Genomic DNA, 115,343 nt, shown 5'->3' on the forward strand with positions numbered 1-115,343 from the left:
CCAACAGGCAGCCCATGAGCAATTCTTGTGATTTTTATGCCTGTAGGCTTTAAAAGGCGAGAGATATACATTGCTGTCGCTTCTCCCTCAATGTTCGGATTTGTTGCTAAAATTACTTCTTGAATTTCATCATTTTGCAGACGTTTTAGCAAATCAGGGATATTAATATCTTCAGGACCAATCCCGTCCATTGGCGAAATGGCGCCATGCAGAACATGATATAGACCGTTATATTCTTTCATTTTTTCCATTGCAATGACGTCTTTCGGGTCTTGAACCACACATATTATGCTTCTGTCGCGGCGCTCATCTTTGCAAAGATAACATGGATCTTCATCTGTAATATGACCGCAAATCGAGCAATATGATAAATTTCGTTTTGCATTGACAAGCGCTTTCGCGAAATCCAATACTGTTTCTTCCTTCATATTTAAAACAAAAAAGGCCAGACGAACGGCCGTTTTCGGACCAATTCCTGGCAGCTTCATAAAGCTATCAATAAGTTTTGATATCGGTTCTGGATATTGCATCGAATAGATCCTCCTAGAACAACCCAGGCAAATTCATACCTTTAGTAAATCTTCCCATCGTTTCGCTTGTTAACTCATCCACTTTGCGAAGAGCATCGTTTGTTGCTGCCAATACCAAATCTTGAAGCATTTCAATATCTTCAGGATCTACAACATCTTCATTGATTTTCACTTCTAAAATTTCCTTATGTCCGTTTGCAACAACCGTGACCATACCGCCGCCAGCAGTTCCCTCCACTTTTTTTTCAGCAAGCTCCTCCTGAGCCTTTTGCATCTCCTTTTGCATTTTTTGCATTTGCTTCATCATTTTTTGCATGTTTCCCATACCGCCACGCATCATCATATTATCTCCTCCATAAGCATTTATTTACTCTTTTATTTCAATCAGATCCGTGCCAACTAATTTTTTTGCTTCGGCAATAAGCGGATCTTCGTCTTCATGCTCCTGTTGATGTGCATCGTCTGATCGTTGATTGCGCAAATAATCCTCCCTTATTTTACCCCATTCTTTCTCCGGAACGCCAATCATCTCCATTTGACGTCCAATGAGTCCTTGTAAAATCGTTTGGAGGTTTGTTAATACATGATTTTGATTTTCCGCCACCATTTTACAATGGATTTCATATTTAAATTTTAGCACAAAAGCATATTCGCAAGCAGCAACTGGTTCACTTTCATTTAAAAGGGCTGCATGCGACACTTTATTTTGCTGCTTTAGCGTTGTTAACAGATCTCCCCATCGGCTTTTCACTAAATCCAAATCTTTTCGAGTAGCATTTCTCAAAATATCATAAATGCGGTCAACAGGCGTTTTATAACCGCTTTGAATTGTTTTTTGTACTTTTGCTTCTTGTTTAACTGGCGACTGTTCTTGAACTCCATGCTGAACTAATGAAGATATTGTGCGTTCAAGTTCCTGTATTCGATTAAGAAGTTCTTCATAATGAACTGAAGGCGGCTGCACACGCTCAGTTTGACATAATTTCACAATCGCTACTTCTACAAAAATACGGGGATGATTCGTCCATTTCATCTCCTGCTGGCTTTGATTCAAAACTTCAATCGTCTCATAAATTTGCTCAATAGGAATTTGTTCGCACAATGAAACGAACGCATCGTCTATTGCGACTCGTTCCATTACTTCCTCTAAGTTTGGAGCCGATTTATATAATAACATGTCGCGATAGTAATAAATGAGATCTTCAATTAATTTTAAAGGATCTTTCCCTTGATCCAACCATTCGTGGATAGTTTTTAAAGCTTCCGTAACATTGTTCTCAAAAATAAATCGGACCAAATTTGCGAGCATCTTATGAGAAACCGATCCTGTTATAAATAATACATCCTCCAATGTGACTTTATCATCGCTAAAAGAGATGGCTTGGTCCAACAGACTCAGTGCATCTCGCATCCCACCATCAGCCGAGCTCGCAATAACCTTTAACGCTTCCTCTTCAACCTTGATCGATTGATTTTCCACAATTTCCTTCATGCGACGTACGATGGATTGAACAGAAATACGCCGGAAATCAAAGCGTTGACATCTCGAAATAATGGTAAGCGGAATTTTATGAGGTTCAGTTGTAGCCAAAATAAAAATCACATGTTTTGGAGGTTCTTCAAGCGTTTTTAATAAAGCATTAAATGCTCCGATTGAAAGCATATGAACTTCATCAATAATATATACTTTATATTTGACCGCCGCAGGTGCAAATTTGACTTTATCGCGAATATCGCGAATTTCATCTACTCCATTATTAGAAGCTGCATCAATTTCAATAACGTCCGAAATCGATCCTTCCGTGATTCCTTTACATGCAGGACACTCATTACAAGGCTCTGCAATTGGTGCTTGTTGGCAGTTGACAGCTTTCGCAAATATTTTTGCAGCGCTTGTTTTACCTGTTCCTCTAGGACCTGTGAAAAGATAAGCATGCGAAAATTTATTTTGTAAAAGGGCATTTTGCAATGTTTTCGTGACGTGTTCTTGTCCCACGACATCACGAAACTGCTGTGGCCTCCATGCTCGGTATAAAGCCTGATAACTCAAGTAACGCCCTCCCCTTTATACAGTAATCTTTCATTTATTATACCTGATTGTTTAAACGAATGTAAGTTTTCCATAAGAAGGATAAAAAACTTATGAAAAAAAATATAACCGATCTCTGTAAAAACGTCTCCAGTTAAATAGACAGCACATGTAAACAGCCTGAGACCAATATTCATTAGGACTTTAAGCTGTTTCTCTTTTGAAGCCGTTGATAGTTATATTGCATAATGCATCCTTCATCTTTTCGGACGTGCGGAAAAAGTATGGATGAGACTTGAAATGGGACGGCGTATTCTGTATGGTTTTAGCCGCTAAGGATACTTTTGTTTCAAGATCTTCTTGGGGAGTTTTAAAGTCTTCCTAATATTTTCTTCATTTCTTTCTGCTTAAAGTGTTTTCCCCATCATGCATCAATCCATATTTTAAACCAATGTCCTCATTACATTTTTTAAGCTTTACATCATACGCTGTTCATATTTCTCTCATCGAAAAAATCCCCTTATAGTTGACAGACTTTTCTTTTTCTGCCTACTATAAGGGGATCTTATTGTTTGATATGATAACTGCCGTGCACCTTCTGTCGATTAGCAACCCTAGGCGTTACTCAAGCAGTTAGCTCAGTTCAGGCAACCCTGCGGCACATGAGAGCTTCCACTTAATGCTGCTTCCTTCCGGACCTGACATGGTTCATGGATTCTCATTGCACAGGACCCAAACGTCAACACCACTTACTTGAGGCAGACCCTAAAATATACTAACCTCGAGAAGGAATTCGGCCTCGCTAGAGCGGATTGCGAGTACAGGGCACCGCTACCTCCCCGCTTAGCACGGCAAAGTTTAAACCGATTTTCACTTTGCGCCGTTTAAGGACGCAAATTTAGTATATATGTTTTTTCGAGAAAATGCAACGCTTCCCAATATGTTAAAAAATTCAATTGTTTTTATTTTTCATTTTCAACCGTTTTTTCTCTTCCCGCAACTTTTGAAAAAAACAGGTTAACATTTCACTGCATTGCTCCTGCTTCACGCCTGAAATTACTTCTGTTTGATGATTGAAACGAGGTTCATTTAATAAATTCATTAACGTTCCTGCACAACCAGCCTTCGGATCGAAAGCGCCGAAAACTACACGTTCAATTCTTGACATTACAATCGCTCCTGCACACATTGGACATGGCTCAAGCGTCACATATAGCGTCGAGTTCTCGAGTCTCCACGTTCGAAGCTTCCTGCACGCCTCTTCAATTGCCAATATTTCCGCATGAGCGATTGACCTCTGCTCGGTTTCCCTCAAATTATGAGCTTTTGCAACCACTACATCATCTACAACAAGCACAGCACCAATCGGAACCTCGCCAATCTTTTCCGCCTTCTTCGCCTCTTCAATTGCTAAAGTCATATAATATTCGTCTTTAGTCATTTTTTGCTCCTCATCCTATCGATATAATTTCATCTTAAAAAAAGTGCGGGTTCCTTTCAACCTTTTCCAAAAGCATGTTTTCTGCGATGAAAACATAAAATTTACAAACAGTTTTTACAGGAGGTCATGATTTTGCTAATTCATGTTGTTCAATCTGGGCAAACGCTTTATTCCATTGCACAAACATATGGAACATCTATAACAGCCATCGTTGAAGCAAATGAAATTCCTAATCCTGATCAGCTTGTTGTAGGTCAAGCAATTGTTATTCCAATCATCGGACAATTTTACACCGTTCAACGGGGAGACAGCCTTTGGAGCATTTCAAGAAAATTTGGTACGTCTGTATTTGAGCTTGCAGCAGTAAATGGACTGAATATAAATCAATTATTGCCTATTGGCCTTCGATTATATATCCCAGAACGGCCTAAACGGCAAGCAGAATTTAATGTATATTTAGAACCGCTTGGTGCTCAAGTCAGCCAAAATCTCGAAGACAGCGCAAGAGAGACTGCCCCTTATTTAACCTACCTTACCCATTTTAGCTTTCAAGCACAACGTGACGGTTCTTTAAAAGAGCCACCGATTGGGAACTTGCAAACTATTGCTAATGAACAAAATTTAGTGTTTTCAATGGCTGTCACAAATTTGGAGAACAATCAATTTAGTGCAGAGTTAGGGCATATATTGCTGACAGACGATGATGTACAAACTAAATTTTTAAATAATATTATTGCCACAGCAAAAAAATATCAGTTTCGAGATATTCACTTTGATTTTGAATATTTGTTTCCTGCCGACCGGGAAGCCTATAATCAATTTTTGCGAAGGGCGAGAGACAGGATTCACAGTGAAGGGTGGTTCATTTCCTCTGCATTAGCCCCTAAAACAAGCGCAGAGCAAAAAGGACAATGGTACGAGGCCCACGACTATAAAGCACATGGAGAAATTGTGGATTGGGTCGTCATTATGACATATGAATGGGGGTACAGCGGCGGACCGCCAATGGCTGTTTCTCCTATCGGCCCAGTCCGTGATGTACTCGAATATGCCGTTACGGAGATTCCTCCACAGAAAATTATGATGGGACAAAATTTATACGGTTATGACTGGACTCTTCCCTTTGTGCAAGGCGGGCCTTACGCAAAAGCGATAAGTCCGCAGCAGGCGATTCAGCTTGCATCAAAATACAATGCAGAAATCAAATTTGATGAAGAAGCCCAAGCCCCTACTTTTCGATATACGGATGAAAACCAAAAGGTTCATGAAGTTTGGTTTGAAGATGCCCGTTCCATACAGGCCAAATTCGATCTTGTAAAAGAGCTGCATTTGCGAGGTGTCAGCTATTGGAAACTAGGAATTTCGTTTCCGCAAAATTGGCTGTTGATTATCGATAATTTTCAAGTCGTAAAAAAATAAATACTTCTTTATAAACAACTATTGATCAAATGATCTTAAATATGAGAAATTTCTGTTTTGTTTTTCAAAAAAATAAAAGAGGTGCCTAATAAGTTGCTTTTCAGCTTATAGACGCCCCTTTAACGTTTATATCGATGATTTTTGTTTTCCATGAGGATTAGCCATTTTGTTTTAAAAAATAAAAAATTCGTTACAGCCCGTAACGAATTTAGCCAATCTCCAATTTATGCGCACTCGGTAAATAATGGCGGAGGAGGAGGGATTCGAACCCCCGCGCGGTTTGACCCGCCTCTCGGTTTTCAAGACCGACCCCTTCAGCCAGACTTGGGTACTCCTCCATATGACATGGACTAATATAGCACAGTATAAAATGTATGTCAATAAACTCATAAAAGTTATCAAATAATTTTTTTCCTTAAACGCTTCTTTACAAAGAAGCTTATTTTTTTAAATAGAAAAAATTAAAAAATTCGAAAAAAAATCGATTGTATTTCATTCATCATGTTATAAACTTGTATTGCAAGTTAATTTAAAGCGCTCACAAATGGACACTAGTTTTTTTCGGGACATGAACAAAGGCATCTTTTCCCCGCAATCGGCTGCTATCTTTGCATTGATTTGCCGCGCTTTTAAAACAGCATGTATAAAAACAACTGAAGCCTAGTGCAAAACGTAAATCCCTTAAAAAATCAGAGTGAGAAGCTTGCGGATGACTAGAGGAGGACGGAGAAAAATATGTATGATTATGTAATTGTCGGTGGAGGAATAGTCGGCTTATCCACTGCATTGGCAATATATGAACAACACCCAAACGCAAAAGTGGCAATAATCGAAAAAGAAAATAAAGTTGCCTCCCATCAAACGGGTCATAACAGCGGGGTGATCCATTCCGGTATATATTACAAGCCCGGGAGCTATAAGGCGCAGCTTGCGAAAAAAGGTAATCAGGCAATGATCATGTTTTGCCAAAAATACGATATCCCTTATGAAGTCTGCGGCAAAGTAATCGTTGCTAGCGATGAACATGAGCGGGAGGAGCTTGAGAAGTTGTTCCAACGCGGATTAAAAAACGGCCTCAATATCCGGAAAATTTCAAAGGAGGAGCTTCATGAATTTGAACCTTATGTGAATGGAATAGAAGCCATTCATGTTCCATCAACAGGTATTGTAAATTTCCGTCTTGTTAGTGAACGGATGGCAGATTTAATCCTCGAAAAGGGCGGGGAGATCTTTTTAAACGAAAAAGTAGAAGTGATTCATGAAAAAAAACAAGAAGTTATCGTTGAAACAGCAAACAAAACCTTTCAAAGCCGTTTTTTTATAAATTGTGCAGGACTTAACAGCGATCGTATTGCTAAAATAGCAAATCTGTATACGGATGTGAAAATTGTTCCATTCCGTGGAGAATATTATATGTTAAATCCGCAAAAATCATATTTAGTTAAAAACTTAATCTATCCTGTACCAAATCCTAATTTTCCATTTTTAGGCGTTCACTTTACTAGAATGATTGACGGATCTATAGATATAGGTCCAAATGCTGTTTTAAGCTTGAAAAGAGAAGGGTATAAAAAAAGCGACGCAAATATGAAAGATTTGTTTGAAGTATTAACGTTCCCCGGTTTTTGGAAATTAGCAGGTCAATATATGAAAGAAGGACTCGAAGAAATGATTCGATCGATGTCAAAGAAAAAGTTTGTCGAAAATGTTCAAAAACTCATGCCCGATATTACAGAAGAAGATTTGCTGCCTGGACCATCTGGTGTCCGAGCTCAAGCTTTAAGTAAAGACGGGGCTTTAATCGATGATTTTTATATTGTACCAACGAAACGGTCCATTCATGTGCTGAACGCTCCATCTCCTGCAGCGACAGCATCCATTGAAATAGGAAGAACAATTGCCAAACAAATGATACAACGGCAGCCTATATAAAATACATTTGTACATAAAAGGGGGATATGGAGGAACCCCTCCTCCCCCCTTTCATTTTTTCTATTCAGTAAGAATTACTTTTTACTAATTACTGTTTTATTTCCCATATATGGACGCAGCACTTCCGGAATGACGACAGATCCGTCTTCTTGCTGGTAATTTTCCAAAATGGCTGCTACTGTACGACCTATTGCAAGCCCAGAACCATTTAACGTATGCACATGCTCAGGCTTTGCTTTCGGATCCCGTCGGAACCGTATATTCGCCCGGCGAGCCTGAAACGCTTCAAAGTTGCTGCAAGAAGAAATTTCACGATATGTTTGATAGCTTGGAAGCCATACTTCAAGATCATATTTTTTTGCTGCCGTAAAGCCTAAATCAGCTGTACACATGCTCATAACTCGATATGGAAGTCCTAACAGCTTCAATACGTTTTCAGCATGACTTGTTAATTTTTCTAATTCCTCATAAGAATCTTCAGGCTTTACAATTTTCACAAGCTCCACTTTGTTAAATTGATGCTGGCGAATAAGGCCGCGCGTATCTCTTCCGGCCGCCCCTGCCTCAGAACGAAAGCAAGCGCTGTACGCTACATAATTGATTGGAAGCTGCTTCTCCTGTAAAATTTCATCACGGTGCAAATTTGTGACAGGAACTTCCGCTGTTGGTATTAAGAAATAATCCTCACCTTGAATTTTAAAAGCGTCTTCCTCAAACTTCGGAAGCTGTCCTGTTCCGATCATGCTTGTACGGTTCACTATATACGGAGGCAAAACTTCCTCATACCCATGTTCTTCAACGTGCAAATCTATCATAAAACTGATAAGCGCCCTTTCTAATCTTGCGCCCAAACCTTTATAAAATACAAAGCGGCTGCCGGTCACCTTGCCGGCTCTTTCAAAATCGAGAATTCCTAATTGGTCGGCAATTTCCCAATGAGGTTTTGGTTCAAAACGAAAGGTCGGGATTTCTCCCCATTTGCGGACTTCTACATTATCTTCCTCTGAATCGCCGACTGGAACGCTCTCATGCGGAATGTTTGGAATCGACAAAATCAAGGTTTCTAACTTTTCTTCAATCTCTTTTAATTCCTCATCAAGTGTTTTGATGCGTTCTCCTACTTGACGCATTTCTTGAATTAAATGATCTGTGTCTTTCTTTTCTCTTTTCAATTCGGCGATTTTAGAAGATACTTCATTTCTTTTGCTTTTTAATTCTTCCGTCGTAACAATTAGTTCACGACGCTTTTTATCCAAGTCAACAAATTGATCAAAATCAGTTAAATCCTCTCCACGGTGTTCAAGCTTCTTTTTTATTTCTTCAAAATTTGACCGTAAAAATTTCATATCAAGCATCATGGACACTCCTTTCGCTTTTATATTCAAAATAAAAACTCCCGTCCAAAAAGGGACGAGAGTATACCCGCGTTGCCACCCTGCTTGAAGGCATCAGCCTTCCACTTACAAAGGTAACGGTTTTTGCCGTAAATGCTTACTAACAAAAACTTGCATTCAGCATTTCACTCAAGGACGGATTCACAAGCGTTTTTCACTGGTTTCCACCAACCACCAGCTCTCTTAAGAAAAACAACTTGCTACTAGTTCCTCTCATTGCTTTGCATCTATTTATATTCATAAATTTACTATAAGTTTAGGGTTTGTTCAACTTTTTTATGCATGAACTTTCTCGTTTGATTCCTTCACTATATTTAAAAAATATTGCACAAATCGATGATCATCCGTCAATTCCGGATGGAATGAACATCCAAGAATGTGGCCTTGTCGAACAGCAACAATTCGATCCTCATGTTTTGCTAAAATTTCAACATTTTCTCCTGCTTCTACAATATGCGGAGCGCGAATAAACACACCTATAAAATCGTCCCCAACTCCTGCAATGGTTAATTCCGCTTCAAAACTTTCACGCTGACGGCCGAAAGAATTCCGTTCAACGACCACATCCAATACACCAAGGTGCGGTTCATCTTGTCCCACAATTTGCTTCGCCAGCAAAATAAGACCAGCACATGTACCGAAAACAGGTTTTCCTCCCTTTATAAATTCTTTCAAAGGGTCCATCAACCCATACTTTTCAATCAATCTTCTCATTGTCGTGCTTTCGCCGCCTGGTAAAATAAGTCCATCGATATTTTGCAATTGTTCGGATTTTTTAATTTTTACGCCTTCTGCACCACAAGCTTCGATTGACTGAATATGCTCCCTCACAGCACCTTGGAGTGCCAAAACTCCTACTTTCATTTTGTATTCTCCTTTACCAACCACGTTCTTGCATACGATGTTCCGGAAGCAATGAAGAAATATCGATCCCTTTCATCGCAGTTCCAAGATCTTTCGATAAATGAGCGATTAATTCATAATCCTCATAGTGTGTGGTCGCTTCCACAATTGCCCGGGCATACTTTCCTGGATTTTCAGATTTAAAAATACCTGAACCGACAAACACACCATCTGCACCAAGCTGCATCATCAACGCTGCGTCAGCAGGTGTTGCAACGCCGCCAGCAGCAAAATTCACGACAGGGAGTCGTCCTTCCTTTTTAATTTGTAGCAGCACTTCATACGGGGCTCCTAAATTTTTTGCTTCCGTCATTAGCTCATCTTCGCTCATGCCGACAATTTTCCGAACCTGTGCATTCACTTTCCGCATGTGACGAACTGCTTCTACAATGTTGCCAGTTCCCGGTTCGCCCTTCGTTCTGAGCATGGAAGCACCTTCTCCAATTCGGCGAGCTGCTTCTCCTAAATCACGGCAGCCACAAACAAATGGAACCGTAAATTCCCGCTTATTTATATGAAACTCTTCATCAGCCGGTGTCAACACTTCACTTTCATCAATATAATCAACACCGAGCGCTTCTAATACTCGAGCTTCTACAATATGTCCAATACGGCATTTTGCCATTACTGGAATCGTAACCGCGTTCATGACCTCTTCAATAATCGTCGGATCAGCCATGCGGGCAACCCCGCCTGCCGCACGAATGTCAGCAGGAACTCTTTCCAGCGCCATGACGGCAACCGCACCTGCTTCTTCAGCAATTTTGGCCTGTTCTGCATTGACCACATCCATGATGACGCCGCCTTTTTGCATTTCGGCCATTCCCCTTTTTACTCGATCAGTACCTGTAATTGCCATTTCTATAGTTCCTCCTTAATGATACATTCAAATGCATACGTCTATTTTATCCTAATTTTTATAAAATTCCTATCAAATTTCAAGGATTTCTTTTATTTTAAATATAGTAAAAACCCCCAACAAAATGTTAGGAGTTATGCATTAAAACCAGCTTTTTACCATGTTTGCTGCTCCGTTCCATACATCACCAAAAAAACTGCCAATGCCTCTCATTGATAATACAAACCAGTTAGCTTTTTCGACTTTTGTTTTTGTCACTACATCAACTTTCGCTTCGGATTCACCTGTTACAAATCCGTAATCCTGGCTGTTCCCTTTATATTCTACGGACATATACCCGACCTTGGCGCCCTTTTTAATTGGTGCAGTCAGCTCTCCGTTCGCAGTTAAAAGCTTTTTATCTAAAACATATTTCGGCTCATACTGGTCTTTTTCCCCACGTTTAATAGGGAGCTTTAAAGAATCTTTTGTTTCTATTTCTACTTTTTTCTCTTTTCCTTTTACAACAGATACAGTTGATTTATTTTTTATTTGATATTGCGCAGGAAATAATTCCTCAATGGAAAAATTGCTGAAAACATAGTCCATTAGTTTTCTAGTTTCACTAAAACGATGTACGTAATTGTTGCTCCCTTTACCTTTCGCATTCATAACAACTGTGATGATTCGCATTCCGTTCCGTTCGGCTGTTCCCGTAAAGCAGGAGCCCGCAAAATCGGTATATCCTGTTTTTAACCCGTCTACACCTTCTGTACCATAAACTAATCCAGGCAGCATCCAGTTCCAGTTTTCCATTTTAATCTCATCATCCGTACCTTCTCGAAAAGCTTTTCTCGTAATTTTGGCCGTTTCTAAAATCTCAGGATACTCCTTTAAAAGATGGTACGCAAGGCTGGCAACGTCTCTCGCAGACATTACATTTTCTTCTTCCTCACCTGTTCCTTCCGGATGCATCCCCATTAAGTCTCTATTGTTTAAACCTGTCGCATTTACAAACTTCGTATGCTTCAAGCCTAGTTCTTTCGCTTTTTCATTCATCATTTTCACAAAATTTGTTTCCGATCCACCGATCACTTCTGCCACTGCAATCGCCGCACCATTTGCAGAATAAATGGCCATTGCTTCATATAACTCTTTTATTGTATAACTTCCATCTTTTCTTAAAGGGACATTGGATAAACTACGATTTTGGGAAATTTTGTAAACATAATCACTTGGACGATATGTTTGATCCCAAGAAACTTTCTTTTCATGGATCGCTTCCAGCAGCAAGTATTCAGTCATCATTTTTGTCATACTTGCAACTCCAAGAGTTTTATCAATATTTTTTCCGTACACAATTTTCCCTGTAGAGGCTTCAACGGCAATGGCTGCAGAGGCATTGATGCCCAATGGGTCATTTTCTTCAGCATTTATTTTGGGAGACAAAGGGGAAAATGCCGTCATCAATAAAAACGTGATGACGAGAGCCGAGATGAATTTTTTCGTGAAGTGCACCATGATTACCTCCATTTATTTGAAAATATCTATTTTAAAAAATAATTAATAGTTAACACAACAAAATTGATTTTAACATACATCTTATAAAAAAAATAGACAGAGTCTCTACTCTGTCTAAAAGTCGTAATTTTTTAAATAAGACTATTGAACTGTCAGTTGTTAAGAAATGGAATAATTAGGGGCCTCTTTTGTAATTTGAACATCATGCGGATGGCTTTCTCTTAATCCTGCACCAGTCATCCGGATAAATTGTGAATGCTCACGAAGCTCATATAAATTTTTTGCTCCGCAATATCCCATACCTGATCTCACACCGCCGACAAGTTGGTAAATTGTCTCTGCCAACGGTCCTTTATATGGGATGCGGCCTTCAATTCCTTCTGGAACAAATTTTTTGTTGTCTTCTTGGAAATAACGGTCTTTGCTACCTTTTTCCATCGCTGCAACTGAACCCATGCCGCGATATACTTTAAATCGACGCCCCTGGTAAATTTCTGTTTCTCCCGGGCTTTCAGATGTACCTGCAAGCAAACTTCCTAACATGACGGCATGTCCACCTGCAGCCAATGCTTTTACAATATCTCCTGAATATTTTATTCCGCCATCAGCAATGATAGCTACTCCGTGCTTTCTTGCTTCTGTCGCACAATCATATATGGCTGTAATTTGCGGTACCCCAACACCAGCTACCACACGAGTAGTACAAATGGAACCAGGGCCAATTCCAACCTTCACAATGTCTGCTCCAGCTTCTATGAGAGCTCTCGTTCCTTCAGCTGTTGCAACATTTCCTGCAATAATATTTAAATCTGGATAAGCATCACGAATTTTCCTTACTGTTTCTAAAACTCCTTTTGAATGTCCATGCGCCGTATCCACGACAATAACATCCACATTTGCTTCCACTAGTTTTTTAACGCGCAGCATCGTATCAGATGTTACACCTACTGCAGCGCCGACGATCAATCTTCCATGGGCATCTTTAGCTGAATTTGGAAACTCAATTACTTTTTCAATATCTTTAATCGTAATAAGGCCTTTTAATATGCCTTTATCATCTACAATCGGGAGCTTTTCAATTTTATATTTTTGCAAAACTTTTTCAGCTTCTTCCAATGTTGTGCCTACAGGAGCTGTAACTAGATTTTCTTTCGTCATCACTTCAGAAATTTTTGTAGAATAATCTTGTATAAAACGTAAATCTCTGTTTGTAATAATACCTACAAGCTTTTGTTCCTCTGCATTGTTCACAATCGGAACACCAGAAATCCGATATTTGCTCATTAAATGTTCCGCATCATATACTTGATGGTCCGGAGTAAGGAAAAACGGATCTGTAATAACACCGCGCTCAGAACGTTTTACTTTATCTACTTGCTCAGCTTGCTGTTCAATCGACATATTTTTATGGATAATGCCCAATCCTCCTTGGCGCGCCATAGCAATCGCCATTTCTGATTCGGTAACAGTATCCATTCCTGCGCTGATAATTGGAATATTCAATTTTAACGTCTTCGTTAGCTCAACACTTAAGTCCACATCACGCGGCAAAACCTCTGACTTAGCAGGAATTAACAAAACATCATCGAACGTTAAGCCTTCCTTTAAAAATTTTGATTCCCACATTATTAAAACCCCCTAATCACGGCAAAATATTATATGTAGATTAACAATTGCTAAAGATGCTGTCAAGAAATCCACAAAGAATTTAAATTTTTAGAATAGTTGTTATGGAGGGGTCTCATTGTCGATTTGGAATTTTTATTCATCATTTCACTCTGCTCAAACAGTCCAACGGCTGCTTACCAAACATTATCAAAAACTTAACGTGCATGAGCCTGAACAAACATCTTATCAAAACTGCTATACATTTATTTATTTTTTAAAACATGGAGAAAATTATTACAAAATGGCTGATACAGCCCCGATCATGATCAAACCGGTTTTAGCTTTTTACGGCATCAGCCAGCTGATAAAGGCACTGCTTCTGACAGTCGATGCTCATTATCCTTCCTCTTCAGCTGTTTTATCCCATGGGGTATCAACAAGGAAACGAAAAAAACATAATTATAACTTTTTAAAAGATGAAGTTAAGGTGCAAAAAAATGGTTTATATCGCCATGCTGCCCTCAATCTTTTTCAATTAAATCACACGCCTGGAGAAAAATTTTCCATGGATTCCCTTTTGAAAAGAATCCCCGAATTAAGCGATCTATATCAGTTTCATTTACAAATCCCAACGACCATCCCAATTGAGACAAATGACACATTCATCATTGTACATAAAGAAATAGCAAATCGTTACTGTATTACCTCTAAGCGTCTTGCTGAGATTTTACAAAGCCAGCTTCATTGGATGCTTTCAAACGAAGATGTAGATTCACTTTATTTTTCCCATTCAGCCGAATTTCACTATTTATGGAAATCCTCCTATTTATTCAACTTTTATAATAAACAATATTATCTGCCGGCTGCGAAAGAAGATATAAAATTAATGCCGGAAATATTAATCCACTACCTTGTGCTTTATAACTTAAGCATGATTTCCCGATATGAAACCGAATGGCTGTATGATCTTATGTATAACCATCATAGTGATGATTACGTTTTTATTCATCAATTTATGGAAATCACATTAAAAAAAATTCCTTGGTTAACCTTAATGTATTTAAACCATATTTTCAATGGATAAAAGCAGCCAACGGTAGTTGTGCTGCTCCTTTAACAAAAATATGATTATATACAAAAAAAGCAGCTGTTTTGCTGCTTTTTGTTTTTGCCTGGCAGCGTCCTACTCTCGCAAGGGACAAACCCTCACTACCATCGGCGCTGAAGAGCTTAACTTCCGTGTTCGGGATGGGAACGGGTGTGACCTCTTCGCCATTGCCACCAAGCAAATTATTGTATTCATTATTCCATTCAGTTCGATGGACAACTATTATTATAACTTTTTGATCACAATTGTCAACACTTTTTTGAATATCATTCTTTCAAAACTAGATAACGGTTCCTTCACGAATAGATGCTCTTACTTGGTTAAGTCCTCGATCGATTAGTATCCGTCAGCTCCACGTGTCACCACGCTTCCACCTCGGACCTATCTACCTCGTCATCTTCAAGGGATCTTACTCGCTTCGAGCGATGGGAAATCTCATCTTGAGGGGGGCTTCACGCTTAGATGCTTTCAGCGCTTATCCCTTCCGCACATAGCTACCCAGCGGTGCCCCTGGCGGGACAACTGGTACACCAGCGGTGCGTCCATCCCGGTCCTCTCGTACTAAGGACAGCTCCTCTCAAATTTCCTGCGCCCGCGACGGATAGGGACCGAACTGTCTCACGACGTTCTGAACCCAGCTCGCGTACCGCTTTAATGGGCGAACAGCCCAACCCTTGGGACCGACTACAGCCCCAGGATGCGATGAGCCGACATCGAGGTGCCAAACCTCCCCGTCGATGTGGACTCTTGGGGGAGATCAGCCTGTTATCCCCGGGGTAGCTTTTATCCGTTGAGCGATGGCCCTTCCATGCGGAACCACCGGATCACTAAGCCCGACTTTCGTCCCTGCTCGACTTGTAGGTCTCGCAGTCAAGCTCCCTTCTGCCTTTGCACTCTCCGAATGATTTCCAACCATTCTGAGGGAACCTTTGGGCGCCTCCGTTACCTTTTAGGAGGCGACCGCCCCAGTCAAACTGCCCACCTGACACTGTCTCCCGCCCCGATCAGGGGCGCGGGTTAGAATGTCAGTACAGCCAGGGTAGTATCCCACCGTCGCCTCAGCGCAAGCTGGCGCTCACGCGTCTCTGGCTCCTACCTATCCTGTACAAGCTGTACCCACATTCAATATCAGGCTGCAGTAAAGCTCCACGGGGTCTTTCCGTCCTGTCGCGGGTAACCTGCATCTTCACAGGTACTATAATTTCACCGAGTCTCTCGTTGAGACAGTGCCCAGATCGTTACGCCTTTCGTGCGGGTCGGAACTTACCCGACAAGGAATTTCGCTACCTTAGGACCGTTATAGTTACGGCCGCCGTTTACTGGGGCTTCGGTTCGCACCTTCGCTTTTCGCTAAGCGCTCCCCTTAACCTTCCAGCACCGGGCAGGCGTCAGCCCCTATACTTCACCTTACGGTTTCGCAGAGACCTGTGTTTTTGCTAAACAGTCGCCTGGGCCTTTTCACTGCGGCTCATCATGGCTTATCACCTTGATGAGCACCCCTTCTCCCGAAGTTACGGGGTCATTTTGCCGAGTTCCTTAACGAGAGTTCTCTCGCTCACCTTAGGATTCTCTCCTCGCCTACCTGTGTCGGTTTGCGGTACGGGCACCTCTCACCTCGCTAGAGGCTTTTCTTGGCAGTGTGGAATCGGGAACTTCGGTACTTCCTTTCCCTCGCCATCACAGCTCAGCCTTCCGGCAAGCGGATTTGCCTGCTTGCCAGCCTAACTGCTTGGACGCGCACATCCAGCCGCGCGCTTGCCCTATCCTCCTGCGTCCCCCCATTGCTCAAACGGTGAGGAGGTGGTACAGGAATATCAACCTGTTGTCCATCACCTACGCCTTTCGGCCTCGGCTTAGGTCCCGACTAACCCTGAGCGGACGAGCCTTCCTCAGGAAACCTTAGGCTTTCGGCGGAGGGGATTCTCACCCCTCTTTCGCTACTCATACCGACATTCTCACTTCTAAGCGCTCCACCGGTCCTTCCGGTCCGGCTTCGATGCCCTTAGAACGCTCTCCTACCGCTGACACCAACGGTGTCAACCCGCAGCTTCGGTGATACGTTTAGCCCCGGTACATTTTCGGCGCAGAGCCACTCGACCAGTGAGCTATTACGCACTCTTTAAATGGTGGCTGCTTCTAAGCCAACATCCTGGTTGTCTAAGCAGCTCCACATCCTTTTCCACTTAACGTATACTTTGGGACCTTAGCTGGCGGTCTGGGCTGTTTCCCTTTTGACCACGGATCTTATCACTCGCAGTCTGACTCCCAAGGATAAGTCATTGGCATTCGGAGTTTGACTGAATTCGGTAACCCGATGGGGGCCCCTCGTCCAATCAGTGCTCTACCTCCAAGACTCTTCCCTTGAGGCTAGCCCTAAAGCTATTTCGGAGAGAACCAGCTATCTCCAAGTTCGATTGGCATTTCACCCCTACCCACACCTCATCCCCGCACTTTTCAACGTGCGTGGGTTCGGGCCTCCAGCAAGTGTTACCTTGCCTTCACCCTGGACATGGGTAGATCACCTGGTTTCGGGTCTGCGACCTCGTACTATTTCGCCCTCTTCAGACTCGCTTTCGCTGCGGCTCCGCCTTTCGGCTTAACCTTGCACGAAATCGCAACTCGCCGGTTCATTCTACAAAAGGCACGCCATCACCCGTTAATGGGCTCTGACTACTTGTAGGCACACGGTTTCAGGTTCTCTTTCACTCCCCTCCCGGGGTGCTTTTCACCTTTCCCTCACGGTACTGGTTCACTATCGGTCACTAGGGAGTATTTAGCCTTGGGAGATGGTCCTCCCTGCTTCCGACGGGATTTCACGTGTCCCGCCGTACTCAGGATCCACTCGGGAGGGAACGGAGTTTCGACTACAGGGTTGTTACCTTCTCTGACGGGCCTTTCCAGACCTCTTCGTCTACCCCGTTCCTTTGTCACTCCTTAATCGAGTGTCCTACAACCCCAAGAGGCACGCCTCTTGGTTTGGGCTGTTCCCGTTTCGCTCGCCGCTACTCAGGGAATCGCTGTTGCTTTCTCTTCCTCCGGGTACTTAGATGTTTCAGTTCCCCGGGTTGCCCTCCATACCCTATTGGATTCAGGTATGGATACTGCCCCATTACGGGCAGTGGGTTCCCCCATTCGGACATCTCCGGATCGACGCTTACTTACAGCTCCCCGAAGCATTTCGGTGTTTGTCCCGTCCTTCATCGGCTCCTAGTGCCAAGGCATCCACCGTGCGCCCTTTCTAACTTAACCGTTTCTTCCTAACATGAGCGATCTATTCGTGAATGTCTTTCCGTTATCCAGTTTTCAAAGAACAATGCTTTTTCTTAAATGAGCTCCCTTGCTGCTTAAGTTGCTTCGAGCCGAACATCCGATCCTTCGAATGGGCTCTCGCATAGGAGCAATGCTTCCAATATTCATCAAACTTATGGTGGAGCCTAGCGGGATCGAACCGCTGACCTCCTGCGTGCAAAGCAGGCGCTCTCCCAGCTGAGCTAAGGCCCCAGGATGGTCTTATTTATGGTGGGCCTGAGTGGACTTGAACCACCGACCTCACGCTTATCAGGCGTGCGCTCTAACCGGCTGAGCTACAGGCCCATCCTGTATATTTTTATTCAGTTTCTATTCGCTGGGAAATCGACTTTGCGAATTCACCAGCAAACGGGGAAGGATGTGATCCTTCAAAACTAAACAAAACGGAAAAGCGCACCCTATTTCAATGTATATATCCTTAGAAAGGAGGTGATCCAGCCGCACCTTCCGATACGGCTACCTTGTTACGACTTCACCCCAATCATTTGTCCCACCTTCGGCGGCTGGCTCCCGTAAGGGTTACCCCACCGACTTCGGGTGTTACAAACTCTCGTGGTGTGACGGGCGGTGTGTACAAGACCCGGGAACGTATTCACCGCGGCATGCTGATCCGCGATTACTAGCGATTCCGGCTTCATGCAGGCGAGTTGCAGCCTGCAATCCGAACTGAGAGTGGTTTTTTGGGATTCGCTCCACCTCGCGGTTTCGCTGCCCTTTGTACCACCCATTGTAGCACGTGTGTAGCCCAGGTCATAAGGGGCATGATGATTTGACGTCATCCCCACCTTCCTCCGACTTTTAGCCGGCAGTCACCTTAGAGTGCCCAACTGAATGCTGGCAACTAAGGTCAAGGGTTGCGCTCGTTGCGGGACTTAACCCAACATCTCACGACACGAGCTGACGACAACCATGCACCACCTGTCACCCTGTCCCCGAAAGGGGAACGCCCTATCTCTAGGGTTGTCAGGGGATGTCAAGACCTGGTAAGGTTCTTCGCGTTGCTTCGAATTAAACCACATGCTCCACCGCTTGTGCGGGTCCCCGTCAATTCCTTTGAGTTTCAGCCTTGCGGCCGTACTCCCCAGGCGGAGTGCTTAATGCGTTTGCTGCAGCACTAAAGGGTGGATACCCTCTAACACTTAGCACTCATCGTTTACGGCGTGGACTACCAGGGTATCTAATCCTGTTCGCTCCCCACGCTTTCGCGCCTCAGCGTCAGTTACAGGCCAGAGAGCCGCCTTCGCCACTGGTGTTCCTCCACATCTCTACGCATTTCACCGCTACACGTGGAATTCCGCTCCCCTCTCCTGCACTCAAGTTCCCCAGTTTCCAATGGCCGCTCGCGGTTGAGCCGCGAGATTTCACATCAGACTTAAGGAACCGCCTGCGCGCGCTTTACGCCCAATAATTCCGGACAACGCTTGCCACCTACGTATTACCGCGGCTGCTGGCACGTAGTTAGCCGTGGCTTCCTCGTCAGGTACCGTCAAGGTACCGCCCTGTTCGAACGATACTTGTTCTTCCCTGACAACAGAGCTTTACGATCCGAAGACCTTCTTCGCTCACGCGGCGTTGCTCCGTCAGACTTTCGTCCATTGCGGAAGATTCCCTACTGCTGCCTCCCGTAGGAGTCTGGGCCGTGTCTCAGTCCCAGTGTGGCCGGTCACCCTCTCAGGTCGGCTACGCATCGTCGCCTTGGTGAGCCGTTACCTCACCAACTAGCTAATGCGCCGCGGGCCCATCCTGCAGTGACAGCTAAAAGCCGCCTTTCAACCGAAAACCATGCGGTTTTCGGTGTTATCCGGTATTAGCTCCGGTTTCCCGAAGTTATCCCAGTCTGCAGGGCAGGTTGCCCACGTGTTACTCACCCGTCCGCCGCTAACCTAAAGGAGCAAGCTCCCTTCGGTCCGCTCGACTTGCATGTATTAGGCACGCCGCCAGCGTTCGTCCTGAGCCAGGATCAAACTCTCCAAAAAAAGTTTGTCACCAAATGCTCTTGTCAGAATCAACAGGCACGCTTTTCGTTTTGTTCAGTTTTCAAAGATCATATATCAAAAACAGCGACTTTTACATTATAAAATCATACTTTATGGTTGTCAACACTTTTTTTATTTTAATTGCTGACTTCAGTGATTATAGCAGTTTCAATCGTTTTTGACAAGCATTATTTTATATCTTCGAAAAAACTAAAAAACCTTTATAATCGACAAATCCTTGCTCTTTTCCAAAGATATAATTTGATCGGAATCTTCTGCTTGTACCATCGGCTTTGTAACCAATTTTTCATTTATAAAAACGATTTTCCCATAAGCTCCATTAGAAAGCTTTACTGTTCGTCCTACCATATCTTTTATAAATATTTTTTTGAAAGCTTGAACAACCGATAAATCAAATTTTCCAAATTGGTCTTTTTCTATTTGATCCAATACGTGAAACGGCGATTGTCCATTGCGATATGGACGAGGAGAAATCATTGCTTGATATGCGTCTGCAAACGAAATGATTTTTGCAAAAGGATGAATTTGAACGCCTTTAATTCCTAAAGGATAACCTGATCCATCAAATCGTTCATGATGCTGCAAGACTGCAACTTTCGCACCTTCTGTTAAAGCTGGTAAATCTTTTAATAATTTATAGCTGTGAATAGGATGTTCTCTAACCTCGAGGAACTCTTTTTCTGTCAGCGCTTCTTTTTTTGTTAAAATTGCCGGCGTAATTTTTGCCATCCCACAATCACTTAACAGACCTGCAAGAGCAATTTGATTTACTTCACCAGTTAAAAATCCCATTTTTTTTGCAATTAAAGCGCTTAATAAAGAGACTGAAACAGAATGATGGCAAATATAATTTTTTGCATCACATGTTGTATAAGTCTCCATTATTTTGCTTGGTTGATCAAACCCAGCTTTTAATACTGGGAGGAGTAATGTTCTAATTTTATAAATATCTACTGAAGCACCCGACTGCCAAGATAAAAAATACTTTTGGAGCTGTTCTACTGAATGTACAAAAATTTCTTCAAAAGCAGTTTTGGATGAACTTTCCGTTTTTTGAACGTCAGCCTCATTTTTTTGAGGTTGATCAGTGGAAATATCTTCTTTCGCTTCTTTTACTCCTATAGTAGTAGAAGTCCGGACTTGAACTTCTTTAATTAAAAATGCACGAAAAAATTCAATATGTTCCTCATTAATAACAGTGCCTTTTTTCGCAATTGGTTTTGGTGACAAAGAATAAACATCTTCTGCTAAGACAAATCCCGGCTTCAATTTTTTGACATGAATCCGCAAATGAACCCCCCTCCTTTAAATAAAAATCAATTGGCACCCATTCATTTAGGAACGTAAATAAACCTAAAAACGAAAAATACCTTTTTTCACAGGATAAAGATCAGGAAATATTCGTTTGATCTCCATAAATTAACAATACCACAGCTTTGAAAGCTGTGGTAGACCTAAAATTAGTACTTTTTCCTTCCGCTGGCAGAATATGTTTCAACAGATATCACCCTTCAAAAAAGAGCACTTTTTATTCTTCTTCCTGTTGTTCCTCTTGCTCTTCTTTTTCAACGAGCGCAACCGTTGAAACATGTTCATTTTCATCAAGTTTAATAAGCTTTACACCGACTGTATTACGTCCCATTGAAGAAATATCATTGACATCCATGCGAATCAGAACGCCGTTCCCAGTAATGATCATTAAATCTTCGTCACCGCGAACAGCTTTTACAGAAACTACCGATCCATTTTTAGGAGTAATGTTGCATGTTTTTAAACCTTTGCCGCCCCGGGTTTGGATTCGGTACTCGCTTTCGTGCGTACGTTTTCCGTACCCATTTTCAGTTACGACTAATACATCGACACCTGGGTCCAGCACTTCCATGCCGACAACTTCATCATTTTTTTCCAACGTAATTCCCTTTACGCCCGTAGCTGTGCGGCCCATTGACCGGACATCTTGTTCATGAAAACGAATTAACATTCCATTTTTTGTTCCAATTACAATATCTTTTGTACCATCTGTCAAATGTACGGAGATAAGCTCGTCCCCTTCGCGTAAGTGCAGCGCAATTAAACCGCTGTTACGTATATTGGAAAATTGAGAAAGCGGTGATCGTTTACATATTCCTTCTTTTGTCGCAAAAAATAAAAACCAATCATCAACAAATCCTGGAACAGGGATGATGGCATTGATCCATTCATCTTGGTCTATTTCCAATAAATTAATGATCGGAAGCCCTTTAGCTGTTCGTCCATATTCAGGGATTTCATATCCTTTTGCTCGATAAACTTTTCCTTTATTTGTAAAAAATAAAATAGTATCGTGTGTACATGTTGTTAAAAGATGCTCAACAAAGTCGTCAGCATTAGTTCCCATTCCTTGAATGCCTCTTCCGCCACGCTTTTGACTGCGGTAAGTAGAAACAGGGAGGCGCTTAATATAGCCTTTATGGGTAAGCGTAATGACAATATTCTCTTTTGGAATCAAATCTTCGTCTTCAAAAGATTCTAAACCAGTTGCGATTATTTCTGTACGGCGTTCATCATTAAAACGCTCTTTTATTTCTTCCAATTCCTCGCGAATAATGTCTAAAACCTTTTCTTCGCTGGCTAATATACCTTTTAACTCTTCAATTAGCTTTATAAGCTCATTATATTCCTCTTCTATTTTTTCTCGTTCAAGGCCTGTCAGGCGCTGAAGCCGCATATCCAAGATGGCCTGTGCTTGCTTTTCCGTTAAGCTGAATTTTTCCATTAATCCTTCGCGGGCAATATCTGTTGTTTTGGAGCTTCGAATCAGGTTAATCACTTCATCGATATGATCTAATGCAATTCTTAACCCTTCCAAAATATGCGCTCGCGCTTCAGCCTTTCTTAATTCAAAAGCAGTACGTCTTCTAATAACGACTTTTTGATGATCTAAATAATGCTCTAAAATTTGTTTTAAATTTAATACTTTCGGTTCTCCGTCTACTAAAGCAAGCATATTAATTCCAAAGCTTGTTTGTAATGCCGTCTGTTTATATAAATTATTCAAAAGCACGTTGACATTTGCATCTCTCCGAACTTCGATGACAATGCGCATACCTTTTCTATCAGATTCATCTCTTAAATCGGAGATACCGTCAATTTTTTTCTCACGGACAAGCTCTGCAATCTTTTCAATAAGTTTTGCTTTATTTACTTGGTACGGAATCTCAGTCACTATAATTGCCTGTTTCCCGTTTTCTCTTTCTTCAATTTCAACCTTTGCCCGGAGCGTGATCGATCCTCGTCCGGTCTCATAAGCTTTTCGAATGCCGCTTTTCCCCATTATTTGTCCTGCCGTCGGAAAGTCCGGTCCAGGAATGATTTCCATTAGCTCTCCAATGGTGATGTCTGGATTTTTACTTAATGCCAGAACACCGTCGATTACTTCGCCGATTTGATGTGGAGGAATGTTGGTCGCCATTCCTACTGCAATTCCGGATGCGCCATTTACGAGCAAGTGCGGGAAACGGGAAGGAAGAACGACAGGCTCCTTTTCCGATCCGTCATAATTATCTTGATAATCAATGGTGTCTTTATTAATGTCACGCAAAAGTTCCATTGAAATTTTTGACATTCTCGCCTCTGTATAACGCATCGCAGCTGCGGCGTCTCCATCAACGGATCCAAAGTTTCCGTGACCATCCACCAGCATATAGCGATAGTTAAAATCTTGGGCCATTCTCACCATCGTCTCGTAAACAGCTGAATCTCCGTGTGGATGGTACTTACCGATCACATCTCCTACAATCCTTGCAGATTTTTTATACGGTTTATCCGGAGTCATGCCAAGGTCATGCATGGCATAAAGAATCCTCCGGTGAACAGGCTTAAGTCCGTCACGGACGTCAGGTAAGGCGCGCGACACGATGACGCTCATCGCATAATCGAGGAAGGATGAACGCATTTCTTGGCTTATATTGACTTCCTGTATTTGCGATTCTTTGTTTTCAGCCATTTTTTATTACCTCCGTAAAAAGCAATTCCCAAACCTCACTTAATGGAGAAATCAAAATGAGAATGGGGTGAACAAATCGATTAAATATCCAAATTTTTTACATAGCGTGCATTTTCTTCAATAAACTGGCGGCGAGGCTCAACTTTATCTCCCATTAAAATTTCAAACGTTTCATCCGCATCAATCGCATCCTGCAACGTTACTTGCAGCAGAGTTCTAGTTGACGGATTCATTGTTGTTTCCCAAAGCTGCTCAGCATTCATTTCTCCAAGTCCTTTGTAGCGTTGAATGCTTGGCTTCGGTTGGCTTGGAAGATTGGACAAAATTTTATTGAGTTGACGATCATTGTACGCATATTCAACCTTTTTGCCTTGTTGAATTCTATATAAAGGAGGCTGCGCAATATAAACATATCCTTTTTCAATAATTCCTCTCATGTACCGATAGAAAAAGGTAAGCAGCAATGTACGAATATGCGCTCCGTCCACATCGGCATCCGTCATGATCACTACTTTATGGTATCTCGCCTTCGAAACATCGAAATCTTCGCCAATCCCTGTTCCAATGGCAGTGATTATAGCACGCACTTCATTGTTAGATAATATTTTGTCAAGACGTGCTTTCTCAACATTTAAAATTTTTCCTCTCAAGGGCAAAATAGCTTGGAAATGTCTGTCCCGTCCCTGCTTTGCAGAACCGCCGGCAGAATCACCCTCAACGACAAACAATTCTGAGATGGATGGATCTTTTGACGAACAATCTGCTAATTTCCCAGGCAAATTTGAAACTTCTAATGCGCTTTTTCTTCTCGTTAATTCCCTTGCTTTTTTGGCAGCTAAACGGGCTCTTGCCGCCATCAGACCTTTTTCCACAATTTTTTTGGCTGTTTGCGGATGCTCAAAAAGAAACGTTTCGAACATTTCCGAGAAAATGGAATCAGTAATTGTTCTTACTTCGGAATTCCCGAGCTTTGTTTTCGTTTGTCCCTCAAATTGAGGATTAGGATGTTTGACAGAAATGATCGCGGTTAACCCCTCACGAACATCTTCACCTGATAAATTTTGATCGTTTTCTTTAATAGATCCAGTTTTTCTAGCGTAATCATTAATGACGCGAGTTAAAGCAGTTTTAAAGCCGGATTCGTGAGTACCGCCCTCATAAGTGTGAATATTATTAGCAAAAGAGTAAATATTACTTGTATATCCATCATTGTATTGAAGAGCGATTTCTATTTTTATTCCATCTCTGTCTCCTTCAATGTAAATTGGTTCTTCATGAAGAACCTCTTTTGTACGGTTGAGATGCTTTACATAGGAGATAATGCCGCCTTCATAGTAATATAAATTTTGCCGTCCTTTTTCGTCCCGCTTATCTTCTAATGTGATCTTGATTCCGCGGTTTAAAAAGGCAAGTTCTCGCAAACGCGACGCCAACGTATCATAATCATATTCAGTTGTTTCTTTAAAAATTTCAGGATCAGGCTTGAAATGCACAATGGTTCCTGTCGTATCCGTTTTTCCGACAATTTTCAAATCTTCACAAGGGACACCTCGGCGATATTTTTGATAGTAAATATTTCCATCACGATGAACAAATACCTCCAGTTCTGTTGACAGTGCATTCACAACTGAAGCTCCTACACCGTGGAGTCCACCAGAAACTTTATAGCCTCCGCCTCCGAATTTTCCTCCGGCATGAAGTACAGTCATGATGACTTCAACGGCTGGTCTTCCCATTTTTTCTTGTATTCCGACGGGTATTCCCCGCCCATTATCTTTTACTGTTATGCTATTGTCTTCTTCGATCGTCACATTTATTTCTGTACAAAAACCCGCTAAAGCCTCATCTATACTATTATCGACAATTTCCCAAACGAGATGATGAAGACCTTTGGAACTGGTAGATCCAATATACATTCCAGGTCTTTTTCGAACAGCTTCCAACCCTTCCAGCACTTGAATCTGGTTTTCATCATATGTTGTTTGTTCCTCATGATTTTGTTCCATCGCCACAATGATCACCTACACTTTTATAAACATAAAATCGATTGAATAGATAAAAAAATCTTTTTTCCACAAAAAAATCTAAATAGATTGATCCGCTTTTTTCAAAGTAATGACACGATCTATGCATGAGTAAAAAACAAGCTGCAGATGTTAAAATTCTTAATAGCATCATGATCTGTTTCAAAAAAAAATAATTTATATTAATTGTCCGGAAGATACACGATAGATAGCCGCTTCCTTCAAGGTTTTGTGATCAATTCCATCTACGCTTGTTGTTGTCACAAATGTTTGCACTTTCCCTTGAATGGCATTTAATAAATGAGATTGCCTAAAATCATCTAATTCTGATAAAACATCGTCCAACAATAATACAGGATAATCGCCAATCTCTTCATGGATCAAATCTATTTCGGCCAATTTCAGCGAAAGAGCTGTTGTGCGCTGCTGGCCTTGCGATCCGAATGTTTGAACATCCCGGCCGTTCACATAAAAAATAAGGTCATCTCTGTGGGGACCGGCTAACGTCGTTCCACGTTCTATTTCCTTTTCTCTTATTTTAGCAAACCTGTCATAGTATACTTCTACTATTTTCGACAAGTCTGCTTCTTCTGATACATCAACAGAAGGCTTATACTGAATTCTTAATTCCTCCATTCCCCTTGAAATGCTGGAATGAATCGGTTGTGCCCATTTTTCAAGCTGTTTAACAAACAAATATCTTTTTTTAATGATATTGCTCGCTGTCTCACACAGCTGAAGTGTAAGCACATCCAACATTTTTTCATCCGTCTGCTTTCTCGTTTGGAGAAGCTTTAAATAATGATTTCTCTGCTGAATGATTTTTTGATATTTGTTCAGTTGGTGCAAATAAACAGGAGAAACTTGTCCAATTTCCATATTGATAAAACGCCTGCGAATTTGCGGACTTCCTTTAACTAAATTCAAATCTTCCGGAGCAAACATAATCACATTGACGTGACCGACATATTCACTTAATTTTTTTTGTTCTAAATGATTTAATTTAGCTTTTTTCCCTTTGTTGGAAATAATTAATTCAACCGTAGAAAAACGATTTTGTTTTTCTATTCTCCCTTCTATTTTAGCATATTCCTTCTCCCATTGAATGAGCTCTTTATCATTGCTGGTTCGATGGGATTTCGCCATCGCCAAAACATAGATGCCCTCCATCATATTTGTTTTCCCTTGGGCATTTTCTCCAATTATCACATTGACTTTGTTTTCAAACTGTACATGAAGGGACTCATAATTACGGTAGTTCTTTAAACTGAATTCTTTTAAATACAATGAAGGTCACCAACTTCAGTTTTTTACAATAAAGGTTCCAATCTCTTTTACTTCTACGATGTCTCCGTCTCTTAATTTTCTTCCCCGGCGCTGTTCCCTCTCAGAATTTACGAGCACTTCATGCTCTTGCAGAAACCATTTTGCCATTCCGCCAGTTTGGATGACATCCGCTAATTTTAAAAATTGTCCGAGTGTAATATATTCACCTTTAATTTGAATCATACGCTTCATCTGAATTTCATCCGCTTTCTCAAAATAGTCTCTAACTTTTTATTTTACTAAATATTTCCCAATTCGAAAAGAAAGCTACTAGCTTTTTTGATTACTAGTAGCTTTCATTTTTATTTCCAGTACTTCAAAATAGAGGAATTTATCATAAAGAACCGGTGACAGCTGTTTAATATGTTCGGACAGGAAGAATCAGTTGCAAAACTGTTTCATCTTCGGGAACACGAATTAAAAACGGCCTCATCGCCCCCGTAAAGCTGATGCGAATTTCTGATCCTTCCACAGCTTTTAATGCATCTATCATATATTTTGCACTAAAGGAGATTTTTAAATCTTCTCCTTGTACATTTTTGGCATGAATTTCTTCAACAACCTTCCCAATCTCCGGTGAATTCGACAAGATTTCAACCTTCCCGTTAGGCAATGTTGTCAACTTGACGACATTATTCCGTCCTTCTCTTGCAAGAAGAGATGCGCGGTCTATTGCTTGTAAAAATTCTTTTGCATCAAGAATGATATCCGTTTTACTTTCCAATGGAATAAGCCTGCTCGTATCAGGGTAATTTCCATCTAAGAGGCGTGAAAAGAATAATATGTTTTTCGTCTTAAACAAAACTTGATTTTCTGTAATGACAATCTCGACAAGATCATCGTTTTCATCAAGAATTTTATTCAGCTCATTTAAGCTTTTTCCCGGAATAACGACATTATGCGCTTCAGAAATATTGGTTTCCACTTTTGCTTTCCGTAAAGCTAATCGATGGCTGTCCGTTGCAATACATGTTAATTCGCCATTTTCTAAACGCCAGTTTACACCGGTTAAAATTGGTCTTGTTTCTGAAACCGAAACAGCAAAAACTGTTTGTCGAATTAAGGTTTTTAATAGATCTGATGGAATTTTAAAAACGTTTTGCTCCTCAATTTCCGGCAATCTTGGATATTCTTCTGCATCCAAACCATGCAGATTAAATTCCGCACTTCCTGATCGAATAATAGTTAGAAAGTGGTTTTCCACTTTCATTTCCACTTTATCCTGCGGAAGCTTCCTCACAATATCACTAAAAAAACGAGCTTGCAAAACAATGCTTCCGGGCTCGATGATTTCCGCATGAATCGTTCCATTTTCTTCTGCAGGTATAAAGGACTCAATCGAAATGTCTGAATCACTGCCTGTTAATGAAATGCCCTCTTCTGTTGCGACAATTTTTATTCCGGTCAATATAGGAATGGTTGTTCTAGAGGAGACGGCCTTCATGACATCTTGGACGCTTTCAACAAGCTTATTTTTTTGGACGATAACTTGCATGTAAATCCTCCTTCTAAGGCTGCACTGCCATCTATCAAATACATTTTATATTATTATTTTTTAATTAAAAAATATAGTATAAGTAGTAATAGGGCTTGTGGATATGTTGATAACAATGTTAATGAAAGGAAGCACAGTCTATCCACATGTGGATAGACTGTGCATGCCAATGTCAAAGTTATTCACAATGTCCTCAACTAATGATAATGAATGGAATGCTTTAACTGTTCTTTTATTTCATTTATTTGATTTTGCAGCTGTGGGTCTTCTTCTAATAGCTTTGAAATTTTTTCATGAGCATGAATGACTGTTGTATGGTCTCTTCCTCCAAATTCTTCTCCAATTTTCGGCAAAGAAGAGTCGGTTAATTCTCTTGATAAGTACATGGCAATCTGTCTTGGAAATGCAACAGACTTTGTTCTCTTTTTTGCTTTAAAATCTTCCAATTTAACATTAAAATGCTGTCCAACTACACGTTGAATTTCTTGAATGGTAATAATTTTAGGCTTGGAGCTCGGTATAATGTCTTTTAATGCTTCTGCCGCGAGATCCGCGTTAATATCTTTATTAATGAGAGAAGAATAAGCTACTACGCGTATAAGGGCACCTTCTAGCTCACGAATATTTGTATCAATTTGGTTGGCAATATAAAGCATGACTTCATTTGGAATATCCAATCCATCAGCTTTCGCTTTTTTTCTTAAAATGGCAATTCTTGTTTCGAGGTCAGGAGGAGTAATATCTGTTATGAGCCCCCATTCAAAACGTGATCTCAGCCGGTCTTCAAGAGTAGGAATTTCCTTTGGCGGCCTGTCGCTTGAAATGACTATTTGCTTGCTTTCCTCGTGAAGTGTGTTGAACGTATGGAAAAATTCCTCTTGTGTTTGTTCTTTTCCAGCAAGAAATTGAATATCATCTATCAATAGAACATCAACATTCCGGTATTTATTGCGAAATTCATCGGCTTTATTGTCACGGATTGAGTTAATAAATTCATTCGTAAATTTTTCTGATGACAAATAGACGACTCTCGCGGAAGGATTATGTTCTAATACATAATGGCCGATTGCATGCATTAAATGAGTTTTTCCGAGACCGACGCCACCATAAATAAACAGCGGGTTGTATGCTTTTGCCGGCGCTTCCGCAACAGCCAGGGATGCAGCATGGGCAAATCGATTTCCTGAGCCGATAACAAACGTATCAAAAGTATATTTTGGATTCAGCAAGTTTTGGGGAAATTCATTTGTCTCTTCCCCTTTTTTTGGCGATGTTTTAATGGGGGCTTTAGGCATAAATTCATCGTCTGTCAAATTTTGCGGAATGATAAATTTTATACCGATTTCTTCTCCTGTTAAATCATATATTGTGTTCGCGATTAAATGCAGGTATCTGGATTCCAACCAATCTCTCGCAAATTCATTTGGAGCAGTAATGATGAGCAAATCACCTTGTAAAGCGTGTGCTTTTGTAGATTTTAGCCAGGTATCAAAGCTCGGTTTACTGACCTTTTTTTTAATTTCGGCAAGCACCCGATTCCACAAGTCCTCTATGTTCTCCATGGCTCTTTGGGGTCACCCTCCTTTACATCGGCTGTAAAAAATGAACAATGAATAAATATGCATTCCACATATGTTTGCACAAAAATATTTAATATAGTAGAAAAATAACTTTTCTACAAAATTCAGAGAGTGTGGAAAACTTCCTTCACAGGGCCGTTAACAACTTTCCACAATTTATCCACAATGTGTGGATAATATAATGATAAATGAAAGATATTCAGAGGTAAAACACAAATATCATATCAAAATAACCTATGTGTTGCAATGGGTTTTGAAAGTTTATCCACAAGACAACATGCTGTTGAAAAAAATATTCACATGTCGATAAATGTGTGAAAAAAATGTCGATAATTGCTGTAAAACTGTATTTTTTATAAAAAAATATCCACAATGTTGTTTGCCGATAGTACAATGGACCTTAGTTGACATTAGGATATTCCTTTACTATAATTAGAAAGACTGTCTTTTTAGAGTTAATCCTCGGGGAGGTGTCATAGAATGAAAAGAACATATCAACCAAATAAAAGAAAACGCAGCAAAGTTCACGGATTCCGCAGCCGGATGAGCACAAAAAACGGTCGAAAGGTTTTAGCTCGGAGACGCCGTAAAGGAAGAAAAGTATTATCAGCGTAGACCACTGAAAAAAAGTCAGTGGTCTTTTTTACACAAAATGAAGTTACTTGATCTCTCGAGTAAATCGGAGAGTCGGAGTGAATGGAATGAAAAAAAGGAACCGGATAAAAAAAAATAAGGACTTTCAAAAAGTATTTCAAAAAGGAAAGTCAATGGCGAATAGACAGTTCGTTATTTATATGCTTGATCAGCCGGATATAAAAGATTTTCGGATCGGGCTGTCTGTCAGTAAAAAAATTGGCAATGCCGTGACGAGAAATAAAGTAAAACGTTTGATTCGTCAAGTATTTTTAGAAGAGAAGGACAATATCGCTAAAGGGAAGGATTATATTATTATTGCGAGGAAACCGTCTGCGCAAATGAATTATCATGAGGTAAAAAAAAGTCTTGTTCATCTTTTTATAAAAATGAACATTTATCAGACAAAAAATCATTAAGAAATCAAAAGCAATTTTACAAAAAAGATGGTAAAATACTTTTTGAATGGAAACGGATTATTTTTAATTATGATATATAGAATTTGTTAGGAGGAAGTTTTTTTGAAGAAGCGAATAGTATTATTGCTGGCTATTCTTGGACTAGCATCTGTTTTGTCCGGGTGTACGGAAATAAATGAACCGATTACAAAAGACAGTGAAGGTTTTTGGAACCAGTACATTGTTTATCCGCTTTCTTGGTTAATTACATATTTTGCGCAGCTATTTGGAAATGATTATGGTTTATCCATTATCATCGTAACCATTTTAATTCGATTAGCGATTTTGCCGTTAATGATCAAACAAATTCAAAATTCAAAGGCCATGCAGGAAATTCAGCCGGAAATTTTAAAGCTGCGTGAGAAATACAGTTCGAAAGACCAAAAAACACAGCAAAAGCTTCAACAAGAAACAATGGCTTTATTTCAAAAGCATGGTGTTAATCCTCTTGCCGGTTGTTTACCACTATTAATTCAAATGCCAATTTTAATTGGATTTTACCATGCCATTATGAGAACCCGGGAAATTGCTGAACACAGCTTTTTATGGTTCGATCTAGGTGAGAGAGATCCTTATTTTATTCTACCTCTTTTAGCAGGCATTTTGACATTTGTTCAGCAAAAATTAATGATGGCAGGAACAGAAAACATAAATCCGCAAATGCAAACAATGCTTTGGATGATGCCGATTATGATTGTCATTTTTGCGGTGTCGTTCCCAGCAGCTTTATCACTTTATTGGGTAGTCGGAAATATTTTTATGATTGTCCAAACTCTTGTGATCAAAGGTTCAGATATACGCAAAGCTTCTGAAAAGGCAGGAGGAGCTCAAAAGTGAGAGAAATAACGTCTACTGGACAGACCGTTGAGGATGCTGTGAAGAAAGCCTTAAAAGAATTAAATGTTGAGCAGGAACAAGTGGATATTCGAATTATCGATGAAGGAAAAAAAGGGCTTTTTGGGATATTTGGCCAAAAACCTGCCATTGTCCATGTGAAATTAAAGGAAACAAGCGAATTGACGGATGCTTTGTTAAAATGGAACGAGAATACGGACCTTAATCCATTGGACGAGGCGAAAAATTTCCTTGAGCAGGTTATAAAAGAAATGGGAATTACAGCTTCCGTTGATATTAAACTTGAAGAAAAAACAGCGTATTTTAATATTAAAGGGGAAAATTTGGCAATTCTAATTGGAAAAAGAGGACAAACGTTAAATTCCTTGCAATATTTGACACAGCTTGTAGCGAATAAAACGTCAACCGATTACGTACCCATTATTTTGGATGCTGAAAATTATCGTGAAAAGCGCCGAGAGACTTTGACTCAATTGGCGGTAAAATTGGCAGATAAAGTTGTAAAAACAAATAAGGAATTTTCTTTGGAGCCCATGCCTTCTTTTGAAAGAAAAATCATTCATTCAACGTTAATGGAAGATGAAAGGGTTCAAACGTATTCAGTCGGAACAGAGCCCAATCGATATGTCGTCATCGCACCAAAATAAGTTTTTTGATGAATTGGAAAGCCAATTCATCATTTTTTTTAGCCTCCAAATTGATGTCTTTAAAAAGGAATTTTCGGTTTCTGTCAACCTCTATTAAAGACTCTTCAACTTTTTTGGTACCTCTTTGATTTTTCAAGCCCAGCAGTTTTTTAAGCTGTTTCTCCAGTTATCAAATCATTTCGTTTTTCATTATTTTGAATTACGAGACATGCAGATCTAACCCCATGGAAGATTAACTGGCTTGTTTCTTAAACGTTACGGTATTGTGAATAAGTGAAAAGTAGCGAAATATTGTTATGAACATGTGGATAAGTTAAAATAATAAATTAGATAATTTTTTTTGTGGATAAACATTGTGCTTTTCTTTTTTCTAGACTATATGGTATTTTTAAACTTTGGTGAATGAAAACAACTGCCGGATTGGTTTATGATAGATCGCAACAAAAAGCGAGGTGAGACAATGGAATTTGATACAATAGCAGCAATTTCCACCCCGATGGGAGAGGGAGCCATTGCGATTGTCCGCTTAAGCGGCGATGAGGCGGTGGACATTGCGGATCGCATTTTTCAAAGCCCTGCAAAGAAACAATTAAAAGATGTTCCAACCCATACGATTCATTATGGAAAAATAATTGATCCCGATACGCAAGAAATGGTTGAAGAAGTGATGGTTTCTGTCATGCGGGCGCCTAAAACATTTACAAGAGAAGATGTTGTTGAGATCAATTGCCATGGAGGTCTCGTAACAGTTAACCGCGTTTTGCAGCTAGTTCTTAAGCACGGCGCTCGTTTGGCGGAACCAGGAGAATTTACGAAGAGAGCATTTTTAAATGGAAGAATTGATTTGTCTCAAGCGGAAGCTGTGATTGATTTAATTCGGGCTAAAACCGATAAAGCAATGAATGTTGCTCTTGGGCAAATGGAAGGCCGTCTTTCAAAGCGCATCAAACGGCTGCGTCAGGAAATTCTTGAAACGCTCGCACATGTTGAAGTCAACATCGATTACCCCGAATATGATGATGTCGAAGAAATGACACATAATATGTTAATTGAAAAAGCTTCGTACGTGCGAGACGAAATTGAAAAACTGCTTTCAACTTCTAACCAAGGGAAAATATTGAGGGAAGGCTTATCAACCGTTATAATTGGGCGGCCAAACGTTGGCAAATCTTCTTTGCTCAATGGACTCGTTCATGAAAATAAAGCGATAGTAACTGATATACCAGGAACGACAAGGGATGTAATAGAAGAATATGTCAATGTGAGAGGTGTCCCTCTCCGTCTTATCGACACGGCTGGAATTCGTGAGACGGAAGACATTGTAGAAAAAATCGGTGTGGAGCGATCCCGACAGGTATTGAAAGAAGCTGATTTAATTTTATTTGTGCTAAACTATAACGAAGAGCTCTCGGAAGAAGATAAAAAATTGTTTGAAGCCGTGAAGGGAACGGATTTTATTGTCATTGTCAATAAAACTGATTTGCCGAAGAAAATCGATATGGATGAAGTGCAGAAGCTTGCCAATGGACATCCAATTGTGACCACTTCCTTAAAGGAAGATAGAGGGATCGATGAATTGGAACAACAGATCAGTTCTTTGTTTTTTAAAGGGGATCTTCAAGCAGATGATTTAACTTATGTTTCCAATACACGCCATATTGCGTTGTTATCTCAGGCCAAAAAAGCTGTTGAAGAGGCTATAGAGGGAATAGAACAAGGCGTCCCAATCGATATTGTTCAAATCGACTTAACAAGAACGTGGGAACTCCTCGGCGAAATTATTGGCGACAGTGTACATGAAAGCTTAATTGATCAGTTGTTTTCGCAATTTTGCTTAGGTAAATAGGAAAGGGTGTGAATTTGATGCGATATCAAGCCGGTGAATATGATGTAATCGTGGTTGGCGCAGGTCATGCGGGCTGTGAGGCGGGTCTTGCGGCTGCAAGGCTTGGTGCTAAAACATTAGTAGTGACCATTAATTTGGATATGGTAGCTTTTATGCCATGTAATCCTTCAATCGGCGGGCCGGCAAAAGGAATTGTCGTCCGTGAGATTGACGCGCTTGGCGGAGAAATGGGAAAAAACATCGATAAAACATATATTCAAATGAGAATGTTAAATACAGGAAAAGGACCTGCTGTTCGTGCACTTCGGGCACAAGCCGATAAAGTTTTATATCAAAGGGAAATGAAAAAGACGCTGGAGCAGGAAGAAAATTTAACATTGCTTCAAGGAATGGTCGAAGAATTAATTGTAGAAGACGGTATATGCAAAGGGATCGTGACGCAGACAGGAGCCGAATACCGTTCGAAAACAGTTGTTTTAACAACAGGGACGTTTTTGCGTGGAAGAATCATTATCGGAGACCTTTCTTATTCAAGCGGACCAAACAATCAACAGCCGTCCATTAAGCTGTCAGAGCATTTAGAAAAGCTTGGATTCGAACTTGTTCGTTTTAAAACAGGGACACCTCCAAGAGTCAACAGTAAAACCATTGATTACAGCAAAACAGAAATTCAACCTGGAGACGAGGAGCCGCGTGCATTCTCCTACGAAACAACGAAATATATTACCGATCAGCTTCCTTGTTGGCTGACGTATACAAGCAGTGAAACTCATAAAATCATTGACGAAAATTTGCACAGATCGCCCATGTATTCTGGTATGATCAAAGGGACAGGACCTCGTTATTGTCCGTCTATTGAAGATAAAATTGTCCGTTTCCATGATAAACCGCGCCACCAAATCTTTTTGGAGCCTGAGGGCCGTAATACGGAAGAAGTCTATGTTCAAGGGCTTTCTACAAGCCTGCCGGAAGATGTACAGCGCCGTATGATATCTACCATTCCGGGGCTTGAAAATGCACAAATCATGAGAGCTGGATATGCCATTGAATATGATGCGATCGTACCAACGCAGCTATGGCCGACGCTAGAAACGAAAAAAGTGAAAAATTTATATACGGCAGGACAAATTAACGGAACTTCAGGATATGAAGAAGCAGCTGGTCAAGGAATTATGGCCGGTATTAATGCTGCTAGAAGAGCGTTGAATAAAGAAGAGATCATTCTCAGCCGTTCTGATGCTTACATCGGTGTATTAATAGACGATTTGGTGACAAAAGGAACGAACGAACCATACCGTCTTTTAACATCAAGAGCCGAATACCGTCTTCTCCTTCGCCATGACAATGCGGATTTGCGTTTGACAGAACTCGGATACAAAATCGGTTTGATTAAAAAAGAGCGGTATGAAAAGTTTTTGGCCAAAAAAGAAGCGATAGAAAATGAGAAAAAACGCCTCCGTTCCATCATTATCAAGCCGAATGAACAGACTCAAAAACTGATTGAAGAAGTCGGAGGAAGTCCGTTAAAAGACGGCATCCGTGCCTCAGACCTTTTGAAGCGTCCAGAAATAAATTATGAACATATAAAAATGCTTACCGAAAGTGAAGCTTTGCCTAAAGAAGTGGAGGAGCAGGTAGAAATTCAAATCAAATATGAAGGATATATTGAAAAATCGTTGCAGCAAGTAGAGAAATTAAAACGCATGGAAAACAAAAAAATACCAGAAGACATTGATTATGACGCTATCAATGGACTTGCAACAGAAGCGCGGCAAAAATTAAAACAGGTTCGGCCGATATCAGTTGCACAGGCTTCACGCATATCAGGCGTCAATCCGGCGGATATTTCTATTTTACTTGTTTATTTGGAACAAGGCCGTATCGCCCGTGTGTCTAATGAATAAAGAGATTTATTACAAATGGAGACGAAAGGATAGAGCGATGGATAGTATTCAGTTTCAAACGTTGCTGGAGGAAAGAGGGATTTCACTTTCCTCACAAGCATTGGAACAATTTGAAGCATATTTTAAGCTCCTAACGGAATGGAATGAAAAAGTGAATTTGACGTCCATAACGGATCGGACAGAAGTGTATATCAAACATTTTTATGATTCTATTTCGGCTGCTTTTTTTTATGATTTTAACAGACCTCTTTCCGTTTGCGATGTTGGAGCGGGTGCTGGTTTTCCCGGCATTCCGCTGAAAATTTGCTTTCCTCATTTGCAGTTGACAATCGTTGACTCTTTGAAAAAACGAATTACGTTTTTAGAGCATTTAACTGCTCAACTAAATTTGGAAAATGTCTTTTTATACCACGATCGTGCGGAAACGTTCGGTCAAAAGAAAATATTTCGGGAATCTTTTGATATCGTGACAGCTAGGGCTGTAGCACGATTATCCGTACTAAGTGAACTTTGTATCCCGCTCGTGAAAGTAAATGGTGATTTTTTGGCATTGAAGGCTCAATCGGTAAAAGAAGAATTAAAAGGGGCAAATAAAGCGATCTCATTATTTGGCGGACAAGTCCAGACGATTCATTCCTTTCAATTGCCCATTGAAAAAAGTCAGCGCAATATCATTGTGATTCATAAACATCGTGCTACTCCGAAAAAGTATCCTAGGAAGCCCGGCACACCAAATAAAATGCCTATTGAGTAACTTGTTTGAAAATAATATTTTTTGTTTGTCATTTTTAGCAGGAAATTTGTCTAGAAAACGAGAAATTTAATAAATGCTGGTAGTTTCTAAAGGTGGTGTCAGCATATGAAGCATCCTTTTTCTCGATTATTTGGCTTTGGGGAAAAAGATGTGACGGACTTTGAAGAAGAAAAAGATGTAAAAGAAGAAATTTTGCATATTCCTGTTGATGAGATCGTCCCTAATCCATTTCAGCCGAGAACTGTTTTTTCTGAAGATAAAATTGATGAATTGGCGCAAACAATCCGAACTCATGGCATTATACAGCCGATTGTTGTCAGAAAAACGGATGAACGGTATGAAATTATTGCCGGGGAAAGAAGATGGAGAGCTGTCAAAAAACTTGGATGGATGGAAATTCCGGCTATAGTAAAAAATTATAATGATAAAGAAACCGCTTCAATCGCCTTAATTGAAAACTTGCAGCGGGAAGAATTATCAGCCATTGAAGAAGCAGTTGCTTATGCAAAATTAATTGAACTCCATCAGCTGACTCAAGAAGCGCTAGCTCAAAGGCTTGGAAAAGGACAATCGACGATTGCCAATAAACTACGTCTGCTGAAGCTCCCAAAAGAAGTTCAAGAGGCATTGTTAAACAAATCCATTACGGAACGTCATGCGCGAGCACTCATTCCTTTAAAAGATCATGAATTGCAAATTAAATTGTTAAACGAAATTATTGAAAAACAGTTAAATGTTAAACAAACAGAAGATCGCGTAGTTAAAATGTTAGACCAAAAAGAAGAAAAGCAAAAACCGAAAAGAAAAGCTTTCAGCAGAGATACGAGAATTGCTTTGAATACGATTCGGAAATCTTTGACTATGGTGGCTGAAACAGGAGTTAAAATAGATTCAAAAGAAGAAGAATTTGAAAACTATATACAATTAACGATTAAAATTCCAAAATAACTCTTCACACTTTTTCGTGAAGAGTTTTTTATTATAAAAAAACTTAGCAAAAAGACTTGGATAGAATGTTCGACAGCAACAAATTATTTTCCGGGAAATACGACAATATTTTATTTTTTTCGAAAAAAGGATGAATTCCTAGCATTTCCACCTACAAAAGAAAAAAGTTTGTGAAACATCCCCAAAGATATCACCTACATTTAAGCATTTTCGTGATAAAATAAAATACAATAGAACATTTGAAGTAGGAGAAAGCAGGTGACACCGTGTGTAAGATCATTTCCATAGCGAACCAAAAAGGCGGCGTTGGAAAAACAACAACTTCCGTTAACCTCGGAGCTTGCTTAGCATACACAGGAAAGAGGGTTCTATTAGTCGATATAGACCCTCAAGGTAATGCGACAAGTGGGGTTGGTATTGAAAAAGCGGATGTCGACCTTTGTGTGTATGATCTTTTAGTAGAGGATGCAGATGTAAAAAAAGTCATTAAAACAACACAGATTGAAAATCTTGATGTGATTCCAGCAACTATTCAACTTGCAGGTGCTGAAATTGAATTAGTTCCGACGATTTCCCGTGAAGTCCGATTAAAAAGAGCGCTTGAACCAGTGAAGCAGCGATACGATTACATATTAATTGATTGCCCGCCTTCGCTCGGACTTTTAACACTCAATGCGCTAACGGCTTCGGATTCGGTCATTATTCCAGTTCAATGCGAGTACTATGCTTTGGAAGGATTAAGCCAGCTGTTAAATACTATTCGGTTGGTTCAAAAACATTTGAATTCGGATTTGATGATTGAAGGTGTATTGCTGACAATGCTTGATGCGCGGACTAATTTAGGCATTCAAGTAATTGATGAGGTAAAAAAATACTTTCAAGACAAAGTGTATCAAACCATTATTCCACGAAATGTGCGGCTTAGTGAAGCACCGAGCCATGGACAGCCTATTATCCTTTATGATTCAAGATCCAAAGGGGCAGAGGTTTATTTAGAATTAGCAAAGGAAGTGGTGGCAAATGGCTAGAGGATTAGGGAAAGGAATTAATGCACTTTTTGCCAATTTAGAACTGAATAAGGAAGAAGTGGTGCAAGATATTAAAATAGGGGATTTACGTCCAAATCCTTATCAACCGCGAAAAACATTTGACCCTGGTTCGATTGAAGAGCTTAAGCAATCCATTTTGCAGCACGGAATTTTACAGCCGCTGATAGTCCGAAAGAGCATAAAAGGCTATGAAATTGTAGTCGGTGAACGCCGTTATCGAGCAGCAAAAGAAGCGAAGCTTAAGACAGTTCCGGCAGTTGTGAAAGAGTTGACAGATGAGCAAATGATGGAAATCGCTCTATTAGAAAATTTGCAAAGGGAAGATTTAACCCCGATCGAAGAGGCGAAAGCGTACCAATCGCTTTTGGAGCATTTGAACATTACACAAGAAGAATTGGCAAAACGTCTTGGCAAAAGCCGTCCGCATATTGCCAATCATTTGCGGCTCCTAAGCCTTCCACCGTTCGTCCAAACATTGATATCTGAAGGCAAGCTATCAATGGGGCATGGGAGAACATTGCTTGGCATAAAGAAAAAAGAGAAACTTGAATATTTAGTGAATAAAATTTTAAAAGAAAATTTAAATGTCCGGCAAGTAGAACAGTTAGTGCAGCAGATGAATGAAAGTGTTTCACGTGAAACAAAGAAAAAGATAGAGAAAAAAGATGCTTTTATACGTGAACAAGAATCGTTTTTGCGAGAAAAATTTGGAACATCCGTTTCCATTAAGCAGCAAAAGAAGAAAGGTAAAATAGAGATTGAGTTTTTTTCGAAAGAAGATTTGGTGCGTATTTTAGAACTGTTGGATGTAAAAGTATCATCTTGATGTTGAAGAACAGCTAAAATTCAAACCCTCTTCGAAATAGCGATACGTTTGATTGTTCAGATTCCCTTATAGAATTGAAGGTATTGATCAAACTTGCTGAGATGACGTCAGCCATGCTCATAACAAGATGGAGCCTCGTATTTTGCAAAACAAAAAACTCCATAAAGCCGCTGACATTAACGATTCCGGTGATGTGCATGTCTCCGACCGCCGGAAGAGATTTATTGACAGCTGCACCTGGCTTTAAGGGACCTTCCGCTACTTGAAAAGAACCAATGTTTTGATAGAGACCTAAACAAGCATCCACAGCAATGATGAAGGGATGTTCGAACTGATTGTTTATTGTCTCAATCGTTTCTCCTAAATTGACAGCATGAACCGGAGATTTCAAAGTCCCAAATATATGAACATGAGTTAAATTTTGTTCCATTAGCTTCGTTCCGACTATCGGACCTAACGCATCTCCTGTTGAACGATCTGTTCCAATGCATAAAACGACGATGGAATCTTGATGTTCTTTTGGTACAAGACTTCCAATTTTTAGTGATAATTTAGTAACAGCATCTGTATGATGATAAAAGATTCTTTCTTTTTCTTTTTTATAAGGGAAAAAATTTGTTTGTTACATTCATCGGCCATTCACCCCCTGAAATAGTATTACCAGTATACGGAATATTTAAATTTTCTATACCTAAAAATGAATAGTGTTTATACCTTCAAATGGGATTGGCTTGATGAAAGGTACAAATCAAATACAAAACTTGTTAAAATAAATCTATCATGGCGCCATCTAAGTATAGATGGCTTTTCGCTTTAACTAAAAAGATATACTGTATGTTTGCTATAAATGGAATATTTAAGGAAGGGATGATGACGGCTTAGATGGTTAACAAGGAATTTGACCTTTATGATATTGTTGAAATGAAGAAACCTCATCCTTGCGGAGAAAATCGCTGGAAAGTGATCCGAATGGGAATGGATATCCGTATTAAATGTGAAGGTTGCAGCCATAGTGTTCTCATGCCGAGAAAAGAATTTGTAAGAAAGATGAAAAAAGTCATTGAAAAACATAGTGAGAAGCAACAATGAAAGACTGCTGCCTTAAATCGGCAGTCTTTTTTTTATAGAGCTGATCGATTTGGAGGATGAAAGCTTGTCATTTTTCTTGTTCCTATCTATAATGGGTGAAGATTAGTTGATGAGATAGTGTCCGTACAAAAAGAGGAGTGGAAAATTCATGGGATTAACTGCTGGTATTGTTGGTCTTCCGAATGTTGGAAAATCAACGCTGTTTAATGCGATCACACAAGCGGGGGCCGAGAGTGCGAACTATCCGTTTTGTACCATTGATCCGAACGTAGGAATTGTTGAAGTGCCTGATTATCGCCTGCAAAAGCTTTCAGAATTATTTAAGCCGAAAAGAACGGTTCCGACAACATTTGAATTTACTGATATTGCAGGAATTGTCAAAGGGGCAAGCAAGGGAGAAGGTCTTGGCAATAAATTTTTGTCTCACATTCGCCAAGTGGATGCAATTTGCCATGTTGTTCGCTGTTTTGATGATGAAAATATTACGCATGTTGACGGAAAAGTGGATCCGATTGCAGATATTGAAACAATTAACATCGAGTTAATTTTGGCCGATTTGGAAACAGTTGATAAACGGATCGATCGCGTTGCCAAAATAGCAAAACAAAAAGACAAGCAAGCTATGTTTGAATATGAAATTTTAATGAAGTTAAAAGAAGCGTTTGAAAATGAAAAGCCCGCCCGTTCTGTTTCATTCACGGAAGAACAGATGAAATATGTAAAACAGCTTCATTTGCTCACCATTAAACCTGTACTTTATGTAGCAAATGTTAGTGAGGAAGATATATCCTCTGGAAGTAATGAGTATGTGGAAAAAGTGCGCAAATATGTTGCTGCGGAAAATGCCGAAGTAATTGTCGTATGTGCAAAAATTGAATCTGAAATGGTCGAGCTTGATTCGGAAGAAAAAGAAATGTTTTTGCAGGAGCTTGGAATTCAGGAATCTGGTTTAGATCAATTAATTAAAGCATCTTATAGCTTGCTGGGACTCGCCACATATTTTACTGCTGGGGAACAAGAGGTTCGGGCATGGACGTTCCGCAAAGGAATGAAAGCACCTGAGTGCGCAGGCATCATTCATTCTGATTTTGAACGGGGATTTATTCGGGCCGAAACAGTTTCCTATACAGACTTAATTGAGGCAGGTTCGATGGCTGCTGCAAGAGAAGCTGGAAAGGTTCGATTGGAAGGAAAAGATTACGAGGTTCAAGACGGAGATATTATTCATTTTCGATTCAATGTCTAATGTTGCGGGATCAATAAAATTTTGCTATAATTTTGGTTTGTGAGTAATGATAATTACTCCTTGCCCGAATTGGGCCGTCAAGACCAAAAGGAGGTGTAAGAGAATGAGAAAATACGAAATTATGTATATTATCCGTCCAAACATTGAAGAGGATGCTAAAAAAGAGCTAGTTGAGCGTTTTAACGGCATTCTTGTGAACAATGGTGCGGAGATTACAGAGGTGAAGGAATGGGGAAAACGCCGTCTCGCTTATGAAATTAAAGACTTCCGAGATGGTATTTACATGATTTTAAACGTTCAAGCTTCACCTCAAGCGGTTGAAGAATTTAACCGTTTGGCAAGAATCAATGAAGATATTTTACGTCATATCATTGTTAAAGAAGAAGAGTAATTTGTTCCAATATACGTGTTAAAATGGTAATATCATCTTAAAAGACATTTTAGGAGTGGTTCTGAAATGATGAATCGTGTCGTTTTGGTCGGTCGGCTTACAAGAGATCCCGAATTACGATACACGCCCAGCGGTGTAGCCGTTGCAACCTTTACATTGGCAGTTAATCGAAATTTTACAAATCAGCAAGGGGAACGCGAAGCAGATTTTATCAACTGTGTCGTTTGGCGGCGTCCTGCGGAAAACGTAGCCAACTATTTAAAAAAAGGCAGCCTTGCGGGTGTTGATGGCCGTCTTCAAACACGCAGCTATGAAGATCAAACGGGAAGAAGAGTATTTGTAACAGAGGTTGTGGCGGACAGTGTTCAATTTTTAGAACCGAAGAGTGCCGCAGTCGGGAATAATTCGGGATTTTTTGCAGGAAATCAAGGAAATGCAAATCCATATGGCGGTGCACCATTTGATCCAAACCGGAATAATCAGAACCACCAAAACTTTGACGATGATCCATTTGCTAATGATGGACAACCGATTGATATTTCAGATGATGATTTACCATTTTAACCGATTGTACGCCTAGATAAATGTAAAGAAGGGAGGAATTGTAATGGCTGGACGCAGAGGCCGCGGTAAACGCCGGAAAGTGTGCTATTTCACAGCAAACGGCATTACGCACATTGATTACAAAGATGTTGATTTGCTTAAAAAATTCATTTCTGAACGCGGAAAAATTTTGCCTCGCCGTGTAACAGGAACGAGTGCAAAATATCAACGGAAATTAACAGTTGCCATTAAACGGGCCCGTCAAATGGCATTGCTTCCTTATGTTGCAGATGATAAATAAGAAATTTCAAAGGCAGCAAGGTGAATCCCTTGTTGCTTTTTTCTTGTCCGTTAAATGAAACCATGATTTGATTGTTTAAAAAGTCTAGATTAAAATAATGGTATGAGTCTTGATTGAGGTGAGTCTGTGAAACGTACGAATGTTTTAACAGAAGGTGCTATATTCGTTGCTATTTATACCGTTTTTCTATTAATTACTTTATATGTTCCGATATTAAGCGTTATATCAATATTTTTCCTTTCGACGCCGTTTATTATTTTCGGTATCCGCCACGGAATCAAGCAGTCTTTTGTTTTATTATTAGCATCAATCGTGATGACATTTTTGGTCGGCTCCATCGTTTCGCTGCCGATTGGGCTCATGTTCAGTGTGACAGGTATCATAATGGCATACTTTTATCGTCAAAAACGGCAGCTGTTTGCGTTAATAGGCGGCACCATTTCATTGCTCATCAATTTCGTTCTTGATTATGCGTTATCAATTGTTTTTTTGGGCGTTGATCTTTTTAGTGATGTTATACAACAAACCAAGTCTTCAGTAAGGGAAACATTAGCCGCATTCCCTTCAATGGATGAAGAAATGAAAAAAACAATGATGGAGCAAATGAACGAGCAGTTTGATTTATTAATGAACTTGCTTCCGAGCATGTTTGTCATTGTGTCATTTATGTTAGCCGTGATTATACATATATTGAACATTGGAATTATAAAAAGATTAAAATTGAATGTTGGAACAATCACCCCTTTCCGCGACTGGAAATTTCCAAAAAGTATTATTTGGTATTATTTAATCGCCACTCTCCTTATGCTTATCAATTTGCCTAAAGAATCTTTCTTAAATATCGCGCTTTACAATATTGTGTTTGTTTTACAGACTGTGCTTTTAATTCAAGGGTTTTCCTTTATTTTTTATTTTTGTCATGTGAAAAAACTTTCGAAAGCAGTGCCGGTATTAATTGTAATTGGAACATTTATTTTGCCAATTCTTCTTTATCCAGTACGAATATTGGGAATCATTGATTTAGGGTTTAATCTCCGCGAAAAAATACGTTAGGCCTTGGTTCGTTCTTTTTGCAAGGAGCTGAATAAAATGCCGAGTTTTTTTGAAAAACCTTTATTCTTTTACCCGTTATACGCACTCATCGGCGTAATAGCGGCAATGATCGGTTTTCTGTTATTTTATAATTGGGTGATTGGCTGTATTAGCGCAATCGTTGCAGGTTGTCTGTTGTTTTTTTTCTTTTATGCTGTTAAACGATTGAAATTGGAATTGGAACATTCTATTTCTGATTTAACGTTTCGTTTGAAAAAAGCTGGCGATGAAGTTTTTATGAAGATGCCGATTGGCATTATGCTTATCAACGATCAATTTGCCGTGGAATGGGTCAATCCATTTTTAGCTTCATATTTTAAGAACGACAAGCTGGTCGGTCGTCCTCTTGACGAAATTTCTGAAACATTAAAAGTGTTATTTCAAAAAGGGATAGATTCCGATATCGTGACTCTTCAAAACCGTAAATTTCGCGTCATTGTCAAAAAAGAAGAAAGGCTTCTTTATTTTTTTGATGAAACGGACCATACGGAACTAAAAAAGCAGTATGAAAGCGAACGGATTGTTTTAGCCTATATATTTTTAGATAATTATGATGAAATCGCACAAGGGCTCGACGATCAAAAGCGGAGCAATTTAAACAGTCTTGTGACATCCATATTAAATAAATGGGCAGTCGATAACGGTATTTTTTTAAAAAGAGTTTCCTCTGAACGTTTTATTGCGGTTTTTAATGAAAAAATTTTGGCTGAGCTTGAAAAAACGAAATTTTCTATTTTAGATGAAGTCAGAGAAAAAGCGGTTATTCAAAATGTTTCTCTCACCTTAAGCATCGGGATTGGAGCCGGCATTAAAGATCTGTCTGAATTGGGGCATCTGGCGCAGTCGAGTCTAGATCTTGCCTTAGGTCGCGGAGGAGACCAAGTTGCTATTAAACGGGGGAATGGCAAGGTTAAATTTTACGGCGGACAAACAAATCCGATCGAAAAACGCACACGCGTTAGAGCTCGAGTGATTTCCCATGCATTAAAAGAAATCATTCGTGAAAGTGATAAAGTATTTATTATGGGTCATAAAAATCCTGACATGGATTCAATTGGTTCAGCGATTGGGATATTGAAGGTGGCGCAAATCAATCATAAAGAAGGTTTTATTGTTGTAAACCATGAAGAATTCGGCCAAGGACTTCAAAAGCTAGTGGAGGAAGTAAAGAAGGACGCTGAGTTATGGTCCAGATTCATTACTCCGGATGAAGCCCTGAATATTGCAACAGATCATTCTCTTCTCGTGATTCTAGATACGAATAAACCTTCAATGGTGGCTGAACAAAAATTGCTGAGCGAAATTGACCATGTAGTGGTCATTGACCATCATCGCAGGGGAGAAGAATTTATTCAAGATCCACTGCTTGTTTATATAGAACCTTATGCATCATCTACATCTGAACTTGTTACGGAAATTTTAGTATATCAGCCTGCAGAATTTAAAATGAGTACAATAGAGGCAACTGCATTGTTGGCAGGTATTACGGTAGATACAAAATGCTTCACGCTTCGAACAGGCTCTAGAACATTCGACGCGGCGTCTTATTTGCGATCAAAAGGAGCGGATACAATCCTTGTCCAAAAATTGTTGAAAGAGGATATTCAACAATTTGTTCAACGTGCCAAGTTCATTCAAAACACAGAGATTATGAATAATGGGGTTGCAATAGCAAAAGCAGATCGAGAAGATGAATATTACGATCAAGTGATCATTGCTCAGGCAGCTGACACTCTTTTATCAATGAACGGCGTATTGGCGTCGTTTGTCATTGCGAAGCGTGATGAACATACAGTCGGTATTAGTGCTAGATCATTGGGCGATTTTAATGTTCAATTAATAATGGAAGCACTTGGAGGTGGAGGGCATTTAACAAATGCCGCGACCCAGCTGGAGCATGTTACGATAAATGAAGCAGAAAAACGATTAAAAGAAGCTGTTCAACAATATTTAGAAGGGAGAAATGAAGAATGAAAGTGATTTTTTTACAAGATGTAAAGGGGAAAGGGAAAAAAGGTGAAGTAAAAAATGTAGCTGACGGCTATGCCCAAAATTATCTTTTTAAAAAAGGTTTGGCTGTTGAAGCGACGAGTGCCAATTTAAAACAGCTGGAAGCGCAAAAGAAAAAAGAAGAAAAAGAGGCAGCGGAAGAATTAGCTCAGGCAAAAAAATTAAAAGAACAGCTTGAAAAAATCACGGTTGAATTAAAAGCGAAAGCCGGTGAGGGCGGAAGATTATTTGGTTCCGTAACAAGCAAACAAATTGCTGATCAATTAAAAAAAGCACATAATATTCAAATCGATAAACGGAAAATTGATCTTCCAGATGCGATTCGTTCTTTAGGCTATACAAATGTTCCGATTAAGCTTCATTCGGAAGTGACGGCGACGTTAAAGGTACATGTTACAGAAGAATAATGGCAAGGAGCAATGTGGTATTATGGAAAGAAGTTGATCTTGAAGTAATGCCACATTTCTCTTTATACTTTTTGGAGAAAAAATTTATGTGTTCACGGTAAGGCGGTGATCATCTTGAATGATCTTCTGGTCAGTGATCGAATTCCACCACAAAATATAGAAGCAGAGCAGGCAGTGCTTGGGGCAATTTTTTTAGAACCTGAAGCGCTTATGTTAGCTTCCGAAATATTAGTTCCTGAAGATTTTTATCGATCCAGCCATCAAAAGATTTTTCAATCGATGTTGAGGCTTTCGGAAAAAGGAGAGCCCGTCGATTTAGTAACTGTGACAAAAGACTTGGCGGATGCGAAAATTTTGGAAGAGGTTGGCGGGGTTTCTTATTTAAGCGATTTAGCGGGATCCGTTCCTACAGCAGCAAATATCGAATATTATGCGAAAATTGTTGAAGAAAAATCGATATTGAGAAGACTTATACGAACAGCAACGTCTATAGCTCAAGAAGGCTATAATCGGGAAGACGATGTGGAAACACTTTTAACAGAAGCCGAAAAAAGCATCATGGAAGTGGCGCAGCGGAGAAAAGCCGGATTGTTTCAAAACATTAAAGATATTCTTGTTCGAACATACGATAAAATTGAAATGCTCCACAATCGCAAAGGGGAAATTACAGGAATTCCTACAGGCTTTTCCGAATTGGATCGTATGACGGCCGGCTTTCAGCGAAATGATTTAATTATCGTAGCGGCCCGCCCGTCTGTCGGTAAAACTGCATTTGCCTTAAACATCGCTCAAAATGTTGCGACGAAAACGGACGAAAATGTAGCGATTTTTAGCTTGGAAATGGGTGCGGAACAGCTTGTCATGCGTATGCTTTGCGCAGAAGGAAACATAGATGCCCAAAATTTGCGAACGGGAAATTTAACCCCGGATGATTGGGGAAAGTTGACGATGGCAATGGGGAGTTTATCAAATGCCGGCATTTATATTGATGATACACCTGGCATAAGAGTGAGTGATATTCGCGCCAAGTGCAGACGGTTAAAACAGGAAAAGGGCCTTGGTTTAATTATCATAGATTATTTGCAATTAATTCAAGGAAGCGGGCGGAATCGGGAAAACCGCCAGCAGGAAGTTTCGGAAATATCAAGATCTCTTAAGGCTTTGGCACGTGAATTGGAAGTGCCGGTTATCGCATTATCCCAGCTTTCACGAAGCGTCGAGCAGCGTCAAGATAAACGCCCGATGATGTCAGATATTCGGGAGTCCGGTAGTATTGAGCAGGATGCAGATATCGTCGCCTTTTTATACAGAGATGATTACTACAATACGGAATCAGAAAACAAAAATATTATTGAAATCATTATAGCCAAGCAGCGGAACGGCCCTGTAGGAACTGTCCAGCTTGCATTTGTAAAAGAATATAATAAATTTGTAAATCTTGAAAAGAGATATGAAGACGATCATATTCCTCCTGCTGTCTCTTGATGAGGCAGTTGTTTTTTGTAAAGCATCTTATATAACACGAACAAAATATTTAATAATAAAGTGAACGTTCGGATTTTATTGACTCTACTTGCTACAATTGATAGAATAAACTTGTTTCTTTGTATTGGATTTTTGGTGAACACGGAGGTGCACACATGTCATCAGTTGTTGTTGTTGGTACACAATGGGGGGATGAAGGAAAAGGGAAAATAACCGATTTCCTTTCTCAAAATGCGGAAGTGATCGCCCGTTACCAAGGTGGAAACAATGCTGGCCATACAATCAAATTTAACGGTGAAACATATAAACTGCATTTAATCCCATCCGGTATTTTTTATCAAGATAAAATTTGTGTCATCGGAAACGGAATGGTTGTCGATCCTAAAGCGCTGGTAGAAGAGTTGAACGGTTTGCATAAACGGGGAATTCAAACAAATAATCTGCGAATTTCCAACCGCGCTCACGTCATTTTGCCTTATCATTTAAAATTGGATGAAGTGGAAGAAGAACGAAAAGGAGCCAACAAGATCGGGACGACGAAAAAAGGAATAGGTCCAGCCTATATGGATAAAGCAGCCCGTATTGGCATCCGCATCGCCGATTTATTGGATCGTGAAGTCTTTGAAGAAAAATTGAGAAGAAATTTAGAAGAAAAAAATCGCCTGTTTGAAAAAGTATACGAAGTTGAAGGGTTTAAACTGGAAGAGATTTTAAATGAATACTACGAATACGGCCAACAAATCAAACAATATGTATGCGACACATCTGTTGTGCTGAACGACGCGCTTGATGAAGGACGCCGTGTTTTATTTGAAGGCGCGCAAGGTGTTATGCTTGATATCGATCAAGGTACATATCCTTTTGTTACATCTTCCAATCCAGTAGCAGGCGGTGTGACAATTGGAGCAGGTGTAGGTCCTACGAAAATTAAACATGTTGTCGGCGTATCAAAAGCTTATACAACTCGTGTAGGAGACGGTCCGTTTCCGACAGAGCTCCACGATGAAATTGGCGATCAAATTCGTGAAGTTGGACGGGAATATGGCACAACAACAGGACGTCCGCGTCGAGTGGGCTGGTTTGACAGCGTTGTTGTTCGCCATGCGCGCCGGGTAAGCGGAATAACTGATTTATCTTTAAATTCCATCGATGTATTGACAGGAATCGAAACATTGAAAATATGCATCGCCTACAAATACAAAGGTGAAATTTTAGAAGAATTTCCAGCAAGTTTAAAAGTACTTGCACAATGCGAACCTGTCTATGAGGAATTGCCGGGTTGGAAGGAAGACATTACGGGGGCAAAAAGCTTGGACGATCTTCCTGACAATGCACGCCATTATGTTGAACGGATTTCCCAGTTAACAGGTATCCCACTTTCCATCTTTTCAGTTGGTCCAGATCGTTCACAAACAAATGTTGTCCGCAGTGTATACAGTCCAATATAATAAACTTGGAGGGATCGGCTGTTCCCTCTTTTTTTTGTGAAATTAAAAAAAATCGTTGTTTTGTCCCTCTAGAAATGATATTATTATACACGTCTTGAGAAAATGAGCGTATTGGCTCCGAACTGTTCGCACAACGCATCCAACATCCTCGAAAAATCAGGAAGAGGAAGGGCCATCTGACAAATGGAAAATGGATTAGAAGAAAAAAATTTTATGAGCCATTAGCTCAGTCGGTAGAGCAACGAGCAAAGCTTCATCGAATAAGCGACGAGTTGTCCCGACGCATCTAGCATCCTCGAAAAAGCTAGAAGAGGAAGGGACATCTGACAAATTTTAAAATGGATTAGAAGGAAAAAATTTTTATGAGGCATTAGCTCAGTCGGTAGAGCAACGAGCAAGGCTTCATCGAATAAGCGACGAGTTGTCCCGACGCATCCATCATCCTCGAAAAAGCTAGAAGAGGAAGGGACATCTGACAAATTTTAAAATGGATTAGAAGAAAAAAATTTTTTTATGAGCCATTAGCTCAGTCGGTAGAGCAACGAGCAAGGCTTCATCGAATAGGCGACGAGTTGTCCCGACGCATCCATCATCCTTGAAAAATCAGGAAGAGGAAGGGACATCTGACAAATGAAAAATGGATTAGGAGAAAAAAATTTTTTATGAGCCATTAGCTCAGTCGGTAGAGCATCTGACTTTTAATCAGAGGGTCGGAGGTTCGAATCCTCCATGGCTCACCATTACAATCGAGAAAAATTATACAAGCTTCCTCACATTCGAGAATCCACATATATGAAAGGCTTGAGAGAGGGAAAGAGAATTCGCATTCTTGAAAACTTTATACGGCTCGGTAGCTCAGTCGGTAGAGCAAAGGACTGAAAATCCTTGTGTCGGCGGTTCGATTCCGTCCCGAGCCACTTCATACGCACGGTTTATCCGTGCTATTTTTGGCTATAAGTAAGTTAAACCAAAATTGGTAACATTTGTGGTTGTAAATAGAAATTTGATTTCTCATCTCAAGCTGTTACAATAAGATAAAAATTGATATAATAGGTTTGATAGGAATTTACAGGGGTTTACTCTAAGTTCCAAAACCTATTGAATTTAAGACCTCTAGCAATAGCTAGGGGTTTTCTGCTTGTTTTTTCCATTTGTATTGAAAGTTGATGAAGAGATGAATGTAATCGTGGTAAAGTAAAGTTAATAGATCAAAAGGGGAGAAAGTGATGGAAAATAAAAAAATATTAGTTGTTGATGACGAAAAACCAATTGCAGATATATTAGAGTTTAATCTTAAAAAAGAAGGTTTTGATGTATATTGTGCTTATGACGGAACAAGCGCGATTGAAATGGTGGAAGAAATTAAACCTGACTTGATCTTGTTAGATATTATGCTTCCCAGCAAGGATGGAATGGAAGTGTGCCGGGAAGTTCGAAAAAAATATGAAATGCCGATTATTATGCTGACTGCGAAAGATTCAGAAATCGATAAAGTTCTTGGTCTGGAGCTTGGTGCTGATGATTATGTGACAAAACCATTCAGCACAAGAGAGCTCTTGGCAAGGGTAAAGGCAAATTTACGAAGACAACAAACAAATGCCGCAAGGGAAGCAGCTTCTGAACAGTCGGAAATTCAAATCGGCTCTCTCGTCATCCATCCTGATGCGTATGTCGTTTCAAAACGGGGAGAAACGATCGAGCTTACTCATCGAGAATTTGAACTGCTTCACTATTTAGCGAAGCACATTGGACAGGTCATGACTCGGGAGCATTTGCTGCAAACCGTTTGGGGATATGACTATTTCGGAGACGTCAGAACTGTAGATGTCACGGTTAGAAGACTAAGAGAAAAAATTGAAGACAACCCAAGCCATCCAATATGGATTGTGACAAGAAGAGGGGTAGGTTATTATTTGCGCAATCCTGAACAGGAGCAGTGAACATGTATAGCAGTCGAGTGAGTTTTTTCCGTTCGATCCATTTTAAAATTGTGCTGATCTATGTGCTTTTGATTATTTTGGCTATGCAAATCATCGGTATTTACTTCGTTAAGGAATTGGAATCTTCTCTTATAGAAAATTTTAAATCTTCCCTTTCGCAGCGGATTGATTTGCTGGCTTACCAGATTGAACAAGCGATGACTAACGAAGAAGCGGACGAATCATTGGATATGGAAGATGAGATCTCTGCTATTTTGCAAGATTTTAAACGAGAGGAAATTCATGAAGTTCGCGTAGTGGACCAAGATGCGCGTGTCATCGGGACATCTGATTACAACAAAGATGTGATCGGGAAAAGAACAACTGAAAATATGATTAAACGGACTTTAATCGTCGGTTCGCCTGAAAGCAATGTTTTGCTTGATCCGCAAACGAAGCATCGTATGTATGTGTCAGCGACTCCGATCGTCACAGATTATAAACGAGAAACAATTGGCGTTGTTTATGTCGTTGCCTCAATGGAGGAAGTTTTTTCGCAATTGCGGACGATTAACAAAATTTTTGCGACAGGCACAGGGATGTCCCTTCTTATTACCGCGGCGCTAGGAATTTTTCTTGCCCGCACTATTACCCGTCCGTTGTCAGATATGAGAAGGCAAGCGTTGGAGCTGGCAAAAGGGAATTTTTCCAGAAAAGTAAAAGTGTATGGAGAAGATGAAATTGGACAGCTTGCATTAACGTTCAATCATCTCACGGAAAAATTGGAGGAAGCACAGGAAACAACTGAAGAAGAACGTAGAAAGCTGGCGTCTATTATTACTCATATGACAGAAGGTGTCATAGCTACAGATCGGCATGGAAAAGTAATTGTCATGAACAATCCGGCCCATGAAATGTTGAATGTTTCACGTGAAACAGCCTTAGGAAAATCAATTGTGGAGCTTTTAGATTTAACGGATGAATGTACTTTTGAAGATTTAGTGAACCAGCAAGAACCGATGCTGTTAGATTTCAGCACAAAGGAAAAACCGTATATACTACGAATCAGCTTTTCTACGATACAAATTGATGAAGATCATATTAACGGATTGATTGCTGTAGTTTACGATGTAACAGAGCAGGAACGAATCAACCAAGAGCGGCGTGAATTTGTCGCAAACGTTTCTCATGAGCTGCGGACGCCGCTTACTACAATGCGTAGTTACTTGGAAGCATTGGCGGAAGGGGCTTGGAAAGACGAAACGATCGCACCAAAATTTTTACAAGTGACGCAAAATGAAACAGAGCGGATGATTAGGCTTGTTAATGACTTGCTCCAGCTATCAAAACTAGATAGTAAAGATTATCAATTAAATAAAGACATGGTGAATTTCACAGACTTTTTCCACAAAATTATTGATCGTTTTGAAATGTCTAAGCAGCAGCATGTCACATTTGTACGAAACATTCCGAAAAAAAGTCTTTATGTAGAAATTGAACCCGATAAAATTACGCAAGTGCTCGATAATATTATTTCCAATGCATTGAAATATTCTCCTGAAGGCGGAAAAATCTCTTTTCAAGTAAAAGAACAAGATGACCATATTGAAGTCAGCGTAAAAGATGAAGGCATTGGAATTCCAAAAGAAAGTGTGAAAAAGATTTTTGAACGTTTTTATCGTGTTGATAAGGCTAGATCACGCAAAATGGGCGGAACCGGTCTTGGTCTTGCAATTGCAAAAGAGATGGTGGAAGCACACGGAGGAGAAATTTGGGTGGAAAGTGAAGAAGGAAAAGGCACGACTGTATTTTTCACATTGCCGTATGAACGGAACCAAGAGGATGATTGGCTATGAACCGGGAAACGATAAAATCCATCATTTTAACATTTTTAGTGCTGACAAGTTTATTCTTCACCTGGAATATTTGGACATATCAGCCAAACTACGGGGAAATTTCTAACTCCAACTATATTGAAAACAACCCGTTAAGCAATGTAACAAAAAAGCCTTATGAAGTCGTGCAACCGGATCATATTATGATTCATGAAAAAATAAAACATTACGCAACTTATGATGAAATCGTCATCGAAAGACTTTGGAAAGATATCCGTCAGTGGGAGCTAGAGGAATTCAAAAATATTTCTGGAGAGATTGAAAAACAATATGGTTTTAATCAATGGATAAACAGGGAAATACATAATTTAACCCCTAACTTTGAAATTATTTTTAACGACTCGATTCCGATGTCAGCCCTCTTATCCATAACCGACTGGACGGATGAAGGAGATTTCAATATAGAATTTGATCGGATTTACATTCCACTGACTAACGAGAAATCGAATCGAAAAATTTATTTAGTCGACTACGAGCATAAATATGTTGTAGAAGCACAGGTAAAAACCGTTTTAAGCAATTTGTGGACAGAAGTGTATAAAGAAAAAGAAAACTTTGAAAGCTACGTGTTTTGGAACGGATTGTTTTTGCCTGAAAAGCCGTTTCCGATTCATCGCCTTCAATTTTTTACAAAATCAATGAGCGGAGAGCAGTTTAAAAATGCATTGTTTAATGATCCAAGTTATGTAAAACGGGATGTCAATGCTTCCGAATTTGTGTATACAGACAGCTCACGTCAGCTTGTCATCAACGAAGATAAAGAAAGGGTTGTTTACGTTAATCCGACAATTGACCAATCTTTAACGACGGAAAAAGGAAAATTGATTTTGCAGAGCATTGATTTTTTGAACAAACATGGCGGTTGGCTGTCAGGATTAAATGATTACCGTTTCGAAAAAACGGATCAAGAACAGAAAATTTATTTTCGTCTAACGGTCCGAAATTTACCAGTATTTTCGTTCAGCGATTCGCATTACTCGATCACGACGATCATGCAAAGCTGGGGAAAAAATGATATTGCCTTATATCAGCGTCCGTTATTTTACCTAGATGATTTTATCCGTGAAGATAAAACGATTTTACCTGGAGCAGCAGATATAATCGAAGCGATTAAAGACAGTCCAAGCATTGAAGCCGACAAAATAAAACGTATTTTTCCCGCTTATGACATACAACAGTCGTCACGGCAAAATATCGTAAATTTGGAGCCGATATGGTGCATTGAACTCGAAAACGATAAATATCAAAGGCTGAATGTGAAAAAAGCGGGTAAAGGAGGGGAAGGTATTGGATTGGAGTAAAACAAAAACGGTGTTTATTATTGCCTTCCTGATCCTTGATATTTATTTAGCTTTTCAGTATGTTGAAAAGATCAAAAGCTCCAAATATGATATGATCACGAAAACGACGATTGAAGAGCAATTTGCAGCGGAAAATATACAATTTGGGAAGCTTCCAAAAGAAGTAATAGAAGGTTCTTATATAACGGCAGAAAGCAAAATATTTAAGGAAGAAGAAATCGAACAACTGAAAAATCAAAAGCCGATGCTGCCTGATGAGGAGTTGACTCGTTCGGTAACAAAGCTTCGGATGAGTTTTGACAAACCGATTCCAATTGTAGGAGAAAATATCGAAAATAAGATCAAGCAAATTTTAACGACACAAATCATTGCGGGCAGTCAATACAAGTTTTGGCGCTACAGCAAAGAAACAAGGGAAATTATTTGTCTGCAGGAATACAAAGGAAAAATTATTTTTCAAGATGTAAGTGATGGAATCGGTATGATTGTCTTTTATTTAAATGATAAAAATGAAATTGTGTCTTATCAGCAAACATTGCTAGAAGATATAAAAGAATTGGAGAAGCAGGAAATATTGCCTGCGATTAAAGCATTGGAAGCTCTTTATGAAAAAAATGATTTGAAATCTAACAGTAAAGTAACCGATGTAGAATACGGATATTACACACAATACCCGCTGTCGGAACAACAAATTTTGGCTCCGACATGGCATGTAGTTGTCAATAAAACAGAAGATTATTATGTGAATGCATTGGAAGGTCAGGTCATTAAACCGGAGAAAGAGAATAATAATTTGGAGTGAGTGAAGGAAATGAGCCTTAATTTCAGTGTTCTCGCGAGCGGCAGCACAGGGAATGCCATTTATGTAGAAACAGATGAACATTCCCTGTTAATCGATGCAGGATTAAGTGGTAAACAAATGGAAAATTTGTTTCAAGAAATTCAACGGGACATAAAAAATTTAAGCGGTATATTAGTCACCCATGAGCATAGCGATCACATCAAGGGACTTGGAATTTTAGCGAGAAAATACGAAATTCCGATTTTCGCGAATGAAAAAACGTGGAAAGCAATGGAGAGAGAAATCGGCGAAATTCATTTAGAACAAAAGTTTACTTTTGAAATCGGCGAAACGAAATCGTTTGGAAGTTTAGAGGTTGAATCATTTGGCGTTTCCCATGATGCAGCAGAACCAATGTTTTTTGTGTTTCACCACAATGGAAAAAAACTAGCGTTAATTACTGATACTGGATATGTAAGCGACAGAATGAAAGGGATCATACGCGGTGCAGATGTTTTTATTTTTGAAAGCAACCATGACGTAGAAATGCTGCGAATGTGCCGGTATCCTTGGAATGTAAAACGAAGAATTTTATCTGATGTTGGACATGTTTCAAATGAAGATGCTGCACTAGCTATGGCTGATGTCATTGGCGACAAGACGAAACGAATTTATTTGGCGCATTTAAGTAAAGAAAATAATATGAAAGAGCTCGCACGAATGTCTGTCCAGCAAGTATTAGAGAAAAAAGGATTCATTGTCGGAGAACAATTTGAATTATATGATACAGATCCAAAGAAACCGACGCCTCTCGTAGCTGTTTAAATGTTTGAATTTCCCCATCGTTGGGTATGTTAATGTTGTCATATATTTTTCCTGCCAGCTCGCGTTATACTATAATAATGTAGATAAAATCATTCGTCATCGGAAAGGAATGATGAGGCGATGGGATATTATGATGATGATTTTGAACGGTATAATAACAGAAAACAAAGGGGAAACCGGGGCGGATCATTATTGGCTGGGTTAATCGGAGCCGTGTTAGGCGCGTTATTAGTTATTTTCTCCCTTCCAGCATTAGCACAATTCAATATTCTTCCATATGATCTGAACATCAGTCCAGAGCAAAATGAGGAAGGGGAAACAGGAAATGTCCAAGGGCCAGTCAAAACAGTAAATGTAAATGTGAATTCAGCAGTTACAGAAGCAGTTAATAAAGTGAGTGATGCGGTTGTCGGAGTCGTCAATATTCAGCAAGTAAGCTTCTGGGATCAAACACAAGAGGGAGAAGCAGGAACAGGATCAGGGGTCATCTACAAAAAGGAAGGCGATAAAGCCTATATTGTAACAAATCATCATGTTGTAGCCGGAGCGCATCAATTGGAAGTTGTATTAAACGACGAAACACGCATTCCCGCTGAACTTGTCGGCAGTGATCAGCTGATGGATTTAGCAGTATTGGTTGTGGATGCAAAGCATGTTAAGAAGGTTGCTGAATTCGGCAATTCGGACACAGTCAAACCAGGTGAGCCGGTGCTGGCAATCGGAAACCCGCTCGGCTTGCAATTTGCTGGGTCTGTTACACAAGGGATTATTTCTGGAACAGAACGGACCATTCCTGTTGATATTGATGAAAACGGAACAGTGGATTGGCAGGCGGAAGTGCTGCAGACGGATGCCGCGATTAATCCAGGAAACAGCGGCGGAGCACTTGTGAATTTAGACGGGAAAGTAATTGGAATTAATTCCATGAAAATTGCTGAATCCGCGGTGGAAGGAATCGGACTGTCTATCCCAATTAACATTGCAATTCCGATTATTAATGATCTTGAAAAATTCGGCGAAGTGAAGCGTCCATATATGGGAATCGGTCTTCAGTCTCTTGAAGACATCCCAAGCTATTATTGGGAAGAGGCATTAAATTTGCCAAAGGGCGTTAAAAACGGTGTGATTGTGATGAGTGTTGAGCCGATGTCGCCAGCTCAACGCGCAGGTTTGAGAGAGAAGGACGTAATTATAGAGCTTGCTGGGAAAAAGGTTGAAAATGTTCTCCAGCTTCGAAAGCAGCTATACAGCCAAAAGGTTGGAAGCACAGTGGAAGTAAAATTCTATCGAAATGGCGAGTTGAAAACAGTGAAGCTGAAGCTCGTTGAACAAAAATCTTTTTAAAGAACAGGAAGGCGAATCAGCTTTCCTGTTTTCATTATGGGGTAGGAGGATTATAAATGTATTGCTGCGAGGATCATATTGATTTAGCAATCGACATGTATGTAGACCAGTATGAAACAGCACCAAATATTCAAAAAATTGAATTTAATCACAGCTTATCCACAACCTGTGAATTGTGCAAAAAAACCGCAGTATATATAGTTGGGAACTGATTTTCGGGCACGAAATATAGAGGTATTCATCCACAATTGTGGATAAAATCTGTGGAATATTTGTTATTTTGTGTGGGAAATAGTTATCAACATGTTGATAAAATAAAAAAGGGGAAATATGAAAGTTGAACATTCAAATTATAGCGATTGGGAAGCTGAAGGAAAAATATTTAAAGCAGGGAATCGACGAATATTTAAAGCGTCTTTCATCGTACGCAAAAGTTGACATCATTGAACTTCCTGACGAAAAGGCTCCTGAACAAATAAGCCCGCAGGAAATGGAACTAATCAAAAACAAAGAAGGCGAACGAATTTTAGCCAAAATCCCGACCGATGCATACGTCATCGCCCTTGCCATTGAAGGCAAGATGAAATCCTCGGAAGAGTTCGCACATAGTATAGATAAACTGGCCACATACGGAAAAAGCAAAATCGCCTTTCTAATCGGAGGCTCTCTCGGCTTAAGCAAAGAGGTAATGAAACGGGCGGACGAAGCCCTCTCCTTTTCCAAAATGACCTTCCCCCACCAGCTCATGCGTCTAATTTTGCTCGAACAAATCTATCGGGCATTTCGGATTATGAGGGGGGAACCGTACCATAAGTAAGTGAGGTTTTTTGTATTCCAATATTAAAAGTTAACAGGATTAAAGGATTTTGTAAGCATCTTTACTAAAGGGATGAAACCATATATTATTGATATAAGGAAGAAAATTTGTTTTATACTGATACTGGGGAGAAAAAATGAGCGCAAACTTTAAACAAAGGTTGCTTGACCTTAGTAAGGATTTTGATGAAGTATTTTTAACTTTACAGAAAAGCTATAGTGATGAAAAGCTAGCTCCTTGGTATACTGTTTTATTAATATCACCGTTTAAGCAGGCGAGCTTTTGGAAAATTATTAAAGCAATAAATCCTTTAATTTTTGGTGTACTTACGGGATTGGGGATATCAGTTTTTACAAAATTTTCAATAAATACAAAGATAATAAGCTGCTCTATAGCTATTTTTATAGCATTAGTGGTTATGTATGCTTTACAGTTTTTCAGGATGGTTGACATTAAAAATCATGAAAATTTCCATATTGGTGCTTATCGTCTAGCCAGGAAACGTGAATATGAGCTCTTTGTTAAGTATATACCCTTTGAATTTTCTTTCAGAGGTTTATATGATGAGGTAGTTACCCATAACCCAAGTAGACAGGAACTTTTGATAAAGGAAGAACAGATAAAAAAACAAATTGAGGAACATAATAAATATGTAAAACAAGCAAAAGAGGAATACTCAAAACTTCAAAAAGAATTGGAAGATGTACAGGAACAAACAAAATTAATTGTAGATTTACTTAAAGATATTATAACTATTTTTTATCAATTCACTAATGGCTACTTTACAGTTTATTCGTTACAATTTATTTCCGGATTTACTATTTATGAATTAGGAGAAGATGAAGGAAAAAAAGTACTCTTTAAAATAGCTGATGTTGGTACAACAGGTCATTCTAGTGAAAAAATAATGTTGCCTGATAAAATAACTGACAAGGATTATGCTGTAATAAGAGCTCTAAGACCACGAACTGACCGATATGAACCCGAATTTGATACACCTTATAAAAATCGATTTATTATATCGTTTAGTATGAAAATGCATAATAATATAACATGGGTATTAAATTTTCACGCAGATGAGGACAATGCAAAGGCTTTATTTTTCCTATTGACCGATAGTGTAATGGACACAAGAGAAGTATATCGTTTAATTCATTCCCTTTGTTTGAACTTGCAACAAAAAAGGAGGGCAAGAAAATGTGGAGAGAAATTGCATTAAGTAAACTTAAAAGCGGAAGCGGAACCCTTAAGTTTAAAACACAACGTGAAATAAATGAAGACCGAGACAAAAAACTTGAACAGTTTCAAGAGTCTTGGGATAAATTACAAGAGTTAAATATTAGATTCCATGAAGTAGCTAATGTCCGAAGATAATTAATTTTTGACTATAGATTAAGGTATATTTAGTTAGAGAGAAGAAAAAATTTTAACAAATTTTTTCTTCTCTTTTTGTTTGCTCAAAAATTTACTTTTTCCAACTAAAACTCAAGTTTGACAGAGTACACTAAAGAAAAGCCCGAAAATACTGGTGTTTTGGACTTTATCCACAACACGTACCACTACACTTGTTAGTGGCACGTGTCTTTTTCTAATACTCTAGGAGGCGCTTGTGTGACAAGTGCTTCAAATGCTAGATTTGCTTGACCTTGTAATTCTGTACGAACGATTTGCTCTTCACCATTCACGCGTATTTTCGAGGCCTTCATCTGGCTTACATCATGCAAAATATCCTTTACACTTGTTTGGCATCCTATTTCTTTTAGCTTATAGGCCAAAAAGGATTCCATGACAAGCGCAAGGAAACAAACCATGATATGGCCTCGAATACGAGATTCCACTCGATGGTACATCGGGCGAAGTGATGTTAGACTAAAAAGTAGACACAGATTATTATAGTAATAATAGACTGAAAAATGAGGTGTCTACATGACAAAAAAACAAAGGCGGTACGAGGAAGACTTTAAGCGTCAAACTGTTCGTTATATTTTGGAGGAAGCGAAATCCGTTGCACAAGTGGCTCGTGAGCTCAAAATTAACGAAAATACTCTTCACGGCTGGATGAAAAAATATAAGCAAGAACCTGAAATAACAGAAACCCAAACGTTTCGATCCGAAGACCACGAAGTTCGTGAACTGAAGAAACGTATTCGGGATCTGGAGGAGGAAAACTCCATCTTAAAAAAGGCGATGCACTTCTTCGCGAAAGACCATCGGTAAAAGATTCATTTATCCATGAGCATCGCTTCGATTACCGATTGGAGAAGATGTGCGAAGTATTGAAAGTTTCTCGAAGCGGTTATTATAAATGGCGTGATCGTCCCAAAAGTGCTAGACAAGAGCGTCGAGAAGAATTGACGCAGGAAGTGCGTCGTGTGTATATCGAATCTCGCCAACTGTATGGGAGTCCCAAGGTTGCCAAAAAGCTTAATCATGAAGGCATTAAGGTTTCACAGAAGACGGTTTCCCGCATAATGAACAAAGAGGGAATGAAGTCTCGTACCGTGAAAAAGCATAAGGCTACCACTAACTCAAAACATAACCATCCGGTCCACGAAAATGTCTTAAACCAACATTTTACTGTTACGAAACCAAATGAAGTATGGGTAGCTGATATCACATACATTCCAACGGATGAAGGTTGGCTTTATCTAGCTAGTATGATGGATTTGTATTCAAGGAAAATAGTCGGCTGGCATATAGACTGTTCCATGAAAAAGGAGCTAGTGTTAAGTGCTTTAAAGCAAGCCTATCAGCGTCAACAACCACAGGGTTCTATCCTCCATCATTCTGATCGAGGGAGTCAATATGCTTCAAATGACTATCAAGCTAAGCTAATGGAATACGGAATGAAATGTAGCATGAGCCGCAAAGGAAATTGTTATGACAACGCTTGTATTGAATCATTTCATGGGATAATAAAAAAAGAACTAATCTATCAGACTCGTTATAAAACAAGGGAAGAAGCAAAAAAGAGCATATTTGAGTATATAGAAATATTTTACAATAATAAACGTATTCACTCCGCAACAGAGTATTTTTCACCATCTGAATACGAACGTATGTACGACAAAAAGGGAGCTTAATGAGCATATTAATAGAATAGTTAGACCCGAAAATTTACCTTTTAAAAATAATTAGGACAACGTCGTAATTATTTTTAAAAGGCCACCAAGCGATAGCGCGGTAGCTGCGAAAAAAAATCTATAAATTTTTGTGTCTACTTTATTGACCTAATATCATTTTTTATAAGGGGTGTGGTAAGCGGATAAAAAAGGAGTACAGATTATGAATATTAGAGAAGCTAGGTCAGGGAAGGTTTCTTTTATTGAACCGATAGTCTTATATGAATCTTCTCAGACTAAAGTAACGGTAATTCCATTTTATATTGATAGGAGCCATGGAAGAGAGGTTAAGGTTAAAATACAGACTGAGAAAAAAGGAAAGCCGCCATTAAATTGGTATACAGTTGACGAAAAATCAGTAACTCTAAACCCTGAAGCAACAATAGGCTTATATGGTAGCCTAAAGAAATTTTTGTCTTTAACAGAGTATGAAGATAATGGTGAATATATAATTATAAAATCTTCTGAGGGAAAGTATTCCTTTGGCAATCATGAACCAGAAGAGGTTGCTCAGGCAATTTTAGAAGTATTAAATAGACCTGATATTGCAAAGCACCTTGTTGATAAAGAGCTAAGTACTGAGCTAATTAATGCTTTTAGAAATTCAATTCGTCTACAAGAGTTACGTTCAGCTGTTGCTAAATTAAGAGAATATCTTGATAGTGGGATAAAGGATGAAAAGGTGTATCAAAAATGGTGTGAAGAACATCCGTGGGCTTTCGGAAATGCATTCGTAGTCAATGATAAAGTAAGGTCAATCTCGGCCACAGATAAGGTTGATTTAATTTTACCATCTGTAATTAGTGGATATCGTGATTTAGTAGAACTGAAGAGGCCTGATATGGAAGTACTACATTATGATTCTTCACATAGAAATTACTATTTCTCGGCTGAGGTTTCAAAAGTAATAGGCCAATGTCATAGATATCTAGACGTTTTTCAAGAAGAAGCAGCAAGAGGATTGAGGGATTACCCAGAAATAGTTGCTTATCATCCTAAAGTAACGATTGTAATTGGACGTTCAAAAGGCTGGGATAAAGATAAACTCCGTGCTTTACATGGGCTTAATAGCAGGCTTAGTTCGATAACTGTTATTACCTTCGACCAATTACTTGCCATGGGTGAGCGGATGATAGAAATAGTAAGTAATGGCCATAATATTGGGAATGAAAATGAACAATAATAATATTAAATGGTTTTCTAATTATCTTTTATTATTAATTCATTTGACTATGTAAGTTCAACTTAGTTTCTCAACGTAGTTAAAGCCCGGTATTTTCTAATTTTATAGTACATCACAGGCGTTCCAGAAAATTAACTTAGGGAGTCATGTACGTTCATATGTCGACGTTTTTAGTTAGATTATATTTGTAAGAAAGGAATGAAATTAATGTCTTCTGTAGAATTAAAAGCTGCTGAATACCCGATTTATAAAATTTTCAGTGATGAATATGCCTTTACTATCCCAAATGTCCAAAGACCGTACTCATGGACTGTTGAGAATGCAGAGGTTTTACTTGATGACTTATTAGATTTTATTGAAACTTATAAAATTAGCACGATTGAACAGATGAATCCGTATTTTCTAGGAAGTATTGTATTGATTAAAGAAAAAGGGCCGGAATCTCAAGTGCTTGATGGGCAACAACGACTAACTACCCTTACCATCTTACTTGCAGTACTCCGAGAGTGGCTTCCTGCTAATATTTCGGAGGAGTTAAAAGGGTTCTTATATGAAAAAGGGAATTCATTACGTGGTACCTCAGACCGTTATCGATTGACCTTAAGGGACAGGGATGCCGAGTTTTTTAGAGAATATATACAAAAAGATGATGGAATTAAAAAACTTATAGCAGGCATAGTTCCAGAAAATGATAGTCAGGAAGCAATTCTTAAGAACGCTTTAATGTATTATAAACGGATTGAAAAGTTGACGGAAGCAGAGAGAATTGATTTGGCACGGTTCATTGTTACAAAGTGTTTCCTAGTTGTAGTAAGTACCCCTGACTTTGATTCTGCATATCGTATTTTCTCTGTATTAAATGACAGGGGACTAGATTTATCCCATGCTGATATTTTAAAAGCAGAGATTATAGGAAAAATTCCTAAACATCTACAAGACACATACAATCAAAAGTGGGAAGATGCTGAGGAGTACTTGGGAAGGGATGAGTTCAATGAGCTCTTTGGACATATAAGAATGATTTACCGTAAACAAAAATTAAGAACAACAATAATTAAAGAATTTCGAGAATATGTTCCATACTCTTCTAACCCTGTTGATTTTATTGAAAGAAAGTTAGTTCCATTTTCTAATGCTTTTAAAGAAATAATAAACGCAAGTTATGAAGGCAGTAAAATTACAGATGAAATTAATAATCTCTTTACTTGGCTACAGAAAATAGATAATCGAGATTGGTTACCTGCAGCAATTTTGTATTTATCAAAACATCGAAATGACCCTGACCAGCTTTTGAAGTTTTTTACAGACTTAGAGAGATTAGCAATGGGGATGATGATTTTAAGGTACAACATTAATGAGCGAATTGAACGATATCGGTTGTTATTAACAGAAATAGAAAATGATAATGACTTATTTACAAAAACTTCTTCTTTACAGTTAACAGATGATGAGAAAAATCGAATTATCAACCAATTAAATGGGGATATTTATTTAATCAAGAAGATTAGATTGCCGATATTGTTACGCTTGGATTCAGTTTTATCGGATGGACAAGCCTCCTACAACTATAAAACGATTACAGTTGAGCATGTACTCCCACAAAATCCAAAAGAAGATAGCCAATGGATTAAATGGTTTCCTTCCCAAGAGGAAAGACAGTACTATGTACATAAGCTTGCCAATCTAGTTCTTCTTTCGCGTCAGAAAAATAGTCAAGCAAATAATTATGAATTTGAAGTGAAGAAACAAAAGTATTTTTCAACATCGTCTGGGGTTAGTTCCTTTGTGTTAACTACCCAAGTATTGCAGGAAAAAGAGTGGACACCAGAATTATTGAAAAAAAGACAGAAGAAATTATTGGATACACTTATAAAAACATGGCGATTGAAATAAATATTGGGGGGAGTTTCTGTGAAGAAGCAACATCCAATTAAGGATGATGAAGTGAGAGAATCCGAGAATGGCTTAGCAATAGTATTGGGTGTATGGCATGATGGTGACCAAATACGACTTGTTTCTAAAGGAGGCAATTTTATTACAACAGTCAACAATAAGAAAGGAAGTAAAAGATGCCATGAGAACTTATATAAACACCTAAAAAAGTTGTTGCAGCAATATGGTAAGTGGAAAGAAAATAAAGAGAATGAAGTGCATAAGCAATAGTTATAATTAAAAGATAGGAGAGGGAGAGATACTTATCTCTCCTAGTTTATTGTCTTCCTACCCTATCCAACGTTACGGTGAGCCTTATCATAAGTAAAGGAGGTTTAAAAAAGGCTACCTAAAATTTGTTTAATGGCTTCACCTCATAAATGAAAAACTAAAAAATAAAGCTTTGAGACTTTTCCTTCTCAAAGCTTTTATCGTTTTTCACAGTTAATACCAATACTGCATTCTTTCCTCAACCATCGCTTCTTGTTTCGTTCTATGAACTGTTCCATGAGGATGATGAGGCGGTGCATAAATGGAATAGAGTTTTAGAGGGACATTGCCAGTGTTAATGACATTATGCCATGTTCCAGCTGGTACAAATATAGCTGTATTTTCGTTCACTCTTCTTTCAAAATCAAGACGATCTTTCCTCTTACCCATTCGAACAATTCCTTTCCCCTGTTCAATGCGTAAAAATTGATCAACATCAGGATGTATTTCTAATCCGATATCTTCCCCAGGGTTAAGGCTCATTAATGTCACTTGCAGGTGATTCCCTGTCCATAGAGCAGTTCGATAGTTTCTATTTCGTCTTGCTGCATTTTTAATATTAATTGTGAAAGGGTTAGGTCCATAGTCTCTTAATCTTAGAGTTGGCGTGCGATAATCGTTTTGAACAGTGGGGTACCAGTAATCGTATGGCGAGATTTGATGATTGAAGGTCACATTTCCGTTTGGATTAGGCATGAAATAAGGTACAAAATACATGTTCTCCTTCCTCTCTGTGTAATGAATTCACCTAATACACACCTTATGCGGAAGGAACGAAACTGACTAGGACATATACCTATTTATTATTAATTTATTAATGTTGCGGGTCTAAAATATCTTTCAATAATCTTGTATCTTAAATATCAGTAATATTTTAATAAGCAAAATAAAAAGGCGGAACAGTTCATGTAACCACCTTTTACTTAATAATTTTGTTATCTATTTTCCTTGATTCATTTTTTCCACTAATTCATTCAATTTATTCCATGTTTGATTTATACCTTCCAATACTCCCATGTCTAAAACAACTTGAAGAGACTCTACTGAGTTAAATTCAGAGCGGCTGATTAATTTTGTTTGATTTCCTAAATCAATAAATTCTAATGTAACCACAGGAGAAGGCATAGACTCATTTATATTACCTTCTGAATCTGAGAAATAGTCGATATAGACAATTTTTTCTGGTTCAATGATTTCTTTATAAATGGTTTTGTTCCAAGATTCCATTCCATATTCTTCTTGATTTTTATCAACACATACCATACAGTAGTGCCAAACACCTCCAGGACGAAAATCCACATTGCAGACAGTTACTTCCCAACCATCCGTACTCCACCAACGTTTTAAATGCTCTGGCTCTTTAAAAAGTTGAAACAGCTCATTTCGTGGCATATTATATACTCTCTCTAATACAAGAAACCTTTCATTTTCGACTCTTGAAATCATTTTGTTATTTGTCACTATTTTTCCTCCCTATTTTTTTATTTTGTAATTCTTGTACATAATGATCCAAGTTATCAAATCTTTTTTCCATTTCCTTTTGAAATGAAGTCACCCATTTTTCTAATGCTTGGAAAGGCTCACGACGTAATTTGTAATAACGACGATTAGCTTGAGGCTTTACTTCCACTATTCCATTTGTGCTAAGTATTTTTAAATGCTTGGATGCATGTGGTTGGCTAAGTTTTAGCTGATTTGCGATTTCTCCCACAGTAAGAGGTCCACTCCGTAGCAATTCAACGATCGCCATTCGATTTGGTTCAGCTAACGCACTTAACACTGAAACATCAATATCAAAATTTTTTTCCGACATATGGCTCACCTCTATATCTTATTTTGTCACCTCCCATTTTAGATAGTTGACAAATGAATGGAATTTCTCTCTATAATCAATATAACAAATTTGGAATATAACCGTAAAGTTATATTCCAAATTTTATATAATATGAGCATTTTGTACATTTTTCAACCCAAGAGCCATAAGGTTTTCTAAAGCATAAAAAAGGACTTCACCCCTTATTTGTAGAATTTTGAAGTGACCAAACCACAAAAATCCACAAGGAGGAAGTCACTTTGTATATTCTACAAGAAAGTCTATTTTCCTTTGAAGAATTGCAAATTTTAGAGTCAAAAGAGAAATTACCGATCTTTTTTAGTGCTCTAGATTTGCGTCCTTATGCTAAACAATTGAAAAGTTCTTCACCCCAAGGGGCTGAAGGACATTCCAAAGAAGGGATATTAAGGGCTCTTATCGCTGCCCCATTAGAAGGTATTGATACTTTTACTTCTCTTCACAATCGATTGAAAAATGACCTGCGTTTTCGTTACCAATGTGGTTTAGATATTAGCAGGCCTGCACCATCCATCTCTACTCTTAGCCGAGTATTTTCTTCACTAACCAAAACTGGACTCGTGAAAAGAATCTTTCAAGATCTCGTCCAGTTAGCTCAAGAGGAAGGAGTAATTGATGGAAAACATCAGGCTATCGACAGTGCCGCCATTGATGCTTACGAAAAGAAGCAGCCTAAGAAGCGAAGTGAACAAACAGGCAACGCCAATTGGGGGGCAAAGTTTGATTCCTTCGGTAATAAAATTACTTGGTTTGGCTATAAGATGCATCTTTCCGTTGACACCAAAAGTGAATTACCAATGGCGATTGAAGTAACCCCTGCTCATATCAACGATGGGGATGTCGCACCACAATTGATTGAACAAGTAAAGAGTTGTACAAACTCTAAAATTGATTTCCTGATAATGGATGGTGGGTACGACCAGCTTAAAAACTACGAATCCGCCAAGAACATTGGGGCTCAAGCTATTATTCCACTCAATTTGCGTAATGAAAATGACTCCCGAAGGAATTGCCTCCAATGGAACCCCACGCTGTTCTATGGGGTACGAAATGACTTATTGGGGAGCCAATAAGGATCAGCTCAAATTCAGATGTCCACACGCAACCGGAAAAGTGGATTGCCCATTAGGAATGGCAGCCTGTTCATCCTCCAACTATGGAATGGTAGTAAAAATTAACGTGAATAAGGATCTTCGCCGGTACTCTAATCCACACCGCGATTCCAAACGTTGGAAAGAACTTTACAATGAGCGAACCAGTGTAGAACGGTGCAATTCAAGAATGAAAAGTTATCTTACAGCGAACTCCCTGCATGTGTGGGGAATCGATAAAGTAAAAACTCATATTTACTTGAACGCCATCGTATTACTGGTTTCAGCTCTCGCAATGGCAAAAGAGAGTAAAAAGCAACAAACCGCTTAAAAAATTTTTAAAGCGAAAAATTCTGCAAGTACGCCCAAAAAAGGACAAACAGAATATTTGTAAACCAAAGATACAAAATACCCCAATTTATTTGGGTTTCTTTTAAAACTCTTTTTAATAAAAATCGATTCATCACCACATTTTGTGATTTAACCCAAAAAATAAGGAAAACACTCACGAATTCCTGGCAATAATGTTAGCGTCACTTAACATAACAGGAGGTTCTAAAGTGTTTTCCGTATCACTAGATTTGCCAGAATTTGAAGTTGTTAAACAAGTGTTTCTTGAAGATTGCAGTTTGTTACATGTTGAGAAAAATACTACAGAAGAACGCTGTTCTTACTGCGGTTTTTTTTCTAGTCATGTCCATGACTGGCGGACAAGAAAGGTTCGTGACTTGTCCGTATTAGGTAAGCCCCTTTTCTTATTTGTCAGAGTGTATAGATACCGTTGTCACAACTGTAATGAGGTATTTTCACAAACATTTGAATCTATCAGTCCTAATAAGCATCAGACCAATCGGTACAGAGAATATCTGTACGAAATGTGCATTGGCTCTACTATCCAAGAAGTGAGTCGAAAGGAAAAAATACCTTATACAACCGTTGAAAGAATATTTTATTCCGTTGCTAAAGAAAAAGAGAAGGAGCATTTAGAAACTCTTGAAAGTGTTTTAGAAAACAATGAATTAATCCTTATCCTTGATGAGATCGCTGTCCGAAAGGGTCACCGATATGAAACAGTTCTTATGGATACCCAATCCGGGAGTGTGCTTGGTATGGAACATCAACGGAGTTATCGTTCAACTCAGATCTTACTTGCCAAGAAGATTCTGTCTGATAAATGCGTTCATACCGTTGTTATGGATATGTGGGATCCCTTCCATAAAGCTGTTAAATCTATATTCCCAGAGGCCTGTATCGTCATTGATAAATATCATGTGGTGCAAAAGGTGACACATGCACTTGACCAAGTTAGAAAGAAAACTCCTGGACTAAAAAAGGGACGGTTTAAACTCTTGAAAGGTTCTGAAAAGTTAACGGCTAATGAAAAACAACAATTAGATGAGATGCTCAAAGAGCATTCAGAATTGTCATATGCCTATTTTCTAAAAGAACTCTTTAGAGAAATATACCAAGTGAATGACTATGATACAGCTGATTCACTCTTAGAAGAATGGATTCAACTCGCATGGAGCAGCCCATTTCCTTCATTTCATCAAGTTGCCAAGACGATAGAAAATTGGAAGGCACAAATTTTACAATATTTTCTTACCCCTTTTACGAATGGCCGGATTGAAGGTACAAACCATAAGATTAAGAACATCAAAAGACGTGCTTTTGGCTTCAGAAACCTTGAAAGATTTCGGCTACGTGTATTTTTGGAATGTACAGGTAAAACTTATAAAAATCAGGTTGCTTAACCATGCCCTTCATCAGCTTTCCGCATTGTAGTGGTCTGCAAGCTGACGAAGGAGCTACTCTAGATTGAGTATCAATCTCGCTAACTTATTGCCGGAATTGTGTGAACATCACAGAATATGGTGATGAGACAAAAAATTAAAACCCAAGAATGCTGTTATGTCAACATTCTCGGGTTTTTAATTTGCAAACATAAACACTAAAATGGACTTTTTAGACAGCCCCTTGTGAAAGTAATTGTAAACTTTTATGTGTCAGGATTGTTTATTGGTAATATTACTTTTATTTCCGTACCTTCTTTAGGTGAACTTTCAACCTGTATATCACCTTTATGCATTTCAATGATTTTCTTTACGATGGAAAGTCCTAATCCACTCCCGCCATTTGATCTGTTTCTTGATGGATCGGCTTTATAGAAACATTCAAATATGCGCATTTGAACCTCTTTTGTCATCCCAATTCCCGTATCTTTAGTGATTACCGCACTCGACATGTCTCAAAAGTTCATATTTTTTTCATATATATTGTGAAAAATTTCACAAATAGATGTTATACTAACTTTGTAAGCAAAATAAATAATTTAGGGGGAGGTTGTAATACATATTGTGAAATATTTCACAAAATCATTTCGTCGATTTTAAAGTAAGGGGCTGAACAAGATGCATGTATGGGAGCAAGTTTATAATCCATTGGGAAATATATGGCTTTCAGCTATTATAGCTGCCGTTCCGATCATCGTTTTTATTGTTTTGCTGACAGTATTTAAATTAAAAGGCTATATAGCAGGGCTTTTCAGCATAATTGCTGCAGGCATTTTTGCCGTCTTTATTTATAAAATGCCTGCAATCTTAGTTTTGATGTCTGCGATATATGGAATTTTAGTCGGTTTATGGCCAGTAGCATCAATCGTATTTGCTGCTATTTTCCTTTATAAAATAACAGTAAAAACCGGAAAATTTGCCATTATTGAAAAAAGTATTTCTTTTATTACAGTGGATCAAAGATTGCAAGTTCTTATTGTGGCATTCTCATTTGGGGCATTTTTAGAAGGAGCTGCAGGATTTGGAGCACCCGTTGCCATAACGGCAGCCATTTTAGTAGGGCTTGGATTTAGTCCAGCTCTGTTGTAAACAGCGGTTCCTTATTTGCTCCACTTCAAGCTGTCACTGCTTCACAAATTGGAATAGCACCCGAAACGATGGTTGCTGTCAATGTAATGGGTGGTACAATGGCTAAAATGATTTCACCTCAATCAATTGCAGTTGCAGCTGCGGCAGTTGGATTTGCAGGAAAAGAAAGTGATTTATTTAAAGTGACAATTAAATATAGCTTATGTTTGCTTGCTGTAATTGGATTAGTTAGCTGGTTCCTATTTTAATCATATAACATTTTAAGGGGGATGTATAACCATGAATAAAGAAAAAGTAAATCGTGTTGTAATCGTTGGAACAGGTGCTGTAGGCTGCAGTTATGCCTATTCACTAATTAATCAGGGGGTCGTTGAGGAATTAGTTTTAATTGATATAAATGAAGCAAAAGCTGAAGGCGAGGCGATGGATCTTAATCATGGAGTGCCGTTTGCACCTTCGCCAATAAAGGTATGGAGCGGTTCTTATCAAGATTGCGCAGATGCGGACTTAGTTGTTATTACTGCGGGATTGGCACAAAAACCAGGTGAAACCCGATTGCAATTAGTTGAGAAAAATACGCGGATATTTAAACAAATTATCAAAGAGATTATGAAAAGTGGATTTAATGGCATATTTTTAGTGGCAACAAATCCAGTAGATATCTTAACTTATGTCACTTGGAAGGAGTCAGGACTGCCAAAGGAACGCGTCATTGGTTCAGGAACAGTCTTAGATTCTGCACGTCTAAGATTTGAATTAGGAAAGTATTTCAATGTGGATTCAAGAAATATTCATGCAATTATCATAGGGGAACATGGAGATACCGAGCTTCCAGTTTGGAGCCATGCCAAGATCGGAATAGAGAATCTTGATGATGTTTTAGAGCGAAAGAAAGATTTAAAGAAAGAATGTTTAGAGGAAATCTTCGTAAACGTCCGTGACGCTGCTTATCATATCATTGAGCGAAAAGGGGCGACATACTATGGAATAGGAATGTCCCTTGTCCGGATTACAAAAGCAATTCTTAAAAATGAAAATAGTATTCTGACAGTATCTTCCTATCTAGAAGGTGAATATGGGCAAAATGATGTATATATTGGAGTACCAGCCAAGCTTAATCGTAACGGCGTTCACGAAATAATCGAAATTGAACTGAACGAAAAGGAACAAGAACAATTTAATTATTCCGTTTCAGTGCTAAAAGATACGATGAAATCTGTCATTTAATCCACTTGATGACAAAGCGACATGCCCTATAGTGACCATTGTACCGGGAACGTTTAGGAAACAAGGATTGGGAAAACCAATTTACGATTACTAACTGCTGCGAGGCTTGCTAGGATGAAAAGCTCAACTTACGTTTCTTTCTAATGCTTTTGTGCCAGTCAAGACAATGCCCGATTGGCTGCAATGGTTTGCGAAGATTAATCCAGTGTCACATATTATTACTGCCGTCCGTGATCTGATCAATGCTGGAACTATTGGCTCGGATTTTGCTGTCTCTCTCATCGGGGCTGCTGCCATTGGGGCGATCTTTGCGCCCATCACCGTCTTGTATATATGCGTAGGGCATAAATTGGATATTGTGTATTGATCTGTTCGCGATATCCTAGTTATAAAAGAGCTATTACCGAAAAAATACGGAACCTTGCTGCTTACAGAACTTTTAACACATCATATAGAATTTCACATGTCTGATTTAATTATTTCAGCCACTGCTGACATCCCTTCATTACCTTCCATTAAACAAGTTGCCTAACTCGGGGTATGGTATTGAAGGGATGCTGGCAAGTGGTTTTTTATATCATATATGGCCGTTTAATGACAGTGATACATTTCAGACACCAGACCAGTTTCGTGTTAACCCGGGATCTGAAGGAAACTACCCGGCGCACCGTTCTGTAAAAAGGGGCTCGGTTCGCCTACACTGTAAAGCTGCAAGTAATGCATAGCCCGGGTGCAGGCGGTGTAGAACAATCTGCGCAGGCTCTCAACGCCGTATACGTGCGATGAAGCGTTATAAATGATGACGGCGTCGAATTCGATGCCCTTCGCCAAATACGCCGGTATAACGACAACACCTTGTTCATATTCGGTAGAGCCGCTCTTCACAAGTTTTATATCTTCAACTCTTTTCAGTGCTTCGTATGCGGCGGTGCTTTCCGCAGCAGATTTACATATAATCGCGATCGTATTATATCCCCGTTTCCGCAAGTCCGCGACTTTGGAAGCAATACAGTGGTGCAGTTCAGCTTGATCGGACACTCTCGTCAACACAGGCTTATCGCCGTCGCGTTCAAAAGCAGTGATCCGTTCGCCATCGGGTACGAGTCCGCGCGTAAATTCAATGATCTGTCTTGTGGATCTGTAACTGCGGGTCAAGGTGATCGAATCCGTTTTATCCGGTCCGTATAGGCTGGTAAGCGTGTGGAAATCGACTGTTTCACTGGCATGAGCGAATATCGCTTGGTTAAAGTCGCCGAGCACAGTCATCCTCGCCGAAGGAAACAAACGCTTCAAAAATTCGAATTGAAACGGAGAATAATCTTGCGCTTCGTCTACAAGCACGTGTTTGATCGAGACGTTCGTCTGAAAGCCTTGAATCAGCTCTTTCAAAAATAAATACGGAGTTGCATCTTCGTAAAACAGTTTGCCTTCGTCTAGCGTTTTTACAGTCAATCGGCAAATATACTCCCACTCCTCGGGTGTTTCCCCTTCCATCCACTGTTTGACCCGCGTTGGATCGGCGAAAAGCTGCTTGTATACTCCCTTCATGTCGATGAAACGAAGCGTTCGGATCCGTTTGCGCAACGGTTTCAGCTTCTTGCGAACGATCAATTGGCCCAGCGCTTCGATCTCGTTCTCATAGTTGTTCAACGTTTCTGCTTTAAAGCCGCGTTTTTTCCGTAAGAGAGTATGAGCTTTATGATAATCCTCGTTGCTAAGCAGCTCGATTTCTTCCTGCACCCATGGCTTAGTCCGTTCAAGCTTCTCCGCTTCATCGATTTGCTTGTTTAGCCAATCTGCCAGCTTTTCAAGTCTGCTGTGAAAACGGAGCGAGGTGTCGCTGCTATAAAACCTTTCTGTGATTTGTTTGGCGGTGATGATCGGTTTTCCTCTAAATAGAATATCTTTGAATAGCATGCCGGATAATTCCAGCGACTTACAGTATGTTTTAATCGTCTCGAAGAAACGGGTTGATGCCTTGAATCGGATGCTCGCAGTTCTAGTCCGGTATAAAGAGTCATCCGCTTCAGTCAACATATATTCCAATTGCTCGTATGGATCCTCGATTTGAAATTCTTTGCTCAGCCGATATTCCAAATATTCCTGGAAGGTGACCTGCTGCATATTCTCTTCGCCTAGTTCGGGCAACACATTGGATACGTAGCTGTTAAACATCGAATTAGGTGAAAATAAAATGATTTGATCGGCTCTCAGCTTATCCCGATATTTGTAGAGCAAGTAAGCGATCCGTTGCAGGGCGGCCGATGTCTTGCCGCTGCCGGCGGGTCCTTGCACGATGAGCAGCCGCCCGCGATCATGACGGATGATCTGGTTTTGTTCCCGTTGAATGGTGGCCACGATGTTGTGCATATGTTTGTCTGTCACTCTGCCAAGCACCTGCTGTAAAATGTCGTCTCCAATGGTGAGACTCGTATCGAACATCGACTTGATAACGCCGCCGCGGATGATATATTGCCACTTTTTCTCCAGCATGCCGCGGACTGTGCCTCCAGGAGTAGTATATTCGGCCGGGCCGGGCGCGTAATCGTAGTAGACACTCGAGACCGACGCCCTCCAGTCGTAGATCAGGATGTTCTCTCCGCTTGTATCCGTGAGCGTGGAGATACCGATATAGATTCGTTCAGCAGCTGAAGTCCCTTCCTCAATGAAATCGATTCGACCGAAATAAGGCACCTCCTGCATGCGGCGCAGGGTGGACAACCTCTTGAAGGCTTGTCTGTGGGTGCTTTGGCTCACGGACAGGTTCTGCGCCTGTTGTCTCAAGGCGATGATCGTCTCAAGATAATCGTCGAACGTATCAGTATTCACCTTGACGTCATCCCAAAAATGTTTGCGGAAATCAATCACTTCTTTTCGACGCTGGGAGGTTTCGTTTTCCAGCATGCCGATTTGCTCCACAATGATCGCCATTATGCTGTCCAATCGTTCTTGCTCCTGCCGAAGTTCTGTATTCATATTAAGCACTCCTTTAAAAAATAAAAATGGGGATTGACTGAAGAGGATTTATGTTTTATAATTATAATAGGTATACTATTTTTATAATTTAAACAAAATGTGTTTCTTTACTAATTTACCATAGTTTCTCAATTTTTTCAATGTATTTAACGCTGTCGTCGATATTATAAACAAGTTGAAATTGTATGTGATGAAGATAAAAAGTTACTGTAAGGCCATTAATTAAAGTATTTCTCATGGAAGAGAACCGATGGTTTTCTTTTAGACCGTCTAATAAAGTTTGCAAAATCGTGTTATAAGTGAATAAGTTTGTTTATATAAACAGTCTAACTAGATTAGTTAGGCTGTTTTTTTTGTTTTGTAAAAATTCTTAAATAACTATGAAAGAAGGAAATTGGAATATGTATAAAGTTGATTACAAAGATTATCCTTTAATCAGAAGTTGGAAACAAAATTTAATGAAAAATCAATTATTGTCTATTTCCGTGTAGCATGCGAATTTTATCGGATAAATCATATAAGCGGATAAATCGACTATATAAAAGGATGTGACATCCTTGAATACAGGTGAAACTGATGGGGAGACATGTTCCAAAGTTGATACTGTAACTAAAACGAAAGCTGGATCTTATCGTGAAAGAGTAGAGGGAAAGAAACAATAATTTTTAGACAAGCCCATTGTGCTTGTCCATTTTAAATGCGAGGGGGAGATTTTATAACCGAGCAACATTCCAGAACATTTTCCTCAACACTTCAGCTTCATGTACGTATTCTCATGTATGTATACATATTGACGGACTGCACCTGTAGAAAATTCAACTCCATACTTGCGTTATTGCCGCTTTGCGGCCTGAACTCATCAGAGTGATTTTATGTCTCAGAAATTAAACTGTACGCAATCAGGTGATGGAAGATTATACAGGGACTTTGATGATGCCTCTGCTGTTCTTGCGTTTCCTAAACGCTGCAGAAACCGCTTGAGACTTACCGAGCGTGTGGAACAACTCATTGAAGAGATTCGTATTTTTCCAAACCGTGAGTCCATCCTGGTGATTGGGCTGTCTTTCGAGAAATCGATGAACAACCTAACATGACTGAATACTAAGAGCGGCGCAAAAGCACTGGGAACATATCAGAGTTACTCAAGATAATGGCAAATAAGCTACGCTTAGAGCTGCAGTGAGTGAACAAGGGAAAACGTTTAGGAAAGCCTGAGCTCTCGCAGCAGGTTCAGCCGATAAAGGGCTTAAATTTTCTTGAACGAGAAAACGAAGAAATAACAGTTAAAAAGAAAAGTAGAAGCCATGACCCAAAAAGTCACGGCTTCTGAACTAGTTATTTGTGTTTAGATCTGTTTGCGGCAGCATCTAAAGTTCCTTCAGGGAAACTAGGAGTTACTTGTGTAGCTGTAGTTTGAAATTGTTGAACTTGTAATAATTTCACAGTAAGATCTAAGACGATTTTTTCGCGCAATGTTTTAAACTGGCCTTCAGGTCCTACTTTAACTGGTGAGAAATCAAGTTCATAGAAGTTTGCGGCTATTAATTCACCGTATGGTTGTTCATTATATTTGACGAGATTTTGGAAGAAATATTTATCCAAACGAGGAACAAGGTCATTTTTCTCATTTAAGAAGAGAGCTTTGCTTTGATCAGAAATTCCTATTATTGGGAAAAGAAGGAAATCTCCGGTTGGAGCAGCGTCTGCAAGTTCTGTAAAACCAGAGAACGGAACGTCTGCAATTCTGTCTTGAAGTGCTCCATTGCAGTCTCTGGAAGCATATTCAATATCTTTGCGAATAAATCCTGATACAAATAATTTCGCTCTAGTTACTCTAAAATAGTCCGTTGTACCAATACGTGTAAATCTAACAGGTACTAGTTTCGCTTGTTCCAAAAATACGTTTTTTGTCACTCTCTTAATTTCAGTTGCTGGCGGATCAAGTGGAATATCTGCCTCTACTACAACTTGAATAGTTTTTTCTGCTAATACAACTGGAGTTTTAAGAGTTACAGTAACATCTGGTGTAAGAACTAAATCGGTATTTTCATTTGATAATGGTACTTGTTCTGTCGATTTTACTGGGCAAGCTGGGATTTGATGATCGTCTTTACTCATGAAAAATCCACTCCTTAATTTTTTTTGAGTTTTCCAAACTCTGCATTAATACAATATGCAGCATTCATTTTTAAGTTTGGGCTTTTCACATAATCATTTTTCTCATTTTTAAATCAAAGAGTGGATTTCGTATACATTCGATGATCTCTAGATTCCATTGCCAGCATAACTGACTCGAACTTGTTGTACTTGTAATAAATGAACGATTAAATCCAATATAATTTTTTGGTGCAATTGACGATAGTAAGGTACTGATTCATTTTGTTTGGAACCTTCATTTCCGTTGTCTGCGGCAGTGTACTCAATATTTTGTGATATATATCCTTTTATAAATAAATTTCCTTTCAGTGCTGTACATGTTCCATTATCTAATGATGGGGAGAATTGAGTAGGTACGAATTTACAATTTGTTAGTACGACCTCTTTAGAGATTTCTTTAACGCCCAAAATCTCTTCTTCAAATACAACATCTTCTTCTAAAATTATTTCCATTTTGTATTCCCCTGCTACAACTGGAACTCTAATTTGTATAAAGTCATGAGATGTACAAGTTTTGTTATCTGTTTCGCTTGTTTTCGCAGCTTTTGAGTCATGCAGGGGAACTGCAATAGATTGATAATGATTGTTTTTATTATTCTTACTATAACTGGAAACAGTGTCAGTTAAAGAGATCATTTCATGAATTTTAGAGCAAACTAAACGGCAATCAGGCTGTTCAGGATAATAAGTTGTAGTATTGAGTAATTTTGTGTTTAATTGAGGAGTTTGTTTATTGTTTAAGTCAAGAAATTCAGCTGAATTTTGAACTATACTGCTAAAGATAGGAGAATGAAGAAAGTCATCTATTTCTACAAAAGTCGAAAATGGTCTTTTTATAGTCATCGAACATGTTTTTCCATATTTGATAGATTCATCTGCATTATCAAAATTAATAGCTTTTTGATCATTCGTTCCATCCGATTCGGATGAAGGATGAACAGGCTCAAAAACAGAATCGGTCGGAGATTTTTTATTTATCTCCTGTTCAGCATGAGAAACCTCATCCGTTTTCACAGTATGCTCAACATCAGCTGAGGAAATTTGTTCAGGAACGACACCATCCGACGAATGATCCGGCTCAACTTTATGGTCAATAAAATTGGTTTCATGGATATTTTCTTGATCATTTATTTCATCCGGGCCGGATGAAGCAGGAACAGGTTCAAAAACTGAATCGGTTAGAGCATGATCCTTTATATCCTGTTCAAGACCAGCAGCATGAGGAGTTTCATCCATTTTCGAAGCACGAACAACATCTGTTGTAGGAACTTGTTCAGAGTCGGCAATATCCAATGGACGAGTTAGTTCGACTGTATGGTTAATAAAATTGATCTTAAAGACATCTTGATCGTTCATTTCATCCGAACTGGATGAAGCATGGGCAGGTTCAAATGCTGAATCTGCTGGATGATCCTTTTTATCCTGTTCAAGATCAGCATGAGAAGCCACATCCGTTTTCACAGCATGTTCATCAACAGCTGAAGGGGATTGTTCAGGATCAGCTCCATCTGATAAATGAACCGGCTCAACTGTATTGTTAATAAGATGGATTTTAAAGATATCTTGATTATTTATTTCACCCGAATTGGGTGAATCATGGGCAGATTCAAAAACGGAATCGGTTGGAGGATGATCCTTTGTCTCCTGTTCAAGACCAGCATGGAAATACTCATCCGTATTCACAGCATACTCATCAACAGCTGGAGGAGATTGTTCAGGAACGACATCGTCCGATGATGAATGAACTGGCTCGACTGTATAGTCAATAGGATTGGTTTCACTGATATTCTCTTGATCATTTATTTTATCTGAGCTGGATGAATCATGGGCAAATTCAAAAACGGAATCGGTTGGAGGATGATCCTTTGTCTCCTGTTCAAGACCAGCATGGAAATACTCATCCGTATTCACAGCATACTCATCAACAGCTGGAGGAGATTGTTCAGGAACGGCATCGTCCGATGATGAATGAACTGGTTCGACTGTATGGTTAATAAGATTGATTTCACGGATATCCTTATGATTGTTTATTTCATCCGAGCTGGATGGAGCATGAACTAGCTCAAAACCCGAATTGGTTGAAGGTTGATCATTCGTCTCCTGTTCATCAAGACCAGTTAGAGAAATCTGCTTAATATGAGAAGCCTCATCCGTATTCACAGCATGCTCATCAACAGCTGGAAAAACTTGTTTAAGATTGTTTTCATCCAATAAATGAGCAAGCTCGACTGAATAATCAAAAGAATTGGTTTCAAAGTGATCCTCTTGATCATTTATTTCATTCGAGCTGGATGCAAAGGTATACACAAGTTCAAAAACCGAATCCATTGAATCTTGATCGTATTTCTCATGATGTTCAAAATCAGTTAAGGAAATACGCCTAACATGAGAAAAACCATCCATTTTCAAAGTATGATCATTACTAGCGAAGAGAACTAGTTCAGAATTGGTTCTATTCGATGATGAATGAGCGGGCCAGACTGAATGATCAATAGGATCAGTATCAAAGTCATCCTCTTGATCATTTATTTCATCCGAATTGGATGAAGTATGAACAGGCTCAAAAACCGAATCGGTTGGAGGCTGATCCTTTGTCTCATGGTCAGGGCTAGGTAGAGAAATCTGCTTAATATCATGGGAAGAACAATCCGTTTTCAAATCATGATCAGCATTAGCTAAAGGCATTAGTTCAGAATCGTTTCCATCCGATGATGAATGAGCTCTATCGACTGAATGATCAATAGGATCAGTATCAAAGCCATCTTCTTGATCATTTATTTCATCCGAATTGGATGAAGGATGAACAGGCTCAAGAACCGAATCGGCTGAGGGATGATCCTTTGTCTCATGGTCAGGGCTAGGTAGAGAAATCTGCTTAATATCATGGGAAGAACAATCCGTTTTCAAATCATAATCAGCATTAGCTAAAAGCATTAGTTCAGAATCGTTTCCATCCGATGATGAATGAGCTCTATCGACTGAATAATCAATAAGATCGGTATCAAAGTCATCTTCCTGATTTATTTCATCCGAATTGGATGAAGTATGAACAGGCTCAAGAACCGAATCGGCTGAGGGGTGCTCCTTAGTCTCATGGTCAGGACTAGTTAAAGAAATCTGCTTAATATGGGAATCATCCGTTTTTAAAGTGTGATCATCAGTTGAGGAAACGTGTTCAGGATCGGTCGTTCTATTCGATGGTTGAGTAGGACCACAGATGCTGCCTGTATGATTTCTTTTAGACATATTATACTTTTTGTATAAATTCATCAGTTTGGAAACATTATTTTTATTTTTGTTTAGTTTGGGCACCTTTTTTATACCGTAATTTTCATGTGAATCATCTGCTTCTGCTGTATCAATGCGATTTGGCACAATATCTGATTTGTGACTATCATTTTCTTCTTCTGTATGCTGAAAATTGGCACATACAGATTTTTTTTGAACTCTTGAAGATTTAAAAATGTTCATTTGTTTAGAACGTATTTGCTGCATCCTCTCATGGTGAATCCATGGAGTTTTCATGACACCTCACTCCCAAATTAACGAATTTTTACTGTATTTATTTATGCTTTATTTCCCGCATTTGTCCCTGTACAATTCAGGAAATTTCAAAAATAAGCTCTATGTAGCATTTTTCTCAAATCAGATGATTTGCCAGTTTCTCTTCAAAAGTTCGATAAATGGGGATACCATGCCCACTAATCTTTTTATAATATTGATATGGAATATAAAAATAAATGATTGCATAGATGAATGAAATGAAAAGTTTTTAGATATAAGAAGGGGAACTTGAAGGATTAAAAGAGGACAAAATTAGAGCTTTTTATTTCCGAATAAAATACTTCCATTGTTGAAATTAGCGTAATTAAACGCAAAAACACAAGGGGCTGTCTAATAATGAACTGCCCTAACAAGAACATTAAGGTTTTATGCTTCGCCTATTTGATAAAACAAATTTAAAGCGCTAAAGTGAAAAGTGTGGTAAACTTTATTATCATTAAAATGTAATAGGGTGTTTGATTCATTGGAAATTAAACAATTGAAGTGTTTTCTTGAGGTTACACGTACCGGCAATTTTACCACTGCATCTGAGAATCTGTTCATTACGCAGCCTGCTCTCAGCAGAATTATCAAATCATTGGAGGATGAAATTGGAGCACCGCTTTTCATACGTACTAGAAAAAAGCTGATATTGACGGATGCAGGCCGTATTTTAAAAAAACATGCTTTAAAAATTGAAAATCAGCTGCAGCAATTGGATGCAGAACTTGATAAAATGTTTATGCAAAGAAAACGACAAATTCGCATCGGGCTACCTACGATTACGAATTCCATTTTCTTCTCAAAATTGATTGCATCGTTTCATGAAGAATATCCAGAGGTGATTTTCCTACTAGAAGAGGATGGTTCCAAAACAGTTGAAGAGAAGGTTCTTAATAATTTATTGGATTTTGGGGTCGTTGTTCTTTCTGAGGAAAATGAAAATCTTGACAGTATTATATTTGTGAATGAGAAATTAAAACTAGTTGTCTCTTCGTCTCATCGTCTGGCGGGAAAACAGGAAGTGTCTTTGCAGGAGCTAAAAAAAGAGGACTTTATTATGTTCGACCGGGATTTTGTGCTAAGAAATCTTGTCATCAATTCTTGTAGAGAAGCCGGTTTTCAACCGAAAATTATTTCGGAAACATCACAACTGGAGTTTATTCAAGAATTGGTTGCCTACAATATAGGTATTACTTTGCTGCCTGAAAGTACGTGTATAGAACTAACAGATGATTTTAAAACGATCACCGTCACTAATCCGGAAATCGAATGGAATCTGGCAATGATTTGGAGAAAGGATGCAAGCTTATCACAGATTGCGCAGGAATTTGTACGATTTGCAAAAGAAAAGCTGTCGACAGCTAATCCTGGATAGGATTCTAAATCCGATTGAGTCAACTATAAGAAAGCTTCCTTTTATGAAAGGGAAGCTTTTTTACTTGAAGCAGAAAAAAGAAGAAAGTGTCTTTTTTGTGTGGAGCCGTCTCTTGTACTTAAGTAGGGGTTAGGAAGGATTCATTTGAATATCATGTTTCATATGTTCGTGGAAGCGGCCGCTATCTTTTCATGAAAAATAGATAGAGGTTCTAGATGTCCGTTGATTTCCTGCATCTACAAACGATTTTCATAGATAGCTTGAAGAAAGACGGATGTTTCCAACGGTTAGAAACCGTCTGGGACTTGCTCTCGTTGTACGATTGCGAGACAGTGGTCCGACCGTCCATAAACAATACGAGCTCTATATGGTGTAAACATTTTTTTCAATAGTCAATCACTGTTCGTTGTAAAAGAGGTAAAAACAATGTATATTTAATTGAGAATGATAATCATTTACTGAGTTCTAGGAGAGGTGGAAATAGATGAAATATGACGAATTATACGATGTGACGATTATTGGCGGCGGACCAGCGGGGTTGTATGCGGCATTTTATAGCGGATTGCGGGAAATGAAAACAAAGCTGATTGAGTATCAGCCGCAATTGGGCGGCAAGCTTCATGTTTACCCGGAGAAAATGATTTGGGATGTTGGAGGACATGCACCGATTACAGGAGAACAATTAATTAAGCAGCTTGTCAAGCAAGGATTAACATTTAATCCTACAGTGGTACTAAATGAAAAGATTGAATCGATGAAACGAAAGGAAGATGGCACTTTTATATTGCAGGCCGCTTCTGGACGGCAGCATTTTTCCAAGACGGTCATTGTCGCTGTGGGAAGCGGTATATTGAAGCCGCAAAAACTGGAGATCGAGGGTGCAGAAAAGTTTGAGGTGGCTAATCTGCATTATACAGTGAAATCGTTAAAGCTCTTCAAAAATAAAACGGTCATCATTTCAGGAGGAGGCAATGCGGCAATTGATTGGGCGAATGAATTAGTGCCGATTGCTAAAAAAGTGTACTTGACGTATCGAGGGGAGATGTTAAAAGGTCATGAATCGCAGGTGACGCAGCTTCTAAACAGCTCGGCTACTTGTTATTTTCATACCTCGATTACCAAATTGATTGCCAGCGAGGACCATGAACGGATTGAACGAGTCGAGCTAACAAACCGTGAAACAGGAGAGATCGCCTATTTACCGATTGATGAAGTAATTGTGAATCATGGCTATGAGCGCGATTCCTCCTTGCTGGAAAAAAGCGAGCTGAAAATTCAAATGATTGACAATCACTACATTGCGGGCAACGCCCATAGCGAATCTTCTGTACCGGGACTTTATGCAGCGGGGGATATTCTAAAATACGATGGGAAATTGCATTTGATTGCGGGGGCCTTTCAGGATGCCGCAAATGCGGTAAATAGCGCTAAACAATTTATTGAACCTAAGGCTGATAAATTTGGCATGGTATCATCCCATAACGAAATCTTTAAAGAACTCAACCGAGAATTGATAAAGCAAATGATGAAATAAAAGTTTATTTGGAATAGAATGTAACACACGACCAAGCTCAATGATACGATCCCTTTATAGTAGACAGGAAAAAGAAAGCCTGTTCATCTGTCTATTATGGAGGGATTTTTCTATATGTGCTTTTTTATTCCTGTCTACTTGACTGGGGACAGCTCATCACACGGGTGGTTTTTTGTTCAGGTTAAAGAGCGCTTCCATACTATTTTGTTATGAATTGCATATAGGATTGGCATTGTATCTTTGCAAACCAGCTATATTATAATTCTCTTTGTAAAAATTCTAATACGGATGAAGCGTACGCTTCAAAAGTATTTTTATACGTAAGGTGATCATGATGGAAGCAAAAAAAGTTAAAGAAACACGTGTTGTTCAAACAGATCAAGTGCTCATTAATGATTTGAACAATTATCATACATTATTTGGCGGAGTTTTAATGAAGAAGATGGATGCATGTGCGACGCTTTCCGCCCGCAGACATACAAGGGTAAAGGAATGTGTTACGGCGTCGACCGACTCCGTTAATTTCCTTGAACCGATCCGGGTAAGTGATTCGGTTTGTATTGAATCATTTGTTAGCTATACAGGTAAAAGATCCATGGAGATTTTCTGTAAAGTGATTGCAGAAGATCTAGAAACTGGGAAACGAAGAATTGCAGCTACTGCATTTTTCACTTTTGTTCCCTTGGATGAGAATAAAAGACCGTTGGAAGTACCGCCTATTATTCCAGAAACAGAGGAAGAAAAATATCTCTACGAAACAGGAAAAGAACGTGAAAGCATTCGCAAGTTAAAAAGACAACAAAATAAAGAACTCGTGTCCAGACTTTCACTGAATAAACCGTGGGATTAATACGGAACAAAGGAATGATATAGTGTGATAATAGACTCTAGTTACGATGAGTTGAAAAATGCACAAACCGCTATCGAAAACTTAAAGACAACAACACCAACTATTTATCGGAAATTTTTAAATATCGTCCATTTGACTCGTCAATTACAATATGGATATCAATATATGGGCTCTTTACTAATGGATGAAGACCCGGATCGATTCCAACCGAAATTTCAGGATGATTATGTATTGTCTATCTATCATCAGGAAATCGAAAAACTAAAAAAAGATAAAAGATTTCCGGAATTAAAACAATTGCTGCAATCATATAAACATATTAGCTATACAAACATTAGCAAGCTGGCTTTAGGGGAAAAACCAGCAGCATTAATTGGTCCAGCCGTGGTCCATTAATTGTTCGAAGGAAACTGAAAAAATTTAATTGGGTGGATCGAACTTTGATTCGATTCACCTTATTTATTTTTAAAGAGTGTTAAAAGGCCGCTTTCTCAGACCATAAATTCCTTGCATTACAAACAGCTGTCCGAAAAAAATATAAACGTTATTTTTATTTGAAAAAGGGGCGCCTCTTAGCTGAAAAATCAGCTTGAGACAGCCCCCACACTACCAACGGTTATTCTAAGGCCTTACTCCTTTTTAGTCCATTCACCGACAAATTCGATTTCGTTATAGGAATAGAAGTCTTTCAATATCTTTTCGCGATCATCTAAGAAAAGCTGATCCGCTACTTCTGACACGAGCTTGCGTATCCCGTATTTCAGGCCGGAAAGAGCAGCTGCTGTAATGCCGCAGCTGATCAAACCCGAATAGTTGAAAGCGAAAATTCCGTACAGAAGCTTTTTGCCCTTTTCATCGCGGCTTATAAAAGCGAAACCAGGGCTGAGATAAGGATGGGCATCAAGCATTGGATTGGCCAGCTCCTTCGGGGGAAGATAGCGGTCTCCCCAACGAGCAATGTGGCTTTCGACAAGTCTCAGCTCCGGACGCAAAGCAGGATCAGTGACGAGTCCGGTGCAGATGATCAGAAAATCGAAGGTGAACTTGCCCTGAGGTGTGGTCACTACTGCACCTTGATCTGCAGCTTCAACATCAAGCCATGGTGCTCCTAAGTGCAGGTGAAAACCGGGCCATGAGGCTGCGCGTCCGAAGGTATCGTTGGTCGGCGGCTGATTATATTTAAAGAAATGAGCGATGATTGCATATTTATCAGCGTCCGATAGAGCTTGGAAATGTTCAATTAGACCGGAAACTTCCATATAGCGGATCGGATTGATACGCTGCAATTTCTTGCGGCGGACAAAGACATGAACTTCGGCCGCACCCTCTGATAAGGCAAAATTGGCATTATCAAAGGCAGATGCGCCGCCGCCCAAAATTCCGATCTTTTTCCCTTGTAGTGCTTTAAAATCAATTGCTTCTGAGGAGTGGGCATAGAGATGATGCGGCAATTTTTCAGCAATGAAAGGAGGAACATGCCATTCGCCGCCGCCTTGAATTCCCGTTGCTAAAATAACCTTTCGTGCGAGCAATATGTCAGATGGTGCACCCGTTCCTTCAATATGAAGCCGGTGAATCCCTTCATCAGTCGGCTCTATCAACTTCAACTTTACTTCATTGATGACGGGCAGATTGAGAACTTTCCGAAACCAGCGCAAATAATTCATCCAATCTCCCCGAGGAATTTTGTCTAGCGCTTCCCAGCCTTCCGGTCCGAATTGTGCTTCCCACCAAGCGCGGAAGGTTAGGGAAGGAATCCCAAGGTCGATGGAGGTCAAATGTTTAGGTGTTCGCAAAGTCACCATACGGGCGTAGGTTTCCCACGGTCCTTCCCAGCCCTCTCGGTTTTCATCAATGACAAGAATGTTGGATATCCGTTCGCGTAGAAGACCGAAAGCCGCACCTAAGCCGCTTTGGCCGCCGCCGACGATCACGACATCGTAGACATGCCCTTCAGGTTTTTTTAGCGTTCGCACCCAGCTTGGACCTCCGAAGGCGAGATAGGAAAGATCGGTTTTCACTTGTTTGTTTAATGCCTCTAAGCTCATCCTTTTTCACTTCTTTCAACTGTAAGAATTTGAAAGTCACATATGTCAGCCTTATCCGTAAACAGAAATCCGCATGAGAAGAATTATTATATTGAATCAATCATTATTGTTTTTACAGTACCACTTGCCCATATAGTATCACTTCAACCATTTTTATTGAATGTGTATTGTATCTAAAATCTCCTTTAATCATTATGTAAAATAACTAAAAATGCTTGTTTATTTTCCTCTAAGGAACGAATACCAAGGCTATCTTCATCTAGTCGTTCCTGTAAAACACTTCTAATGAGTCAATAGCTAACCGATTGCCCCGATTTCTCCTGCATATTAATAAATGAGCATAATTTGTGCAAAAAAGCGCATCTTCTGATGTTCATTCCTCAGTAAATTTGTGTGGATGTTTTTTCTAGTTCAAATGCTTATTGTTGTTTTTTGTATAAATCCGCAGCGGTCAGCTTTTTTAAGACGATAACTATTAAAGCCGAAGCTGTTGTAAAAAATTTTTCCTATCATTTGCGAAAAAATGAGTGATTACTCACTTCACAAAGTTCGTTTGCTCAACTATAATGTATGTGAGTACTCACTCATTTTATACGAAAGGAAGGGAAAAAATGGCCTCAATGATTATTGTCCGTAAAGCTGCGATTTCATTCGGGAAGGAAAAAGTGCTAAAAAATATTGATTTGGACGTAAATGAGGGAGAGATTTTCGGGCTTCTTGGTCCATCCGGCTCCGGGAAAACAACGTTGGTCAAAATGATCACAGGAATTTTAGAGGGAGATCAAGGAGAAATTTTCATCAAAGATCAAAAGGTTCCTTCGCTCGAGCTAATGAAATCAATCGGTTATATGGCGCAATCGGATGCTCTTTATCAGGAGTTGACCGCGAAAGAAAACCTGGAATTTATAGCTGCCATTTACGGGCTAAAACGCCAAGAACGGAAGAAAGCGATTCAGGAAGTTTTGGAAATTGTAGATTTAACTGATCATATGGATAAAGTTGTCAGGGACTTTTCAGGTGGGATGAAAAGGCGGTTGTCTCTAGCTGCTTCGCTCATGCATAAACCGGATCTATTAATTTTAGATGAACCGACGGTTGGAATCGATCCAGTGCTTCGCCAATCAATATGGAGTGAATTAAGAAAACTAAAAAACAACGGGATGACCATTTTAGTTACGACACATGTCATGGATGAAGCGGAAAAGTGTGATCGTTTGGCCATGCTAAGAGACGGTTATATCATTGCTTGTGACACGCCGGAAAAGCTAAAGGAAAACCAAAAGGTCGATTCACTTGAAGAAGCATTTTTAGCATACGGGAGGAATGAGAAATGAGAGTAGGAGCTGTTGTCATCCGAATTATAAGACAGTTGTTAAGAGATAAACGGTCGATTGCTTTATTGATCTTTGCGCCGCTTTTAGTTATCACTCTTGTATGGCTTGTATTAGACGGCGACCCATACGAACCGAAAATAGCAGCAGAAAATATACCGGCGCCGCTTGAGCAAGTATTGCAAAATGAATTGGAGAAAGATGTTGTTCAAATGTCCGAAAGTGAAGCGAAGGAGGCTTTTCAAAAAGAGGATTTAGACGCATTTATAACGATAAAAAATCATGTTCCGTATGTTTTGCTGGAAGGAAGCGACCCGACAGCCAATTCAGCGGTTATGAAGGTGATTCAAACCGCCTTCAGCTCCCTGTCAGACCAAAAAAATATTCAGCCTGATGTCGAATATTATTATGGCTCTGACAAAATCAATCTTTTTGATCAGACGGGTTCAGTACTAATCGGTTTTTTTGTCTTTTTCTTTGTTTTTGTGTTAGGCGGCATTTCATTTTTGCGGGAAAGAACACAAGGAACATTAGAAAAATTGCTGTCGACGCCGATTAAAAGATGGGAGATTGTAACAGGCTATTTGCTAGGATTTGGCTTATTCACGATTATTCAATCGTTCGTTATTGTCACGTATTGCGTATATGTACTTGATATTTGGATGGCAGGGGATTTTTGGCAGCTGTTAGTAGTTACATTTTTATTAGCCATCACTGCGCTGGCGCTTGCTACCCTTTTATCAGCCTTTGCAAATAATGAGCTGCAAATCATGCAGTTTATTCCGATTGTCATCATTCCACAAGCATTTTTTTCGGGAATCTTTAACTTGGAGACATTGGCAGAGTGGTTGCAAGTGTTGAGTAAATTTATGCCGCTTACTTACGGAGCGGACGCCATTCAAGAAATCATGATTAAAGGAAAAGACTTGGTCGATCTTTGGCAGGATTTGCTAATATTGTTCGGCTTTGCGCTGCTTTTCTATGTCTTAAATATATTTGCATTGAAAAAACATCGCAGGTTATAACAATAAAAGAGAGAAATAAGGAGGAAAGTGTATGGACCAGAAAAATTTTATGGACGAGTTCATGAAGGCAGCGAATCAAGATTTAACGCCAAAGCAGGCAAAAATTCTTCAAGCGGCAGTCGAAATTTTCGCCGAAAAAGGGTATGCTGCGACATCCACGAGCGAAATTGCGAAAAGAGCCGGGGTAGCGGAAGGAACGATTTTTCGCCATTATAAAACAAAAAAAGATTTGCTGATATCCATCGTTTCACCGATCATTATAGAATTTGCCGTTCCCTTATTTGCTGAAAGGTTTATCAATGAAGTTTTCCAGGATCAACGACTTGATGATTTTGAAGATCTGTTAAGGAAAATCATCCGTAACCGCTATCAATTTGTCAAAAACAATGTCCCATTGTTAAAAATTTTTTTTCAGGAAATGGCGTTCCATGCAGAAATTCAAGAAAAATTTAGCGCGGTTTTTACTGAAAAAGTTTTGCCTCAGTTTATAAAAGTTGTCAACCATTTTAAACAAAACGGGCAAATAGGAGATTTTCCCACCGAGACTGTCATACGTTTAACGATTAACTCGATCGTTGGTTTTTTCATTACCCGCTTTTTGGTCATGCCGGATTATCCATGGGATGACGAGAAAGAAATAGAATACACGATCCAATTTATTCGGAACGGGTTAAAGGGGATTTGACTTTGCTTTCAATAAAGAAAAATCACAATTATGATACGCCGATTTCAAATATCGGATGAGTAGCAGTAGATTTGGCTTAATATAATTTTTTCATTTATGAAAATATGAGAGTTAGTTATTCTGTATATTTCATTAGGAAGTATTTTGAAGTCAAATTGAAGGTTTAAAAAAATGAGCCTATAACGGTGTTAGTCATTGGAATTTTAATAAAGAAAATCATGTGCGTAAGGAACAAGGGAAAAAGAAATAACTAGGACCGAGGGCTGGGCGTTCACAACTATAAAGTAAAACTAATATATGGCTTCTTCATGGGATCTTTCAATTTTCTATCTTTCATTGCAAAAGGGGCTGTTTTAGAAAGTCAAATCGCCATTGAAAACAAAAAATCATAAACACCGATATATCAACGTTTCTAAAGCATTCATGGGGTGTCTAATAAGCCGTAAAAACGACTTATTAGACACCCCCTTTTCTTACCTCTAGTCAAGTATTTTTTATTAAATAATTTGGTTAATATAGATTTTATTTTGGAAGGAAGGGGGACCCCTTCCTTCCAAAATAAATTTTCGCATGACAAATAGACCTCACGATTTCCATTTTTTTCGTCAGGTCTTTGTGATATAATCTTACTTACGATTACTGATGCATTGTTGCCTTTTCGTAATCGTATTTCAGATTATGTGTGATAAGGTGATAAGCCGATTTCAAGAACTTATTCACGCATGCTATGGACGCAACTTTATGAGGTTTCCTCTGGGGTTGCGTTTTTAATTTATCATAATAATCTACAATATGATTTTGTGTGTTTTTCCGTAGTTGGATCATGGTCTGGATCATGTAAAATAGAATCTTTCTAAGTTTGTTATTTCCTCTTTTATTAATCTTGTCTTTATAAAAGGTATTCCCAGATTGATATCTCATAATATCAATACCGACGTAAGCATTCAGTTGTTTATGGTTTTTGAATCGTCGAATATCTCCTAATTCTCCAATTAAACGAACTGCAGTCGTTTCTCCGATTCCTGGAAATGAAATTAAAATCTGATACTCTTGTTTATCTTTCGATAATTTAACCATCTTTTGGACAAGTTGATCTCTTTTCTCCTTCAAGTCTGCAATCCGTTTGGCATAATCCCGCACTTGTTCACAGCGAATATCATCTTTTGAAATTGCTGGATACGCTTCTTTTGCTGCTTCGATTAAAGCGATCCCTTTTTCTTCAGCACGTGCCAATGATAAGTTTTTTCTTGTGTTGGCTTTTAAACGATTACGAATCACTGTTTTTGAACAAACTAACACATGATCCGGATGAGGGTATAATTGAACGACATTCAAAAATAAAGCAGAACGTTTACTGAATAGCTTTTCTAACTCGGGAAAACTCAATTGTAGAATCGCATGTAAACGACTATATAAATGCGTCATTTCACTACTTAATTCATCATAATATCTCGTCATTGCACGCATTTGTTTATAATATTCCCCTTCTTGATAAGTTTGTTCACGTTCAACTCTAAAGTGAGTTTTCGCAAGTTCATGAGCGTCGCTTTTATCTGTTTTTTGTCTCCTCATTGAAGCCATTTGAATATTCGCTTCGAGTGGGTTAACTCGATAATACATATAACCTTGATCACCTAAGAATCGTTCTAGTGGTTTTGAATATACGCCTGTTGCTTCAAAGACAATATCAGGTGCCTGTGCATCTTTTTGTGTTAAAGATATAAGGGTTTCGTTTAATTTCTCGAAAGAGTAGCGGTTATGGGTTATTTCACCCTCATATTCGCATTGACGATAACGGTCATAAATGACCATTGTACTTTTCCCCATACTGACATCAAATGCCACTACGTGTTTCATATTTTCTGCCTCTCCTTTTTAGCCAAACATAGAAGTTCTTCACATTGCCTTATTGATTCCATTTTCTTATACACGGTCTCTTCGGACCCAACATACTAAACTGATTCAAATAAGGATGTGAAGTTGGTCTGTTTTTAATACGGACTCTATTTGGTCCCAGGGGATGTTCGACCTTCCTTCACTTCTACTATAAAAAAATAGTAGCACAAACCTTGGCCTAGGTCTGTACTACTAATGTTAGTATGTTTTGATTGCAAAGTTTTTGGAATTATATCGGTTATATTAAGCTGCGGATTGCTTATTATTTTTAAAAGAATTGATATATGAAATAGCTTTTTCAACATCGAACTGACCTTCCCATTTAGACATAACGACAGCGGCTAATGAATTTCCAATGACATTGACCACTGTTCTAGCCATATCGAGAATACGGTCAATACCTGCGATAAATGCAAGACCTTCAGGCGGGATGCCTACTGCTCCCAGCGTAGCCAACAGTACAACAAATGAAACGCCTGGAACGCCTGCAATTCCTTTTGAGGTCAACATTAATACTAGCACCAATGAAATTTGATCAGCGATGGACAAATCAATGCCATACATTTGTGCTATAAACAGTGCTGCTAATGCTTGGTATAAGGTTGAACCATCTAAGTTAAAGGAATAACCTGTTGGAATGACAAATGCTGTAATGGATTTTGGGCATCCGAATTTCTCCATTTTCTCCATTATTCTTGGCATAACTGTTTCTGAGCTTGAGGTTGAATAGGCAAGGATAAGCTCTTCTTTAAGTAAACGGATGATGTGAAAAATGTTTAGACCGACTAATTTTGCAACAAATCCAAGAATGACGACAACGAAGAATAACATTGTTGCATAGCCGACAATTACTAATTTACCCAACGGCACCAATGATTCGATACCGAATTTAGACACAGTCACACCGATAAGGGCAAACACACCAAATGGTGCAAATTTCATCACTTGGTTCGTCACCCAGAACATCGTTTCAGCTGTACCTTGGAAAAAGGCAATGATCGGTTTTCCACGCTCTCCGATGGCTGTGACTCCAAGTCCGAAAAATACAGAGAAGAAAATGATCGCCAGCATATTTCCTTCAACAAATGCCTGGAAAATGTTTGGTGGAACAATGTTGACAAATGTATCAGCTATTCCGTGGCTTTCAACTGCTTCTGCCGTATCGACATAACTATGAATATCTGTTTTCTCTAATGAGCTCATATCGACGCCGGAACCAGGCTGAAAAATGTTAGCTGCTAAAAGTCCGACAATAATGGCGACAGTTGTAATAATTTCAAAATACAAAATTGTTTTTCCGCCAAGCTTTCCGAGCTTTTTTGTATCACCTACACTTGCAATACCGACAATTAAGCTGGAAATAACAATTGGAATGACGATCATTTTAATTAATCGTAAAAATATATCCCCAATTGGCTGCAAAAATTTCGCAACATCTGGGTTACCATAAAAAATAGTACCAACAACAATACCTAGTACAAGACCTATTAAAATTTGCCAAGCCAAGCTTATTCTTTTCATCATAGCACCTCTTTTCTTTTATAATTGCCTCCAAAACGAATGGATGACAAAATTGATTATCATTATCTTTTAAATGATTACTCGTCAAAATAATAAGCTATAATAATTAGTAGAGTTGTTTGCGAGAGCGCTTACGAGTTATCTCATCTAATTTAAAATTGAAACTACAAGATCAGACGATAAATCTACAAAATTCTACAAATCGATTATTTACTTCGTTTTTAACATTCTAACTTTTATTCAATTTTTTAAGAGGAACCATTATAACAAGGTTGTGGTAATATTGAACTTGCACTCTCTTGAAAAAAAAGAACTTCAATTATTGGTTGCAATGATCATTTTGGTTCCGCTCGCTGGCGAAATTAAATTTTATCCATTTAATGAAGTTTATCGGGTGAGTTTTGGACCTCCAACATTGTTTATTTTTTTATTGTGGCTGAGAAAGGTACCAGCTGTTATATGTGGTGTTCTTGCAGGCTTATCAATTGTGACATTTCGGGTTCTTCTCGATTTGATATCCCTTACATCTGTTGATTGGATGGCTTCCATTCATACAAACTCCCCTTATTTTTTCTATTACTTCACGTATGCGCTTGTTTTTTCTGTTTTAAGAATTCACCGATTTTACAATCGACCATGGGTGATCGGCCTTTTGGGGATTGTGATAGAATTGGCAGCTGGGATTGTCGAGCTACTCGCTGAAAATATTATGATTGGAACGGTAATGACTTTAGATGCCTTTAATAAAATTATGATTATTGCCATATTCCGAAGTTTTTTTGTGATCGGTTTATTTAGTATGATAAAATTGCATGAATCTAAGCTAAGGGAAGCGGAAATTCAAAAACGCAATGAACATATGATCATGCTGGTATCGAACCTTTACGAAGAGTCGGTGCTATTAAAAAAATCCGTTCAAGATGCTGAGGAAATTACGAGGCAATCTTACAACCTGTATCAAAAATTGCAGGAGATCAGGAAAGGGAAGAAAAGGCTGTCGCTGGAGGAGCTTTCACGGCATGCCTTGAGGATTGCCGGCGAGGTTCATGAGATCAAAAAAGATAATCAACGCATTTTGTCTGGACTTTCAAAAGTAATTTCAGAAGAAAGCTCCCTTGATTATTTAGATGTCCGATCACTTTTATCAATCATTGTTCGAACACATGAGAAGTATGCTGAGCTGTTGGGGAAAAACATTGAATTCAGTATTGCATATAATGGGTCACATCCTGAGTATCATGTGTATACGTTTATTTCCATTGTGAATAACCTTGTCGCTAACGCAGTGGAGGCCATCAAAGGAACTGGCAGCATTGAGATTGCAGTGGAGCGGGAAAGTGATTGGCTCCAAATACGCGTTCATGATGATGGTCCCGGAATTCCCGATCAATATAAAGATATTATTTTTAAACCAGGATTCACCTTGAAATTCGACAGCACGGGCAATTCATCAACAGGTATTGGGCTTTCATATGTGAAAGAATTGGCAGAAAAGCTTAACGGGGAAGTAATGATTGATCATCAGGAAGATAGCAAAGGGGCAACATTTATCGTTCGTCTGCCAATTGGAAATTTAACCCAGAAAAGGTGATTTTATGAGGTTTTTTATAATAGATGACGATGAGTCAATTCGTACTATGCTATGGCATATCATTGAAGACGAGGAACTTGGTGAAGTCGTCGGTGAAGCAGCAGACGGTGCTGATGTTAGCGGTGAATTTTTAAATTTGAAGAAAGTCGATATTTTATTAGTTGACCTGTTAATGCCCGTTCAGGACGGCATTGAAACGATTAAGAAAATCAAGCCGATTTTTAAAGGGAAAATTGTTATGATATCGCAGGTGGAATCAAAGGATATGATCGGCCAAGCTTATGAATACGGAATCGAAAACTATATAACGAAGCCGATTAATAAAATTGAAGTATTGTCAATCTTAAAGAAGGTGATGGGTCATATACGTTTGGAAAAAACCATTCAGGATATCCATCACTCTTTATATAGCGTTATGAACGTTGATCATCTTCTAAAGCAAAATGTAAATCCTTATAAAGAAAATTCTCTTTCTGCCAGTGCACGATTCCTCCTTTCAGAACTAGGCATTGCCGGAGAAAGCGGCAGTAAAGATCTCATTGAAATCATGCAGTTTTTATATGATTACGAACAAGAGAAAACATTTGCCGGCGGATTTCCTTCATTAAAGGAGATATTTAGAAATATTGCGTTGAAGAAGCTTGGAGAAGCAGCCAGTGAAGAGGAGCTGAAAAGGGAAATTAAAGCGTCTGAACAACGTGTGCGGAGGGCGATCTATCATTCCTTGAACAACTTAGCGTCACTTGGGCTCACAGACTTCATCCATCCAAAGTTTGAAAATTACTCATCCAAATTTTTTGATTTCACTGCTGTTCGTCAAAAAATGGAGGAATTAAAAGCCGATCGGCCTGCAGCTGCATCGTCTATACGAATCAATACGAAAAAATTTATCCATGCTTTTTATTTTGAAATCAAGCACTTGATGGAGGAATAAAATCGATTTCAAAGATTCCCTGCATGCGTGCAAACTTATGAAAGTAAAAATGAATCATTCACCTTATTCAAAACAGCGAAACGGTCATAAGTGCCGAAAAAGAGGAAATAACTACAGCTTCATTTTTTATGGGCCATTCTTATTGTAAGAAATGGCCCATTACGTCTTTTAGGGATTGGCTGGCCAGCTCGTCTTCCATCGCTTTTTGAACGCGCGTAAATGTGCTGTCCAGGGCGGATTGAATGTTTTTTCCAACGGGACAATTGGGGTTCGGATTTTCGTGAATGGCGAATAATTCGTCTTTCGGTTCGACCGCTTTAAAAATATCCAAAAGTGTTATGTCTTCAGGGTTTTTTGTTAATTTTGCTCCGGTTCTGCCGGCATGGGAAGTTAATAGTCCCGCTTTCTTGAGCATGCTTGTAATTCGCCGGATCACCACGGGATTCGTGTTGACGCTTTTGGCAATAAATTCTGAAGACATATGCTCAAGGGGATTTGATGCTATTAAGATCATAATATGAATCGCCACTGCTAAACGGCTGTTAATCATAAGTTTCCACCACCATTTGTCACTATTTTAGTGACAAATTTGAAATTTTGTCAAACAGGTTGGCAGGCAATGATTTCCGGATGACAGCTTCAATCAATAAGTTGACAGGGATTTATATTTGTAACTATAATAGTTACATATATTTGTAACTGAATTAGTTACATAAAGGGAGGAAAATTGTTTATGAAAATTGCCGTTATTGGTGCAACGGGAAAAGCAGGAAGTTTAATAGTAAAGGAAGCTAAGGAACGAGGACATGATGTTACGGCTATTGTCCGCAATGCTTCTAAAGTGACTGATGTACCAGCTGTTGAAAAGGATATTTTCGATATTACATCAGAGGATATAAAAGATTTTGATGTTGTTGTAAATGCATTTGGCACTGCACCTGGTGAAGAGCATAAACATGTGGAAGCAGGAAAAGTATTAATCAATGCCTTGAAAGGAGCGCCTAATACGCGGCTTATTGTTGTAGGCGGAGCGGGCAGCCTGTTTGTCGATGAAGCGAAAACAACCTGCCTCTTTGATACGCCGGATTTTCCGAAAGAATATTTGCCGGTAGCGAAAAGCTCAGCTCAAAATTTGCAAGATCTTGAAAACTCTGAAGGGATTCAATGGACTTATATTAGCCCAGCTGCATTTTTTGATCCGCAAGGTCCGCGCACAGGTGAATATAAAGTTTCAGGCGATGTGCTTGCTGTCAACTCTGAAGGCCAAAGCTACATCAGTTATAGAGACTATGCGATAGCACTTGTAGATGAAATTGAAAACCGTAAGCACATTAATAAACGTTTTTCCGTCGTATCCAAATAAAAGCTTGATTGCCGAGCGGTGCAGATTTTCTTATTTTTTTACGGTTTGAGATTTGGGAGGATTTCGGGGGTTATTCATATAATGAAATATAAGCCTCAGACACCCTGTGGGGAGCTGAGGCTTATATTTTTCTATAAAGTTGAACAAACTACCCGTTTTTCACACGGGCGGTTTTTTTAAAAATAAAGAGGGGGTTCCCAAAAGTCAACTTATACTGACTTTTTGGACAGTTCCTTAATATTAAAGAGCCGCTTTTATTACTTTTTTATAATAAAGTACGGAGAGAAAGCCGAAAATCGAATACAAAGCTGTATATAGCAGCATGACGAGAATCATTGGCGTCCAGAGCTCTGTGCCGAATAAAAACCATCCGGATTGAACGGCAAAGTAGCTGTGGAAAAGTCCGATGATCAAAGGAATCCCAAAATTAAAAGCTTGTTTGGCTTGAACTCCTTTGAGCAAGTCGCCTTGTGTGAAGCCGAGTTTTCTTAAAATGGTATAATTTAGCTTTTCATCTTCGCTCTCATCCATTTGTTTGAAATAAAGAATGCAGCCGGATGTAATCAGAAAAGTTAAACCTAAAAAGCCGACAATAAACATGCTGAGCCCCATAGATCGTTTTTGATTACTGCTCATGGCGAGCCGTGAATCATGATTGCCGCTAAACGTCGTTTTTTGAAAGATTTCATTAGCTTCCTGTATTTTAGCTTCATCTTGAATATCAATTCCTATATGAACAGACGGTTTCATGTCCATGTCCTTTTGTAAACGGTCAAATATCGTTTCGTCGACAATGGCAACAGGCAGGCCGCCGCCTGTGAAAAAATAGGAAATGTAGTATTCCTTTTGTAAACCTAAATATTTTTGCGGTATGACTTCGTGCCGGCCTTTTAATTCGATTTGACCGGAACTTTTCAGCGGCATAAACTTCTGCATCATATCGTTATACCCTGCAAAAAGAGTTTCATCTGGAGACAGATTGATCTTTTCTACATCGTCGTCACTAATGATTGGGAGAGGCATGGATGCCGGGTCAACTTTCAATTCCTTCAGCTTTGTATCTAATATTTTTTCCATATTGATGTTTGCGTGGATCACATCAATCATTTTTTCACTGTATGGAATGTGATGCGCATGTAATGCTTCTTTAAAATGCTTTGCATCTTCCGCATTCGTCAGAGCAAAATCGGCGGCGACATAATTTTCAGCGGATTTTTCCGATGAATAGTAGGAAATATAACTTAAAGATAACAATCCGATGGCAAGAGCAGAGACGGTTGTAATGATCGTTAATAATAAAGCATTTGACTTCATTCGGAACATAATCGATGAAAGAGATAGTACCTCATGAATATTTAAATAACCATCCTTCTTTTTTCTAATGAGATAAAAAATAAAGCTGACAGACCCTTTATAAAATAAATAGGTTCCGATAATAACAGATCCTAGTATAAAGATCATCGCAAGGAATAGCTCATTCATCGTAGTAAAATCGCCGCCAAATAACTTAGACGAAATATAGTAGCCTATAATGATGAAGAATATGCCGAGAATCCCGATAATCATTTCCAACAGGGATACTTTTTTTACTTCTGTAGTGGAAGCAACTTTAAATAAAGATAAAATGTTCTGCTTTTTAATAAATACGTAATTCAACAGCATGATACAAAGATAAATCGCACTAAAAACGATCACTGTTTGGATCAAAGCATTAGGTGAAAAAGTAAGCGTTGCAATGGCATTGACGCCGGTAATTTTAAACAAAATCATAATGAATAATTTGGAGCTGGAAAATCCAATAAAGACTCCAATGAATAATGAGCTGAAATAAATGATAAAATTCTCAGCCGTAAGAATGCGGAATATTTTCCCTTTTGTCATGCCGATTAATTGAAGCAAGCCAATTTCTTTACTGCGCCGTTTAATGAAGATGTTATTGGCATACAAGAGAAAGACAGTCACAATGACAATCAATAATACGGATGCAGTTCGAATGGCAGCAGCCCCTTTAATCGAGCCTTTTGTTGCATCCATTGACGGATCATATTGCAATGTGACAAACGCGAAATAAAGGGCTACTGTAAACATTAAGGCAAATACATATAAATAGTAGTTTTTCAGATTTTTTTTCAAATTACGGAAAATCAGCTGATTAATGCTCATTTTGCACCCCGCCTAATACCCCTTGGGTTTTCATAATATGCTGAAAGAACGTTTGTCTTGTTTCTTCCCCTTTTATTAATTGGGTATAAATTTGTCCGTCTTTTATAAAAATGACCCTGCTTGAGAAGCTTGCTGCAACCGGATCGTGGGTGACCATAACAATGGTGGCTTTTCGTTTTTGATTTAATTTTTGCAGCTTGTTTAATAGATCAGATGCCGACTTTGAATCAAGGGCGCCTGTTGGTTCGTCGGCAAAAATAATGCTCGGCTCATGAATAAATGCCCTTGCTGCTGAAGTGCGCTGTTTTTGGCCGCCGGAAATTTCATTCGGATATTTGTCTTTGATCTCATAAATTCCTAGTTCTGTCGCTAGTTCATTAAATTTTTGCTCCGCGTCTTTTTTTGCTGTTTTTGTAATGGATAAAGGCAGCAGGACGTTTTCTTTCACTGTCAGTGTATCGAGCAAATTGTATTCTTGAAAGATGAATCCTAAATGTCTTTTGCGGAATTCAGCCAGTTGTTTTTCTTTCATGCTTACAATGTCTTTTCCTTCTATTTTGATCGTTCCTTGGCTGACTTGATCAATAGAGGATAGAACATTGAGCAATGTCGTTTTCCCTGAGCCGGATGCCCCCATGATGCTGACGAATTCTCCCTTTTCGACACGAATGTCCAATCCCTTTAACACTTCTTGTTTATTAAATTTGTTTCCATAGCTTTTGTAAATTTTTGTTGCCTCTAAAATATACATATCGCGTCCCTCCTTGATATTTTTATCATAATCGTCCTTCTTGTATTTTTCCTTCGATTCAGCGAACAAAATGAAAAAGCATGTGACAAAATTGTCACATGCTTGTAATGCGGACAAATTCATTTTTCTTTGGAAAGGTTAAGGTAACAGTCGTTCCTTCTCCAAGCTTTGACTCTACTTTAATATCTATCAGCAATGTTTCGGCGGCTTTTTTCGCCAAGTATAATCCCATGCCTGTTGAGGCATTGTCCTGATGTGCGGTCGTGGATGTGAAGCCTTTGTCAAAAATGCGCGGCAGATCCTTCGGGTCAATGCCACGGCCGAAATCCTTCACTTTGATCATTGTTTGATCATTTTGCCGATAGCTTTGAATGATGATATCGGATGAATCGCTGTATTTTACCGCATTTGTTAACAGCTGTCTCATGATAAAGGCGAGCCATTTCGCATCGCTTAGCACTTCAGCAGCCTCTAGCTCGACCTCAAACCCAATTCCTTTTTGCATACACCATGATTGCAAAGCTTTTATCTCTTTGAAAATGAGTGGTTCCAGTGCAACATTTTCAATATATAAATCATTTTCCATGAAAGGAATCCGTTTTTGATGAAGCTGCTGGTCAAGCAGCAGATGAATGCGCAGCCATTCATATGTCAATTGTGCTTTGATAACTTCATCATCTAATCGTTCAATGATTAAATGCATCGCTGTCAGCGGTGTTTTAACTTCATGAATCCATGACAGCAATTCATCTTTTTCCTGCTCGAGCGCAATTCGATTTTGCGAAGCCTCTTGTTTCAAAAGCTTCGTTTGGTTTATTATCCGCTGTTCAATCATTTTTTCAAAAGGGCTTTCAGCATTCGCTATACTTGTTAAATCAAGGCTGTTTTCCCATCCTTCCAAGCTTTTATAAAACTTTGTTTTCTTTATTGTAGCGGATGATGACAAAAATGAAAAAAATAATCATCAATAAAAAGACAATATAGAGAACGGACTTTAATGAAATGGTTGAATCAAGATAAGAAATAAAAAGGATAAACAGCTGCATGAATAAAAAGAGAAGGATCCAGCTCTTTCTTTCAATAATATATTTTTTAATCATATACGGCTGCCTCTTCCTTTGCCATGTAGCCTTGGCCGACTTTCGTTTCAATAAAGCGTCCCAACCCGAGCTCATCCAATTTTTTTCGCAAACGATTGACATTGACCGTTAAGGTATTATCGCTGACAAAGCGCTCATCCTCCCACAGGCTTTTGATTAATTCTGTCCGGCTGACGATTTTGTTTTTCTTCTCAAGCAAATGCTTTAATATCAATAGTTCATTTTTAGTTAGTTCAATTGTTCCTTTATCATTTGTGACCGTATTGTTCTCATAATCGACCGTCGCCCCGCACCATGCCTTCAGCTTCATTTGTTCTGTATTATAGTTGTATACTCGGCGGAGAATTGCTTGTATTTTTGCGATAAGCACCTCGAAATGAAACGGCTTTTGTATAAAATCATCCGCTCCAAGCTGCATTGACATCACCATATCGGTCGGGTGATCCCGCGATGATAAAATAATAATCGGAACATTTGAATGGGAGCGGATCGTGCGGCACCAATGAAATCCATCAAACTTTGGCAGCTGAATATCAATGATGACCAAATCAGGCTTGATGGCTGTAAATTCTTCAATCACTTTTCCGAAGTCTGTAATGCCGTATACATCATAAGACCATTGTAATAACCGTTCTTTTATTTCATGAAACAGGGTGGTGTCATCCTCAATCAGCAAAATTTTAAACAATGCTTTCACCACACTTTTCCTCTGATCTTTTTAAACGTTTCGCTATTCCATAGTGCTGTCGATTTAAAGAACAGCGGTTCGTTTTTTTCGATGTTTTGTATAATTTCCAGAACACATTTTGAATGTGTGGCTGTTCAAAAGTTTTTCGGTCTTCTGAAGATTGTAATATCACGTGATAATTCATTTTCGTTCACTATCTTTTGCATAATTATTATACTGTATTTAGCAAATTAAATTAAACTGGTTTTATGTTATACTTTGTTCAGTAATAAGCGGGGAACAGATTATGATGAAGGGAAAGAGGCTACATGAAAATACGTGTATCTGCTGTTCAATATCATCTTCATTCCATCGGGAGTTTTGAAGATTTTGCAAACCAAGTAACGCATTATGTGAAAACCGCAGAAGAGTTTGATGCTGATTTTGTTCTTTTTCCTGAATTTTTTACGACTCAATTGCTGTCCATTCCGAATCAAAAGCAGACGATTCAAAATTTACCTCATTATACGGACCGATATTATTCACTATTTACATCGCTTGCTAAAGAAACGGGCATGCATATTATTGGAGGCACTCATATTATCGAAAAAGAGGGACGATTGTATAATACAGCCCATTTATTTTATCCCGATGGCCGGATAGCTGAACAAGCGAAGCTTCACTTGACGCCGACGGAAGTGAAAGAATGGCATCTGACTCCCGGAGAAACGGTTCAAATATTTGAGACCGAAAAAGGAAAAATTGCCATGTTGACTTGTTATGATATCGAATTTCCAGAAATCGTTCGAATTGTACGAGGAATGGGAGCTGACGTTGTGTTCTGTCCGTCTTGTACAGATGACCGCCACGGATTTCAACGAGTGCGGTATACAAGCCACGCCAGAACGATTGAAAATCAAATCTATGTGGTGACAACAGGGACAGTAGGTTCGCTTCCTACCGTTGATTTTATGAGGGCAAATTTTGGCCAGGCAGCGGTCATTACTCCGAACGACATCCCATTTCCGAAAAACGGGATCTTGATGGAGGGGGAAATAAACCACGATATGATTATTACGGCGGATCTTGATTTATCTCTCTTATACAAAGTGAGAGAAAACGGATCTGTCACCACTTGGAGAGACCGCCGCTTTGATTTGTATCCTGATTTAAGTGTTCATGGACGAAAGGGGAATGGAGATGAGCCGTTACAGAAAGAGATTTTATCTGAATAATCAAGGTCGCAATGTCGAAGTGGTGATAAGGAATTATAATGAAGCAGATTTTGATGAATTAATTGAAATTCAAAAGGAAAGCTTTCCGCCGCCTTTTCCATCAGAACTTTGGTGGAATAAAGAGCAATTAACGAATCACGTGACATTGTTTCAGGAAGGCGCTTTATGTGTTGAGGTAGAAGGAACGTTAGCAGGATCGATGACATCTTTAATCGTGAATTTTGATCCCGCCCATCCTGATCATACTTGGGAAGAGATAACGGACAACGGCTATATCCGTAACCATGATCCGAATGGCAACACTTTATATATTGTGGATATTTGCATCCGTCCGTCCCACAGAAAGCTGGATTTAGGAAAATGGCTTATGCAATCAATGTACGAAGTAGTTGTCCATAAAGGATTGGATCGCTTGCTCGGCGGCGGCAGAATGCCGGGATATTATAAATATGCGGATGAGATGTCAGCTGAACAATATGTCGATGCTGTCGTCAGCGGAAATTTAAAAGACCCGGTTATTTCATTCCTTCTCCGTTGCGGACGGACGCCTCTTGGAATTGTGGCTAATTATTTGGAGGATGAGGAATCCCGTAACTATGCTGTTCTAATGGAATGGAAAAATCCGTTTAAATAAGTAATTGAAAAAAGCTGCTTGAACGCCAATTATTGGTGATACAGCGGCTTTTTTTCATGCTCGCTCTACTAATATTTTAAACTTGCTTTCACATGGAATATGAGCCAGTTTCCATATCAAACTTCGGCTTTTTGGATCTGTACCTCCGATATGATCGTTCGGTATTTACATATTGCAGCCATTGCCTATTCACTTTTGCCTAAGGTAAAATCAAACATAATAAGGCATGACTGGGGCGATAAATAGTGGATGAACGAACGAAGCATTATTTTGCGGAATTGCAGTCAAGTGATAAAAATGCGCAGTACGAAGCGTACAGCAGCATTATGAAGATCACTGAAGAAGAAGTCGATTGGGCGTATGAAGTATGGGATCAGCTGAAGGAAGAGCTGACAAGTAAAGACCCTCATAAGCGCTCGCGTGCTGCTCAGTTTTTAAGCCGCTTAGCGATCAGCGATCCCGAACAGCGAATGTTGGAGGATTTTCCTCAAGTTTGGGAAGTAACCTATGATAAAAAGTTTGTAACTGCCAGACATAGTTTGCAGGCTATTTGGAGGATTGGTTTAGCTGGGGAAAAGCAAAAAGAGATGGTTATCCGTCATTTGGCAGCTCGGTTTGACAACTGTGTTGACGAAAAACATGCGACACTTATTCGGTTCGATATTATTCAAGGGCTGCGAAACTTGTATGATAAAGTGCAGGATGAAGCGATCAAGCAGCTTGCCTTCGATTTAATTGAAAAGGAAGAAGATCCGAAATATCAAAAAAAATATGCAGCAGTATGGAAATAGAAAAAAAGAGCCGTCAGTAGCAACACTCCCAGTAAATGAATGGCAATATGATTGCAAGAATGATTGTTTGCTGATTATGTAGTGGCTTTAGAGGATCGGAAGGTATTTGCAGACTGTCGCAGGCATTCATTTCCAACAGATTAATTGAAGAACAAACATATTCTTACAATAACAGAAGGAAAAATAATGCCCTTTTAAAGTGATTGCACATCAAATAAATGCCGTTTGAAGTGAAAAAAGAAGAAAATTTTCATTTTGAAGTATTATACGCTGTCAAGCTTCTATAAAAAATGCTTTTGATCATTCGTCTCAGCGTTTCAAAGCAGAGGTTTCAAAAGAAAAAACTGCACGTAAATATTAAATCGGCAACATTTTATAAAAAAAATTTTTCAGTTGATTGGCTATCATAGAACAAAGAATTACATTTCGGAGTGATAAACGATGGAAAATTCTCAAATAAATGAAGTTCAAGAGCTGTACCAGCAACTAATCAATGGCGTGGAACAATCGAACTGCTAGCGGAATGACGGATCTGTTTACTAAGGATGGCGAAAGCATTGGTTTCGATGGCAGTCAGTCGATTGGACGCGATGAAATATTCGCACATCTCCAGTCCGTCTTTGAACACCACCAGACAGCTAAATTTGTCAGCAAAGTGAAAAATGTCCGGTTTCTAGCTCCTGATATCGCTATTTTACGAGCGATTGCCGGTATGGTTCCTCACGGCCAGTCCGATTTAAATCCTGATGTGAACACTCATCATACACTTGTTGCAGTGAAAACGGAAGGAATTTGGCGTATTCAGCTTTTTCAAAATACTCCAGCTCAGTTTCATGGCAGACCTGAATTGGTTGAACAAATGACCGAAGAGTTAAGACAGCTGCTTAAATAATCCATGTCCTGTTCAGGGGAATGGTGAAATATACTTTCATGCAAAAAGAAGATTAGGAAAATCCTAAATCTTCTTTTTTGATGTGTGCGAATAAAACGCTTCACATTTTCATAACGAAAAAATCATTTTTATATAATCATCGTTGATATCAAATTTGTTATTAATGACTTTTTGTTGCTGTAAGCCTTTGTGATATTTGGACAAGTATTCTTTGATACCTATTAGTGGCATTTGTTTTAAATAAAAAGCGGGCAAATCGGAAAATGCTTTTACTACTATAAAACTACCCTCCAATTATGATTGCAAGCTGCGATGATAGTTTTGTGCTCTAATATGTAGTTGGCAATGAGTTCGGTCATGTCGATGGGGATATTTTTAACGATCGGTTTTTCTTTAAACATATCAAAATTGCCTGTTCCACCAGCGCGGTAGCTGTTCATGACGACATCATATTCTTTGTCAAGCTCCAATGGGCTGCCGTGATAATTTAGCTTCACAACTCGTTGGCCAACTGGATTAGAGATTTTTAATTCGTATTCAATTCCTTCCCACATATCATAATTGTAATGCTGCGGTTTAGGATATAAGAAAGCGGGATTGACAGAGATTGTTCCGTTTTGAACCGTAAAATACTTGGCGCTTTGCTCTAAAGCATCTTTAATATCTTGGCCGCTGATGCGGATGACAGTTAATGTGTTCGGATAAATATAATTGGAAACAATATCGCGCATTGTAACATGTTGTTTGAATCCAGGCAAGTCATTATTGAATAAGGCAGTGGCAGAAATATCAACTTTGGCTGTTTCCATTTGCACCTTATTGATAAATTCTATAAAAGGATTGTCTTGTAATCGGTTCTTCAATGGATCAGATACGGTCATGTCACCAATAACGGTTCCGATCGGCTGATCCAGCCATTTTTGCGTTTCTTGTTCAATATCGGATATCAATGCCAAAACATCTTGATTCGCTTCCATTTTTTCATCAATTTTGATTAAGTTGGAATGACTAACGATTGCGGGGCTGTTTCCATTTACCTTCTGTCTAACTTTCATCGTCACTTCACCCAAAAATTGCCCCAGATGGCTTGGCTGAATGATTGTGATGCCGTTTAGTTTATCTGCGAGTGGGCGGTGCTGATGGCCTGTGATTAAAATATCAACACCCTCTAGTTCTTGGCACATTTGGTATGCTTGGTTTTCTCCTGTCAGCTGTTCTATAGGCTCTCCAGTTTGTAGATCTCTTTCAAATCCCCCATGATATGAGACGATCATCACATCTGGTTTTTCTTTTTGGCGAATATCGCTCACCCATAATTTAGCCGTTTGCAATGCATCTTTGAAAACAAGTCCCTCAATATTTCGCGGCTCTTCCCAATTAGGGATGAAATGAGTGGTTATACCAAGTACAGCAATTTTGACTCCGTCCAATACCTTGACGAGATAAGGTGTTCCAAAAGCGGGCTCTCCTGTTGTTTGCTTCAAGATATTAGCGGACAGCCAAGGAAAAGCTGATTGATCAATCGCCTTTTGTAAATAACTTCGTCCATAATTAAATTCATGATTTCCCAATACGCATGCATCATATTGGAGATCATTCATAACTTGAATCATCGGATTTTCACTGTCGGGTCTGTTTTTTGCATGGTAATAAGTCAACGGGCTTCCTTGAATCAAGTCTCCATTATCAAGTAAAAGTACATTGCCTTTTTTTCTTTTTTCTTTTATAATCGTGGCTATTTTAGCCAGTCCGAAATTTTGTTCTTCTTTGTCTCTGTAATTGGTCGGGTAAATGTAGCCGTGAAGATCGCTGGTTACAAGCAGATGAATCGTAGTTTCCTTCTCCATTATTTTCCTCCTTCTTTTTTTTCATCATAACAAATCGTTGTAAAAATAAAATAGATAATTGAATGGAAAGAAATAATTTACAAAGTTAACAAAATATTCGTGATATTTTGTAACAAAATTTACAAATAATCAAAAATTTGGTGTTAAAATGGAAATTAGATTTTCAAAAAGATATGGGGGAAATTAATATGTTTAAAAAATTAGTAGCTTTTGGAACAATACTAGCTTTAACAGCGGTGGTCATCAGCGGATGCGGGGAATCCAGCAATTCCCAACAAACTAATAGCAGCAAAGAATCAGATGGATATATTCCGGAAACCCTTTCTGTACAATTTGTACCTTCTCAAAATGCAGATACATTGGAGGCCAAAGCAAAGCCGCTTGAAAAGTTATTGGGAGATCGTTTGGGTATACCTGTAGAGGTAAGTGTTTCAACGAACTATAATACCATTGTTGAAGCAATGGAATCCAAAAAAGTAGATGTAGGATTTTTGCCGCCAAATGCTTATGTGCTGGCGAAAGAAAGAGGAGCTGCTGAAGTAATTCTTCAAGCGCAACGTTACGGAGTGGATGATGAGACCGGGCAGCCAACAGATGAACTAGTAGACAATTACAAATCAATTTTCGTAGTGAAAAAAGATTCTGGTATTACTAGTGTGAAAGATTTAAAAGGAAAGAAAATCGCTTTTCAAGATGTCACTTCATCTGCAGGTTATGTTTGGCCGGCCGCAACGCTGATGGATAATGGGATTGATCCATTAAAAGATGTACAAGGAATAACAGTAAAAGGGCACGACCAAGCAATTATTTCTGTTTTGAACGGTGATGTCGATTGTGCGGTTGTTTTCCAAGATGCCCGCAATACCGTAGCAGGAGATTACCCAACTGTTTTCGAAGATACGAAAGTCATTGAGTTTACAGAACCGATTCCGAACGATACGATTTCCGTCCGTTCCGACATGAATTCAGAATGGGTTGAAAAAATCAAGCAAGCTTTCATTGATATTGGAAAAGACGAAGAAGGGCATGCGATTATAAAAGACATTTACACGCATGAAGGCTACATAGAATCGAAAGACAGTAACTTCGATATCGTCAGGGAGTATGCTGAAAAAGTGAAAACTGAATAATGTATTTTCATAAAATATAGCCAGGCGAATCGTTCGTACTGGCTAATCCTCTATGAATAGATAAAGCAACGTCGGGATGTTTAGATAAATATTTAAAAAAGGTTGGTATGCAGAGTGATAGAATTTCATCGTGTTACAAAAATTTATCCTAATGGTGTAGTAGGATTGGAAAATATTGATTTGAAAATTGAAAAAGGGGAATTTGTTGTGATTGTCGGTTTATCTGGCGCTGGCAAATCAACGTTGCTACGTTCTATTAATAGATTGCATGAAATTAGTTCCGGAGAAATAACAATAGACGGGAAATCCATCACGAAAGCAAAGGGGAAGGAACTCCGCCGCATCCGTCGCGACATTGGGATGATCTTCCAAAATTTTAATTTAGTGAAAAGGTCGACTGTTTTACGAAATGTTTTATCTGGAAGAGTTGGCTACCATTCTACTCTCCGAACCGTTTTGGGATGGTTTCCAAAAGAAGATGTGGATTTGGCCATGAATGCTCTGGAACGAATGAATATTCTTGAAAAAGCGTACACCAGATCGGATCAGCTTTCAGGAGGACAGCAGCAAAGAGTGTCGATTGCTAGAGCTTTGGCGCAAAAAGCTAAAATCATTTTAGCGGATGAGCCTGTAGCATCTTTAGATCCTTTGACAACAAAACAAGTAATGGATGATTTAAAAAAGATCAATCAAGAGTTAGGAATAACGCTTGTTGTCAACCTGCACTCGGTCGATTTAGCTAGACAATATGCCACAAGGATCATCGGCCTGAAAGCAGGACAAATTGTGTTTGACGGATCTGCTAGGGAAGCGACAGATAAACGGTTTTCTGAAATATATGGAAAGCCTTTTGAGGTGGGAATAAATGAAACGGATAGAGAGTTTAAATATGAATCGATTAACTAAACAAGAAATTCCTAAAGCACCTACTAAAATAAAGCATTACTTGACAGCAGCGTTGATTGTGCTGCTGATCGGCTGGAGCGCCTATCAAACGGAAAGTTCTTTCATCGATTTTGTTGAAGGGTTTCCAAATATGTTTGATTTGCTTGTACAAATGTATCCTCCCAGCTGGTCATATTTTGATGATATTGTTCCGGCAATGCTTGACACATTCCGCATGGCGGTTATTGGGACAACGATGGGAGCTTTGCTTGCGGTCCCATTTGCTTTGTTATGCGCAAGCAACATCGCTGCCAGCAATTGGATTTATTACCCGTTCAGATTTATTTTAAATTTAATTCGTACCATTCCTGAACTTCTTTTAGCCGCTATATTTGTTGCGATTTTCGGATTGGGGCCATTACCAGGAATATTTGCATTAGCTGTTTTCTCAATGGGCATTATTGCGAAATTAACTTATGAAGCGATGGAAAGTATTGATAAAGGCCCATTGGAGGCGATGACGGCAGTTGGCGCCAATAAAATTCAATGGATCGTCTACTCTGTCGTTCCGCAAGTGTCCCCTTACTTTGTCTCTTATGTTCTTTACACCTTTGAAATTAATATAAGGGCTGCAGCTATATTAGGACTAGTGGGAGCAGGAGGAATCGGAGAATATTATGATAAAACATTAGGTTTTCTTGAATACGACAAAGTGAGTACAATCATTATTTTTACATTAATGGTTGTTTTGTTGATCGACTATATTAGTACTAAATTGCGGGAGAAACTATTATGAAGAGTGTTGCAAGACCAGTTAAACCAAAAAAGAACCGGTTCATGCTTTGGAGTATATATGTGTTGTTGGCTGTTATTTATATATGGGCATTATCCGGTATTCCAATAGAAGGATTTAAAGAAACGGCCGGCCAAATTACAAAAGCGATTTTATCCGGCATTCTTTCTCCTGATTGGGGATATGTTTACTTGCCCGAAGGCGAAGATCTGCTCCGAGGGCTATTAGATACATTAGCGATTGCCATATTAGGCACATTTATTTCAGCTTTTCTATGTATACCGTTTGCTTTTTGGGCTGCTAACAATATGACGAAAGGGAAGATTGCGGCAGGAACAGGAAAATTTATTTTAAGCTTTATCCGGACATTTCCGGAACTAGTGATGGCGTTGTTATTTATTAAAGTAGTAGGCCCTGGCTCTTTTGCCGGTGTGTTGGCGCTCGGACTCCATTCCATCGGGATGCTTGGCAAATTGTTTTCAGAAGAAGTGGAAAATATTGATTTCGGACCAATTGAAGCTTTGAAAGCAACAGGAGCAAGCGGCTTGCAAACGCTGTGGTTTGCCGTTGTTCCACAAATCATTCCTGGGTTTATCTCTTACACCTTATATCGTTTTGAAATTAACCTCCGTTCCGCAAGCATTTTAGGAATCATCGGTGCAGGCGGAATCGGTACACCGCTTATATTTGCCATGCAGTCTCGCGACTGGAGTCGTGTCGGTATTATTTTATTAGGAATCATTGCCATGGTTACGATCGTCGATATCATTTCCGGCTATTTGCGCAAGAAGGTGGTTTAGCAGATGCTCATAAGGCAGCAATGTATATCGAAAGCTCCAGCAATAGTGGCTGAACTCAATAAAAGGCTTTTGCCTCGTTGAGTTAATAAATTATGGAGGTAGAGTAATTATGAGAAAGATGCTGTTGCAGGGCCTTGTGGCAGTATTGGCGTTTTTTATTTTTGCTTTGGAAAACGTAACTGTAAGTGCAGAAGGTCCGAATGATCCGGCCCCAATCTTAGTTCCTAGCGATCCGAACGGCAAGAAAGTTTTGTTTGATAACAGCCATGGGCAAACAGCAGGCCAGTCCGATTGGGTGATTGATGGTGCATTTTCCGATTTTGCCAATGCATTGCTTGAAGCGGGATATACAGTGAAGGAGCATCGGAGTTTAGATCCACTTACTCTGGAGGATTTAGAAGGTTATGATGTTTTTATTATTCCAGAGGCACAAATTCCTTTTAAGAAGTCTGAACAAGATGCTATTGCCGAGTTTGCAGAACAAGGGGGAGGCGTATTTTTTATTGCCGACCACTATAATGCCGACCGAAATTTTAACCGTTGGGATTCAAATGAAATTATGAATGGTTGGCGCAGAGGGGCTTTTGATAATCCAACAAAAGGAATGGATCAAGGTGAACAAGCTGCAATGGCTGGTGTTGAAAGCACCGATTGGCTAAGTGAAGAATTTGGTGTAAGATTTCGTTTTAACTCGATAGATAACACAACAGCAAATGTGATTATACCATCTGATGAATCCTTTGGTATAACGAGTGGCATTGATGAAATTTCGATTCATGCTGGTTCTACACTGGCTATTATGAATCCTGAAATTGCTAAAGGGATTGTTTATTTGCCTGATGGGCTTACTGTAGAAGAAAACAAATGGAGCAATGCAGTTGACGAAGGGGTTTATTTTGGCGGCGGAATTCATGAAGGGCCCTTTGTAGCGATAGGAAAAAAGGAAAGAGGAAAGGCCGCTTTCATCGGCGACTCTTCTGTGGTGGAAGACAGCACCCCTAAATATAGAAATGAAGAACACGGAGGAGTCAAGAGAACGTACGACGGATTTACTGAAAAAGATAATGGCCAATTGCTAATGAAAATTGTCGAATGGCTGTCTCATAAAGAAAGTTATCTGACCTTCTCTGAACTTGATATACCGCTTGATCAACCTTCACCAATATTAGAAATGGAGACCCCAGAGCATTCTGAGGAGCTGAAGCCGGAGCCTTGGCGTTCACCGAATGAAGGTTATCTTTGGTATGATCAATCGACATTTGCTGACGGTTCATTTGGCTCGGAAATGGATCCTCCAAAAGATATTAAATATAACATTGAAACCCCTGAATATTTGCCAACTGGCGGAGAACCTTTTCAAGTAACACTCAAATTAACAGATATGAAACCGGGACAAGTCATTGAAAATGGGGAAATTCAAGTATATTTAGAAGGTGGTACATCAATTTCGCAAGTTCGGCTTCCGAATGGAACATGGCCTACCACTTACGGTTATCAAAGTGTTGGGAGCATTCAAGCTAATCAGCATGGTGTGGCGGAAAAAGTACTGACAATGAGACTTAACCCAACGGTACAAGACGGAACAACAGGATATATTCGCCTTCGAATAGGGGCTGGAAACAACGTCTTCACCAAAACAGTCAATATCGGTCAGTCAATTGTTGAGACGCCGCCTGGCGGTGAAGAAAAATATCAATTGTTAACACCGAAATTCATTCCGCTCGGAGGTATACCATTTCCGGTAGCAGTGGTGATGAGTGGTTTAACACCTGGCCAAGCAGTAGCAAATGGACAAATTCAAATATATTTGTCAGGCGGGCAAAGCATTTCGCAAATCCAATTTGAGGATGGAACATGGCCAATCACTTACGGTTATTTCAATATCGGCAAACTGACAGCAGATGAAAATGGAAAAGCAAAGAAAACGATCATGATGCGCATTAATCCAAATGTTTCGGCGTATGAAGCCTATATCCGTTTGCGCTTAGGTTCGGGCAATAACGTTCTCACGCAGAAGGTAACTATGAGATAGCCATTACAAATTGAAAATGTGTTAGTGTGTATCAGGTTTTTAGAACAGTATTTTGCAACGGCAACGGGGGTAATAATTATGTTTACATTACCCATTCGATAAGGTATCACTAAAATGTTATTCAGCTGAAAGAAGGAGATTGTCTCCAAACATAAGACTAAATATTTACTCTTATGTGTGGAAAAGCGGTGTTCCTTATATGCCCCTTTTTACATTATTTAGTTAATATAGGGACGGTTCGATAAGTCCTAATAAGATGAAGCCAGTATAGAAAAACAGCTCATTTTTCTATACTGGCTTTTGTATATGTTTACAATTTTTACTAGAAAACAGCTGGCGGATGACGGCTATCCCTTCATGAGCCTCGGCAAATTCTTGAAGCTTTCTCTCCGCTATTTCTCATTAAAATCCTGAATTGTTTTCCTCAGCTTTTGAGTTCAAACTGTACATCGACTTCAAACGTTTCCGAATCTCCTTGATCGTCTGTTCGATTACATTGGTCGCATACATCACGCTCCGAATACTGACTGGATTCGTCCATAATTGTCAGAAGGACATCCAAGTCGTTGCTGCGATTGCGCCTCTCTCACATACTTAGTAATGACGGAATGGCAGATCATAAAATATTGCCTGCGCCCCGGGAGCAATGGTGATACGCTTTCTCAGGCAGCACTGGCGGGATCACTATAAATAAAAACAAGGGGATTCCCTTTTTCCGCTTCAGAGTCGAAGTAATAGCAAAAAAACATCCGCCTGTTCTACGTCCTTTCAAGATGCCATAATGAAGTAAAAAATTTCTCACGGCATTTGAAAGGGGAAACTATTGAAAATTTTATTTGCGAAAAATTCATGAAGATTCTATTATTTATTTAGAAAATTGTTATATGTTTTGGAGTGTGGTCACGAATTTATGAAAATGGTTTCCTTTAATGCATACCGGACCATTGGAATTCCAGGTGTACACTATATAAAGCCTGACAATATGTTTAAAGAATTAGAAACCATTCGACAAGCGGATATTGTTCTTTTTCCTGAGACGTGGCAAGCCCCTGCTCTAGTATACGGATTAAAGAAAAAAATTTTCCCAAGCATTGAATCATTGCAGCTGGGCTTTAGCAAAGTAGAAATGACGAGAGCGCTTTGGACGGTGGCGCCTGAGCATGTTCCATATACGGAAATATTGGCGAGCACCCCAAGCAATATCGAAAAAGTATTAGAAACGTTCCCGTTCCCATTTGTTGCAAAGGAAGTCCGGAATTCAATGGGAAAAGGAACCTTTTTAATTAAAAATGAGTATGATTTTTATCAATATGCTAATCAAAATGATGTTTTGTACGTACAAGAATATTTAGAAAACGACGGAAAAGATTTACGCATTTGTGTCATTGGAAAAGATATTTTCACCGCCTATTGGCGGGTTGGGGCGGAAGGGGAGTTTCTCCACAATGTTGCCCAAGGCGGAAGCCTCTGTTTTAAATTTATACCGCAAGAAGCTTGTGATCTTGTTTTGAATGTCTCGAAACAATTGAACATTAATCATGCCGGCTTTGATGTGCTGATAAGCGGAGGGCATTTTTATATTCTCGAGTTTAATGTTCTTTTTGGGAATATGGGCATCACAAAAAGTGGCTTATCAGTTGAAAAAGCAATTTATGAATATTTATTAAGTGAATTTGTGCCGCCTTTTCCAACATCACCGACTACAAAAAAGGTTATTTAAATCAATAAATGCTAAATGTTCATTTTTGTAGATTCATAGTGATACTTAATAAGGAAAAGACGGAAGAAATGCAATAGTTTTTCTTATCATAGAGTGGGAAGCAGATAATTGGAAATTTTTGTTTTTTAAATAGGAAATACAGTATGAGATTGCTTGTGGATAGATCGTGCGCCAGCTTTGGAAAAGATGTATTAACGGGCTTCCTTCGTCGATTGTGTACATGCTTCAGGAAGAGCATGTAAAGGTTCATTTGCATGAA

Annotated in this window: 91 protein-coding genes, 5 tRNA genes, 3 rRNA genes, 1 other RNA gene, 8 pseudogenes and 1 other annotated feature (1 of these 109 cut by a window edge); of the genes and pseudogenes, 66 read left to right on the top strand and 42 right to left on the bottom strand. The window is 39.1% G+C overall.

Annotated features, from left to right (window positions below; genetic code table 11):
* The 5 genes from recR to tadA form a co-directional block, all read right to left on the bottom strand.
* A protein-coding gene (gene recR, locus ACVIJU_RS01915; protein ID WP_063388672.1) for a recombination mediator RecR crosses the window boundary here: on the bottom strand, positions 1 to 530 show its 5' portion. Its footprint begins 67 nt before the window's first position; only the first 530 of its 597 coding nucleotides appear in the window; the start codon lies at positions 528 to 530; its stop codon lies off the left edge, out of view.
* A 13-nt stretch (positions 531 to 543) separates the two neighbouring features.
* Entirely contained in the window at positions 544 to 867 is a 324-nt protein-coding gene (locus tag ACVIJU_RS01920; RefSeq protein WP_375338795.1) for a YbaB/EbfC family nucleoid-associated protein, read from the bottom strand.
* Positions 868 to 897: 30 nt separating this feature from the next.
* Positions 898 to 2,580 carry a DNA polymerase III subunit gamma/tau gene (gene dnaX / locus ACVIJU_RS01925; RefSeq protein WP_063388671.1) on the bottom strand — a complete coding sequence of 561 codons (1,683 nt, stop codon included), beginning with the start codon at positions 2,578 to 2,580 and terminating at the stop codon, positions 898 to 900.
* A gap of 566 nt (positions 2,581 to 3,146) precedes the next feature.
* Positions 3,147 to 3,411: signal recognition particle sRNA large type (gene ffs / locus ACVIJU_RS01930), an RNA gene on the bottom strand.
* A gap of 100 nt (positions 3,412 to 3,511) precedes the next feature.
* A complete protein-coding gene (tadA, locus tag ACVIJU_RS01935) occupies positions 3,512 to 4,000 on the bottom strand; it encodes a tRNA adenosine(34) deaminase TadA (protein WP_456687192.1) in 489 nt (162 codons plus the stop codon).
* A gap of 132 nt (positions 4,001 to 4,132) precedes the next feature.
* On the opposite strand from tadA, the gene ACVIJU_RS01940 reads away from it, so the two are divergent.
* Positions 4,133 to 5,419 (top strand): LysM peptidoglycan-binding domain-containing protein, encoded by a 1,287-nt coding sequence (locus ACVIJU_RS01940; protein WP_130158354.1) that lies wholly within the window; start codon positions 4,133 to 4,135, stop codon positions 5,417 to 5,419.
* Between the two features lie 245 nt (positions 5,420 to 5,664).
* Here ACVIJU_RS01940 and ACVIJU_RS01945 read toward each other — a convergent pair.
* Positions 5,665 to 5,757 (bottom strand) — tRNA-Ser (locus ACVIJU_RS01945).
* Between the two features lie 397 nt (positions 5,758 to 6,154).
* Between ACVIJU_RS01945 and lhgO the strand changes: the two genes are divergently transcribed.
* Positions 6,155 to 7,351, top strand: coding sequence for an L-2-hydroxyglutarate oxidase (gene lhgO / locus ACVIJU_RS01950; protein ID WP_063388669.1), 1,197 nt, complete (start codon positions 6,155 to 6,157; stop codon positions 7,349 to 7,351).
* Between the two features lie 74 nt (positions 7,352 to 7,425).
* Here the strand turns inward: lhgO and serS are convergent, their stop codons facing one another.
* The 5 genes from serS to guaB all read right to left on the bottom strand — a co-directional run bounded on the left by serS (position 7,426) and on the right by guaB (position 13,633).
* Positions 7,426 to 8,706, bottom strand: a complete 1,281-nt coding sequence (gene serS, locus ACVIJU_RS01955) for a serine--tRNA ligase (RefSeq protein WP_063388675.1) — start codon at positions 8,704 to 8,706, stop codon at positions 7,426 to 7,428.
* A 48-nt stretch (positions 8,707 to 8,754) separates the two neighbouring features.
* Positions 8,755 to 8,971, bottom strand: a binding site (T-box leader).
* 50 nt (positions 8,972 to 9,021) lie between these two features.
* The gene (pdxT, locus tag ACVIJU_RS01960; protein ID WP_456687193.1) at positions 9,022 to 9,609 is read right to left on the bottom strand and encodes a pyridoxal 5'-phosphate synthase glutaminase subunit PdxT; all 588 of its coding nucleotides are present in this window, start codon (positions 9,607 to 9,609) and stop codon (positions 9,022 to 9,024) included.
* Positions 9,610 to 9,622: 13 nt separating this feature from the next.
* Positions 9,623 to 10,507 (bottom strand): pyridoxal 5'-phosphate synthase lyase subunit PdxS, encoded by an 885-nt coding sequence (pdxS, locus tag ACVIJU_RS01965; RefSeq protein WP_063388667.1) that lies wholly within the window; start codon positions 10,505 to 10,507, stop codon positions 9,623 to 9,625.
* A gap of 141 nt (positions 10,508 to 10,648) precedes the next feature.
* Positions 10,649 to 12,007, bottom strand: coding sequence for a serine hydrolase (locus tag ACVIJU_RS01970; RefSeq protein WP_117017543.1), 1,359 nt, complete (start codon positions 12,005 to 12,007; stop codon positions 10,649 to 10,651).
* Positions 12,008 to 12,166: 159 nt separating this feature from the next.
* Positions 12,167 to 13,633, bottom strand: coding sequence for an IMP dehydrogenase (guaB, locus tag ACVIJU_RS01975; RefSeq protein WP_063388665.1), 1,467 nt, complete (start codon positions 13,631 to 13,633; stop codon positions 12,167 to 12,169).
* 118 nt (positions 13,634 to 13,751) lie between these two features.
* Between guaB and ACVIJU_RS01980 the strand changes: the two genes are divergently transcribed.
* Entirely contained in the window at positions 13,752 to 14,699 is a 948-nt protein-coding gene (locus ACVIJU_RS01980) for a YaaC family protein (protein ID WP_063388664.1), read from the top strand.
* An 86-nt stretch (positions 14,700 to 14,785) separates the two neighbouring features.
* Here ACVIJU_RS01980 and rrf read toward each other — a convergent pair.
* From rrf to dnaA, 12 genes are all read right to left on the bottom strand, one after another.
* Positions 14,786 to 14,901: ribosomal RNA gene (gene rrf, locus ACVIJU_RS01985) — 5S ribosomal RNA — on the bottom strand.
* Between the two features lie 138 nt (positions 14,902 to 15,039).
* Positions 15,040 to 17,972, bottom strand: a 23S ribosomal RNA gene (locus ACVIJU_RS01990).
* Between the two features lie 176 nt (positions 17,973 to 18,148).
* Positions 18,149 to 18,224, bottom strand: a tRNA-Ala gene (locus tag ACVIJU_RS01995).
* 16 nt (positions 18,225 to 18,240) lie between these two features.
* A tRNA-Ile gene (locus ACVIJU_RS02000) sits at positions 18,241 to 18,317 on the bottom strand.
* Between the two features lie 137 nt (positions 18,318 to 18,454).
* Positions 18,455 to 20,008: ribosomal RNA gene (locus tag ACVIJU_RS02005) — 16S ribosomal RNA — on the bottom strand.
* Together the 16S, 23S and 5S rRNA genes with 2 tRNA genes alongside form the textbook arrangement of a ribosomal RNA operon.
* Positions 20,009 to 20,218: 210 nt before the next feature.
* Positions 20,219 to 21,319 carry an HD-GYP domain-containing protein gene (locus ACVIJU_RS02010; RefSeq protein WP_456687194.1) on the bottom strand — a complete coding sequence of 367 codons (1,101 nt, stop codon included), beginning with the start codon at positions 21,317 to 21,319 and terminating at the stop codon, positions 20,219 to 20,221.
* A gap of 238 nt (positions 21,320 to 21,557) precedes the next feature.
* Positions 21,558 to 24,014, bottom strand: a complete 2,457-nt coding sequence (gene gyrA / locus ACVIJU_RS02015; protein ID WP_066251621.1) for a DNA gyrase subunit A — start codon at positions 24,012 to 24,014, stop codon at positions 21,558 to 21,560.
* A gap of 80 nt (positions 24,015 to 24,094) precedes the next feature.
* Positions 24,095 to 26,020: a DNA topoisomerase (ATP-hydrolyzing) subunit B gene (gene gyrB / locus ACVIJU_RS02020; protein WP_063387742.1), complete on the bottom strand. Its 1,926-nt coding sequence runs from the start codon at positions 26,018 to 26,020 to the stop codon at positions 24,095 to 24,097.
* Between the two features lie 195 nt (positions 26,021 to 26,215).
* Complete coding sequence (gene recF / locus ACVIJU_RS02025; protein WP_063387743.1) at positions 26,216 to 27,325, bottom strand: DNA replication/repair protein RecF; 1,110 nt, start codon at positions 27,323 to 27,325, stop codon at positions 26,216 to 26,218.
* A 15-nt stretch (positions 27,326 to 27,340) separates the two neighbouring features.
* The gene (yaaA, locus tag ACVIJU_RS02030; protein WP_066251626.1) at positions 27,341 to 27,556 is read right to left on the bottom strand and encodes a S4 domain-containing protein YaaA; all 216 of its coding nucleotides are present in this window, start codon (positions 27,554 to 27,556) and stop codon (positions 27,341 to 27,343) included.
* 166 nt (positions 27,557 to 27,722) lie between these two features.
* Positions 27,723 to 28,859: a DNA polymerase III subunit beta gene (gene dnaN / locus ACVIJU_RS02035; protein WP_063387745.1), complete on the bottom strand. Its 1,137-nt coding sequence runs from the start codon at positions 28,857 to 28,859 to the stop codon at positions 27,723 to 27,725.
* Between the two features lie 197 nt (positions 28,860 to 29,056).
* On the bottom strand, positions 29,057 to 30,421 hold the full coding sequence (dnaA, locus tag ACVIJU_RS02040) for a chromosomal replication initiator protein DnaA (protein ID WP_063387746.1): 1,365 nt from the start codon (positions 30,419 to 30,421) through the stop codon (positions 29,057 to 29,059).
* 498 nt (positions 30,422 to 30,919) lie between these two features.
* Between dnaA and rpmH the strand changes: the two genes are divergently transcribed.
* The 10 genes from rpmH (at position 30,920) to ACVIJU_RS02090 (ending at position 40,359) form a co-directional block, all read left to right on the top strand.
* Positions 30,920 to 31,054 carry a 50S ribosomal protein L34 gene (rpmH, locus tag ACVIJU_RS02045; protein WP_063387747.1) on the top strand — a complete coding sequence of 45 codons (135 nt, stop codon included), beginning with the start codon at positions 30,920 to 30,922 and terminating at the stop codon, positions 31,052 to 31,054.
* 86 nt (positions 31,055 to 31,140) lie between these two features.
* A complete protein-coding gene (gene rnpA / locus ACVIJU_RS02050; protein ID WP_063387748.1) occupies positions 31,141 to 31,491 on the top strand; it encodes a ribonuclease P protein component in 351 nt (116 codons plus the stop codon).
* 102 nt (positions 31,492 to 31,593) lie between these two features.
* Positions 31,594 to 32,367 carry a YidC family membrane integrase SpoIIIJ gene (gene spoIIIJ / locus ACVIJU_RS02055; protein ID WP_063387749.1) on the top strand — a complete coding sequence of 258 codons (774 nt, stop codon included), beginning with the start codon at positions 31,594 to 31,596 and terminating at the stop codon, positions 32,365 to 32,367.
* Complete coding sequence (jag, locus tag ACVIJU_RS02060; RefSeq protein ID WP_094244817.1) at positions 32,364 to 33,032, top strand: RNA-binding cell elongation regulator Jag/EloR; 669 nt, start codon at positions 32,364 to 32,366, stop codon at positions 33,030 to 33,032. Before spoIIIJ ends, jag begins: the two co-directional genes overlap by 4 nt.
* A gap of 460 nt (positions 33,033 to 33,492) precedes the next feature.
* Positions 33,493 to 34,878 (top strand): tRNA uridine-5-carboxymethylaminomethyl(34) synthesis GTPase MnmE, encoded by a 1,386-nt coding sequence (mnmE, locus tag ACVIJU_RS02065; RefSeq protein WP_063387751.1) that lies wholly within the window; start codon positions 33,493 to 33,495, stop codon positions 34,876 to 34,878.
* Positions 34,879 to 34,895: 17 nt separating this feature from the next.
* Positions 34,896 to 36,782, top strand: a complete 1,887-nt coding sequence (gene mnmG / locus ACVIJU_RS02070) for a tRNA uridine-5-carboxymethylaminomethyl(34) synthesis enzyme MnmG (protein WP_063387752.1) — start codon at positions 34,896 to 34,898, stop codon at positions 36,780 to 36,782.
* A 37-nt stretch (positions 36,783 to 36,819) separates the two neighbouring features.
* Positions 36,820 to 37,536: a 16S rRNA (guanine(527)-N(7))-methyltransferase RsmG gene (rsmG, locus tag ACVIJU_RS02075; RefSeq protein ID WP_063387753.1), complete on the top strand. Its 717-nt coding sequence runs from the start codon at positions 36,820 to 36,822 to the stop codon at positions 37,534 to 37,536.
* Positions 37,537 to 37,641: 105 nt separating this feature from the next.
* Positions 37,642 to 38,484, top strand: coding sequence for a nucleoid occlusion protein (gene noc, locus ACVIJU_RS02080; protein WP_063387754.1), 843 nt, complete (start codon positions 37,642 to 37,644; stop codon positions 38,482 to 38,484).
* 266 nt (positions 38,485 to 38,750) lie between these two features.
* Entirely contained in the window at positions 38,751 to 39,512 is a 762-nt protein-coding gene (locus ACVIJU_RS02085) for a ParA family protein (protein WP_117017372.1), read from the top strand.
* Positions 39,505 to 40,359 (top strand): ParB/RepB/Spo0J family partition protein, encoded by an 855-nt coding sequence (locus ACVIJU_RS02090; RefSeq protein WP_063387756.1) that lies wholly within the window; start codon positions 39,505 to 39,507, stop codon positions 40,357 to 40,359. The genes ACVIJU_RS02085 and ACVIJU_RS02090 overlap by 8 nt, the downstream gene beginning before the upstream one ends.
* Positions 40,360 to 40,372: 13 nt before the next feature.
* On the opposite strand, the gene yyaC is transcribed toward ACVIJU_RS02090, so the two are convergent.
* Entirely contained in the window at positions 40,373 to 40,942 is a 570-nt protein-coding gene (yyaC, locus tag ACVIJU_RS02095; RefSeq protein WP_456687910.1) for a spore protease YyaC, read from the bottom strand.
* 299 nt (positions 40,943 to 41,241) lie between these two features.
* Between yyaC and ACVIJU_RS02100 the strand changes: the two genes are divergently transcribed.
* From ACVIJU_RS02100 to ACVIJU_RS02205, 22 genes are all read left to right on the top strand, one after another.
* Positions 41,242 to 41,448: a DUF951 domain-containing protein gene (locus tag ACVIJU_RS02100; protein WP_063387758.1), complete on the top strand. Its 207-nt coding sequence runs from the start codon at positions 41,242 to 41,244 to the stop codon at positions 41,446 to 41,448.
* Positions 41,449 to 41,596: 148 nt separating this feature from the next.
* The gene (gene ychF, locus ACVIJU_RS02105; RefSeq protein ID WP_063387759.1) at positions 41,597 to 42,694 is read left to right on the top strand and encodes a redox-regulated ATPase YchF; all 1,098 of its coding nucleotides are present in this window, start codon (positions 41,597 to 41,599) and stop codon (positions 42,692 to 42,694) included.
* A 103-nt stretch (positions 42,695 to 42,797) separates the two neighbouring features.
* Positions 42,798 to 43,085, top strand: coding sequence for a 30S ribosomal protein S6 (rpsF, locus tag ACVIJU_RS02110; RefSeq protein ID WP_063387760.1), 288 nt, complete (start codon positions 42,798 to 42,800; stop codon positions 43,083 to 43,085).
* 66 nt (positions 43,086 to 43,151) lie between these two features.
* Positions 43,152 to 43,649 (top strand): single-stranded DNA-binding protein, encoded by a 498-nt coding sequence (ssb, locus tag ACVIJU_RS02115; protein WP_063387761.1) that lies wholly within the window; start codon positions 43,152 to 43,154, stop codon positions 43,647 to 43,649.
* Between the two features lie 43 nt (positions 43,650 to 43,692).
* A complete protein-coding gene (gene rpsR / locus ACVIJU_RS02120; protein ID WP_044748995.1) occupies positions 43,693 to 43,929 on the top strand; it encodes a 30S ribosomal protein S18 in 237 nt (78 codons plus the stop codon).
* A gap of 126 nt (positions 43,930 to 44,055) precedes the next feature.
* Positions 44,056 to 44,982: a YybS family protein gene (locus ACVIJU_RS02125; RefSeq protein ID WP_066251762.1), complete on the top strand. Its 927-nt coding sequence runs from the start codon at positions 44,056 to 44,058 to the stop codon at positions 44,980 to 44,982.
* A 36-nt stretch (positions 44,983 to 45,018) separates the two neighbouring features.
* Entirely contained in the window at positions 45,019 to 46,995 is a 1,977-nt protein-coding gene (locus ACVIJU_RS02130) for a DHH family phosphoesterase (protein ID WP_063387763.1), read from the top strand.
* Positions 46,992 to 47,438 (top strand): 50S ribosomal protein L9, encoded by a 447-nt coding sequence (gene rplI, locus ACVIJU_RS02135; protein WP_063387764.1) that lies wholly within the window; start codon positions 46,992 to 46,994, stop codon positions 47,436 to 47,438. The genes ACVIJU_RS02130 and rplI overlap by 4 nt, the downstream gene beginning before the upstream one ends.
* Before the next feature lie 114 nt (positions 47,439 to 47,552).
* Complete coding sequence (gene dnaB, locus ACVIJU_RS02140; protein WP_327862590.1) at positions 47,553 to 48,923, top strand: replicative DNA helicase; 1,371 nt, start codon at positions 47,553 to 47,555, stop codon at positions 48,921 to 48,923.
* A 155-nt stretch (positions 48,924 to 49,078) separates the two neighbouring features.
* On the top strand, positions 49,079 to 50,371 hold the full coding sequence (locus ACVIJU_RS02145; protein ID WP_063387766.1) for an adenylosuccinate synthase: 1,293 nt from the start codon (positions 49,079 to 49,081) through the stop codon (positions 50,369 to 50,371).
* A 664-nt stretch (positions 50,372 to 51,035) separates the two neighbouring features.
* A tRNA-Lys gene (locus ACVIJU_RS02150) sits at positions 51,036 to 51,111 on the top strand.
* Positions 51,112 to 51,215: 104 nt separating this feature from the next.
* Positions 51,216 to 51,288, top strand: a tRNA-Phe gene (locus ACVIJU_RS02155).
* Between the two features lie 309 nt (positions 51,289 to 51,597).
* The gene (gene yycF / locus ACVIJU_RS02160) at positions 51,598 to 52,311 is read left to right on the top strand and encodes a response regulator YycF (protein WP_063387767.1); all 714 of its coding nucleotides are present in this window, start codon (positions 51,598 to 51,600) and stop codon (positions 52,309 to 52,311) included.
* A 2-nt stretch (positions 52,312 to 52,313) separates the two neighbouring features.
* Positions 52,314 to 54,146, top strand: coding sequence for a cell wall metabolism sensor histidine kinase WalK (gene walK, locus ACVIJU_RS02165; RefSeq protein WP_063387768.1), 1,833 nt, complete (start codon positions 52,314 to 52,316; stop codon positions 54,144 to 54,146).
* Positions 54,143 to 55,486, top strand: a complete 1,344-nt coding sequence (locus ACVIJU_RS02170) for a YycH family regulatory protein (RefSeq protein ID WP_063387769.1) — start codon at positions 54,143 to 54,145, stop codon at positions 55,484 to 55,486. The genes walK and ACVIJU_RS02170 overlap by 4 nt, the downstream gene beginning before the upstream one ends.
* Positions 55,473 to 56,288, top strand: coding sequence for a two-component system regulatory protein YycI (locus ACVIJU_RS02175; protein ID WP_063387770.1), 816 nt, complete (start codon positions 55,473 to 55,475; stop codon positions 56,286 to 56,288). Before ACVIJU_RS02170 ends, ACVIJU_RS02175 begins: the two co-directional genes overlap by 14 nt.
* A 9-nt stretch (positions 56,289 to 56,297) precedes the next feature.
* A complete protein-coding gene (locus tag ACVIJU_RS02180) occupies positions 56,298 to 57,092 on the top strand; it encodes an MBL fold metallo-hydrolase (protein WP_063387771.1) in 795 nt (264 codons plus the stop codon).
* A gap of 120 nt (positions 57,093 to 57,212) precedes the next feature.
* On the top strand, positions 57,213 to 58,436 hold the full coding sequence (locus tag ACVIJU_RS02185) for a S1C family serine protease (protein ID WP_063387772.1): 1,224 nt from the start codon (positions 57,213 to 57,215) through the stop codon (positions 58,434 to 58,436).
* A 56-nt stretch (positions 58,437 to 58,492) separates the two neighbouring features.
* Positions 58,493 to 58,648, top strand: coding sequence for a CxxH/CxxC protein (locus ACVIJU_RS02190; RefSeq protein WP_065095530.1), 156 nt, complete (start codon positions 58,493 to 58,495; stop codon positions 58,646 to 58,648).
* A 125-nt stretch (positions 58,649 to 58,773) separates the two neighbouring features.
* The gene (gene rlmH, locus ACVIJU_RS02195) at positions 58,774 to 59,253 is read left to right on the top strand and encodes a 23S rRNA (pseudouridine(1915)-N(3))-methyltransferase RlmH (protein WP_063387773.1); all 480 of its coding nucleotides are present in this window, start codon (positions 58,774 to 58,776) and stop codon (positions 59,251 to 59,253) included.
* Positions 59,254 to 59,389: 136 nt separating this feature from the next.
* Positions 59,390 to 60,472: a hypothetical protein gene (locus ACVIJU_RS02200; RefSeq protein ID WP_063387774.1), complete on the top strand. Its 1,083-nt coding sequence runs from the start codon at positions 59,390 to 59,392 to the stop codon at positions 60,470 to 60,472.
* Entirely contained in the window at positions 60,451 to 60,627 is a 177-nt protein-coding gene (locus ACVIJU_RS02205; protein ID WP_161939809.1) for a hypothetical protein, read from the top strand. Before ACVIJU_RS02200 ends, ACVIJU_RS02205 begins: the two co-directional genes overlap by 22 nt.
* A 194-nt stretch (positions 60,628 to 60,821) precedes the next feature.
* On the opposite strand, the pseudogene ACVIJU_RS02210 reads toward ACVIJU_RS02205, so the two are convergent.
* Positions 60,822 to 61,130, bottom strand: a pseudogene (locus tag ACVIJU_RS02210) (IS1634 family transposase); the annotation flags it as partial.
* A gap of 49 nt (positions 61,131 to 61,179) precedes the next feature.
* On the opposite strand from ACVIJU_RS02210, the gene ACVIJU_RS02215 reads away from it, so the two are divergent.
* The 4 genes from ACVIJU_RS02215 (at position 61,180) to ACVIJU_RS02230 (ending at position 65,721) form a co-directional block, all read left to right on the top strand.
* Positions 61,180 to 62,336 (top strand): IS3 family transposase gene (locus ACVIJU_RS02215; RefSeq protein WP_456687195.1). Its coding sequence is split into 2 segments (ribosomal slippage): positions 61,180 to 61,441 and positions 61,441 to 62,336, totalling 1,158 coding nucleotides; the frame shifts between segments, so codons are not numbered across the junction.
* 202 nt (positions 62,337 to 62,538) lie between these two features.
* Positions 62,539 to 63,558 carry a Shedu anti-phage system protein SduA domain-containing protein gene (locus tag ACVIJU_RS02220; RefSeq protein ID WP_063389148.1) on the top strand — a complete coding sequence of 340 codons (1,020 nt, stop codon included), beginning with the start codon at positions 62,539 to 62,541 and terminating at the stop codon, positions 63,556 to 63,558.
* A 207-nt stretch (positions 63,559 to 63,765) separates the two neighbouring features.
* Entirely contained in the window at positions 63,766 to 65,451 is a 1,686-nt protein-coding gene (locus ACVIJU_RS02225) for a DUF262 domain-containing protein (protein ID WP_063389147.1), read from the top strand.
* Positions 65,452 to 65,469: 18 nt separating this feature from the next.
* Positions 65,470 to 65,721, top strand: coding sequence for a hypothetical protein (locus ACVIJU_RS02230; protein ID WP_063389146.1), 252 nt, complete (start codon positions 65,470 to 65,472; stop codon positions 65,719 to 65,721).
* Between the two features lie 213 nt (positions 65,722 to 65,934).
* On the opposite strand, the gene ACVIJU_RS02235 is transcribed toward ACVIJU_RS02230, so the two are convergent.
* The 3 genes from ACVIJU_RS02235 to ACVIJU_RS02245 all read right to left on the bottom strand — a co-directional run bounded on the left by ACVIJU_RS02235 (position 65,935) and on the right by ACVIJU_RS02245 (position 67,573).
* On the bottom strand, positions 65,935 to 66,477 hold the full coding sequence (locus ACVIJU_RS02235) for a cupin domain-containing protein (RefSeq protein WP_117017583.1): 543 nt from the start codon (positions 66,475 to 66,477) through the stop codon (positions 65,935 to 65,937).
* Between the two features lie 222 nt (positions 66,478 to 66,699).
* A complete protein-coding gene (locus tag ACVIJU_RS02240; RefSeq protein ID WP_063388961.1) occupies positions 66,700 to 67,221 on the bottom strand; it encodes an SRPBCC domain-containing protein in 522 nt (173 codons plus the stop codon).
* Positions 67,211 to 67,573, bottom strand: a complete 363-nt coding sequence (locus ACVIJU_RS02245) for an ArsR/SmtB family transcription factor (protein WP_063388960.1) — start codon at positions 67,571 to 67,573, stop codon at positions 67,211 to 67,213. The genes ACVIJU_RS02240 and ACVIJU_RS02245 overlap by 11 nt, the downstream gene beginning before the upstream one ends.
* 260 nt (positions 67,574 to 67,833) lie before the next feature.
* Between ACVIJU_RS02245 and ACVIJU_RS02250 the strand changes: the two are divergent.
* Together ACVIJU_RS02250 and ACVIJU_RS02255 are read left to right on the top strand one after the other, a co-directional pair.
* Positions 67,834 to 69,034, top strand: a pseudogene (locus tag ACVIJU_RS02250) (transposase).
* Between the two features lie 229 nt (positions 69,035 to 69,263).
* Positions 69,264 to 70,457, top strand: coding sequence for an ISL3 family transposase (locus ACVIJU_RS02255; protein ID WP_063388266.1), 1,194 nt, complete (start codon positions 69,264 to 69,266; stop codon positions 70,455 to 70,457).
* 245 nt (positions 70,458 to 70,702) lie between these two features.
* Here the strand turns inward: ACVIJU_RS02255 and ACVIJU_RS02260 are convergent, their stop codons facing one another.
* The gene (locus ACVIJU_RS02260; protein ID WP_082830328.1) at positions 70,703 to 70,948 is read right to left on the bottom strand and encodes a sensor histidine kinase; all 246 of its coding nucleotides are present in this window, start codon (positions 70,946 to 70,948) and stop codon (positions 70,703 to 70,705) included.
* 166 nt (positions 70,949 to 71,114) lie between these two features.
* Between ACVIJU_RS02260 and ACVIJU_RS02265 the strand changes: the two are divergent.
* The 4 genes and pseudogenes from ACVIJU_RS02265 to ACVIJU_RS02280 form a co-directional block, all read left to right on the top strand.
* Positions 71,115 to 71,573: pseudogene (locus ACVIJU_RS02265) on the top strand (L-lactate permease); the annotation flags it as partial.
* Positions 71,574 to 71,632: 59 nt separating this feature from the next.
* Complete coding sequence (locus tag ACVIJU_RS02270) at positions 71,633 to 71,833, top strand: L-lactate permease (RefSeq protein WP_235600454.1); 201 nt, start codon at positions 71,633 to 71,635, stop codon at positions 71,831 to 71,833.
* Between the two features lie 31 nt (positions 71,834 to 71,864).
* The gene (locus ACVIJU_RS02275; protein WP_063388269.1) at positions 71,865 to 72,812 is read left to right on the top strand and encodes an L-lactate dehydrogenase; all 948 of its coding nucleotides are present in this window, start codon (positions 71,865 to 71,867) and stop codon (positions 72,810 to 72,812) included.
* Between the two features lie 127 nt (positions 72,813 to 72,939).
* Positions 72,940 to 73,160: pseudogene (locus ACVIJU_RS02280) on the top strand (ABC transporter permease); the annotation flags it as partial.
* 285 nt (positions 73,161 to 73,445) lie between these two features.
* On the opposite strand, the gene helD reads toward ACVIJU_RS02280, so the two are convergent.
* A complete protein-coding gene (gene helD / locus ACVIJU_RS02285) occupies positions 73,446 to 75,788 on the bottom strand; it encodes an RNA polymerase recycling motor HelD (RefSeq protein ID WP_456687196.1) in 2,343 nt (780 codons plus the stop codon).
* Between the two features lie 914 nt (positions 75,789 to 76,702).
* On the opposite strand from helD, the pseudogene ACVIJU_RS02290 reads away from it, so the two are divergent.
* Positions 76,703 to 76,837, top strand: a pseudogene (locus ACVIJU_RS02290) (IS256 family transposase); the annotation flags it as partial.
* 286 nt (positions 76,838 to 77,123) lie between these two features.
* Here the strand turns inward: ACVIJU_RS02290 and ACVIJU_RS02295 are convergent.
* Positions 77,124 to 77,906: a CsxC family protein gene (locus ACVIJU_RS02295; protein ID WP_063388272.1), complete on the bottom strand. Its 783-nt coding sequence runs from the start codon at positions 77,904 to 77,906 to the stop codon at positions 77,124 to 77,126.
* 147 nt (positions 77,907 to 78,053) lie between these two features.
* A complete protein-coding gene (locus ACVIJU_RS02300; protein WP_456687197.1) occupies positions 78,054 to 81,470 on the bottom strand; it encodes a BC_2427 family protein in 3,417 nt (1,138 codons plus the stop codon).
* A gap of 502 nt (positions 81,471 to 81,972) precedes the next feature.
* Here ACVIJU_RS02300 and ACVIJU_RS02305 point away from each other — a divergent pair.
* The 4 genes from ACVIJU_RS02305 to ACVIJU_RS02320 all read left to right on the top strand — a co-directional run bounded on the left by ACVIJU_RS02305 (position 81,973) and on the right by ACVIJU_RS02320 (position 85,646).
* Positions 81,973 to 82,866 (top strand): LysR family transcriptional regulator, encoded by an 894-nt coding sequence (locus ACVIJU_RS02305; RefSeq protein ID WP_456687198.1) that lies wholly within the window; start codon positions 81,973 to 81,975, stop codon positions 82,864 to 82,866.
* A gap of 484 nt (positions 82,867 to 83,350) precedes the next feature.
* Complete coding sequence (locus tag ACVIJU_RS02310) at positions 83,351 to 84,400, top strand: NAD(P)/FAD-dependent oxidoreductase (RefSeq protein WP_456687199.1); 1,050 nt, start codon at positions 83,351 to 83,353, stop codon at positions 84,398 to 84,400.
* Between the two features lie 334 nt (positions 84,401 to 84,734).
* Positions 84,735 to 85,250 carry an acyl-CoA thioesterase gene (locus tag ACVIJU_RS02315; protein WP_082829614.1) on the top strand — a complete coding sequence of 172 codons (516 nt, stop codon included), beginning with the start codon at positions 84,735 to 84,737 and terminating at the stop codon, positions 85,248 to 85,250.
* A 24-nt stretch (positions 85,251 to 85,274) separates the two neighbouring features.
* Complete coding sequence (locus ACVIJU_RS02320) at positions 85,275 to 85,646, top strand: hypothetical protein (protein WP_456687200.1); 372 nt, start codon at positions 85,275 to 85,277, stop codon at positions 85,644 to 85,646.
* Between the two features lie 233 nt (positions 85,647 to 85,879).
* On the opposite strand, the gene ACVIJU_RS02325 is transcribed toward ACVIJU_RS02320, so the two are convergent.
* Positions 85,880 to 87,298 (bottom strand): NAD(P)-binding domain-containing protein, encoded by a 1,419-nt coding sequence (locus ACVIJU_RS02325; protein ID WP_456687201.1) that lies wholly within the window; start codon positions 87,296 to 87,298, stop codon positions 85,880 to 85,882.
* 611 nt (positions 87,299 to 87,909) lie between these two features.
* Here ACVIJU_RS02325 and ACVIJU_RS02330 point away from each other — a divergent pair.
* From ACVIJU_RS02330 to ACVIJU_RS02340, 3 genes are read left to right on the top strand one after another with little or no spacing between them, the layout of a single operon-like run.
* On the top strand, positions 87,910 to 88,632 hold the full coding sequence (locus ACVIJU_RS02330) for an ABC transporter ATP-binding protein (RefSeq protein WP_063388279.1): 723 nt from the start codon (positions 87,910 to 87,912) through the stop codon (positions 88,630 to 88,632).
* Positions 88,629 to 89,654, top strand: coding sequence for an ABC transporter permease (locus ACVIJU_RS02335; RefSeq protein WP_094244781.1), 1,026 nt, complete (start codon positions 88,629 to 88,631; stop codon positions 89,652 to 89,654). The genes ACVIJU_RS02330 and ACVIJU_RS02335 overlap by 4 nt, the downstream gene beginning before the upstream one ends.
* A gap of 31 nt (positions 89,655 to 89,685) precedes the next feature.
* Positions 89,686 to 90,339, top strand: a complete 654-nt coding sequence (locus ACVIJU_RS02340) for a TetR/AcrR family transcriptional regulator (protein WP_130156921.1) — start codon at positions 89,686 to 89,688, stop codon at positions 90,337 to 90,339.
* A 636-nt stretch (positions 90,340 to 90,975) separates the two neighbouring features.
* On the opposite strand, the gene ACVIJU_RS02345 is transcribed toward ACVIJU_RS02340, so the two are convergent.
* The gene (locus ACVIJU_RS02345; RefSeq protein ID WP_063388609.1) at positions 90,976 to 92,196 is read right to left on the bottom strand and encodes an IS110 family RNA-guided transposase; all 1,221 of its coding nucleotides are present in this window, start codon (positions 92,194 to 92,196) and stop codon (positions 90,976 to 90,978) included.
* Positions 92,197 to 92,478: 282 nt separating this feature from the next.
* Positions 92,479 to 93,756 (bottom strand): cation:dicarboxylate symporter family transporter, encoded by a 1,278-nt coding sequence (locus tag ACVIJU_RS02350; protein ID WP_063388282.1) that lies wholly within the window; start codon positions 93,754 to 93,756, stop codon positions 92,479 to 92,481.
* A gap of 283 nt (positions 93,757 to 94,039) precedes the next feature.
* Here ACVIJU_RS02350 and ACVIJU_RS02355 point away from each other — a divergent pair, with 283 nt between their 5' ends.
* Positions 94,040 to 95,347 (top strand): sensor histidine kinase, encoded by a 1,308-nt coding sequence (locus tag ACVIJU_RS02355; RefSeq protein WP_456687202.1) that lies wholly within the window; start codon positions 94,040 to 94,042, stop codon positions 95,345 to 95,347.
* 4 nt (positions 95,348 to 95,351) lie between these two features.
* Positions 95,352 to 96,281 carry a response regulator gene (locus ACVIJU_RS02360; protein WP_339193666.1) on the top strand — a complete coding sequence of 310 codons (930 nt, stop codon included), beginning with the start codon at positions 95,352 to 95,354 and terminating at the stop codon, positions 96,279 to 96,281.
* A gap of 139 nt (positions 96,282 to 96,420) precedes the next feature.
* On the opposite strand, the gene ACVIJU_RS02365 is transcribed toward ACVIJU_RS02360, so the two are convergent.
* Complete coding sequence (locus ACVIJU_RS02365) at positions 96,421 to 96,831, bottom strand: Rrf2 family transcriptional regulator (protein WP_327848286.1); 411 nt, start codon at positions 96,829 to 96,831, stop codon at positions 96,421 to 96,423.
* A gap of 183 nt (positions 96,832 to 97,014) precedes the next feature.
* Between ACVIJU_RS02365 and ACVIJU_RS02370 the strand changes: the two genes are divergently transcribed.
* Complete coding sequence (locus tag ACVIJU_RS02370; RefSeq protein WP_341343326.1) at positions 97,015 to 97,644, top strand: NAD(P)-dependent oxidoreductase; 630 nt, start codon at positions 97,015 to 97,017, stop codon at positions 97,642 to 97,644.
* Between the two features lie 240 nt (positions 97,645 to 97,884).
* Here the strand turns inward: ACVIJU_RS02370 and ACVIJU_RS02375 are convergent, their stop codons facing one another.
* The 4 genes and pseudogenes from ACVIJU_RS02375 to ACVIJU_RS02390 form a co-directional block, all read right to left on the bottom strand.
* Entirely contained in the window at positions 97,885 to 99,807 is a 1,923-nt protein-coding gene (locus ACVIJU_RS02375; protein ID WP_066251461.1) for an ABC transporter permease, read from the bottom strand.
* Entirely contained in the window at positions 99,797 to 100,558 is a 762-nt protein-coding gene (locus tag ACVIJU_RS02380; RefSeq protein WP_117016894.1) for an ABC transporter ATP-binding protein, read from the bottom strand. The genes ACVIJU_RS02375 and ACVIJU_RS02380 overlap by 11 nt, the downstream gene beginning before the upstream one ends.
* A 94-nt stretch (positions 100,559 to 100,652) precedes the next feature.
* A pseudogene (locus ACVIJU_RS02385) lies at positions 100,653 to 101,658 on the bottom strand (sensor histidine kinase).
* Positions 101,651 to 102,346, bottom strand: a complete 696-nt coding sequence (locus ACVIJU_RS02390; RefSeq protein WP_063389136.1) for a response regulator transcription factor — start codon at positions 102,344 to 102,346, stop codon at positions 101,651 to 101,653. Before ACVIJU_RS02390 ends, ACVIJU_RS02385 begins: the two are co-directional and overlap by 8 nt.
* 308 nt (positions 102,347 to 102,654) lie before the next feature.
* On the opposite strand from ACVIJU_RS02390, the gene ACVIJU_RS02395 reads away from it, so the two are divergent.
* From ACVIJU_RS02395 to ACVIJU_RS02410, 4 genes and pseudogenes are all read left to right on the top strand, one after another.
* Entirely contained in the window at positions 102,655 to 103,560 is a 906-nt protein-coding gene (locus tag ACVIJU_RS02395; protein ID WP_063389120.1) for a carbon-nitrogen hydrolase family protein, read from the top strand.
* Positions 103,526 to 104,194 carry a GNAT family N-acetyltransferase gene (locus ACVIJU_RS02400; protein WP_235600487.1) on the top strand — a complete coding sequence of 223 codons (669 nt, stop codon included), beginning with the start codon at positions 103,526 to 103,528 and terminating at the stop codon, positions 104,192 to 104,194. Before ACVIJU_RS02395 ends, ACVIJU_RS02400 begins: the two co-directional genes overlap by 35 nt.
* Positions 104,195 to 104,439: 245 nt before the next feature.
* Positions 104,440 to 104,985 carry a hypothetical protein gene (locus tag ACVIJU_RS02405; protein WP_063389119.1) on the top strand — a complete coding sequence of 182 codons (546 nt, stop codon included), beginning with the start codon at positions 104,440 to 104,442 and terminating at the stop codon, positions 104,983 to 104,985.
* Positions 104,986 to 105,426: 441 nt separating this feature from the next.
* Positions 105,427 to 105,877 (top strand): annotated as a pseudogene (locus ACVIJU_RS02410) (SgcJ/EcaC family oxidoreductase).
* A gap of 275 nt (positions 105,878 to 106,152) precedes the next feature.
* Here the strand turns inward: ACVIJU_RS02410 and ACVIJU_RS02415 are convergent.
* Positions 106,153 to 107,724 carry a bifunctional metallophosphatase/5'-nucleotidase gene (locus ACVIJU_RS02415; RefSeq protein ID WP_063389117.1) on the bottom strand — a complete coding sequence of 524 codons (1,572 nt, stop codon included), beginning with the start codon at positions 107,722 to 107,724 and terminating at the stop codon, positions 106,153 to 106,155.
* A gap of 188 nt (positions 107,725 to 107,912) precedes the next feature.
* Between ACVIJU_RS02415 and ACVIJU_RS02420 the strand changes: the two genes are divergently transcribed.
* The 5 genes from ACVIJU_RS02420 to ACVIJU_RS02440 all read left to right on the top strand — a co-directional run bounded on the left by ACVIJU_RS02420 (position 107,913) and on the right by ACVIJU_RS02440 (position 113,364).
* Positions 107,913 to 108,854 carry a phosphate/phosphite/phosphonate ABC transporter substrate-binding protein gene (locus ACVIJU_RS02420; protein WP_082830382.1) on the top strand — a complete coding sequence of 314 codons (942 nt, stop codon included), beginning with the start codon at positions 107,913 to 107,915 and terminating at the stop codon, positions 108,852 to 108,854.
* Positions 108,855 to 108,968: 114 nt separating this feature from the next.
* Positions 108,969 to 109,760 carry a phosphonate ABC transporter ATP-binding protein gene (phnC, locus tag ACVIJU_RS02425; protein WP_311066681.1) on the top strand — a complete coding sequence of 264 codons (792 nt, stop codon included), beginning with the start codon at positions 108,969 to 108,971 and terminating at the stop codon, positions 109,758 to 109,760.
* On the top strand, positions 109,744 to 110,535 hold the full coding sequence (gene phnE / locus ACVIJU_RS02430) for a phosphonate ABC transporter, permease protein PhnE (protein ID WP_456687911.1): 792 nt from the start codon (positions 109,744 to 109,746) through the stop codon (positions 110,533 to 110,535). Before phnC ends, phnE (ACVIJU_RS02430) begins: the two co-directional genes overlap by 17 nt.
* Entirely contained in the window at positions 110,529 to 111,332 is an 804-nt protein-coding gene (gene phnE / locus ACVIJU_RS02435; RefSeq protein ID WP_375293581.1) for a phosphonate ABC transporter, permease protein PhnE, read from the top strand. Before phnE (ACVIJU_RS02430) ends, phnE (ACVIJU_RS02435) begins: the two co-directional genes overlap by 7 nt.
* Positions 111,333 to 111,441: 109 nt before the next feature.
* The gene (locus tag ACVIJU_RS02440) at positions 111,442 to 113,364 is read left to right on the top strand and encodes a DNA-binding protein (protein ID WP_456687203.1); all 1,923 of its coding nucleotides are present in this window, start codon (positions 111,442 to 111,444) and stop codon (positions 113,362 to 113,364) included.
* 288 nt (positions 113,365 to 113,652) lie between these two features.
* Here the strand turns inward: ACVIJU_RS02440 and ACVIJU_RS02445 are convergent.
* A pseudogene (locus ACVIJU_RS02445) lies at positions 113,653 to 113,963 on the bottom strand (IS256 family transposase); the annotation flags it as partial.
* Between the two features lie 311 nt (positions 113,964 to 114,274).
* On the opposite strand from ACVIJU_RS02445, the gene ACVIJU_RS02450 reads away from it, so the two are divergent.
* The gene (locus ACVIJU_RS02450) at positions 114,275 to 115,084 is read left to right on the top strand and encodes an ATP-grasp domain-containing protein (protein WP_456687204.1); all 810 of its coding nucleotides are present in this window, start codon (positions 114,275 to 114,277) and stop codon (positions 115,082 to 115,084) included.
* Positions 115,085 to 115,343: the final 259 nt, after the last annotated feature.

Source organism: Aeribacillus sp. SP014 (genome assembly GCF_054055575.1).

Excerpts from the sequence above, each read along its gene's own strand:
- ACVIJU_RS01920 (WP_375338795.1), bottom strand. The coding sequence starts at position 867 with ATGCGTGGCGGTATGGGAAACATGCAAAAAATGATGAAGCAAATGCAA.
- tadA (WP_456687192.1), bottom strand. The coding sequence starts at position 4,000 with ATGACTAAAGACGAATATTATATGACTTTAGCAATTGAAGAGGCGAAG.
- lhgO (WP_063388669.1), top strand. The coding sequence starts at position 6,155 with ATGTATGATTATGTAATTGTCGGTGGAGGAATAGTCGGCTTATCCACT.
- serS (WP_063388675.1), bottom strand. The coding sequence starts at position 8,706 with ATGCTTGATATGAAATTTTTACGGTCAAATTTTGAAGAAATAAAAAAG.
- pdxT (WP_456687193.1), bottom strand. The coding sequence starts at position 9,609 with ATGAAAGTAGGAGTTTTGGCACTCCAAGGTGCTGTGAGGGAGCATATT.
- pdxS (WP_063388667.1), bottom strand. The coding sequence starts at position 10,507 with ATGGCAATTACAGGTACTGATCGAGTAAAAAGGGGAATGGCCGAAATG.
- ACVIJU_RS01970 (WP_117017543.1), bottom strand. The coding sequence starts at position 12,007 with ATGGTGCACTTCACGAAAAAATTCATCTCGGCTCTCGTCATCACGTTT.
- guaB (WP_063388665.1), bottom strand. The coding sequence starts at position 13,633 with ATGTGGGAATCAAAATTTTTAAAGGAAGGCTTAACGTTCGATGATGTT.
- gyrA (WP_066251621.1), bottom strand. The coding sequence starts at position 24,014 with ATGGCTGAAAACAAAGAATCGCAAATACAGGAAGTCAATATAAGCCAA.
- gyrB (WP_063387742.1), bottom strand. The coding sequence starts at position 26,020 with ATGGAACAAAATCATGAGGAACAAACAACATATGATGAAAACCAGATT.
- yaaA (WP_066251626.1), bottom strand. The coding sequence starts at position 27,556 with ATGAAGCGTATGATTCAAATTAAAGGTGAATATATTACACTCGGACAA.
- dnaN (WP_063387745.1), bottom strand. The coding sequence starts at position 28,859 with ATGCAAGTTATCGTCCAAAAAAATAAGCTTGTTGAAAGCGTCCAAGAT.
- dnaA (WP_063387746.1), bottom strand. The coding sequence starts at position 30,421 with ATGGAGAACATAGAGGACTTGTGGAATCGGGTGCTTGCCGAAATTAAA.
- rpmH (WP_063387747.1), top strand. The coding sequence starts at position 30,920 with ATGAAAAGAACATATCAACCAAATAAAAGAAAACGCAGCAAAGTTCAC.
- rnpA (WP_063387748.1), top strand. The coding sequence starts at position 31,141 with ATGAAAAAAAGGAACCGGATAAAAAAAAATAAGGACTTTCAAAAAGTA.
- mnmE (WP_063387751.1), top strand. The coding sequence starts at position 33,493 with ATGGAATTTGATACAATAGCAGCAATTTCCACCCCGATGGGAGAGGGA.
- mnmG (WP_063387752.1), top strand. The coding sequence starts at position 34,896 with ATGCGATATCAAGCCGGTGAATATGATGTAATCGTGGTTGGCGCAGGT.
- rsmG (WP_063387753.1), top strand. The coding sequence starts at position 36,820 with ATGGATAGTATTCAGTTTCAAACGTTGCTGGAGGAAAGAGGGATTTCA.
- noc (WP_063387754.1), top strand. The coding sequence starts at position 37,642 with ATGAAGCATCCTTTTTCTCGATTATTTGGCTTTGGGGAAAAAGATGTG.
- ACVIJU_RS02090 (WP_063387756.1), top strand. The coding sequence starts at position 39,505 with ATGGCTAGAGGATTAGGGAAAGGAATTAATGCACTTTTTGCCAATTTA.
- ACVIJU_RS02100 (WP_063387758.1), top strand. The coding sequence starts at position 41,242 with ATGGTTAACAAGGAATTTGACCTTTATGATATTGTTGAAATGAAGAAA.
- ychF (WP_063387759.1), top strand. The coding sequence starts at position 41,597 with ATGGGATTAACTGCTGGTATTGTTGGTCTTCCGAATGTTGGAAAATCA.
- rpsF (WP_063387760.1), top strand. The coding sequence starts at position 42,798 with ATGAGAAAATACGAAATTATGTATATTATCCGTCCAAACATTGAAGAG.
- ssb (WP_063387761.1), top strand. The coding sequence starts at position 43,152 with ATGATGAATCGTGTCGTTTTGGTCGGTCGGCTTACAAGAGATCCCGAA.
- rpsR (WP_044748995.1), top strand. The coding sequence starts at position 43,693 with ATGGCTGGACGCAGAGGCCGCGGTAAACGCCGGAAAGTGTGCTATTTC.
- ACVIJU_RS02130 (WP_063387763.1), top strand. The coding sequence starts at position 45,019 with ATGCCGAGTTTTTTTGAAAAACCTTTATTCTTTTACCCGTTATACGCA.
- rplI (WP_063387764.1), top strand. The coding sequence starts at position 46,992 with ATGAAAGTGATTTTTTTACAAGATGTAAAGGGGAAAGGGAAAAAAGGT.
- ACVIJU_RS02145 (WP_063387766.1), top strand. The coding sequence starts at position 49,079 with ATGTCATCAGTTGTTGTTGTTGGTACACAATGGGGGGATGAAGGAAAA.
- yycF (WP_063387767.1), top strand. The coding sequence starts at position 51,598 with ATGGAAAATAAAAAAATATTAGTTGTTGATGACGAAAAACCAATTGCA.
- walK (WP_063387768.1), top strand. The coding sequence starts at position 52,314 with ATGTATAGCAGTCGAGTGAGTTTTTTCCGTTCGATCCATTTTAAAATT.
- ACVIJU_RS02170 (WP_063387769.1), top strand. The coding sequence starts at position 54,143 with ATGAACCGGGAAACGATAAAATCCATCATTTTAACATTTTTAGTGCTG.
- ACVIJU_RS02180 (WP_063387771.1), top strand. The coding sequence starts at position 56,298 with ATGAGCCTTAATTTCAGTGTTCTCGCGAGCGGCAGCACAGGGAATGCC.
- ACVIJU_RS02185 (WP_063387772.1), top strand. The coding sequence starts at position 57,213 with ATGGGATATTATGATGATGATTTTGAACGGTATAATAACAGAAAACAA.
- ACVIJU_RS02190 (WP_065095530.1), top strand. The coding sequence starts at position 58,493 with ATGTATTGCTGCGAGGATCATATTGATTTAGCAATCGACATGTATGTA.
- ACVIJU_RS02200 (WP_063387774.1), top strand. The coding sequence starts at position 59,390 with ATGAGCGCAAACTTTAAACAAAGGTTGCTTGACCTTAGTAAGGATTTT.
- ACVIJU_RS02205 (WP_161939809.1), top strand. The coding sequence starts at position 60,451 with ATGTGGAGAGAAATTGCATTAAGTAAACTTAAAAGCGGAAGCGGAACC.
- ACVIJU_RS02220 (WP_063389148.1), top strand. The coding sequence starts at position 62,539 with ATGAATATTAGAGAAGCTAGGTCAGGGAAGGTTTCTTTTATTGAACCG.
- ACVIJU_RS02225 (WP_063389147.1), top strand. The coding sequence starts at position 63,766 with ATGTCTTCTGTAGAATTAAAAGCTGCTGAATACCCGATTTATAAAATT.
- ACVIJU_RS02235 (WP_117017583.1), bottom strand. The coding sequence starts at position 66,477 with ATGTATTTTGTACCTTATTTCATGCCTAATCCAAACGGAAATGTGACC.
- ACVIJU_RS02245 (WP_063388960.1), bottom strand. The coding sequence starts at position 67,573 with ATGTCGGAAAAAAATTTTGATATTGATGTTTCAGTGTTAAGTGCGTTA.
- ACVIJU_RS02260 (WP_082830328.1), bottom strand. The coding sequence starts at position 70,948 with ATGTCGAGTGCGGTAATCACTAAAGATACGGGAATTGGGATGACAAAA.
- ACVIJU_RS02275 (WP_063388269.1), top strand. The coding sequence starts at position 71,865 with ATGAATAAAGAAAAAGTAAATCGTGTTGTAATCGTTGGAACAGGTGCT.
- helD (WP_456687196.1), bottom strand. The coding sequence starts at position 75,788 with ATGAATACAGAACTTCGGCAGGAGCAAGAACGATTGGACAGCATAATG.
- ACVIJU_RS02295 (WP_063388272.1), bottom strand. The coding sequence starts at position 77,906 with ATGAGTAAAGACGATCATCAAATCCCAGCTTGCCCAGTAAAATCGACA.
- ACVIJU_RS02300 (WP_456687197.1), bottom strand. The coding sequence starts at position 81,470 with ATGAAAACTCCATGGATTCACCATGAGAGGATGCAGCAAATACGTTCT.
- ACVIJU_RS02310 (WP_456687199.1), top strand. The coding sequence starts at position 83,351 with ATGAAATATGACGAATTATACGATGTGACGATTATTGGCGGCGGACCA.
- ACVIJU_RS02315 (WP_082829614.1), top strand. The coding sequence starts at position 84,735 with ATGGAAGCAAAAAAAGTTAAAGAAACACGTGTTGTTCAAACAGATCAA.
- ACVIJU_RS02325 (WP_456687201.1), bottom strand. The coding sequence starts at position 87,298 with ATGAGCTTAGAGGCATTAAACAAACAAGTGAAAACCGATCTTTCCTAT.
- ACVIJU_RS02330 (WP_063388279.1), top strand. The coding sequence starts at position 87,910 with ATGGCCTCAATGATTATTGTCCGTAAAGCTGCGATTTCATTCGGGAAG.
- ACVIJU_RS02335 (WP_094244781.1), top strand. The coding sequence starts at position 88,629 with ATGAGAGTAGGAGCTGTTGTCATCCGAATTATAAGACAGTTGTTAAGA.
- ACVIJU_RS02340 (WP_130156921.1), top strand. The coding sequence starts at position 89,686 with ATGGACCAGAAAAATTTTATGGACGAGTTCATGAAGGCAGCGAATCAA.
- ACVIJU_RS02345 (WP_063388609.1), bottom strand. The coding sequence starts at position 92,196 with ATGAAACACGTAGTGGCATTTGATGTCAGTATGGGGAAAAGTACAATG.
- ACVIJU_RS02350 (WP_063388282.1), bottom strand. The coding sequence starts at position 93,756 with ATGAAAAGAATAAGCTTGGCTTGGCAAATTTTAATAGGTCTTGTACTA.
- ACVIJU_RS02360 (WP_339193666.1), top strand. The coding sequence starts at position 95,352 with ATGAGGTTTTTTATAATAGATGACGATGAGTCAATTCGTACTATGCTA.
- ACVIJU_RS02365 (WP_327848286.1), bottom strand. The coding sequence starts at position 96,831 with ATGATTAACAGCCGTTTAGCAGTGGCGATTCATATTATGATCTTAATA.
- ACVIJU_RS02370 (WP_341343326.1), top strand. The coding sequence starts at position 97,015 with ATGAAAATTGCCGTTATTGGTGCAACGGGAAAAGCAGGAAGTTTAATA.
- ACVIJU_RS02375 (WP_066251461.1), bottom strand. The coding sequence starts at position 99,807 with ATGAGCATTAATCAGCTGATTTTCCGTAATTTGAAAAAAAATCTGAAA.
- ACVIJU_RS02380 (WP_117016894.1), bottom strand. The coding sequence starts at position 100,558 with ATGTATATTTTAGAGGCAACAAAAATTTACAAAAGCTATGGAAACAAA.
- ACVIJU_RS02395 (WP_063389120.1), top strand. The coding sequence starts at position 102,655 with ATGAAAATACGTGTATCTGCTGTTCAATATCATCTTCATTCCATCGGG.
- ACVIJU_RS02400 (WP_235600487.1), top strand. The coding sequence starts at position 103,526 with ATGAGCCGTTACAGAAAGAGATTTTATCTGAATAATCAAGGTCGCAAT.
- ACVIJU_RS02415 (WP_063389117.1), bottom strand. The coding sequence starts at position 107,724 with ATGGAGAAGGAAACTACGATTCATCTGCTTGTAACCAGCGATCTTCAC.
- ACVIJU_RS02420 (WP_082830382.1), top strand. The coding sequence starts at position 107,913 with ATGTTTAAAAAATTAGTAGCTTTTGGAACAATACTAGCTTTAACAGCG.
- phnE (WP_456687911.1), top strand. The coding sequence starts at position 109,744 with ATGAATCGATTAACTAAACAAGAAATTCCTAAAGCACCTACTAAAATA.
- ACVIJU_RS02440 (WP_456687203.1), top strand. The coding sequence starts at position 111,442 with ATGAGAAAGATGCTGTTGCAGGGCCTTGTGGCAGTATTGGCGTTTTTT.
- ACVIJU_RS02450 (WP_456687204.1), top strand. The coding sequence starts at position 114,275 with ATGAAAATGGTTTCCTTTAATGCATACCGGACCATTGGAATTCCAGGT.